Source organism: Nocardioides sp. YR527, from assembly GCF_900101045.1.
Classification (GTDB): Bacteria; Actinomycetota; Actinomycetes; order Propionibacteriales; family Nocardioidaceae; genus Nocardioides.
Genome location: NZ_FNFN01000003.1, coordinates 390276 through 504435 on the forward strand (window position 1 = coordinate 390276; position 114160 = coordinate 504435).

General features: G+C 69.6%; 106 protein-coding genes and 2 tRNA genes (2 of these 108 only partly in view). 64 read left to right on the plus strand and 44 right to left on the minus strand.

Going from position 1 to position 114160, the window contains the following annotated elements; all coding sequences use genetic code 11:
- On the minus strand, positions 1-301 hold the 5' portion of the coding sequence (locus BLT25_RS10445) for a winged helix-turn-helix transcriptional regulator (protein ID WP_091045270.1). It extends 170 nt beyond the left edge of the window; 301 of the gene's 471 nt are visible here — the first part of the coding sequence; it begins with the start codon at positions 299-301; the stop codon falls past the left edge of the window.
- A 97-nt stretch (positions 302-398) separates the two neighbouring features.
- On the opposite strand from BLT25_RS10445, the gene BLT25_RS10450 reads away from it, so the two are divergent.
- Complete coding sequence (locus tag BLT25_RS10450; RefSeq protein ID WP_091045273.1) at positions 399-863, plus strand: SRPBCC family protein; 465 nt, start codon at positions 399-401, stop codon at positions 861-863.
- A 6-nt stretch (positions 864-869) separates the two neighbouring features.
- Here the strand turns inward: BLT25_RS10450 and BLT25_RS10455 are convergent, their stop codons facing one another.
- Positions 870-1316, minus strand: coding sequence for a hypothetical protein (locus BLT25_RS10455; protein ID WP_091045275.1), 447 nt, complete (start codon positions 1314-1316; stop codon positions 870-872).
- Positions 1317-1455: 139 nt separating this feature from the next.
- Here BLT25_RS10455 and BLT25_RS10460 point away from each other — a divergent pair, with 139 nt between their 5' ends.
- The 8 genes from BLT25_RS10460 (at position 1456) to BLT25_RS10490 (ending at position 8842) form a co-directional block, all read left to right on the plus strand.
- Positions 1456-2655, plus strand: a complete 1200-nt coding sequence (locus tag BLT25_RS10460) for a sensor histidine kinase (protein ID WP_176883776.1) — start codon at positions 1456-1458, stop codon at positions 2653-2655.
- A complete protein-coding gene (locus tag BLT25_RS10465; protein WP_091045280.1) occupies positions 2652-3314 on the plus strand; it encodes a response regulator in 663 nt (220 codons plus the stop codon). The genes BLT25_RS10460 and BLT25_RS10465 overlap by 4 nt, the downstream gene beginning before the upstream one ends.
- Before the next feature lie 83 nt (positions 3315-3397).
- Entirely contained in the window at positions 3398-3982 is a 585-nt protein-coding gene (locus BLT25_RS29485; protein ID WP_143033708.1) for a hypothetical protein, read from the plus strand.
- Between the two features lie 335 nt (positions 3983-4317).
- Complete coding sequence (locus BLT25_RS10470) at positions 4318-4983, plus strand: hypothetical protein (protein WP_091045282.1); 666 nt, start codon at positions 4318-4320, stop codon at positions 4981-4983.
- A gap of 275 nt (positions 4984-5258) precedes the next feature.
- Positions 5259-6074, plus strand: coding sequence for an alpha/beta hydrolase (locus tag BLT25_RS10475; RefSeq protein ID WP_091045285.1), 816 nt, complete (start codon positions 5259-5261; stop codon positions 6072-6074).
- Positions 6071-6811 carry an ABC transporter ATP-binding protein gene (locus BLT25_RS10480; protein WP_091045288.1) on the plus strand — a complete coding sequence of 247 codons (741 nt, stop codon included), beginning with the start codon at positions 6071-6073 and terminating at the stop codon, positions 6809-6811. Before BLT25_RS10475 ends, BLT25_RS10480 begins: the two co-directional genes overlap by 4 nt.
- 25 nt (positions 6812-6836) lie before the next feature.
- A complete protein-coding gene (locus tag BLT25_RS10485; protein WP_091045291.1) occupies positions 6837-7655 on the plus strand; it encodes an ABC transporter permease in 819 nt (272 codons plus the stop codon).
- Positions 7656-7660: 5 nt separating this feature from the next.
- Positions 7661-8842, plus strand: a complete 1182-nt coding sequence (locus BLT25_RS10490; RefSeq protein WP_256328536.1) for a fatty acid desaturase family protein — start codon at positions 7661-7663, stop codon at positions 8840-8842.
- Here BLT25_RS10490 and BLT25_RS10495 read toward each other — a convergent pair.
- The 3 genes from BLT25_RS10495 to BLT25_RS10505 all read right to left on the minus strand — a co-directional run bounded on the left by BLT25_RS10495 (position 8730) and on the right by BLT25_RS10505 (position 10988).
- The gene (locus BLT25_RS10495; protein ID WP_091045292.1) at positions 8730-9287 is read right to left on the minus strand and encodes a hypothetical protein; all 558 of its coding nucleotides are present in this window, start codon (positions 9285-9287) and stop codon (positions 8730-8732) included. The genes BLT25_RS10490 and BLT25_RS10495 overlap by 113 nt on opposite strands.
- Positions 9288-9332: 45 nt before the next feature.
- The gene (locus BLT25_RS10500) at positions 9333-9743 is read right to left on the minus strand and encodes a hypothetical protein (RefSeq protein WP_091045295.1); all 411 of its coding nucleotides are present in this window, start codon (positions 9741-9743) and stop codon (positions 9333-9335) included.
- An 81-nt stretch (positions 9744-9824) separates the two neighbouring features.
- Positions 9825-10988, minus strand: a complete 1164-nt coding sequence (locus BLT25_RS10505) for a beta-1,3-glucanase family protein (protein WP_091045298.1) — start codon at positions 10986-10988, stop codon at positions 9825-9827.
- A 178-nt stretch (positions 10989-11166) separates the two neighbouring features.
- Between BLT25_RS10505 and BLT25_RS10510 the strand changes: the two genes are divergently transcribed.
- The 11 genes from BLT25_RS10510 to BLT25_RS10560 all read left to right on the plus strand — a co-directional run bounded on the left by BLT25_RS10510 (position 11167) and on the right by BLT25_RS10560 (position 21524).
- Positions 11167-11868, plus strand: coding sequence for an NAD-dependent deacylase (locus BLT25_RS10510; RefSeq protein ID WP_091045299.1), 702 nt, complete (start codon positions 11167-11169; stop codon positions 11866-11868).
- 30 nt (positions 11869-11898) lie between these two features.
- The gene (locus BLT25_RS10515; protein WP_143033709.1) at positions 11899-12615 is read left to right on the plus strand and encodes a hypothetical protein; all 717 of its coding nucleotides are present in this window, start codon (positions 11899-11901) and stop codon (positions 12613-12615) included.
- Between the two features lie 43 nt (positions 12616-12658).
- Entirely contained in the window at positions 12659-14107 is a 1449-nt protein-coding gene (locus BLT25_RS10520; protein WP_091045304.1) for an MDR family MFS transporter, read from the plus strand.
- A 60-nt stretch (positions 14108-14167) separates the two neighbouring features.
- Complete coding sequence (locus tag BLT25_RS10525) at positions 14168-15316, plus strand: acyl-CoA dehydrogenase family protein (protein ID WP_371113330.1); 1149 nt, start codon at positions 14168-14170, stop codon at positions 15314-15316.
- Between the two features lie 168 nt (positions 15317-15484).
- Complete coding sequence (locus BLT25_RS10530; RefSeq protein WP_256328537.1) at positions 15485-16666, plus strand: M24 family metallopeptidase; 1182 nt, start codon at positions 15485-15487, stop codon at positions 16664-16666.
- A 22-nt stretch (positions 16667-16688) separates the two neighbouring features.
- Positions 16689-17894 carry an aminotransferase-like domain-containing protein gene (locus BLT25_RS10535; protein ID WP_091045307.1) on the plus strand — a complete coding sequence of 402 codons (1206 nt, stop codon included), beginning with the start codon at positions 16689-16691 and terminating at the stop codon, positions 17892-17894.
- A complete protein-coding gene (locus tag BLT25_RS10540; RefSeq protein ID WP_091045309.1) occupies positions 17891-19054 on the plus strand; it encodes a M20 family metallopeptidase in 1164 nt (387 codons plus the stop codon). The genes BLT25_RS10535 and BLT25_RS10540 overlap by 4 nt, the downstream gene beginning before the upstream one ends.
- Complete coding sequence (locus tag BLT25_RS10545) at positions 19051-19578, plus strand: hypothetical protein (RefSeq protein ID WP_143033710.1); 528 nt, start codon at positions 19051-19053, stop codon at positions 19576-19578. Before BLT25_RS10540 ends, BLT25_RS10545 begins: the two co-directional genes overlap by 4 nt.
- Entirely contained in the window at positions 19578-20309 is a 732-nt protein-coding gene (locus BLT25_RS10550) for a VIT1/CCC1 transporter family protein (protein ID WP_091046241.1), read from the plus strand. The genes BLT25_RS10545 and BLT25_RS10550 overlap by 1 nt, the downstream gene beginning before the upstream one ends.
- 33 nt (positions 20310-20342) lie before the next feature.
- Entirely contained in the window at positions 20343-20903 is a 561-nt protein-coding gene (thpR, locus tag BLT25_RS10555; RefSeq protein WP_091045315.1) for an RNA 2',3'-cyclic phosphodiesterase, read from the plus strand.
- 84 nt (positions 20904-20987) lie between these two features.
- Positions 20988-21524: a DoxX family protein gene (locus BLT25_RS10560; RefSeq protein WP_091045317.1), complete on the plus strand. Its 537-nt coding sequence runs from the start codon at positions 20988-20990 to the stop codon at positions 21522-21524.
- 134 nt (positions 21525-21658) lie between these two features.
- Here the strand turns inward: BLT25_RS10560 and upp are convergent, their stop codons facing one another.
- A complete protein-coding gene (gene upp / locus BLT25_RS10565; protein WP_091045319.1) occupies positions 21659-22300 on the minus strand; it encodes a uracil phosphoribosyltransferase in 642 nt (213 codons plus the stop codon).
- An 81-nt stretch (positions 22301-22381) separates the two neighbouring features.
- Here upp and BLT25_RS10570 point away from each other — a divergent pair, with 81 nt between their 5' ends.
- From BLT25_RS10570 to BLT25_RS10580, 3 genes are all read left to right on the plus strand, one after another.
- Positions 22382-22894, plus strand: a complete 513-nt coding sequence (locus tag BLT25_RS10570; protein WP_091045321.1) for a tRNA adenosine deaminase-associated protein — start codon at positions 22382-22384, stop codon at positions 22892-22894.
- Between the two features lie 26 nt (positions 22895-22920).
- A complete protein-coding gene (locus BLT25_RS10575) occupies positions 22921-23388 on the plus strand; it encodes a nucleoside deaminase (RefSeq protein WP_091045323.1) in 468 nt (155 codons plus the stop codon).
- 10 nt (positions 23389-23398) lie between these two features.
- Positions 23399-23486: transfer RNA gene (locus tag BLT25_RS10580), tRNA-Ser, on the plus strand.
- 45 nt (positions 23487-23531) lie between these two features.
- Here the strand turns inward: BLT25_RS10580 and BLT25_RS10585 are convergent.
- The 4 genes from BLT25_RS10585 to BLT25_RS10600 form a co-directional block, all read right to left on the minus strand.
- The gene (locus BLT25_RS10585; RefSeq protein ID WP_091045326.1) at positions 23532-24389 is read right to left on the minus strand and encodes a fructosamine kinase family protein; all 858 of its coding nucleotides are present in this window, start codon (positions 24387-24389) and stop codon (positions 23532-23534) included.
- Entirely contained in the window at positions 24386-24847 is a 462-nt protein-coding gene (locus BLT25_RS10590; protein WP_091045329.1) for a low molecular weight protein-tyrosine-phosphatase, read from the minus strand. Before BLT25_RS10590 ends, BLT25_RS10585 begins: the two co-directional genes overlap by 4 nt.
- A 54-nt stretch (positions 24848-24901) precedes the next feature.
- The gene (locus BLT25_RS10595; protein WP_091045331.1) at positions 24902-25294 is read right to left on the minus strand and encodes a phage holin family protein; all 393 of its coding nucleotides are present in this window, start codon (positions 25292-25294) and stop codon (positions 24902-24904) included.
- Positions 25295-25370: 76 nt separating this feature from the next.
- Positions 25371-26042, minus strand: a complete 672-nt coding sequence (locus BLT25_RS10600) for a GntR family transcriptional regulator (RefSeq protein ID WP_091045333.1) — start codon at positions 26040-26042, stop codon at positions 25371-25373.
- 127 nt (positions 26043-26169) lie between these two features.
- Between BLT25_RS10600 and BLT25_RS10605 the strand changes: the two genes are divergently transcribed.
- A complete protein-coding gene (locus tag BLT25_RS10605; protein ID WP_091045335.1) occupies positions 26170-27060 on the plus strand; it encodes a dimethylarginine dimethylaminohydrolase family protein in 891 nt (296 codons plus the stop codon).
- 11 nt (positions 27061-27071) lie between these two features.
- Complete coding sequence (locus tag BLT25_RS10610; protein ID WP_091045338.1) at positions 27072-28151, plus strand: histidinol-phosphate transaminase; 1080 nt, start codon at positions 27072-27074, stop codon at positions 28149-28151.
- Positions 28152-28236: 85 nt separating this feature from the next.
- Here the strand turns inward: BLT25_RS10610 and BLT25_RS29840 are convergent, their stop codons facing one another.
- The gene (locus tag BLT25_RS29840; RefSeq protein WP_176883779.1) at positions 28237-28911 is read right to left on the minus strand and encodes a hypothetical protein; all 675 of its coding nucleotides are present in this window, start codon (positions 28909-28911) and stop codon (positions 28237-28239) included.
- Between the two features lie 475 nt (positions 28912-29386).
- Here BLT25_RS29840 and BLT25_RS10620 point away from each other — a divergent pair, with 475 nt between their 5' ends.
- The 7 genes from BLT25_RS10620 to BLT25_RS10650 all read left to right on the plus strand — a co-directional run bounded on the left by BLT25_RS10620 (position 29387) and on the right by BLT25_RS10650 (position 39180).
- The gene (locus BLT25_RS10620) at positions 29387-32716 is read left to right on the plus strand and encodes a transglutaminase family protein (protein WP_091045341.1); all 3330 of its coding nucleotides are present in this window, start codon (positions 29387-29389) and stop codon (positions 32714-32716) included.
- Positions 32713-35181: a circularly permuted type 2 ATP-grasp protein gene (locus BLT25_RS10625; RefSeq protein WP_091045344.1), complete on the plus strand. Its 2469-nt coding sequence runs from the start codon at positions 32713-32715 to the stop codon at positions 35179-35181. The genes BLT25_RS10620 and BLT25_RS10625 overlap by 4 nt, the downstream gene beginning before the upstream one ends.
- 171 nt (positions 35182-35352) lie before the next feature.
- Positions 35353-35784 (plus strand): hypothetical protein, encoded by a 432-nt coding sequence (locus BLT25_RS10630; RefSeq protein WP_143033711.1) that lies wholly within the window; start codon positions 35353-35355, stop codon positions 35782-35784.
- A complete protein-coding gene (locus BLT25_RS30590; RefSeq protein WP_091045348.1) occupies positions 35781-36680 on the plus strand; it encodes a transglutaminase family protein in 900 nt (299 codons plus the stop codon). Before BLT25_RS10630 ends, BLT25_RS30590 begins: the two co-directional genes overlap by 4 nt.
- Before the next feature lie 16 nt (positions 36681-36696).
- On the plus strand, positions 36697-37167 hold the full coding sequence (locus tag BLT25_RS10640; RefSeq protein ID WP_091045351.1) for a nuclear transport factor 2 family protein: 471 nt from the start codon (positions 36697-36699) through the stop codon (positions 37165-37167).
- A gap of 19 nt (positions 37168-37186) precedes the next feature.
- Positions 37187-38200 carry a zinc-binding metallopeptidase family protein gene (locus BLT25_RS10645; RefSeq protein ID WP_091045354.1) on the plus strand — a complete coding sequence of 338 codons (1014 nt, stop codon included), beginning with the start codon at positions 37187-37189 and terminating at the stop codon, positions 38198-38200.
- A 5-nt stretch (positions 38201-38205) separates the two neighbouring features.
- A complete protein-coding gene (locus BLT25_RS10650) occupies positions 38206-39180 on the plus strand; it encodes a glutathione S-transferase family protein (RefSeq protein ID WP_091045355.1) in 975 nt (324 codons plus the stop codon).
- Positions 39181-39205: 25 nt separating this feature from the next.
- On the opposite strand, the gene BLT25_RS10655 is transcribed toward BLT25_RS10650, so the two are convergent.
- Together BLT25_RS10655 and BLT25_RS10660 are read right to left on the minus strand one after the other, a co-directional pair.
- Complete coding sequence (locus BLT25_RS10655) at positions 39206-40255, minus strand: DUF2855 family protein (RefSeq protein ID WP_256328538.1); 1050 nt, start codon at positions 40253-40255, stop codon at positions 39206-39208.
- Positions 40256-40427: 172 nt separating this feature from the next.
- Entirely contained in the window at positions 40428-41030 is a 603-nt protein-coding gene (locus BLT25_RS10660; protein ID WP_091045360.1) for a hypothetical protein, read from the minus strand.
- Positions 41031-41202: 172 nt separating this feature from the next.
- Between BLT25_RS10660 and pdhA the strand changes: the two genes are divergently transcribed.
- The 4 genes from pdhA to BLT25_RS10680 all read left to right on the plus strand — a co-directional run bounded on the left by pdhA (position 41203) and on the right by BLT25_RS10680 (position 46408).
- Positions 41203-42339 carry a pyruvate dehydrogenase (acetyl-transferring) E1 component subunit alpha gene (gene pdhA / locus BLT25_RS10665; protein WP_091045363.1) on the plus strand — a complete coding sequence of 379 codons (1137 nt, stop codon included), beginning with the start codon at positions 41203-41205 and terminating at the stop codon, positions 42337-42339.
- Positions 42336-43313, plus strand: coding sequence for an alpha-ketoacid dehydrogenase subunit beta (locus BLT25_RS10670; protein ID WP_091045365.1), 978 nt, complete (start codon positions 42336-42338; stop codon positions 43311-43313). The genes pdhA and BLT25_RS10670 overlap by 4 nt, the downstream gene beginning before the upstream one ends.
- Positions 43307-44659: a dihydrolipoamide acetyltransferase family protein gene (locus BLT25_RS10675; protein ID WP_091045367.1), complete on the plus strand. Its 1353-nt coding sequence runs from the start codon at positions 43307-43309 to the stop codon at positions 44657-44659. Before BLT25_RS10670 ends, BLT25_RS10675 begins: the two co-directional genes overlap by 7 nt.
- 162 nt (positions 44660-44821) lie before the next feature.
- The gene (locus tag BLT25_RS10680; protein WP_091045369.1) at positions 44822-46408 is read left to right on the plus strand and encodes a calcium-binding protein; all 1587 of its coding nucleotides are present in this window, start codon (positions 44822-44824) and stop codon (positions 46406-46408) included.
- 79 nt (positions 46409-46487) lie between these two features.
- On the opposite strand, the gene BLT25_RS10685 is transcribed toward BLT25_RS10680, so the two are convergent.
- The 7 genes from BLT25_RS10685 to BLT25_RS10715 all read right to left on the minus strand — a co-directional run bounded on the left by BLT25_RS10685 (position 46488) and on the right by BLT25_RS10715 (position 55006).
- A complete protein-coding gene (locus BLT25_RS10685; RefSeq protein WP_091045371.1) occupies positions 46488-48068 on the minus strand; it encodes an ABC transporter permease in 1581 nt (526 codons plus the stop codon).
- Positions 48065-48967: an ABC transporter ATP-binding protein gene (locus BLT25_RS10690; RefSeq protein WP_091045373.1), complete on the minus strand. Its 903-nt coding sequence runs from the start codon at positions 48965-48967 to the stop codon at positions 48065-48067. Before BLT25_RS10690 ends, BLT25_RS10685 begins: the two co-directional genes overlap by 4 nt.
- A 45-nt stretch (positions 48968-49012) precedes the next feature.
- A complete protein-coding gene (locus BLT25_RS10695) occupies positions 49013-50665 on the minus strand; it encodes an ABC transporter permease (protein ID WP_091045374.1) in 1653 nt (550 codons plus the stop codon).
- The gene (locus BLT25_RS10700; protein WP_091045376.1) at positions 50665-51600 is read right to left on the minus strand and encodes an ABC transporter ATP-binding protein; all 936 of its coding nucleotides are present in this window, start codon (positions 51598-51600) and stop codon (positions 50665-50667) included. Before BLT25_RS10700 ends, BLT25_RS10695 begins: the two co-directional genes overlap by 1 nt.
- Positions 51601-51655: 55 nt before the next feature.
- A complete protein-coding gene (locus tag BLT25_RS10705) occupies positions 51656-52327 on the minus strand; it encodes a TetR/AcrR family transcriptional regulator (RefSeq protein ID WP_091045377.1) in 672 nt (223 codons plus the stop codon).
- Between the two features lie 47 nt (positions 52328-52374).
- The gene (locus BLT25_RS10710) at positions 52375-53277 is read right to left on the minus strand and encodes an exonuclease/endonuclease/phosphatase family protein (RefSeq protein ID WP_176883781.1); all 903 of its coding nucleotides are present in this window, start codon (positions 53275-53277) and stop codon (positions 52375-52377) included.
- A 163-nt stretch (positions 53278-53440) separates the two neighbouring features.
- Positions 53441-55006, minus strand: a complete 1566-nt coding sequence (locus BLT25_RS10715; protein WP_091045379.1) for a carboxyl transferase domain-containing protein — start codon at positions 55004-55006, stop codon at positions 53441-53443.
- 120 nt (positions 55007-55126) lie between these two features.
- On the opposite strand from BLT25_RS10715, the gene BLT25_RS10720 reads away from it, so the two are divergent.
- The 6 genes from BLT25_RS10720 (at position 55127) to nagB (ending at position 61466) form a co-directional block, all read left to right on the plus strand.
- Positions 55127-56254 (plus strand): LLM class flavin-dependent oxidoreductase, encoded by a 1128-nt coding sequence (locus BLT25_RS10720; protein ID WP_256328539.1) that lies wholly within the window; start codon positions 55127-55129, stop codon positions 56252-56254.
- A gap of 366 nt (positions 56255-56620) precedes the next feature.
- Entirely contained in the window at positions 56621-57076 is a 456-nt protein-coding gene (locus BLT25_RS10725) for an HNH endonuclease (RefSeq protein WP_256328540.1), read from the plus strand.
- A 107-nt stretch (positions 57077-57183) separates the two neighbouring features.
- On the plus strand, positions 57184-58302 hold the full coding sequence (locus tag BLT25_RS10730) for an ROK family transcriptional regulator (RefSeq protein ID WP_091045382.1): 1119 nt from the start codon (positions 57184-57186) through the stop codon (positions 58300-58302).
- Complete coding sequence (locus BLT25_RS10735) at positions 58302-59753, plus strand: glycoside hydrolase family 3 N-terminal domain-containing protein (protein WP_091045384.1); 1452 nt, start codon at positions 58302-58304, stop codon at positions 59751-59753. The genes BLT25_RS10730 and BLT25_RS10735 overlap by 1 nt, the downstream gene beginning before the upstream one ends.
- Positions 59750-60667, plus strand: a complete 918-nt coding sequence (locus BLT25_RS10740) for an ROK family protein (RefSeq protein ID WP_091046246.1) — start codon at positions 59750-59752, stop codon at positions 60665-60667. Before BLT25_RS10735 ends, BLT25_RS10740 begins: the two co-directional genes overlap by 4 nt.
- A gap of 1 nt (position 60668) precedes the next feature.
- The gene (gene nagB, locus BLT25_RS10745; protein WP_091045386.1) at positions 60669-61466 is read left to right on the plus strand and encodes a glucosamine-6-phosphate deaminase; all 798 of its coding nucleotides are present in this window, start codon (positions 60669-60671) and stop codon (positions 61464-61466) included.
- Here the strand turns inward: nagB and galT are convergent.
- The 4 genes from galT to BLT25_RS10765 all read right to left on the minus strand — a co-directional run bounded on the left by galT (position 61463) and on the right by BLT25_RS10765 (position 66380).
- The gene (gene galT, locus BLT25_RS10750) at positions 61463-62542 is read right to left on the minus strand and encodes a galactose-1-phosphate uridylyltransferase (RefSeq protein ID WP_091045388.1); all 1080 of its coding nucleotides are present in this window, start codon (positions 62540-62542) and stop codon (positions 61463-61465) included. The genes nagB and galT overlap by 4 nt on opposite strands.
- Positions 62543-62645: 103 nt before the next feature.
- Complete coding sequence (locus BLT25_RS10755) at positions 62646-64214, minus strand: serine/threonine-protein kinase (protein ID WP_091045389.1); 1569 nt, start codon at positions 64212-64214, stop codon at positions 62646-62648.
- Positions 64211-65560, minus strand: coding sequence for an FHA domain-containing protein (locus BLT25_RS10760; RefSeq protein WP_143033712.1), 1350 nt, complete (start codon positions 65558-65560; stop codon positions 64211-64213). The genes BLT25_RS10755 and BLT25_RS10760 overlap by 4 nt, the downstream gene beginning before the upstream one ends.
- Entirely contained in the window at positions 65553-66380 is an 828-nt protein-coding gene (locus BLT25_RS10765; RefSeq protein WP_091045392.1) for a PP2C family protein-serine/threonine phosphatase, read from the minus strand. Before BLT25_RS10765 ends, BLT25_RS10760 begins: the two co-directional genes overlap by 8 nt.
- Positions 66381-66700: 320 nt before the next feature.
- Between BLT25_RS10765 and BLT25_RS10770 the strand changes: the two genes are divergently transcribed.
- From BLT25_RS10770 to BLT25_RS10785, 4 genes are read left to right on the plus strand one after another with little or no spacing between them, the layout of a single operon-like run.
- A complete protein-coding gene (locus tag BLT25_RS10770; RefSeq protein WP_091045394.1) occupies positions 66701-72916 on the plus strand; it encodes an Ig-like domain-containing protein in 6216 nt (2071 codons plus the stop codon).
- Between the two features lie 10 nt (positions 72917-72926).
- The gene (locus BLT25_RS10775) at positions 72927-73895 is read left to right on the plus strand and encodes an AAA family ATPase (protein WP_091045395.1); all 969 of its coding nucleotides are present in this window, start codon (positions 72927-72929) and stop codon (positions 73893-73895) included.
- Position 73896: 1 nt separating this feature from the next.
- Entirely contained in the window at positions 73897-75162 is a 1266-nt protein-coding gene (locus tag BLT25_RS10780; protein ID WP_176883783.1) for a DUF58 domain-containing protein, read from the plus strand.
- Complete coding sequence (locus tag BLT25_RS10785) at positions 75162-77399, plus strand: transglutaminase TgpA family protein (RefSeq protein WP_143033713.1); 2238 nt, start codon at positions 75162-75164, stop codon at positions 77397-77399. Before BLT25_RS10780 ends, BLT25_RS10785 begins: the two co-directional genes overlap by 1 nt.
- A gap of 1 nt (position 77400) precedes the next feature.
- Here BLT25_RS10785 and BLT25_RS10790 read toward each other — a convergent pair whose 3' ends face one another.
- Positions 77401-77766, minus strand: coding sequence for a PPOX class F420-dependent oxidoreductase (locus tag BLT25_RS10790; protein WP_091045400.1), 366 nt, complete (start codon positions 77764-77766; stop codon positions 77401-77403).
- Between the two features lie 90 nt (positions 77767-77856).
- Between BLT25_RS10790 and BLT25_RS10795 the strand changes: the two genes are divergently transcribed.
- Positions 77857-78387, plus strand: coding sequence for a DinB family protein (locus tag BLT25_RS10795; protein WP_091045402.1), 531 nt, complete (start codon positions 77857-77859; stop codon positions 78385-78387).
- Between the two features lies 1 nt (position 78388).
- Positions 78389-78790: a VOC family protein gene (locus tag BLT25_RS10800; RefSeq protein WP_091045403.1), complete on the plus strand. Its 402-nt coding sequence runs from the start codon at positions 78389-78391 to the stop codon at positions 78788-78790.
- A 26-nt stretch (positions 78791-78816) separates the two neighbouring features.
- On the opposite strand, the gene BLT25_RS10805 is transcribed toward BLT25_RS10800, so the two are convergent.
- Positions 78817-79950, minus strand: coding sequence for a PucR family transcriptional regulator (locus BLT25_RS10805; RefSeq protein ID WP_256328541.1), 1134 nt, complete (start codon positions 79948-79950; stop codon positions 78817-78819).
- A gap of 119 nt (positions 79951-80069) precedes the next feature.
- On the opposite strand from BLT25_RS10805, the gene BLT25_RS10810 reads away from it, so the two are divergent.
- Both BLT25_RS10810 and BLT25_RS10815 read left to right on the plus strand, forming a co-directional pair.
- Positions 80070-81230, plus strand: a complete 1161-nt coding sequence (locus BLT25_RS10810; RefSeq protein ID WP_176883786.1) for a ferredoxin reductase — start codon at positions 80070-80072, stop codon at positions 81228-81230.
- Between the two features lie 32 nt (positions 81231-81262).
- Positions 81263-82513 (plus strand): fatty acid desaturase family protein, encoded by a 1251-nt coding sequence (locus tag BLT25_RS10815; RefSeq protein ID WP_091045406.1) that lies wholly within the window; start codon positions 81263-81265, stop codon positions 82511-82513.
- A 90-nt stretch (positions 82514-82603) separates the two neighbouring features.
- On the opposite strand, the gene BLT25_RS10820 is transcribed toward BLT25_RS10815, so the two are convergent.
- Entirely contained in the window at positions 82604-83503 is a 900-nt protein-coding gene (locus tag BLT25_RS10820; protein WP_091045408.1) for an SDR family oxidoreductase, read from the minus strand.
- 76 nt (positions 83504-83579) lie between these two features.
- Between BLT25_RS10820 and BLT25_RS10825 the strand changes: the two genes are divergently transcribed.
- Positions 83580-84143: a TetR/AcrR family transcriptional regulator gene (locus BLT25_RS10825; RefSeq protein WP_091045410.1), complete on the plus strand. Its 564-nt coding sequence runs from the start codon at positions 83580-83582 to the stop codon at positions 84141-84143.
- 94 nt (positions 84144-84237) lie between these two features.
- Complete coding sequence (locus BLT25_RS10830; protein ID WP_143033714.1) at positions 84238-84789, plus strand: RipA family octameric membrane protein; 552 nt, start codon at positions 84238-84240, stop codon at positions 84787-84789.
- Between the two features lie 53 nt (positions 84790-84842).
- Here BLT25_RS10830 and BLT25_RS10835 read toward each other — a convergent pair whose 3' ends face one another.
- Positions 84843-85556, minus strand: a complete 714-nt coding sequence (locus BLT25_RS10835) for a Type 1 glutamine amidotransferase-like domain-containing protein (protein ID WP_091045415.1) — start codon at positions 85554-85556, stop codon at positions 84843-84845.
- Between the two features lie 74 nt (positions 85557-85630).
- Positions 85631-88696 (minus strand): M4 family metallopeptidase, encoded by a 3066-nt coding sequence (locus BLT25_RS30595; RefSeq protein ID WP_091045417.1) that lies wholly within the window; start codon positions 88694-88696, stop codon positions 85631-85633.
- 200 nt (positions 88697-88896) lie between these two features.
- On the opposite strand from BLT25_RS30595, the gene BLT25_RS10845 reads away from it, so the two are divergent.
- Positions 88897-89160: a WhiB family transcriptional regulator gene (locus tag BLT25_RS10845; protein WP_305367620.1), complete on the plus strand. Its 264-nt coding sequence runs from the start codon at positions 88897-88899 to the stop codon at positions 89158-89160.
- Here the strand turns inward: BLT25_RS10845 and BLT25_RS10850 are convergent.
- Positions 89157-90038, minus strand: coding sequence for a sigma-70 family RNA polymerase sigma factor (locus BLT25_RS10850; protein ID WP_218131302.1), 882 nt, complete (start codon positions 90036-90038; stop codon positions 89157-89159). The genes BLT25_RS10845 and BLT25_RS10850 overlap by 4 nt on opposite strands.
- Before the next feature lie 136 nt (positions 90039-90174).
- Between BLT25_RS10850 and BLT25_RS10855 the strand changes: the two genes are divergently transcribed.
- Positions 90175-90639, plus strand: a complete 465-nt coding sequence (locus tag BLT25_RS10855; RefSeq protein ID WP_256328542.1) for a carboxymuconolactone decarboxylase family protein — start codon at positions 90175-90177, stop codon at positions 90637-90639.
- Positions 90640-90643: 4 nt separating this feature from the next.
- Here the strand turns inward: BLT25_RS10855 and pgm are convergent, their stop codons facing one another.
- Entirely contained in the window at positions 90644-92308 is a 1665-nt protein-coding gene (pgm, locus tag BLT25_RS10860; protein WP_091045425.1) for a phosphoglucomutase (alpha-D-glucose-1,6-bisphosphate-dependent), read from the minus strand.
- A gap of 38 nt (positions 92309-92346) precedes the next feature.
- Here pgm and BLT25_RS10865 point away from each other — a divergent pair, with 38 nt between their 5' ends.
- Complete coding sequence (locus BLT25_RS10865) at positions 92347-93138, plus strand: crotonase/enoyl-CoA hydratase family protein (RefSeq protein ID WP_091045429.1); 792 nt, start codon at positions 92347-92349, stop codon at positions 93136-93138.
- On the opposite strand, the gene BLT25_RS10870 is transcribed toward BLT25_RS10865, so the two are convergent.
- From BLT25_RS10870 to BLT25_RS10880, 3 genes are all read right to left on the minus strand, one after another.
- Positions 93120-93932 (minus strand): hypothetical protein, encoded by an 813-nt coding sequence (locus tag BLT25_RS10870; protein ID WP_091045432.1) that lies wholly within the window; start codon positions 93930-93932, stop codon positions 93120-93122. The genes BLT25_RS10865 and BLT25_RS10870 overlap by 19 nt on opposite strands.
- Before the next feature lie 70 nt (positions 93933-94002).
- Complete coding sequence (locus BLT25_RS10875; protein ID WP_091045434.1) at positions 94003-94944, minus strand: oxidoreductase; 942 nt, start codon at positions 94942-94944, stop codon at positions 94003-94005.
- Between the two features lie 75 nt (positions 94945-95019).
- Complete coding sequence (locus BLT25_RS10880; protein WP_091045437.1) at positions 95020-95628, minus strand: LysE/ArgO family amino acid transporter; 609 nt, start codon at positions 95626-95628, stop codon at positions 95020-95022.
- Positions 95629-95702: 74 nt separating this feature from the next.
- Between BLT25_RS10880 and BLT25_RS10885 the strand changes: the two genes are divergently transcribed.
- Entirely contained in the window at positions 95703-96605 is a 903-nt protein-coding gene (locus tag BLT25_RS10885; protein ID WP_091045438.1) for a LysR family transcriptional regulator ArgP, read from the plus strand.
- 5 nt (positions 96606-96610) lie between these two features.
- Here the strand turns inward: BLT25_RS10885 and BLT25_RS10890 are convergent, their stop codons facing one another.
- From BLT25_RS10890 to BLT25_RS10905, 4 genes are all read right to left on the minus strand, one after another.
- Positions 96611-96967, minus strand: coding sequence for a hypothetical protein (locus BLT25_RS10890; protein ID WP_091045441.1), 357 nt, complete (start codon positions 96965-96967; stop codon positions 96611-96613).
- A gap of 90 nt (positions 96968-97057) precedes the next feature.
- On the minus strand, positions 97058-98281 hold the full coding sequence (locus tag BLT25_RS10895; protein WP_256328543.1) for an MFS transporter: 1224 nt from the start codon (positions 98279-98281) through the stop codon (positions 97058-97060).
- 118 nt (positions 98282-98399) lie between these two features.
- Positions 98400-100253 carry an acyl-CoA dehydrogenase gene (locus tag BLT25_RS10900; protein WP_091045445.1) on the minus strand — a complete coding sequence of 618 codons (1854 nt, stop codon included), beginning with the start codon at positions 100251-100253 and terminating at the stop codon, positions 98400-98402.
- A 116-nt stretch (positions 100254-100369) separates the two neighbouring features.
- On the minus strand, positions 100370-101614 hold the full coding sequence (locus tag BLT25_RS10905) for an MFS transporter (protein ID WP_091045448.1): 1245 nt from the start codon (positions 101612-101614) through the stop codon (positions 100370-100372).
- A gap of 72 nt (positions 101615-101686) precedes the next feature.
- Between BLT25_RS10905 and BLT25_RS10910 the strand changes: the two genes are divergently transcribed.
- Positions 101687-102139, plus strand: a complete 453-nt coding sequence (locus BLT25_RS10910; protein ID WP_091045450.1) for a nuclear transport factor 2 family protein — start codon at positions 101687-101689, stop codon at positions 102137-102139.
- A gap of 68 nt (positions 102140-102207) precedes the next feature.
- Here BLT25_RS10910 and BLT25_RS10915 read toward each other — a convergent pair whose 3' ends face one another.
- The 5 genes from BLT25_RS10915 to BLT25_RS10935 form a co-directional block, all read right to left on the minus strand.
- A complete protein-coding gene (locus BLT25_RS10915; protein WP_091045453.1) occupies positions 102208-103119 on the minus strand; it encodes a calcium-binding protein in 912 nt (303 codons plus the stop codon).
- 163 nt (positions 103120-103282) lie between these two features.
- Complete coding sequence (locus tag BLT25_RS10920) at positions 103283-103915, minus strand: DUF2461 domain-containing protein (protein WP_091045454.1); 633 nt, start codon at positions 103913-103915, stop codon at positions 103283-103285.
- A gap of 47 nt (positions 103916-103962) precedes the next feature.
- Positions 103963-105339: a class-II fumarase/aspartase family protein gene (locus tag BLT25_RS10925; protein ID WP_091045457.1), complete on the minus strand. Its 1377-nt coding sequence runs from the start codon at positions 105337-105339 to the stop codon at positions 103963-103965.
- A gap of 158 nt (positions 105340-105497) precedes the next feature.
- Positions 105498-105573, minus strand: a tRNA-Gly gene (locus BLT25_RS10930).
- Between the two features lie 49 nt (positions 105574-105622).
- Complete coding sequence (locus BLT25_RS10935) at positions 105623-106414, minus strand: SGNH/GDSL hydrolase family protein (RefSeq protein WP_091045459.1); 792 nt, start codon at positions 106412-106414, stop codon at positions 105623-105625.
- A gap of 142 nt (positions 106415-106556) precedes the next feature.
- On the opposite strand from BLT25_RS10935, the gene dcd reads away from it, so the two are divergent.
- Entirely contained in the window at positions 106557-107132 is a 576-nt protein-coding gene (gene dcd / locus BLT25_RS10940; RefSeq protein WP_045547715.1) for a dCTP deaminase, read from the plus strand.
- A 9-nt stretch (positions 107133-107141) separates the two neighbouring features.
- Positions 107142-108107, plus strand: a complete 966-nt coding sequence (locus BLT25_RS10945; protein WP_091045462.1) for a serine/threonine-protein kinase — start codon at positions 107142-107144, stop codon at positions 108105-108107.
- Between the two features lie 5 nt (positions 108108-108112).
- Here BLT25_RS10945 and BLT25_RS10950 read toward each other — a convergent pair whose 3' ends face one another.
- Positions 108113-110059: a vWA domain-containing protein gene (locus tag BLT25_RS10950; protein ID WP_176883788.1), complete on the minus strand. Its 1947-nt coding sequence runs from the start codon at positions 110057-110059 to the stop codon at positions 108113-108115.
- Between the two features lie 79 nt (positions 110060-110138).
- On the opposite strand from BLT25_RS10950, the gene BLT25_RS10955 reads away from it, so the two are divergent.
- The 5 genes from BLT25_RS10955 to BLT25_RS10975 all read left to right on the plus strand — a co-directional run.
- Positions 110139-110642, plus strand: a complete 504-nt coding sequence (locus BLT25_RS10955; RefSeq protein WP_143033715.1) for a DNA-binding protein — start codon at positions 110139-110141, stop codon at positions 110640-110642.
- 35 nt (positions 110643-110677) lie between these two features.
- The gene (locus BLT25_RS10960; RefSeq protein WP_091045468.1) at positions 110678-111280 is read left to right on the plus strand and encodes a DNA-3-methyladenine glycosylase I; all 603 of its coding nucleotides are present in this window, start codon (positions 110678-110680) and stop codon (positions 111278-111280) included.
- Positions 111281-111394: 114 nt separating this feature from the next.
- Entirely contained in the window at positions 111395-112426 is a 1032-nt protein-coding gene (locus tag BLT25_RS10965; protein ID WP_091045470.1) for an iron-siderophore ABC transporter substrate-binding protein, read from the plus strand.
- Positions 112423-113454 (plus strand): FecCD family ABC transporter permease, encoded by a 1032-nt coding sequence (locus tag BLT25_RS10970; protein WP_256328544.1) that lies wholly within the window; start codon positions 112423-112425, stop codon positions 113452-113454. The genes BLT25_RS10965 and BLT25_RS10970 overlap by 4 nt, the downstream gene beginning before the upstream one ends.
- Positions 113451-114160 carry the 5' portion of a FecCD family ABC transporter permease gene (locus BLT25_RS10975; RefSeq protein ID WP_091045472.1) on the plus strand. The gene runs 319 nt beyond the window's last position, so 710 of the gene's 1029 nt are visible here — the first part of the coding sequence; the start codon lies at positions 113451-113453; the stop codon falls past the right edge of the window. Before BLT25_RS10970 ends, BLT25_RS10975 begins: the two co-directional genes overlap by 4 nt.

A 114160-nucleotide genomic window follows, 5' to 3' on the forward strand; every position in this document is an offset into this window, starting at 1 on the left:
GCGCGAACCACGTGTCGCCCCACTCGGTGAGCGCGATCAGTGCCGGCCGCAGCCCCTGGGCCATGGCGGTCGGCCTGTAGTCGCCGGCGTCGTCGCGTGTCATCAGGCCGGTCTCGACGAGCGTGGCCAGGCGCGTCTTCAGGATGTTCGTGGCTATGCCGAGGTTGTGCTGGAAGTCGCCGTAGCGCGTGACGCCGGCGAAGATCGCGTCCCGCAGGATCAGCAGGGTCCAGCGCTCTCCCACGATCTCCAGGGAGCGGGCTATGGAGCAGATCTGGCCGTCGTACGTCTTTCCGAGCACGAGGACGACTCTAGCAAATCACTTGCATGATGAAAGTGCGCGTGTCTACGGTGGTGCTTGCATGATGCAAGTCACATCCGATTCCAAGGGGACAGCCATGAGCGACCTGACCGCAACCTTCACCGTCGACGCCACTCCTCAGGAGGCGTTCGAGGCCATCAACGACGTACGTTCCTGGTGGGGGCACCACATCGCCGGACCCACCGACCAGGTCGGGGCCGAGTGGTTCTACCTGGTGCCGGACATCCACTACTCCAAGCAGCGCGTGGCGGAGCTGGTCCCGGGGGAGCGCGTGGTGTGGGAGTTCACCGATGGCTACCTCGACTTCATCGCGGACAAGAAGGAGTGGATCGGCACGACCGGACGGTTCGACATCGCCCGCGACGGCGGACAGACGCGGGTCACCTTCACCCACGAGGGCCTCGGGCGCGGCGACGAGTGCTTCGACGTCTGCTACGACGCCTGGACCCACTACATCACCGTCAGCCTGAAGGGCCGGATCGAGTCCGGTGAGGGCACGATCCGGACGCAGGACGAGGACAAGGCCGCCGTCGGCCGGTGACGACGCTCAGGCGAGGATGCCGCGGATCTCCTCGATCGTACGAACGAGGAGCGCACCGGTGTGCGGCTTCGCGACGCCCATCGTCGGCTCGGGCCAGAGGGTGAGAGGGATGCTGCGGCCGTCGGCCGAGGTGATCACAAACCCCTCGACGACGCGCGCGGTATTGATCCTGACCTCGGCCGCCGCGACGGTCGCGCCCTGTCCAGGAAGGGCGAGCAGTCGCGTCGGCTGCCCCGGGCCGCTCTTCCAGACCGAGACCTCGTCGGGGCTCACCACGAGGATCGTCGCCGCAAGCTTCCACATCCCCATCTGCGGTCGGGTGAAATAGGCCTGCGCCATCGTTCGGAACGCCGCGAGCGTCCTGCGCTGTCCGCGGACCGTGAGGGCGCCGTACGCGACGAGGCCGGCCAGACCGGCGAGCAGGACGATCACGATCAGGATGAGCAACAGCACGGCGGGTAGTCCACCACATCCGCCGGTGAGGAGTGGTCGATTTGGGCTCTCCGGAGGCCCTCGAGAGGGCCCAAAGTGACCACTCCTCGTGCGGTCGATGGGCCGCCGGTCGTGCTCTCGTGCCTGGTATTACTTGAACATGCTGAAGACCTGGCCCGGCCGCGGTCGTCTGGCGTTGTACGTCGCCGCGACCGTGCTCGGGATCGTGGAGGCCGCGGTCCTGACCACCGACCCCTACGAAGTCGCGGGCGGGGTCGCTCTGCTGATCGGGGTCACGCATGCCGCCTCGATCCCGTTGGCACTCCGGCGCCCGGTGGAGGCGGCCGGCCTCTCCCTGGTCGCGGTCACCGTGGCCGCTCTGGCGATCGCACGCCAGAGCCCGGAAGGCTGGCCGTGGATGGTGGCGCCGCCGACGCTGACCCAGCTGTTGGTGTTGCTGGTGCTGACCCTGGTCGCCGGGTGGCGGCTGGCCGCGATCACCCTGGGCATCCAGGTCGCCGCCGGAGTCGTGCTGGCCGTCGTCGGGCTGGCCTGGAACGACTTCGTCACCTCGATCGTCGAGGTGGCCAACTTCGCCTCGCTCGCGCTGCTGCTGGGTGCCCTCGCGACCGTCGCTCGACGGCTCTCCGAGTCGCGCAGCGCGTTGCGTGAGGAGCACGAGCGCCGCTCGGTCGTCGAGGAGAAGGCCCGTATCGCCCGAGAGTTGCACGACGTGATCGCCCACAACATGTCGCTGATCACCGTGCAGGCCAGGTCGGCGCCGCACCGGGTAGACGACGTCAGCCCGGCCGCGGAGGCGGAGTTCGCCGAGATCGCCGACCTGGCGGCCTCGGCGCTGCGGCAGATGCGCGGGGTGCTCGACGTGCTGCGTACCGAGGAGGGGCAGTCGGGCCGGGTCCCGGTGCCGGGCATCGACGGACTGGGTGAGCTCTTCGAGTCGGCCCGCGGGACCGGGCAACGGGTCGAGGTGCGCGGTGACCTTCCGGGGCTCACCGACGTCGCCCCGGAGGTCGGCACCGCGGCCTACCGGATCGTGCAGGAGGCGCTCAGCAACGCCCGCCGCCACGCTCCCAGCGAGGCGGTCGGCGTCGATCTGACGATGGGGGAGAAGGACCTCGAGATCCGAGTCGCCAACGCTCTCGATGGCGCCACCGCAGCGTCCGACAAAGAATCGGTCGGCGGGGGTCATGGGCTGATCGGGATGCGGGAGCGAGCCAACGCGGTCGGCGGGAGCGTCACCGCCGGTGCCCGTGACGGGAACGAGTTCGTCGTCGAAGCGGTGCTCCCGGCCCAAACCGCGGTGCGCGCCCCGGCCAAACGCGGTAGGAAGACCCCGTGACGGTGAAGATCGTGGTCGTCGACGACCAGGAGATGGTGCGCTCGGGGTTCGTGGCGCTGCTCAGCACCCAACCGGACCTCGAGGTGGTCGGCACCGCGGCCGACGGCGCCGAGGCGTTGCAGGTGGTGCGGCGTACGCATCCCGACGTGGTGCTGATGGACGTCCGGATGCCGGTGATGGATGGGATCGAAGCGCTCCGCCAGCTCTCCGAGAACCCGGCCACCGCGCAGACCAAGGTGGTCATGCTGACCACCTTCGACGCCGACGAGTACGTCCACGAGTCGCTGCGCCTCGGTGCCAGCGGCTTCCTGCTCAAGGACGCCTCGCCCGACGAGCTCGCCTCCGCGATCCGCGTCGTCCATGCCGGTGAGGCCCTGCTCTCGCCCTCGGTGACCCGGCAGGTGATCGCCCAGTTCGCCCGCGCCCCGCGACGCCGGAAGGCGGATCCGCGGCTCAAGCAGCTCACCGAGCGCGAGCGCGAGGTGCTCGAGAACATCGCCCGCGGCAGCTCCAACAGCGAGATCGCCGCCGAGCTCTTCCTGGCCGAGCAGACCGTGAAGACCCACGTCAGCCGCATCCTCGGCAAGCTCGGCCTGCGCGACCGCGCCCAGGCGGTGGTCTTCGCCTACGAGAGCGGCCTGGTCGCGCCGCACGTCTAGGGCCCGGATCGCGTATGCGCGTGCGCTTCCAAGCTGCCCCGTAGTGGCGCGGTGGCTGAGTGTGAAGAGAGATTGGAGTTGCCTTGCATCCAGACGTTGCGCTGGCCTCCGGTGAGGTTCCAGGTTTGGAAGGCTGGAATATTGGGAGTAGCGAAGTCGGGCGTTTAGCCAGCGACTCCGGACGGTTCTATATTAACGATGTTCTTGAGAAGTCCGATCCGGGCGAATATCGAAGCTTTGGGCTCGCTGCCGATGTCCAGTTAGACGTCCTTGTCGTCGAAGGACGCGATGAATTCGGCAACGGTGAGCAGTTCATAGGCCTTGGTGCAGTGGTAGGGGATTGGCGGCGTCCGGGAGAGTGGCGCCTGCTGGCTTCCCCCGTCCCACATCCGCGCGGAACCAATGACCTCATGATTCTTGGCCGGTCCGGAACCCTTGCCATCTTTCCTGACGAGAAGAAGGACTGGTTTAGCGATCTAGATACAGATCCTGATTATGTCTCTCACATCTGGAGCGTTCTTGGAGACAAGATGGCGAAAGTGGTTGACGGGGTTGCCTATATCTGGTCTGAGTCTGGTTCTTATCCATGCTGGGGAAAGTTCGCTCCGGTAGGAGACATGGTTGCCATATACGTCGACCTAGACATGTTCACGGACGATGAGGAATGAGGGATTGATGGATGTCTGGTCGTGCGTTCAACGTAACCTACGACGAGGATGACCTGGCACGGAGGATAAGTGAGGAGTTCCCGTGATCCTCACGTACATCTGCTATGTGCCTGGCTCAGTGACAACGTCAGACTTCATGCGCCTCATGGAATCGTGACCTTGGATTTCCTCCAAGCCGAATCAGGTCGAGCCTGTTTCGAGGGCGGCGTGCGGTTCCGTACACGAGCAAGGCTGTTGAGCAGTTGCTGGGTGATCATCGCCCGGGTTCAACGACTGTAGAGGGTGATGACGGGGAGCTAGTGCAGTTGACTGGCATCGCCGGATGGCCGGCACAAGTGATCATCCTGAAGACCGCCGGATGGCCCGATGAAAGCCTGATACGTACGGCGGGTGCGCTCCCTGGCTTCACGGCCGCGTTGGTCGGAGATGCGGACGATGTCTTCTGGCAGTCGGAACAGCAGGTGGGGACGTATGAGGTCTTTGGGCGTACATGGCGCCACTTGCCAACCGTCTATGACGAGGCCTTCGAGTGCGAGAACGTCGACACGTCCGGAAATGTGGGTCGGCGTACGCCTGCGCCTGGAATGTGGCTGTGGTCAGCTGCGACGATGTGGTTCGGTCCCGATGCCTACAGGATCGTGGACCGTGAGCCGCTATTGGCCCTGCCCGTTGGTTCCGCGCCCAAGCCTGACGGGGACCTGGTCCGGGTGGATCTGTTCCGCCTTAGCGACGACATCAACTCGATTCGTGAGGCCCAGCGAGAGTTTCGTACGTGGATGCGGTACGACGAGCTCGAGGCGAGAGGTGACGAGTTGGCGGCGTCGTTCAACGATCCGCAGATTGAGATCGAGCACGGTGATTTCCCGAACGGTGGCATCAGGAGGGTGATCCACTGGATTTCAAACGGGCTCCCTTCTGCCAAGTCAGTAGCCACCTCGAAGCGCGTTGTGGAATTCGGTCCCAACGGCACGCAGGTGCGGGACGAGACGATTGAGGTGTGACGATGTGACTGTGCGGCGCGGCGTGGAGCGATGGCGCAGGAGCAATGGATCGCATCAGTGATCTCAGGCCGAGCACCGAAGTAGGCCGCACGTCATTGCAATCGGTGAGTAGCCGAGGTGATTGCGGGCGCTTGGCATCAGGAAACCGCGTGGCGCAGCTACAGCGAGCGGGAGCGACTGCCATCCTCAGGGTCATCCCGCACTACCCCGGTAGGGGGTCGAATGGCTCCCGGGAGTGACGCGCGGCGGGAGACCTGATTCCTACCGTCACGGCCATGACAGTTGTGACGCCGCTCAGATACGGCCTCAACGAGGCCGACGGATCCATCGGACCCCGCCTGCTCGCCTGCGACCCGCCCGGAGGGGCACGGGTCGTGGAGGTCTTCGGGGATGCTGCGACCGCCGACCACATCGCGGTCATCGTGCCCGGAAACGGCCACCACCTCGGCAACTACTTCACCAGCACCGAGGCCCACAGTCCGCGCTCCCGTGGGCAGCTGCTGCTGCGTACGATGCAGGCGATCGCGCCCGAGAGCGGGTCGGCCGTCGTGGTCTGGCTGGGCTACCACTCGCCGCCGGAGTGGTACAACGCGATCACCAACAGCCCCGCCTACGCCGGTGCGCAGGACCTGGCGAACCTGACCCACTACCTGCCGCGTGCCGCGCACCTCACCCTGGTCGGTCACAGCTACGGCTCGACCGTCGCCGGCCTCGCCCTGGCCTCCGCCCGCGCGGAGGACTATGTGGCGCTGGGCAGCGCGGGGATGGGCGCGGTGCGGCGCTCCGAGCTGGGCACCGGCACCCGGCTCTGGGCCGCGTACGGCGAGACCGACCGGATCCGGCTGGTCCCGCGGGTGCGGGTCGGCCGCCTCGGTCTCGGGCGCGGGCCGCTCGAGCTCGGCGCCACCAGGTTCGGCACCGGCGACATCCCCGGCCACTGCGGCTACTACGCCGAGGGCAGCGAGTCGCTGCTCAACATCGCCCGGATCGCGCTGGGCCGCTACGACGAGGTGACCCCGGCCGGCGTCACCACCACCCCGCGCACACCCCGACCCGCACGATCCACCGCCGACATGGAGGCAGCAGCATGATCACCGACGAACCCGCCATCTGGACCCAGGGGCTCCGCAAGAGCTACCCCGGCCGGGGTGCCGCCCTGGACGGCATCGACCTCGCCGTCCCCGCCGGCACCGTCCACGGCCTGCTCGGCCCCAACGGCGCCGGCAAGACCACGACCGTACGCATCCTGGCCACCCTCGCGAGCTTCGACTCGGGCCAGGCCTGGGTCGCCGGCCGCAACGTCGCCCGCGACCGGGCGGGCGTGCGAGCGCGCATCGGCATCGCCGGCCAGTATGCGGCCGTCGACGGCGTCCTGAGTGGCCGTCAGAACCTGGAGATGTTCGCCCGCCTGTACCGGATGCGGGCCCGGGAGGCGCGAGCCCGAGCCGATGAGCTGCTCGAGCGCTTCGACCTCGTCGAGGCCGCAGGCCGCCCGGTGCGCGGCTACTCCGGTGGCATGCGCAGGCGGCTCGACCTGGCCGTCAGCCTCATCCGCAGTCCTCGGGTGCTCTTCCTCGACGAGCCCACCACCGGCCTCGACCCGCGCAGCCGGCTCGAGGTCTGGGACGCGGTCCGCGAGCTGGCCGACTCCGGCACGACCGTGCTGCTGACCACCCAGTACCTGGAGGAGGCCGACCGGTTGTGTTCACGCATCACGATGGTCGACCGCGGCCGGGTCGTCGCCGAGGGGACGCCCGCCGAGCTCAAGTCCAGCGTCGGCGGCCGCGACCTCGACGAGGCGTTCCTGCTGATCACCGAGGGGGCCTGAGATGACTGTGTCCATTGATGGGGGTATGACCGAGACCGTCCACGGATCACGCATCACGTGGGCGATGGTCGACACCTGGGTGGTGGCCAAGCGCCACCTCCTCCATCTCGTACACCGCCCCGATGAGCTCCTCGGCACCCTGATGATCCCGGTGATGGCGGTGGCCATGTTCGGCTTCGTCTTCGGCGAGGCCTTCGGGGTCGCGATGGACGTCCCGGGCGCGGAATACCGCGAGTTCCTGCTCCCCGGTCTCTTCGCGCTCACCATGGCCTTCGGGATCGGCAACACCACGATCTCGGTCGCCGAGGACGTACGCGGTGGGGTGCTGGACCGGATGCGATCCCTGCCGATGTCGCCGGTGGCGGTGCTGGCCGGGCGCGCCCTGGCCGACGTGATCCTGGCGGTGGTCGAGCTGTCGATCCTGCTGGCGCTCGGGACGCTGTTCGGCTGGCAGGCCCATCTCGGGCTCGGTGGGGTGATCGCCGCGCTCGGGCTCTTGGTCCTCCTCCGGATGGCCTTCTCCTGGGTCGGCATCCTGCTCGGCCTGCTGGTCAGCGGTCCCGAGGCGGCGATGAAGTACTTCGCGCTCGTCTTCCCGCTCGCCATGGTCGCCGACACGATCGTGCCGACCGACCTGATGCCCGGCTGGCTCGCGCTCCCCGCCGAGTGGAACCCCCTCTCCTCCACGGTCATCGCCACCCGCGAGCTCTTCGGCAACACGGCCGGCCCCGCCACGACCTGGGTGGGCGAGCACGCGCTGACCATGGCCGTCCTCTGGCCGGTCGCCATCATCGCGGTCTGCCTGCCGCTGGCCATGGCGCGGCTGCGCCGCCTGGGGCGGTGACCGCGATGACCATGCTCCCAAGCCAGGCGCACCGTCAGGTCAACGCCTACACCGAGCTGATGAGTCGCGTCCGGCAGGAGGGTCTCCTGGAGCGTAAGCCGAGGACGTACGCCCGGCGGGTTGCCCTCCTCGGCACCGGCTTCGCGCTCGCGCTGATCGCCCTGCTCGCCCTCGGGCAGACCTGGTGGCAGCTGCTGGTCGCGGCGGCCTTCGGGGTGCTGTTCACCCAGACGGCGTTCCTCTCCCACGACGGCGCCCACCGTCAGATCTTCGCCTCGGGTCCGAAGAACGAATGGGCCTCTCGCATCCTCGGCAACCTGGTCGTCGGGCTGAGCTACGGCTGGTGGATGCGCAAGCACACGCGCCACCACGCCAACCCGAACAAGGTCGACGCGGACGAGGACATCCGCCCCTCGGTCCTGCTGTTCACGCCCGAGGACGTCGAGCGACGCACCGGCCTCAAACGGTGGCTCACCGCCCGCCAGGGATGGCTGTTCTTCCCGCTGCTGACCCTCGAAGGCATCAACCTCCACGTGGGTGCCGTCCGCACCGTGATCGGCGACCGCGACCTCAAGCACCGGCGTACGGAGGCAGCGCTGCTGGCGCTGCGGCTGATCGGCTGGCCGGTGCTGGTCTGCTCGGTCCTGGGCCTCGGTCTCGGTGCGGCGTTCCTGGGTGTGCAGCTGGCCGTCTTCGGCGTCTACATGGGCGCCAGCTTCGCCCCCAACCACAAGGGCATGCCGCTGGTCCCGCGCGACACCAGGATCGACTTCCTCTCCCGCCAGGTCCTGACCTCCCGCAATATCCGCGGCGGGCGCTGGGTCGACTGGCTCATGGGTGGCCTCAACCTGCAGATCGAGCACCACCTCTTCCCGAGCATGCCGAGCGGCAGCCTTCGTCGCGCCCAGCCCCTGGTCCGCGCCTACTGCGCCGAGCAGGGCGTCCCCTACGCCGAGGCCGGCCTCCTGGAGTCGTACGTCATCGTCGTCCGTCACTCAACCGCGTGGGCCTCGGCGACCGCGATCCCTTCGCCTGCCCGTTCGTCGTGGCCAACAGGACAGGGTGACCACGGTCCTACGGGGCCGGCTCGGCGGAAACCGCTGCCCGGACCCGTCCGTGATCGGAGTAGTCCGCATCGACCTCCACGGTGCCGGCTCCACCGAGCTCCCTCTCCCACTTCCGGGTGAGGGACTCGGTCTCACCCTTCTCCCGGGCCCGCCGGTCGAAGGTGACCCGGGTGACGTACACGTCGTCGGACCAGACCAGGATCCCGTCGACCTCGGCCTCGAAGTGCTCGCCGTCGGGCAGGACGAGGTCGATCCGGTCGCTGTCGTAGTCGCGGATCCCGGGGAAGTCCTCGTTGTCCTCGGGCAGGCTCGAGAGCCGGACCGGCTCGCGCAGGTCGAGCTCGATGGTGTCGGGGTCGCGGGTGACCTGGGACCACACGACCAGCGTGGCGACGAACAGCACGGGCACCGCGAGCACGCCGACCCCGGACCAGGCCAGCGGCTTGGGGTTCTTCCCCGACAGCCGAACCACTCCGGCGGCCACCAGCAGGACCAGCGCGACCGTGACGAAGAACAGCAGGATCGCCCCGACGACGATGATCAGAACCGCCCCACCAGCACCCATGGGATCAGTATCCCGGCCGCGCGGCGCCCTGCACGGCCGAACGGGCTAGGAGACGGTGGCGACGACGCAGACGGCCAGGGTGGAGAAGTAGACGACCCCCGCGAACATCGCATGGAAGCTGACCCGGAGCGGCAGCCGGCCCTTGAACATCGAGCGGAGGGCGACCTTGTAGGCGTTGACCGTGGAGAGGTGGCTGCCGCCCATCCGCCGCGTACGCCACAGCAGCATGTTGTCGCCGAAGCCGTTGCCGATGGTGATGAGCAGAAGGGCGGCCCACGCCCAGAGGACCTGGTCGACCAGGACGTACGTCGTCCAGCACGCGAGCCCGAGGACGGAGAGGCCGACGTGGGTGAGGACCACCCGCGATCGGACGCGGCCATGCCGGAACCAGCCCGTCAGCAGCAGCACTCCGACGGCTGCCTGGACGAGCCACGCCACGAGGACGACGTACGACATGGTGCGACCGTACGGGCCCTCGTGGCGCGGTGGGCGAGCCGAGCCGGCGATCCCCGATAGAGGGGATCGCCGCCCGGACCCTCAGAACGGGGTCAGCGTCACCGCCATCTCGGAGGCGTTGTCCTCGACGTACGAGGCGAAGCCGCCGACGTCGTCGAAGGCGAACCCGTAGGCCCTCCCGTCGACCGTGTTGTCGTGCATCGCCTTGCAGTACGCATGGACCGGGTCGCCCTGGTAGAAGCCGGCGGGGTCGCCGGTGGGCTGGTTCGCGGAGGCGAGCAGCGTGGTCCGGTTGAAGCCCGCGCCGAGCACGGCGGCGACCGGGCCGGTGATCCCGTCGTTGGGTGCCGCCAGCGCGCCGTCGCAGAAGAGCACGTCCCGGGTCGAGGGCCGGCTGAACGCCTTGACCCCGCCGTCGAAGACGAACTGGTCGCCGCTCACCCGGCCGGTGAAGGTGGTGTTGTTCGCATTCACGACGAGCGCCTCGCCGGCGTACTTCGACCACACCTGATCGATGTAGGAGTCGAAGTAGGTCGAGGAGAACTTCCCGGCGTCCAGCCCGTGTCCCGGCGCGAGGATGCGACGGTCGTCGACGACGAGGGGGCCGAAGTCGGGCGAGGCCGAGACGGCGTCGAAGATCCTCGACCGGCCGCCCTCGACGAGGGTGCCGGTGGTCGGGGACTCCTCGCCGGTCAGCGCGATCGAGAGCGGGACGCTGAACATGTCGACCATGGTCGTGTTGCAGTAGATCCGGCCGCTCTTGTAGGTGAACTCGACGCAGTCGTGCAGCACGCCGTAGCTGGGGTCGGACTCGACCCACGCCGCCGGATAGGCGAGCGCGTTGCCCTCGTTGACCTTGAACTTCAGCTTGTCGCCGAGCGAGAAGTAGATCCGGCCCGACATGTCGGCGGGAATCTGGGAGAGCGTGTCGCCGCTGCCCGAGAACGGGATCGCGTAGTCGGCGTAGCCGTCGGCGCCGTTGTCGGCGAGCGAGACGGGCACGAGCGTGCCCTCGGGCGTGACCCGGGACTGCTCACCCGTGGCCAGGTTGGTGCCGACGATGTAGAAGTGGATGGAGGCGTTGTCGTACGCGCCGGTCCGGTTGACGAAGCGGAGCCGGATGGTGGCCTGGGCTCCGAGTCGTTGCGGGCGCATCGCTTGTGCGGCCTGCCAGTTGGTCCCGCCCAGGAGCGGCACGGCGAAGGCGGCAGAGGTGGCGGCGAGTACAGATCGTCTGGTCAGCATGGGACCTCCCGAGTGGGGAACTGTAGGAACCCGAATTACAGTAAGGGTCCTTTACAGTAAAAGTCCATACTTTCGCCGAGCGGCGTCGGGACGGCCTCGGTTCGGTCACGAACACCGATCGAGTGACCAAAAAGGCCGTCCGGGGGCAGCGGATGTTTCGTCAACCTCGCTAGCCTGAATGCTTGTGAAAGTTGTCGTGCTCACCGGAGCCGGGATCTCCGCCGAGAGCGGTCTCGCGACCTTCCGCGATGCTGATGGGCTCTGGCAGGGTCACCACGTCGACAACGTGGCGACACCCGAGGCGTTCCATCGTGATCCAGCGACGGTCCATCGGTTCTACGACGACCGCCGCCGTGAGCTGCGCGCGGTGGCGCCCAACGCGGCCCATCTCGCGCTGGCCAGACTCGAGCAGGTCCTCGGCGACGAGCTGCTGGTGGTCACCCAGAACGTGGATGACCTGCACGAACGCGCCGGCTCCCGCCGGGTGGTGCACATGCACGGCGAGCTGCTCTCCGCCCTCTGCGACTCCTGTCAGGGCCGGTTCGCCTGGGACGACGACCTCGGCGACGGCCCGGCCTGCCCGGGCTGCGGCAACGACACGCTGAGGCCCGACGTGGTGTGGTTCGGCGAGATGCCCTACGACCTCGACCTGATCGAGCGGGCACTCGTCCGGTCCGACCTCTTCGTCGCCATCGGCACCAGCGGCGCGGTCTACCCGGCCGCCGGTTTCGTACGCATGGCCACCCGTGCCGGGGCCAAGACGCTCGAGCTCAACCTGGACTCATCCGAGACCTCGCACCTCTTCGACGACGCCCGTCAGGGGCCGGCCGGCAAGCTGGTGCCGGAGTGGGTTGCCGACGTACAGGCTCTCTCGCGTTGACCCCTTCGTAATTTCTGTCACGATAGCCCCGTGTTTCGCCGAGCCGTGCCCCTGACTGTCCTCATCGTCGCGCTGACCAGCGCTCTCGCCGGCTGTGGTGACGAGGAGGGATCGCTGTCTCAGGCGCGCGAGTACGCGAAGGAGCCCGGCAACCAGATCGCCGAGGATGCCCGCGCCGCGATGCACGAGATCAAGACCGTGCACGTCGAGGGTGACGTGCTCGACTCGGAGAGCACCAAGATCACCGTCGACCTCGACGTCTCGGCCGACGACGCCTGTGTCGGCAAGGTCAGCATCGGCGACGGCCAGATCTCGCTGCGCTCCATCGACGGCTCGGCCTGGTACCAGGGCGACGAGGAGTTCTGGAAGTCGATCGCGCCGGCCAAGGGTGAGGGTCAGCGCATCGCCAAGCGGGTCGGTGAGAAGTGGGTGAAGCTCGAGGGCGAGCTGGCCAGCCTCCGCGCCTTCTGCAGCATCGACAGCCTCACCGCCCAGATGGTCCCGCCCGAGGCCGAGGCCCAGGCGATCGGTCCGGCGATGGCCGCCGACGGCCCCGCCGTCCGCCTCGACGTCACCAACGGCGAGACCGAGAGCCGGACGTACGTCCTGGCCTCGGAGCCCCACCGGATCGTGAAGTGGACCCAGGGCAGCTCCGGCGAGCTCACCTTCTCCGACTTCGACAAGGAGTTCCAGGTCGAGGAGCCCGCCGCCGGCGACGTCTTCGACCTCGCCGACCTGGAGGACTGAGCCTCTCGGAATGAATGGGCGGTCGTGAGGATTGCTAAGTAATGTGCCCACCTCGACGACCAGACCAACGCGCAGCTCGGTAGGACTTCGTAGCGAACGAGGGCCGATCCTGCTCGCGGTGATGGTCTCGCTCAGCCTGGTCGCGATCGACATGACGATCCTGGCGACGGCGGTGCCGAGCGTGGTCAAGGACCTCGGCGGGTTCGAGCAGTTCCCGTGGCTCTTCTCGATCTACGTGCTGGCCACCGCGGTGACCACGCCGCTCTACGCCAAGGTTGCCGACCGGCTCGGGCGCAAGCCGGTGATGATCGCGGGGATCGTCGCGTTCCTGATCGGGTCGCTGCTGTGTGGTCTGGCGTGGTCGCTGACCGCGCTGATCGTCTTCCGGGCGATCCAGGGGATCGGTGCCGGGGCGATCCAGCCGATGGCGATGACGATCGTCTCCGACATCTACACGCTGGAGGAGCGGGCGGTCGCGACCTCGTACGTCGCCTCGGTCTGGGCCACCGCTGCCATCGTCGGGCCGACGCTCGGCGGCCTCTTCGCCGACTACCTCGACTGGCGGCTGATCTTCCTGATCAACCTGCCGGTCGGGGCGGTCGCGCTGTGGCTGTTGCGGCACTTCCACGAGGAGCGGCGGGCGGCCGCCGACGATCGGGCCATCGACTGGGCCGGCGCGGGCTTGTTGACGGTCGGCGGGATCGCGCTGCTGCTCGGGCTGCTTGAGGGCGGGCACGCCTGGGCGTGGGCCTCCTGGCCGTCCTACCTGATCTTCGCGGTCGGCATCGCGGCCCTGGTGGCCTTCGGGTTCGTCGAGCGCCGCGCCGCCGACCCGGTGCTGCCGCCGTGGGTCCTCGGGCACCGCGTCCTCGCGCCGGCCAACGCTGCCAGCCTGATCGTCGGCGTGGTGATGCTCGGGCTCACGACGTACGTCCCGCTCTATGCCCAGAGCGTGCTCGGTCACTCGGCGCTGGTGGCCGGGTTCGCGCTCGCCGGGATGAGCATCGGCTGGCCGATCGCCGCCGCCACGGCCGGCCGGATCTACCTTTCTCGGGGGTTCCGGACCGCCGTCGGGCTCGGTTCGCTGCTGGTCATCGTCGGCGGGCTGGTGCTCATCACGGTCGGCGAGACCTCGTCGATCTGGCACCTGGCGGTCCCGTGCTTCGTGCTCGGCCTCGGGTTCGGCTGGTCGGTCAACCCGGGCATCGTCGCCGCCGGGTCGGCGGTCGACTGGGAGGTACGCGGGGTGGCGACCGGGTCCAACATGTTCGCCCGCTCGGTCGGCTCGGCGTTGGGCGTCGCGCTCTTCGGTGCGGTCGCGAACGGGCTGGTCAGGCGTGAGTACGCCGGGGGAGAGGTGCCGCCGCTCGAAGCCCTGCCGGCAGACGTCCTCGCGCCCGCGCTGCACGTCGTCTTCGTCGTCGGCCTGGTCGTCTCGCTTCCGCTGCTGCTGGTGGCCTGGCGTACCCCGGTCCGGATCCGGCAGGACTGAAGCAGATTGAATTCTGAGAGGGTTACCACCGAGTAACCACTGCGTCGTAGACTCCGAGGCATGCTGAAGCGCGACCACTATGAGGAAGACCACGAGGACTTCCGAGCCTCCGTCCAGCAGTGGCTGGAGCGTTCGGTCAAGCCCCACACCGACAAGCACATCGCCGACAAGGCGCTGCCCCGCGAGTTCTGGCTCGAAGCCGGTGAGAACGGCTTCCTCGGTCTCGCGATCCCGGAGGAGTACGGCGGCGCCGGCGCCGATGACTTCCGCTTCAATGCGGTCCTCGCCGAGGAGCTCGCCAAGATCGGCGCGGCCTACCCGACCTGCGTCGGCATCCACTCCGACATCACCGCCCCCTACCTGGTCCGCCTCGGCACCGAGGAGCAGAAGCAGCGCTGGCTCCCGGGCGTGGCCGCCGGTGAGATCCTGCTCGCGATCGGCATGACCGAGCCCTCTGGCGGCTCCGACCTCGCTGCGCTGAAGACCACCGCGGTCCGCGACGGCGACGAGTGGGTCATCAACGGCTCCAAGACCTTCATCACCAACGGCTACTCCTGCGACCTGGTCATCACCGCGGTCCGCACCGACCCGGAGAAGGGCGCCAAGGGCATCACCCTCTTCGCGATCGAGGCGACCAAGGAGGGCTTCTCGCGTGGCCGCAAGCTCGACAAGGTCGGCATGGAGGAGTCCGACACCGCCGAGCTCTTCTTCGAGAACGTACGCGTCACCGACGCCGAGATCATCGGCGAGCTCAACCGCGGCTTCATCCACATGATGGAGGAGCTCCCGCAGGAGCGCGTCTCGTGCGCCGTCGCCAACGTCGCGCAGGCCAAGCAGATCCTGCTCGAGACCGTGCAGTACGCCAAGGACCGCAAGGCCTTCGGCCAGTCGATCGGCGCCTTCCAGCACAACAAGTTCCTGCTCGCCGAGCTGGTCACCCAGATCGAGGTCGCCGAGGCGTACGTCGACAAGTGCGTCGCCGCGCACGCCCGCGGTGAGCTCACCCCGGTCGAGGCCTCCAAGGCCAAGTGGTGGTCCTCGCAGGCGCAGTCCGAGGTCCTCGACCACTGCGTCCAGATCCACGGCGGCTACGGCTTCATGAACGAGTACCGCGTCGCTCGCGCCTGGCGCGACGCCCGCGTCACCAAGATCTGGGCCGGCTCCAACGAGATCATGAAGGAGCTCATCGGCCGCGACCTCGGCTTCTGAGTCCTTCTTCGTACGTCGCTGACGGGCGTCCACCTCCGGGTGGGCGCCCGTCAGTGTATTTCGGGGTGTTTCGGCGATGGGACGACCTGTTGAAATCTCGCACTGTCTATTGTCAACAATCAGCGCACTCGGTCACGATGATCTGGTGGCGGGAACGGTGTCGGTGTGGTGAGCGTCTTCGGCCCCGAGGAGTTCGCGGAGCGGCTGGAGAAGGTGCAGCGGCGGATGGCGGAGCGGGGCTGGTCGGCGCTGGTGGTCGCGGACCCGTCCAACCTCTACTACCTGACCGGCTACAACGCCTGGTCGTTCTACGTACCGCAGTGTGCGGTGGTGCCGGCGCGTGGTGAGCCCCATCTGTTCCTTCGGGCGATGGACGCGCACGGGGCAGCACACACGGCGGTGCTGCCGGAGGAGCGGATCCACGCCTACCCGGAGGAGCTGGTCCACCGGCCCGAGGTGCACCCCTACGACCACATCGCCGCGCGTGCGCGGGAGCTAAATGTATTTGTCGACAATCCTGACGCCGTCGTCGCGATGGAGTTGGATGCTCACTATCTGCCGGTGCGCGGGTTCCTGGCGGTTCAGCGAGCCCTTCCGCACACGCGGATCGTCGACAGCGAGGAGCTGGTCAACTGGGTGCGTCTGGTGAAGTCGCGGGCCGAGCAGGACGAGCTGCGGGCCGCGGGCGAGGTCGCCCAGCGGGCGATGACCGCCGCCCTGGAGGGGGTTCGATCGGGTCGGCGCGAGTGTGACGTCGTGGCCGACATCCAGGCGGCGCAGACGGCCAGCGTCGGCGGGGTCGGCGGCGACTACCCGGCCCTGGTCCCGCTGCTGCCGACCGGCGTCAGCGCCGACACGCCCCACCTGACCTGGACCGACAGGGTGCTGCGACGCGGTGAGGCGACCACGGTGGAGCTCGCCGGCGTACGCAACCGCTACCACGCTCCGCTCGCCCGCACCGTCTGCCTCGGGCCGCCGTCGGCCAAGCTGCTCGACTGTGCCGCCGCGACCGCCGAGGGTATGGAGGCCGCCCTCGGCTCGATGAAGCCGGGGGCGGCCGGGGCCGACGTACATGCTGCCTTCACGCGCGTGATCGCCGCCCATGGACTCACCAAGGAGTCCCGGATCGGGTACTCGATCGGGGTCGGCTTCCCGCCCGACTGGGGCGAACGGACCGTCAGCCTCCGGGCCGGCGAGGAGACGGTTCTCGAGCCCGGGATGGCCTTCCACGTGATCCTCGGGATGTGGATGGACGGCTGGGCCTATGAGCTCTCCGAGTCGGTCCTGGTCACCGAGCACCTGCCCGAGCCGCTGACCTCGATGCCGCGTCAGCTGATCGTCAACGAGTAGTCCACCAAGGAGGAAGTGTCGAATGTCGACAATCCGCACGGAAGTCCAGCTGCCCCTGGCAGCGCGCAGCGCGCAGCTCGTGGGCTCGGTGATCGACTCCAGTACGTCGCTGCTGGCCCAGCAGACCCACGACATCGTCCGCCTCGCCATGGGCAGCCCGGCCCAGGACGCGATCCCGGCAGCCGCGCTGGCCGAGGTGCCGCTGGAGTCGCACGCCTTCGACTATGCCGCGACCGAGGGCGACCCGGCGCTCCGCGAGGCGCTGCTGGCCCAGCTGGCCGGCACCAGCGACGAGACCACGCCGGACCGGCTGACGATCACGTCGGGCGGGATGCAGGGCCTCGACCTCGTCCACAAGCTCTTCACCGACCCCGGCGACCTGGTCGTCGTCGAGGCGCCGACCTACACCAACGGCAGCGCGACCGCACTCTCCTACTCGGCCGAGCTCCTCGAGATCCCGGTCGACGAGGAGGGCCTCGACGTGGAGCGCCTGGAGGCAGAGGTACGCCGCACCGGCCGCCGACCGAAGTCGATCTACGCCATCCCGACCTTCCAGAACCCGTCGGGGGCGACCCTGTCGCTGGAGCGCCGGATCAGGCTCGTCAAGCTCGCTCACGAGTGGGGCTCGATCCTCATCGACGACGACCCCTACGGGCTGCTGCGGTTCGCCGGCGAACCGCTGCCGACGCTGCACGAACTGGCGGAGGGAGACCCGCTGGTCTACTCGGTGCGCACCTTCTCCAAGACCGTCGCCCCGGGGCTGCGGGTCGGCTGGGTCGACGCCGACCCGTCGCTGGGCCGGCTGCTGATCAACGCCAAGCAGGCGATGGACACCTGCACCAACCTGCCGGCGCAGCGCCAGCTCGCCGGGTTCCTCGACTCCGGCGGGTTCGACGCTCACGTGACCGATCAGCGGATTGTCTACAAGGAGCGGAAGGAGGCGATGCGCGCGGCGTTGACCGAGCACTTCGACGGTGAGGCGACCTGGACCGATCCGGACGGTGGCTTCTTCCTGTGGGTGACCTTCGGGTCGTCCGTCGACACCACGGCGCTGTTCGAGGTCGCGCTGGCCGAGGGCGTCGCGGTCATCCCGGGCAACGCGTTCTCGCCGGGCGGGCTCTTCCCGCACGCACTACGCCTCTGCTTCGCATCCACGCCACCGGGCCGGATCGCCGAGGGCATCGCCCGGCTCCGGCGCGCGGTCGACCGCCTCCAGGAGGAGCGTTGACGGCCGCGTCGGTCGATGCCGACGAGGTGGTCGCGCTCGCTCAGCGGCTGGTGCGCGCCCGCGGTCAGAACCCACCTGGGGAGGAGGCCGCGACGGTCGCGGTGCTCGCCGGGGAGTGTCGCCGGCGCGGGTTCGAGGTCACCCTCGACGAGGTCGCACCCGGCCGCTCGAACCTGATCGCGCGGGTCGGCGGTCCCGGGCCCGGGCTCCTGATCGTGAGCCACTCCGACGTGGTGCCGCCCGGCGACGGCTGGAGCAGCGACCCGTTCTCCGGTGACGTACGCGACGGGCGGCTGCACGGGCGAGGCAGCGCGGACACCAAGGGCGGCCTGGCGGCAGCGATCGTCGCATTGTCCACAGTCGACAACACCGCCGATCAGCCCCCGATCACCCTCGCCGTGCTCGTCGACGAGGAGGAGCTCGGCCTCGGTATCCGCCACTTCGTCCGCGGATTGTCGACAAATCATCACATCGCCTGCCTGGTCGTCGAGCCGACCAGCCTGCAGCCGGTGATCGCGGCCCGCGGTGACGCCTACCTGGAGATCACCCTCGCCGGCCTGGCCGCCCATTCCGGTAACCCGTCCGACGGCCGCAACGCGATCCACGGCATGGCCCACGTGGTGGCCGAGATCGAGCGCTGGCACGCCGAGCTGGCCGCGAGTCCGCACCCGCTGTGCGGCCCGGCGACCTGGAGCGTCGGCACGATCGAAGGCGGCCAGGCGGCCTCGACGGTCGCCGCACACTGCCGGATCACCGCGGACCGCCGCCTGCTCCCGGGCGAGTCCGCGAGCGACGTACGGAAGGAGGTCGAGAGCCGCCTGGCGGCCCTCGACCTCGCCACGCGCGGCCTCGCCGTCGACGTCCGGATGACCATGGCCATGCCCGGCTTCGAGACCCCGGTCGACGATCCGATCGTCGACAACATCGCCGCCGCGCTGGCGGCGGCCGGTGCACCCGCATCCGCCCCGACCGGCTGGACCGCCGCCTGCGACGGCGGCTTCGTCGCGAGCACGGGCATCCCGGTCGTCGTGCTCGGCCCCGGCTCCGTCGCCGAACAGGCACACCGCCCCGACGAGAGCGTCGAGATCGCGGATCTGGTGACCGCCGCCCGCGTCTATGCCGACCTCCTCGCTCGGCATGTGCGAGAGTTCCGCGCGTGACTCTCGGACGCAACGAACCCAGGACCGTGGACGTACTCAAGGTCATGACCCCCACCAACCACAGCACCGTCATCGGCACCGACAAGAGCAAGCGCACGATCCGCCCCGCGGCGTACCTGCTGCCCGTTCTGGCGCTGACGCTGGCACCGTCGTTGGCCGGATGTGGCTCCGAGGCGACCGATCCAGGCGCTAACGTGTCTAACGTGCCCACATCGTCTGACCCGACGCCCGCTGAGGACCCGAAGGTCGCAGCCGCGATCGCCGACCTGGCCAAGCGTCAAGGGGTGAAGAGCGAGGAGATCACCGTCGTCTCCAACGACGCGGTGACCTGGCGCGACGGCAGCCTCGGCTGCCCGGAGCCCGGGAAGATGTACACGATGGTCCTGACCGACGGCGTCCGTGTGGTGCTCGAGGCCGAAGGGAAGACGTACGAGTACCACGGCGGTAAGACCGGCCCGGTCCGCTTCTGCGAGAACCCGCAGGAGCCCCTCCCCGGCAAGGCGAGCAGTGACGCTCCCCAATGATGACGAACGGTGAGGGTGCCCACGCCGGCCACGGGGACGCCGAGGAGCGGGCCGAGGGCCTGAAGAACCGGCTCAACTGGCTGCGGGCGGGCGTACTCGGAGCCAACGACGGCATCGTCTCCACCGCCGGTGTCGTCATGGGCGTCGCCGGCGCGACCACCGATGACAGCACGATCCTCATCGCCGGCGTCGCCGCCCTGGTGGCGGGCGCGATCAGCATGGCGGCGGGGGAGTACGTCTCCGTCTCGACCCAGCGCGACACCGAGGAGTCGCTGATCGCCAAGGAGCGTCGCGAGCTGCGGGAGATGCCCGAGGAGGAGCTGCGCGAGCTGGAGGGGTTCCTGCGCGAGCGGGGACTGGAGCCCGAGACCGCTGCCGAGGTGGCCGAGCAGCTCACCGATCGTGATGCGCTGCGCGCCCACGCTGCCCTCGAGCTGGGCATCGACGTCGATGACCTCACCTCGCCCTGGTCCGCGGCCTGGGCATCGATGCTCTCGTTCACCCTTGGTGCGTTGCTGCCCCTGCTGTCGATCACGCTCATCCCGGACGGAGCCCGCATCTGGGCGACGATCCTCACCGTCACCGCCGCGCTCGCCGTCACCGGTTGGACCAGCGCGCGCCTCGGCTATGCACCGCCCGCCCGCGCGGCGCTGCGCAACGTCGTCGGCGGCCTGCTCGCGATGCTGGTGACCTATGTGGTGGGCAACCTGCTCGGCACACAACTCGGGTGAACCTGGCGCCGCAGCCGGGCACAATGGGCCTCGATGAATCGAATGTTCGTGGCGGTGGTCCCGCCGGAGTCGGTGATCGAAGATCTCGACGAGTTCATGTCCGTACGCCGCGATGCGGCCCCGTTCCGCTGGTCGACGCCCGACCAGCTCCATCTGACGCTCGCCTTCGCCGAGCACGTCCCCGACCGGTCCCTCGATGACGCGATCGAACGGCTGGAGACGGCCGCGGGGCGGCGTACGCCCTTCGACCTGACGGTCACCGGCGGCGGCGCCTTCCCCAACGTCGTCGAGGGCAAGGTCCTCTTCGCCGGGGTCGAGACCGATGCCGCCGAGGAGCTCGACCGGACCGCCGCCGGCGCCAAGAATGCCCTGGTCAAGGCTGGGGTCGAGGTCGACGGCGGGCGGTTCCGTCCCCACCTGACACTCGCCCGGACCGGTCAGCCGACCGAGCTCAGCAACTGGGTGCGGCTGCTCGATGCCTACCGTGGCCCGACCTGGACCGTCTCGTCCTTCGTGCTGGTCCACTCACGCCTCGGGGAGGGGCCGCGGAAGCGTCCGGCCTACGAGGTCGTAGCAGAGTTTCCCTTCGGTTAAAACGTTGCCCCGGGTGGTACCGGCCGCGCCCCGCGATCGCTACCGTGTGCGGCTTGTTCTGACCTGACCAGAGGAGAACCGGACATGAGTCGTCGAGTGGGGCGCAACGCCTACACCGGACTTTTCAACGACGTCGTGCTGCTTGCCGCCCGTGTGGTGGTCGGTGGGATCTTCGTCGCGCACGGCTGGCAGAAGTACGACCAGGGCTTCGCCGGCACCGAGCAGTTCCTGAGCGGCTTGGGCGTTCCGCAGCCCGCGATCGCCGCTCAGCTCGCGACCTACGTCGAACTGGTCGGCGGCGCCCTGCTCGCCGTCGGCCTGTTCGCGCCGGTTGCGGGCGTGCTGCTGGCCGGTCAGATGGCCGGAGCGATCTGGTACGCCCACCGCACCACCGAGGTCTTCGTCGACCAGGGCGGCTGGGAGCTCCCGGCAGCGCTCGGTCTCGCCGCCCTCGTGCTCGGTCTGGTCGCACCGGGCCGGATCACCCTCGACCAGCTCCTCACCTGGCCGTTCAAGGCCATCGCCGCCAAGCGCAGGGCGAAGAACGCCGAAGCTGCCGACGCCGAGCCTGCCGAGGCCGCTCCCGAGCTCGTCGAGGAGAAGGTCACCATCAAGGCCTGACCCCCGGGTCGGTCGAGCCGCCGGAGCCGCCAGGCGGAGGCGTGTCGATACCAACACGGTCCTATCGAGCGCCGACGGGACCGTGTTGGTCTCGGCCGCAGGCGGCCTCGCGGCTCGACCAGCGGCCGACCGGCTCAGCCCGCGACGCCGTAGAGCCGGTCGCCGGCGTCACCGAGGCCGGGGACGATGTAGCCCTTCTCGTTGAGCCTCTCGTCCATCGCCGCGGTGACGACCCGGACCGGGGCGTCGATGCCCTCGAGACCCTTCTCGAGGGCCGCGACGCCCTCCGGTGCGGCGAGGAGCACGACGGCGGTGATGTCGTCGGCGCCGCGCTTGACCAGGAAGTCGATCGCCGCGGCGAGGGTGCCACCGGTGGCGAGCATCGGGTCGACCACGTAGCACTGGCGGCCGGAGAGGTCGGCGGGCAGACGCTCGGCGTACGTCGTCGCCTCGAGGGTCTCCTCGTTGCGGACCATGCCGAGGAAGCCGACCTCCGCGGTCGGCAGGAGCCGGATCATCCCGTCGAGCATCCCGAGGCCGGCCCGGAGGATGGGGACGATCAGCGGCTGCGGGTCGGTGAGGCGTACGCCCTGGGTCGGAGCGACCGGGGTCACGATGTCGACCGGGGCGACCCGCACCCCGCGGGTCGCCTCGTAGGCGAGCAGCGTGACGAGCTCGTCGGCGAGACGACGGAAGGTCGACGAGTCGGTCTCTTTGTTGCGCAGGGTGGTGAGCTTGTGGGCGACGAGCGGGTGGTCCACAACGAGGGTCTCCATGGGCTGAACCCTACGATCGCTTCGTCCTAAGGTCATCAATTCCCCCTAGACCCGCGGCGGTTTCGGTGTCACTCTGGTCGTGTGTCTGATCAGCTGGAGCAGATCGAGGGTGTTGACTTCGCCGTCGCGATGTATCGCGAGGACGGCGCCTGGGTCGTGCGCGAACTCGCTCACGACCTCCTGACCGATGTCGAGACTCTGACGCACGCGCTCCACCGCTTCCCCGGTGACGGCGGCGCGATCGCGATGGCGGCGATCGACGAGGACTTCTTCGTGATCGTCCGGGTCCACGGGCAGGCGACCAAGGTGCTGCTCTCCGACGTGACCGCTGCCGACGAGTGGGAGCTGGCGGCGTCGGCTCTCGATGTGCTCGGGCTTCCGCTGCCGGAGGAGGTCGAGGACGAGGAGGAGCCGGATCCCGCCGGTGACCTCGGCATCCTCGCCGACTTCGGGATGAGCGCGGTCGAGATGGGCATGCTGCTCGACGACATGTTCGAGGACGACCTCTACCCCGACGAGACGCTCTCCGAGATCGCCCGGGCGATCGGCTGCGGCGAGGCCTTCGACGACGCCGTCGGCCTCATGCCGGCGTGACCCCAGCCGACCGCTGGGAGTCCCCGATGCGGGCCGCTCTCGATGAGGGTCGTGCTGCGCTGAGGACCGGTGACGTGCCGATCGGCGCGGTCGTCGTCGACCCGTCCGGCGTGGTGATCGGGAAGGGTCGCAACGTACGTGAGGCCGAGGCCGACCCCACCGGGCATGCCGAGGTCGTCGCGCTCCGTGAGGCGGCCAAGGCGCGTGGCGAGTGGCGCCTCGAGGGCTGCACGCTCGTGGTGACGCTGGAGCCGTGCACGATGTGCGCCGGTGCCGCGGTCCTGGCCAGGGTGGAGCGGATCGTCTTCGGTGCCTTCGACGACAAGGCCGGTGCGGTGGGGTCGCTGTGGGACGTCGTACGCGACCGCCGGCTCAACCACCGGCCCGAGGTCGTCGCCGGGCTGATGGCCGAGGAGCAGCGCGCGCTGCTGGAGGACTTCTTCGGAACCCAGCGAGGCGGCCCCGATTTCGGCGAAGACCACCCGAGGTTGTAACTTATTCGGCGGTGACGTGTCCGAGCGGCCGATGGTGCAACACTCGAAATGTTGTGTAGGGCGACCTACCGTGGGTTCAAATCCCACCGTCACCGCCACACAGCAAAACCCCTGGGCGACCAGGGGTTTTCTGCTTTTCGCGATCAGAGGTAGCGAGCGGCCACCGTGGCGGCGCGGGCGCCGTAGCTGCCGCCGAACATGGCCGCGTGCACGAGCAGCGGGAAGAGCTGGTGGAGGCCCTGACGGTCCTCCCAGCCCTCGGCGAGGGGAGTCGTGTCCTCGTAGGCGGACGTCATCCGCTCCAGGTGGGGCAGACCGAAGAGCGCGAGCATGGCGAGGTCGACCTCGCGGTGACCGGCGTACGTCGCCGGGTCGATGAGCCACGCGTCGCCGGTCCGGTCCCAGAGCACGTTGCCGTTCCAGAGGTCGCCGTGGAGCAGGGCCGGCGGCTCCTCCGGGATCAGCGAGGTCAGCCTCCCGACGACCTGCTCGACGCTCTCGGCGCCGGCGGCGTCGATGGCGCCGCGGTCACGGGCGGCCCTGAGATAGGGGAGCAGGCGGCGTACGGCATAGAACTCGGCCCAGGTGTCCGCGGGCTTGTTGGGCATCGGCAGCCGGCCGATGAACCCGTCCCTGTCGGCGCCGAAACCAGAGACCGGGGTGCTGTGGAGGCGCGCGAGCGCGCGGCCGAGCTCCTCGGCGGTCTCGGCGTTGGGGCGTCCGGGCTCGATCCAGCGCAGGACCAGGCAGTCGGGCTCGGCGGCGAGGACCTCGGGGACCTTCACCGCACCCGACTCCTCCAGCCGGCGCAGCCCGCGGGCCTCGGCGGCGACGAAGTCGTCACGCGGCGGGGAGAGGGCCTTCATCAGCACCAGCGAGCCGTCACTGAGCCGGATCTTGGTGGCTGTCGAGATGTCACCGCCCGCGACCGGAGATGTGCTCACCACCGCCGCCCCGAGCAGCTGCTCGGCGCGACGGGCGACCGCGGGCTGACGGGTCACGAACCGGGCCTCGCCGCGGCCACGGATGCCACGATCGCATCACTCGTACGCTCCACCATCGACAGCACCTCCCGGAATCCCTCGGCACCACCGTAATAGGGATCGGGTACGTCCCCGGGCCCTTCGGGATCGAAATCACGGAACATCCGCAGCCCGCTCTCCGGTGCCTGACCAGCCAGATCGGCCAGATTGTCGGCATCCATCGCGAGCACCAGGTCGTACGTCTCGGGGTCCCCGACCGGCCACTGCCGGGCCCGGTGGCGCTCGGGGTCGTAGCCCGCCTCGAGCAGCGTCGCGGCTGCCCTGCGGTCCATCTTCTCGCCCGTGTGCCAACCGCCTGTGCCGGCTGAGACGAGGTCGACGTCGTCGAGCCCGGAACCGTCGAGACGGTCCCGCAGGACCACCTCCGCCATCGGAGAACGGCAGATGTTGCCCAGGCAGACGACGGCGATCCTCATGGCCCGAGTTTTACATTTCGGCCAAGGACTCGTGGCGGATGTCGAAACTGGGCCTCACTCGTCGCTGTCCGGCCACACGCGGTCGAGGCCCCAGCCGACGATCGAGATGATGATGCCACCGAGGACCGCCGCCCAGAATCCGTCGACGTGGAAACCCACTCCGGTCGGGCCGAGGATCCACGCGGTCAGGCCGAGCATCGCCGCGTTGATCACCAGCAGGAGCAGGCCCAGGGTGAGCAGGATGAACGGGAACGCGAAGAACGTCACGACCGGCTTGACGAAGGACGACACGAGACCGAGCACGAGGGCGACGATCAGCAGCGGGAGCAGCTTCTGCTTGACCTCCTCCATGCCGCTGGTCGGGCCGTCGAAGTAGATCCCGCCGACGAGCCAGGTTGCCACGGCCAGAGCGACGGCGTTGGAGATGAGCCAGGTCACGATGCGCATGCTCGTGAGTGTGGCAGGCTCCGCGCGACGTACATAAGGGGCGCGCGCGAGGTGTGGCGACTGTGTTACCCCGGGGTCACCGCTCCAGGCGGAGCGCCTTGCAGATGGCGTGGGCGGCGTCGGCGAGGTGCTTCTGCAGGAACTGTTCGGCGTCGTGGATGCGGTCGGCGTCGAGGAGCCGGACCAGGGCGGCGTGGTCCTCGGCCTGGTCGTGGGCGTTGCGGCGGATGCGGTCGACCTGGGCGAGCGAGAGCTTGAGCTCGAGGACCAGATGCTCCTGCATCGCCACCAGCCGCGGTGATCCGGTGAGGGACACCAGCGAGAGATGGAAGGCGAGGTGGCGCTCGTTGAGCTCGCGGTAGGTCGCGCGCTCGGAGTGGACCGCCGAGATGTACGCATCGAGCGACTCGTGCACGGCCCGGCGGGCCTCGTCGGTGGCGTCACGCCAGTTGCGCACCCCGGCACCTTCGAGCACCCAGCGGGCGGCGCAGACGTCACGGACCGAGGCGGCCTCGGGGGTGGCGACGGCGACGCCCTTGTTGGGAGCGCGGGTGGCCAGGCCCTCGGCGACCAGGATGGTCAGCGCCTCGCGCACCGTGGAGCGGCCGACGCCGAGCGACTCGGCGAGACCGTGCTCGCGCAGCGGGGTGCCCGACTCGAGCTCACCCTCGAACACCGCCCGGCGGAGCTCGTCGGCGACACGGTCGACCGTCGATGCGGGTTCGTCCAGGGTGAGCGACTCGAACATGGGACCCATTGTCCTATCTGCGCGCTGTCTTCCGGTGCTGACCGTCCATGCCCTAACCTATCCTTACCCAATTGTCTGACAATCAGGCAATCGGACGATCCGACGATCTGACCCGAGAGGGGTATACGTGAGCACATCGCTGAGCTGGGGCCGTCACTACCTGATGACCGAGCCGACGCACTACCGCATCGACTACGCCATCAACCCGTTCATGGACACCGAGATCCAGCCGGATCCGGTCCGTGCTCGCACGCAGTGGGACACCCTGAAGGCGACCATCGAGGAGCTCGGTGGCCGCGTCGACGTCATCGCGCCGCGAGCGGACAGCCCCGACATGGTCTACGCGATGAACCTCGGGTTCGCGGCCACCCTCGCGGACGGCCGGAGCCACGTGCTCCTCTCCCACATGCGCTTCCCCGAGCGCCGCAACGAGACCGACTCCGCGGTCGAGTGGTTCGCCACGAACGGCTGGGGGACGGCGTACGTCGGCAAGGACGGGGTCGGACCGACCTTCGAGGCGGGTGACGTCTTCCCGTTCGCCGGTCACCTGATCGCCGGCACCGGGCCGCGCACCGACGAGATGGCGCTGAAGACCCTGGCGACCGAGATGGGTGTGCGCGTCCTGGGCGTGCGGACGACCCACTCGGGGATGTACCACCTCGACCTGGCCTTCTGCCCGCTCGACGAGCGCCGCGCGATCATCTGCCCGGACGCGCTCGCTCCCGAGTCGGCGCAGGCGCTCGTCGACCTGGTCCCCGAGCCGCTGTTCATCACCGAGGAGGAGGCGCTCAGCACCTTCGCCGCCAACTCGATCGTGATCGGCCGCACCATCGTGATGCCGTCCTGCCCGGACCGCATCCGGCCGATCCTCGAGGGCTGGGGCTTCACGATCCGGATCGTCGAGATGAGCGAGCTCCACCTCGGTGGAGGGTCGGTCCGCTGCGTCACCAACCCGCTCGACATCGTGGTCGGCCGCGACGTCCCCGTGGTTTACGGGGGCGAGGTCATCCCGACCTAGGATCTCACGATATGAGCACCCCACAGCCCCGTCCCAGTGTTGCCGCTATGCCTGCGTACGTCGCGGGCAAGCCGCCGGTCGAGCGGCCCGGCCTGGTGACCTACAAGCTCTCCTCGAACGAGAACCCGTTCGAGCCCCTCGGCGGCGTCCTCGAGGTCGCCGCCGAGGCGGCCGGCCGGGTCAACCGCTACCCGGACGCGGGCAGCACCGAGCTCTACGACGCGATCGCCAAGGCCTACGGCGTGCCCGCCGAGGAGCTCGCGCTGTCGACGGGGGCTGTGGCGCTCATCTTCCAGCTGGTCTCGGCCTACTGCGGTCCCGAGGACGAGGTCGTCTTCGCCTGGCGCAGCTTCGAGGCCTACCCGATCGCGGTGCTCGCGGCCGGCGCCACCGCGGTGAAGGTGCCGGTCATCGACGGCGGTCGGCACGACCTCGACGCGATGGCGGCGGCCATCACGGAGCGTACGAAGGTCGTCTTCGTCTGCACCCCCAACAACCCCACCGGCACCTCGGTCACCCAGACCGAGCTCGACGCCTTCCTCGGGAAGGTGCCCGAGCACGTGCTGGTCGTGGTCGACGAGGCCTACGCCGAGTTCGTCCGGATGGACGACGCCGTCGACGGCGTCGCCACCTACCGCGGCAGGTCGAACGTGGTCGTGCTGCGTACGTTCTCCAAGGCCTACGGGCTGGCCGGCTTCCGGGTCGGCTACGCCTTCGCCCCCGCGCCGATCGCTGCCATCCTGCGGGCGATGGCGCTGCCCTTCGGCGTCAACGTGGTCGCCCAGGCCGCCGGTGTCGCCTCGCTCGAGCGGCAGGCCGAGCTGTTGGCGCGCGTCGACGACGTGGTGACCGAGCGGGCCCGGGTGGTCGAGGGCGTACGCGCCGCCGGCTGGGACATCCCCGACGCCCAGGGCAACTTCGTCTGGTTGGCCTTCGAGTCGGCCGAGCGCTGCGCCGCGTTCGCCGCGGCCGCCGACGAGGTCGGCCTGATGGTCCGTCCCTACCCGCCCGAGGGCGTACGTGTCTCGATCGGCGAGGCCGAGGCCAACACGCGCCTCATCGAGCTCGCGGGTTCGTTCCCGAAGGGCTGATAGCCGGCATCGCTCGGCCAAATAGCAGAGGTCCAACAGCTTCGATGCTGCTGGACCTCTGCTCGTTGTGTGCGGGTGGATGCCTCTACGGCAGCGGGAGCTTCCCGAGGATCGAGCTGAGGAGGTCGGTCAGGATCGGGCCGACGACCGGGAGGCTGTTGACGATGCCCAGCAGGCTGTCGGTGACGCCGGGGAGCTCGGGCACGCCGGGCACGCCGGGGACGTCGGGGATCGGAACGTCCGGGATCGGAACGTCGGGAATCGGGACGTCCGGTACGGGAACGTCCGGCACGGGAACATCCGGGACCGGAACGTCTGCGGCAGGAACGTCCGCGGCGGGAACGTCCGGAGTCTCCGGGATCCCGGGACCGTCAGGGACGTCCGGAACGTCAGGGATCGGCGTGTCGGGAACGTCCGGTGTTTCGGGAACGTCAGGGGTCTCCGGGACGTCAGGTACGTCCGGAACGTCGGGAACGTCCGGGGTCTCCGGGGTGCCGGGTACGTCCGGGGTCTCCGGCACATCCGGGGTGCCGGGAACGTCCGGGGTCTCCGGCACATCCGGGGTGCCCGGGACGTCCGGGGTGTCGGGGACGTCCGGAGTGTCCGGAACGTCGGGAACGTCGGGGATCGGAGTGCCCGGGGTGCCGGGGACCGGAGGGTCAGGGATTGGTGGTGGAACAGGGCTGGCCATGACGGGTGCGGCGACCGTGGCCAGTGCGAGTCCAGCGACGACGGCGGCGATTCGAGTCCGAGAATTCACGAAATCTCCTTATGTTTGCTCTAAGGTCGTGCCGAATGAATCCTGAAGCGAATTGAAGCATCAAGTCAAGAACTTTCTTGAACTTATTGATTGCTATTCCTTCGGCCGAATCAGTGGCGTAGACTCATCTGATCGCAATTCACGAACAGTGAAGATTGAACTTCATCGCAAACGAGACCAAACGTGGTCTTGGCAGGTGAAGGGCCCCGGGTTCCGCGGTTTTCGTCGGAATAGGTCGTTGCGATATCGGTTCTCGACGCCGATAGTGGTGGCGCGTTTCTGCAATTACCCCGTGGGGTAATAGGGCCGGGATGAAACGCGTTTACCACTCCATGGAATTCGATCCCATGGGGTCCTCGTCGTGGTATGCCATGCCAATTCGATAGGTAGTGAAGCCGAAATCGGATCCGGGACGAGCGGCGCCGACCCGGCGGTTCGTTACCCCGGGGCAACCTGGATCGGTCAGGCTTGGCCCATGTCGATCAAGGTTGCGCTCGAACATCGGACCACCTACGAGTTCGCGCAGCCGGTAGGAGTCGGCCCACACGTCGTACGCCTGCGCCCGGCGCCACACACCCGGACCCCGATCGAGGCCTACTCGCTCTCGGTGACGCCGGCGGCGCACTTCATCAATTGGCAGCAGGACCCGTTCGGCAACTGGCTCGCGCGACTGGTCTTCCCGGAGAAGACCGACAAGCTCGAGGTCACCGTGGGGCTGGTCGCCGACATGGTGGTGATCAACCCGTTCGACTTCTTCGTGGAGGAGTACGCCGAGACCTTCCCCTTCGACTACGAGCCGCAGCTGAAGGCCGACCTGGCGCCGTACCTCCGCGACGTCGAGTCGGCGACGGCGGCCGACACCTGGCGGCAGCGGCTGCCGGCCCTGCCCGAGGACGGCCTCCGCACCGTCGACTTCCTGGCAAGTGTCAACCAGGCGGTCAACGCGGACGTCGCCTACTCGGTGCGGATGGAGCCGGGCGTACAGACTCCCGACGAGACCCTGCGCCTGGGCATCGGCTCGTGCCGCGACTCGGCGTGGCTGCTGGTTTCCGTGCTGCGTCAGTACGGCCTCGCGGCCCGGTTCGTCTCCGGCTATCTGGTGCAGCTGGCCGCCGACCAGGAGTCGCTCGACGGCCCCTCCGGCCCGACCGAGGACTTCACCGACCTGCACGCGTGGTGCGAGGTGTTCGTTCCCGGAGCCGGCTGGATCGGGCTCGACCCGACCTCGGCCCTGTTCGCGGGTGAGGGCCACATCCCGCTCTCGGCGACCCCGCACCCGTCCTCCGCGGCTCCGATCGAGGGCGCCACCGACCCGGTCGAGGTCACCTTCTCCTTCGCCAACGAGGTCACCCGGATCCACGAGGACCCTCGGGTGACGTTGCCCTACACCGGCCAGGAGTGGGCCCGGATCGACGCGCTGGGCGACGTCGTCGACCAGCGCCTCCAGGCGGCCGGCGTCGAGCTGACCGTGGGCGGCGAGCCGACGTTCGTGTCGTTGGACGACCAGACGAGTGCCCAGTGGAACACCGACGCCGACGGCCCGCACAAGCGAGAGCTGGCCGCTGATCTGGCCGAACGCCTGCGCAAGGTCTACGGCAAGGGTGGGATCGTCCACCGCGGCCAGGGCAAGTGGTACCCCGGCGAGCCGCTCCCGCGCTGGAACATCGACCTGCAGTGGCGTACGGACGGTGAGCCCCTCTGGAGCGACCCCACCCTCTTCGCCGACCCCTGGCCCCCCGCCGAGGCGTCACGTACGTCGGCCGAGACGTCACCCGCGTCGGCCGAGACGTCACCCGATGACAACTCGGCCGACCTAAGTGACGCTTCGGCCGACCGCGCTGACGCCTCGGCAGTTGGCTCTCGCATCGCCAGGATCCTCGGGCTCCCGGAGGAGCAGGTGTTCGCGGCGTACGAGGATCCGCTGGCGAAGATCGCCCAGGAGGTACGCCGACCGGCGGGGCCGAGGCCGGACGACGCCGCGAACCGCGGCGACCTGAACGTCACCGAGCTCGACAAGGAGGTCACCGAGCCGGTCGGCTGGGTGATCCCGATCAACACCAACGACGGGGAGTGGACGAGCCCGCATTGGCGGTTCCGGCGCGGACGGCTGGTGCTGGCCCCGGGTACGTCGGCGGTCGGGCTGCGGCTGCCACTCGACTCGATCTCCTGGCACGACCCGGAGTTCCAGGGCGAGCCGTCCTACCTGACCGCGGGGGAGCCGCTGGACTCCGCGGTCCCGCAGGTCACCGTCACCGACCCCGACGAGGCGCCGACCACCGCGCTCGCGATCGAGGAGCGTGACGGGCTGGTCCACGTGTTCCTGCCGCCGACCGACCGGCTGGACGACTACGCGGCCTTGCTCCGGGTGATCGAGCAGGCAGTGACCGAGGCCGGTACGCAGGTGGTGCTCGAGGGCTACGGCCCGCCGCCCGACTCCCGCCTGGCCCGGCTGACGGTCACCCCGGACCCCGGCGTGATCGAGGTCAACGTCCAGCCGACCGCGAGCTGGGCGGAGCAGCGTGAGCTGATCACGACGCTCTACGAGCAGGCCAGACAGGTCCGCCTGTCGACGGAGAAGTTCGACCTCGACGGCCTCCACACCGGCACCGGCGGCGGCAACCACCTCACCCTCGGCGGCCGGACCCCGGAGCGCAGCCCCCTGCTCCGCCGCCCCGACCTGCTGGCCAGCCTGATCCGCTACTGGCAGCGTCATCCCTCCCTCTCCTACCTCTTCTCCGGCCGCTTCATCGGCCCGACCAGCCAGGCGCCGAGGTTCGACGAGGGCCGCCCGGAGGCGGTCTACGAGATGGAGATCGCCCTCCAGGAGGTCGCCCGGATCACCCGTGAGGACCCCGAACCCCGTCCGTGGATGATCGACCGCGCGCTGCGCCACCTGCTCACCGACCTGACCGGCAACACCCACCGGGCCGAGTTCTGCATCGACAAGCTCTACTCTCCGGACTCCTCCCGAGGACGTCTCGGGCTCCTCGAGCTCCGCGGCTTCGAGATGCCGCCGCACCCGCAGATGGCCCTCCTCCAGTCGCTCCTGGTCCGGAGCCTGGTCGCCTGGTTCTGGGAGGAGCCGTACGAGGCGCCCCTGATCCGCCACGGAAGCGCCCTCCACGAGGACTTTCTGCTCCCGCAGGGGTGCCTGCGCGACATCGAGGAGGTCGTGGCCGACCTGCGCCGTCACGGAATCCCGTTCGAGTCGCAGTGGCTGGCGGCGTACGCCGAGTTCCGTTTTCCGCGGATCGGGTTCGCGCGCGTAGGAGACGTCGAGCTCGAGCTCCGGCAGGCGATCGAGCCGTGGAACGTGCTCGGTGAGGAGGCGACCGGCACCGGGACGGCTCGCTACGTCGACTCCTCGGTCGAGCGGGTCCAGATCTCGGCGACAGGGATCGACCTCGACCGGCAGCTGGTGACGTGTCAGGGTGTTCCGGTGCCGTTGACCCCGACCTCCGTCCCGGAGACGTTCTATGCCGGTGTCCGGTTCAAGGCATGGAGCCCGTGGTCGAGCCTCCATCCGAGCATCGACACCCAGGCGCCGCTGCACTTCGACGTCGTCGACATCGCCTCCGAGACCAGCCTCGGCGGCGCGACGTACCACGTCGTGCACCCGGGCGGCCGCAGCTACGACCACCCGCCGGTGAACGCCAACGAGGCCGAGGCGCGGCGGGCGAGCAGGTTCGAGGCGCGCGGCCACACCTCCGGACGGCTGGACGTCGCGGAGATGCGCGAGCGCGCGGCCCGCGCCACCACTCCTGACAACCCGCACACCCTGGACCTCCGACGGGTGGTGCGGTGACCGTCCTCCGCGAGTACGCCGACGCCCTCGGCCTCCTCGACGCGACCGACCAGCCCTACGACGAGGTCGTCGGGCCCGACGGCACCCTGCGCCCGGCCTGGAAGCCGATGGCCGAGACGGCCGTCTCGATCACGCCGGCCACGCTGAGCCGGATCGGCCACGACGTCGAGCGGTTCCTCGCCGACGACGGGGTCACCTATCTGCGCCCCGGCGCCAAGCCCGAGGCCTGGCGGCTCGACCCGGTGCCGCTCGTCATCGACCCCGCCCAGTGGCGCATCCTCGAGGTCGGCCTGGCCCAGCGTGCCGAGCTGCTCAACGCGATCCTCGTCGACCTCTACGGCCCGCAACGCCTCCTGGCCGACGGGGTCGTCCCGGCCGCGGTCGTCTTCGGCCACCACGGCTTCCACCGCGTCGCCGCCCGCGCCAGCAACCACGACCCGCGACCGCTCGTCCTGGCCGCCACCGACCTCGGCCGGACCCCCGACGGTGAGTGGCGGGTGCTCGCCGACCGCACCCAGGCGCCGAGCGGGATCGGCTACGCGATGGAGAACCGCCGCGTGATCAGCCGGGTGCTGCCCGAGCTCCACCGCGACGCCGGGCTGCACCGGATGGAGCCCTACTTCGCGGCTCTGCGGTCCGCCCTCCTCGAGTCCGCACCCGGCGACCAGGCCGACCCCAGGGTCGTCGTGCTGTCCCCGGGCACCCACTCCGAAACCGCCTACGACCAGGCATTTCTCGCCTCGACTCTGGGCTTCCCACTGGTCCAGGGAGCCGACCTGACCGTCCGCAACGGCGAGGTCCTGATGCGTGGCCACGGCGACCGGCTGGAGCGGGTCGACGTCATCCTGCGTCGCGTCGACGCGACCTGGTCCGACCCCCTCGAGCTCCGCGGCGACAGCCAGCTCGGCGTGGCCGGCCTGATCGAGGCCGTACGCCGCGGCAACGTGCGCGTGGTGAACGGGTTCGGGGCCGGCGTACTCGAGAACCCGGGGCTCGTCCCCTATCTCCCCGCTGCGTGCGAGGCCCTGCTCGGGGAGCCGTTGCGGCTGGCTTCGCTCAGCACGTGGTGGTGCGGCGACCCCGCCCAGCGCGAGGAGGTCGAGCGGCGCCTGGCCGCGGGCGACCTGGTGGTGCGGACGCTGGAAGGGACGATCGTCAACGGAACGCCCGAGGAGCTGGGCGCCAGGATCGCGGCCGATCCCTACCGCCACGTCGGGCAGGAGAGGATCACCCTCTCCCAGGCCCCGACCTGGGCCGAGGGACGCGGCGCGGTCGGCCGGCCGCTGACGCTGCGTACGTTCTCGCTCCGCTACGGCTCGGCCTACCGCCCGCTGGTCGGTGGCCTGGCCTCGATCCGGGCCGACGAGACCGGGCTGCCGCCGTGCAGCAAGGACGTCTGGGTGCTCAAGGAGTCGCCGCAGGACGCCGACCAGGGCCTGGCCGACGTGCTGCCGATGACCCACACGCGCTCGGTCACGGTGCTCGTCCCGCGAGCGCTCGAGGACATGTACTGGTCGGGTCGCTACGCGGAGCGCGCCGAGGACCTCATCCGGCTCATCCTGGCCACGCACGTGCTCGCCGAGGACTTCAGGACCAGACCGCGTACGTCCGGCGGCATCAGCCTCGAGGTGATGCTCAGCGCGCTCGACCGGCTGGGCGGGTACGGCCCGGCGGATGCCGATATCGACGCCGAGTTCCGGTCCCTGCTGCTGGACGCGGACAGGCCGGGGTCGGCGGCGCAGTCGCTGGCCGCGATGCGCCAGGCCTTCAGCGGCGTACGCGACCAGCTCAGCCCCGACATGTGGCGGATCTTCTCCTCGACCGACCGAGCCGCCGAGGAGCTCCGGGTCAACCCGCACTCCCACCAGATCGCCGAGGCGGGTGCCGAGATGCTGCACGGCATCCTGGCGATGCAGGGGATCGTGGCGAGCATGATCCGCGACGAGGGCTACCACTCGATCCGGCTTGGACGGTTCTTGGAGCGGTCGATGCAGGTCTGCCACCTGCTCCGCGCGACGACCACGGTGCGGCGGGGACTCGAGGTCGACCGGGCCGTGCTCAACGCGGTCCTCGCCTCCGCCGAGTCCGCGGTCACCCACCGCCGCCGCTACCGGGGCTACGTACGCACCGGGGGAGTCCTCGACCTGCTGATCATGGACCGCGACAACCCGCGCTCGCTCGCCTTCTGCCTGCACGAGCTGCGCCTCCACCTCACCAAGCTCCCCGGCTCGACGGGCTCGTCCCGCCCCGAGCGGCTCCTCGACGACATCACCGACATGCTCGACCGCACCGAGGTCGCCGGCCTCGTCGCCATCGGCGGTGTCGGCCGCCCCAACCTGGAGTCCTTCCTCGACCAGGTCCAGGCCCAGCTCGTCCGCCTCGCCGACGCAATCAGCGACGTCCACTTCGCCACCGGCCCCGCCCCCCAGCCCCTCAACGCCCTCCCGACGCAATCGCTCACTTGAACATAGGTTGGTGGCACGGGCAGTACGTCTGATCGCGAGCACGAGAAGGTTTCCCGCAATCGGCCGCGCGGTCGACGTGTTGTCTGGGCGGGGAGACGACCTCCCGTCGAAGGCGCTTCGCCAGCACGTCCGGGGGTCGTCGTAGACGACCTGCCCGACGGCTGGACGTTCGTGTCGTGGCTCGACAAGGACGGCTGGTACTGCCCTGATGCGGTCTATGAGGTGAAGAACCTACGAGTGGTCTCCGAGGCTGAGTTCGACGACGCGGTCCGTGCCGTCCGTAGCAGTCCAGACTGGCAAGGGATCGTCCATGATGTTGTGGACGGTCCGGAGCCGTCGCCGTACGTCGTCGGCGCCTCGGTCATGTGGATCGGGCCGGTTCTTGGGGACAACGGCTGGGACCTTTGTATCGACGCCTGGACCCTGGCGGTTTTCGGCAATGCGTCGGGGCCGCCGACTCATGGCCATCGGGGGCGAATCGTCGAGATCTCGCAGAGCGGGGCGCTTCGCGTGCGGTGGATCGACAGGGATGGCGAGTTCGAGGCACGAGACTTCATCGACCCCGGCGACGTGGCGGTGGTCGGGATAGCATCCGGCGGGTGAGATACCGGGTCAGCCACACGACGACGTACTCCTATGACGAGGATGTCACCAACTCGTTCGGCATCGCCCATGTCACCCCGAAGGAGCTGCCGCACCAGGCGGTGCGGCAGACAGGCGTACGCATCACGCCAACCCCTGCGGACCAGTCGAGCGACGTCGACTTCTACGGCAACACGGTGACGTACTTCCAGGTCCTAGAGCCGCACCAGCGGCTCGAGATCACGGCTACCTCCGAGGTCGACGTCAGCACCCCGGTCTATGACGAGACGAGCTTCGACCAGCCGTGGGAGCGGTCGCGGCCGCTGGTAGACCCGGGCCTTCCGGGCGCATGGCGGGCGGCCGACCTGGCGGTGGCCTCGCCGCTCGTGGAGCACACCCAGGAGGCGTACGACTTCGGTGCCGTCTCCTTGACCGAACAGCGACCGATCGTGGAGGCGGCGGAGGATCTGATGCACCGGATCCATGCCGGGTTCGACTATGACGACACCGCCACGACGGTCACCTCGACGATCCCGGAGATCTTCGAGGCCGAGGGTGGGGTCTGCCAGGATTTCGCCCATCTCATGTTGGCCTGTTTTCGAGCGCACGGGCTCGCGGCCCGCTATGTTTCCGGCTACCTCGCCACCACCCCTCCGCCGGGGAAGCCGCGGCTCGTCGGAGCCGATGCCTCCCACGCGTGGGTGGAGGTGTGGATCCCTTACCTGAGCGGCGCGGGGACGGGCCAGTGGCTCGCCCTCGATCCGACCAACGACACCAGGGCCGACGATCGCTACGTGAGCGTCGCCTGGGGACGTGACTATGCCGATGTGCCTCCTGTGAAGGGGGTCATCTACACCGAAGCGACCACCTCGACCTTGACCGTCTCTGTCGATGTGGCCCCCGACCAGCAGGAGTGAAGTTACGGTGTTGCTCGTGGGACAGCCTCCGCAGCGGGCGAGCATCGTCACCCGCGGCAGCCGCTGGCGTCGCGGAGCTCGCATCTCCGGAGTGCTGGTGGTCGCCGCGGCTCTCACCGCGCTCACGCTCTGGCTGCTGGCGCGCGGCTCGACCCCGGCCGAGGTCACCCGCGAGTTCATGGAGACCACCTCGGTCGCCACCCTCTACGAGCTGGCCTCCGAGGAGGGCGACGAGCTTCTCGACGGTGGTGGTGCCCGCGCGATGATCGACGCGGCCGAGGGGAAGCGGACCTACGCCGACCCCAATCCGCGCGCGGTGAACCGGGACCTGGCCATCGGCGAGCCCGAGATATATGGCGACACCGCTCGGGTCACCGTGAGGGTCTCGTACACCGCCGAGGAGGGCTCCGTGCCGGACGAGTCGGTGGTCGTGGTCCTCGTCCGCGAGGACGGCGAATGGCGCGTCGCGAGCTGGGGCACGGCCTGAGACGGCCGATGATGAGGACATGGAAGCGTTCAGCTGTCGGGAGTGCGGCAACCGCCTCTATTTCGAGAACTCGGCGTGTGTCTCGTGCGGCACCCGGCTCGCCTACTCCCGCGAGGAGCGCGCGATCGTCCCGGTCTCACCCGAGGGCAGGTACGTCGACAGCGACGGCTACCTCTGGTGGGTCTGCGCCAACACGCTCGAGACGGGATGCACCTGGCTGGCCCGCATCGAGGGCGGGATCTGCTTCGCCTGCGAGCTGACCCGGACCCGGCCCAACGACGCCGCGCCGGAGTTCGTCCAGCAGCAGTACTCCCTCGCCGAGCAGGCGAAACGTCACCTCGTGGTCGAGATCGACAACCTCGGTCTGGAGATCCGCACCAAGGCCGAGGACCCTGACGAGGGACTCACCTTCGACCTGCTGGCCAGCGACGGCGTCGCGTCCACCCCCGACGTGGTCATCGGTCACGACGGCGGCGTGATCACGATCGACCTGGCCGAGTCCGACGACGCCTACCGCGAGCACGTCCGGGCCACCCTCGACGAGCCCTACCGCACCCTGCTGGGCCACTTCCGGCACGAGGTCGGCCACTACTACGAGTGGCAGCTGGTCCGAGGGCCCGAGCTGATGGAGCGGTGCACCGAGGTCTTCGGCGACGAGTCGGTCTCCTATGAGGAGGCGCTGCAGCGCCACTACTCCGAGGGACCGCCCGCGGGCTGGACCGAGGACTACATCTCGACCTACGCCACCATGCACCCCTTCGAGGACTTCGCCGAGACCTGGGCCCACTACCTGCACATCCGCGACACGCTGGGGTCCGCGGCGGCGTACGGACTCGCCGGCCCGGTGCCCGCCGAGATGCCGTTCCGGCGGGTCGTCACCGACATCTGGGTGCCGCTCTCGGCGGCGCTCAACGTGATCAACAGGTCCATGGGCCACGACGACCTGTACCCCTTCGTCATCCCGCCGGCGGTCCTGGACAAGCTCGACTTCGTGGCCTCGTTGGTTCAAGATTCAACCCAACCCCTAGGGTGACTCCCATGGGGGAGAAGGCGACCTACATCCAGCCCGGCAATGAGTTCAACCGGGACATGAACTACATCCCGGACCGGATCACGCGAGACGCGCGGAGGCCTGAGTTCGGGCCGAGCGACGTGCCGTTGTGGCCGGTCGAGCCGGGCCGCTACCGGCTGGTCGCGGCCGCCGCCTGCCCGTGGGCCAACCGGGCGATCATCGTCCGCAACCTGCTCGGGCTCCAGGACGTCATCTCCCTCGGCCTCGCCGGCCCGACGCACGACGCCCGGTCATGGACCTTCGACCTCGACCCCGGCGGCGTCGACCCGGTGCTCGGCATCGAGCGACTGCAGCAGGCCTACTTCGAGCGCTACCCCGACTACCCGCGCGGCATCACGGTGCCGGCGATCGTCGAGGAGGCGTCCGGCAAGGTCGTCACCAACGACTTCCCGTGGATCACCCACGACTTCTTCCACGAGTGGACCGACTTCTTCGCCGACGACGCGCCCGACCTGTGGCCGCGCGCGCTGCGCGAGGAGATGGACGAGGTCGACAAGCGGGTCTTCACCGAGGTCAACAACGGGGTCTACCGGTGTGGCTTCGCCGGTTCCCAGGAGGCGTACGACGCGGCCTATGCCCGTCTCTTCGCCGCTCTGGACTGGCTCGAGGAGCGGCTCTCGAAGCAGCGATATCTGGTCGGTGACCAGCTCACCGAGTCCGACATCCGGCTGTTCACGACGCTGGCCCGCTTCGACGCCGTCTACCACGGCCACTTCAAGTGCAACCGGCAGAAGCTCGTCGAGTTCCCCGCCCTGTGGGCCTACGCGCGCGACCTCTACCAGCGGCCCGGGATCGGCGAGACGCTCGACTTCGACCAGATCAAGCAGCACTACTACGTCGTCCACACCGACCTGAACCCCACGCAGATCGTCCCCGCCGGGCCTGATCTCTCCGGCTGGGACGAGCCGCACGGGCGTGAGTCCCTCGGTTCAGACCACTAGTCGGTGCGTGGCCGCGTCGAGGTGATCAACCCGCGTTGGGAAGGAAGATGTGGCCGACGGCGGGGTCCGTCGAGCCGTCGTGGAAGCCGGCGATGACGGTCGGGGCGTCCTCGAGGCCGGTGTGCTCGAGCAGCTTGATCGATGGCTGCTCCGTACCTCCCACGCGCTCGAGGAAGTCACGCTCGTCGCGGCGATAGCGCTGCATGAACGCGCGCGACTGGCCTTCGGCCTTGTAGGCGTCGAGCTGGAGGGCTGCGAAGAAGAAGACCGGAGCCGGTCCCACTAGGCTCTTGTCCTCCTCGGGGAATCCGTCGGCTTGGGTCGACCCGATGAGGCAGTCGAAGGCGAGCCGGTCACCGAAGTGCTCGTGAACTCGGCGGCGCAGGTCACTGTCGCCCGAAAGGTCGACGTAGACGGTCCGTTTGGTCCTGTCGATCGCCGTCAGATCGGCGTACTCATGTGCTGTGGCGTAGTGGCCGAGGCCCTTCACGAAGTCGATGTTGCGGGCCGCGGTGAGCGCGATCTTCTCGGCCGGTGAGTCGGCGAGGCAGTAGGCGGTGCCGTACGCCGTCTTGCTCGAGGCGCTCGAGATCACGAACTGCTCGGCGTCGAAGAAGTCGCGGTCACGGAGGTAGTCGGCAGCGGTGTAGGAGGTGATGAACAGGGCACGGAAGATGGCGGTGAGGCTGTCCAGGCGTGGGTCGGAGTCCTGGGGTTCGAACTCGTAGAGGTTGTAGACCTGAGGCGTCCCGGTGCGGTGTTCGGCACCGTCGACGAAGCTGCGGGAGGTGACCGACGTCGGTCGCATCGTCAGCTGGGTCGCGATGGGGAAGTAGCCGAAGACTCGCGTTCCCACCGGGAGGTCGGACGCCCTCGACTCGACGATCTCGGCGTGCCCCCACGCCGGCATGCAGCCGTACCCAGGCTGCTCCGCCGGAAACAGATTCCAATAGCCCAGGGTGTCGCCGTAGACCGCGTAGGTCATGTTGTTCGTCGTGAGGGCGATGCGTTCGATCCGTGCCGACACCTCACCCTCGGCGAGCGGCGGTCTCGGGATGTCTATCAGGTCAGCCACGCCAAGATCGCTCTTGAGTGACTCCACTCGGGCAATTCGAGTCATCGGTTCCTCATCTCCTGGAGCTTGGCCCATCGCGTCCGACAGAACGTACTAAGCGCTTGCTTAGTTGTCTACCGACGAGTGAACCGTTGTGTCGCCCGGGAGGCGCTCGACTGACGAAGACCTTCCTTCAGCCGGCGTAGTAGCCGCTGCGCTCTCGCTGCCTCGCGGCGCCGACCGCGCTGAAGTACGCCGAGGACGGCCGCAGCCACAACAGGACCAGGATCGCGATCACCAGCAGCGGGTCGAGGACGGAGAGCACGACGTTGCCGGCCGACATCGGCATGGTCGCGCCCCCTAGAGCGGCGTTGCCGGCGATATTGCCCACGCTCGACAGGCTGCCTGCCAACGAGAGCGCGCCGAGGATGGTGGCGACGATGCGGGCCCAGTTGCGGCCCTTCCCGTTCATGACCGCCATCCAGATCCACAGCCCGAGGGCGACCAGCCCGAGGACGGCGCCGCCGATCTGAAGGATCGGGATGAAGATGTCCGCCATCTCCCGCGCGTCGAGGACCGACGGGTCGTACGTCGGCTGCTTCTCCATCTCCCTCACCATCAGCGTCTTCATCTCGGTGGTGTCCATGGTGAAGAGGAGGATCGTCGCGACGATGTTCAGCAGGCCGCCGATCCACATGCCGATGACGGCGTACGTCAGTGTCTTCGGTCGCTCGGTTGGAACCGTGGGCGTAGCGACGGCGGCGGGATAGGGCTGGTAGCCGTAGGGATCGGACATCTGTGCCTCCGTGGCCAAGTGTGGGGCCGTGACTCTAGCCACGAGCCGTCGTTCCGACCACCACAATTCCGCGCGGCCGAGTACCTTGGTGAGTGCCACGTGTCGCGGGTCACAAGTCCGTGCGCGGGCGTGTGCCAGCGGTGGCAACCCCACCCCGTGTGAAGGAAGTGTGATGACTGAGTTTCTGGATCCGAGTCCCAGCCACACCGACATGGTGCAGCTGCTGAACCCCGAGGGAGAACGGGTCTCGCACCCCGACTTCGAGTTCTCACCCGACCGACCTGAGGACGAGGCCGTACGCGGCTTCTACCGCGACATGGTGCTGACCCGTCGCCTCGACGTCGAGGCCACGGCGCTGCAGCGCCACGGCGAGCTGGGTCTGTGGGCCCAACTGCTGGGCCAGGAGGCGGCGCAGATCGGCGCGGCCCGCGCGCTCGCACCCCAGGACTTCGTCTTCCCGACCTACCGCGAGCACGGCGTGGCCTGGTGCCGCGACGTCGACCCGATGCAGCTGCTCGGACTCTTCCGGGGCACCGACCAGGGTGGCTGGGACCCCGCCGAGCACAACTTCGGTCTCTACACGATCGTCATCGGCGCCCAGACGCTGCACGCGACCGGCTACGCGATGGGCGTGCAGATGGACGGCCTCGTCGGCACCGGCGACCCGACCCGCGACACCGCCGTCGTGGCCCACTTCGGCGACGGTGCCTCCTCCCAGGGCGACGTCAATGAGGCGATGGTCTTCGCGGCCTCCTACAACGCCCCGGTCGTGTTCTTCTGCCAGAACAACCAGTGGGCCATCTCCGAGCCGGTCGAGCAGATGGTCAAGGTGCCGCTCTACAAACGCGCCCAGGGCTTCGGCTTCCCCGGGATCCGCGTGGACGGCAACGACGTGCTCGCGACGTACGAGGTGATGAAGTCGGCGCTCAAGCGGGCCCGTGAGGGTGGTGGGCCGACGATGATCGAGGCCTACACCTACCGGATGGGTGCCCACACGACCACCGACGACCCGACCCGCTACCGGGTCTCCGACGAGGTCGAGGCGTGGAAGCTCAAGGACCCGATCGCCCGGGTCGAGGCGTATCTGCGCCGCGGCGGCGGCGCCTCGACCTCCTTCTTCACCAAGGTGGAGGCGGAGGCGGAGGAGTTCGGCGAGCGCCTGCGCGCCGGGATCCACGCCCTGCCCGAGCCCGATCCCGTACGCCTCTTCGACAACGTCTACACCGAGCTGCCCGAGGAGCTGCGCGAGCAGCGTGACGGCTTCGCGGCGTACCTCTCCTCCTTCGAGCACGAGGGGGCCTCCCGATGACGAAGATGACGTTGGCGAAGGCGCTCAACGCGGGCCTTCGACGCGCGATGGAGGACGACGACAAGGTCGTCCTGATGGGTGAGGACATCGGCAGGCTCGGCGGTGTCTTCCGGATCACCGACGGGCTGCAGAAGGACTTCGGCGAGGCGCGGGTCATCGACACCCCGCTGGCCGAATCGGGGATCGTCGGCACGGCGGTCGGGCTCGCGCTGCGGGGCTACCGGCCGGTGGTGGAGATCCAGTTCGACGGGTTCGTCTATCCGGCCTACGACCAGATCGTCTCGCAGGTGGCGAAGTTCCACTATCGAAGTGGCGGACGGGTCGCGATGCCGATGGTCATCCGGATCCCGTTCGGCGGCGGCATCGGTGCGGTGGAGCATCATTCGGAGTCTCCCGAGGCGCAGTTCGCGCACACGCCCGGACTCAAGGTCGTGGCCTGCTCGGACCCGGTCGATGCCTACTGGATGATCCAGCAGGCGATCGCCCATCCGGACCCGGTCATCTTCCTGGAGCCGAAGCGGCTCTACCACTCGACCAAGGCCGAGATCGACGTCGACGGGTCTCCTGGTCCGCTGTTCGCCTCGCGGGTGACACGGCCCGGCACCGACCTGACCATGCTGGCCTACGGGCCGACCGTGAAGACCGCGCTGACGGCCGCCGAGGCAGCTGCGGGGGAGGGCAAGTCGGTCGAGGTGATCGACCTGCGGACCTTGTCGCCGCTGGACATGGGTCCGGTGTTCGAGTCGGTGCGGCGTACCGGCCGGGCCGTCGTCGTCCACGAGGCCCACGTCAACCTCGGCCTCGGCGCCGAGCTCGCCGCCCGGATCACCGAGACCTGCTTCCACTCGCTGGAGGCGCCGGTCCTGCGGGTCGGCGGGTTCGACACGCCCTACCCGCCGGCCCGGGCGGAGGAGTTCTTCCTCCCCGACCTGGACCGGGTCCTCGATGCCGTCGACAGGAGCCTGGCATGGTGAACGAGTTCAAGCTGCCGGATGTCGGCGAAGGCCTCACCGAGGCCGAGATCGTCGAGTGGCACGTCGCGGTCGGGGACGTCATCAAGGTCAACGACCCCATCTGCGACATCGAGACCGCCAAGTCCGTCGTCGAGCTCCCCTCGCCCTATGCGGGCGTAGTCCAGGAGCTCCTCGTCGAGGTCGGCACCGAGGTCCAGGTCGGCACCCCGATCATCCGCATCGGCGACCCCGCCGAGACGTCGCCCCCGTCGCCCGAGGCGTCAGCCCCGTCGGCCGAGACGTCGCCCCCGTCGGCCGAGGCGTCGCCCCCGTCGGTCGAGCCCGCGAGCGCAGCGAGCGGTGTCGAGACCAACACAGTCGCCGACGAGCATGAACAGCCGCTGACGCTGGTCGGCTACGGCTCCAAGGAGGACGCAGTCGTACGCCGCACCCGCACCGTCTCCGCACCGCCCGCCGCCGCGGGCACCGGTGTGCTGGCCAAGCCGACCGCCCGAAAGGCCGCCCGGGACCGCGGGATAGATCTATCCGGCGTTACGCCCGCTCGGGCAGACGGCGTGATCACGACCGAGGACCTGGACTCTGTTGGTTCCGACACGGGCTCCTTCGTACCTCAGGAGCCCGGCTCGACCAGCGTGGGCGGTGAGCGTCGCGAGCCGATCAAGGGCCTGCGCAAGCAGATGGGTCAGGCGATGGTCGACTCCGCGTTCACGCTGCCGCACGTGACCATCTGGACGAGCGTCGACGTGACCGCGACGACCGAGCTGGTCGCCCGCCTCAAGGCGCGGCGCGAGTTCGCCGACGTACGTGTGTCGCCGCTGCTCGTCGTCGCGAAGGCGTGTCTGCTGGCGATGCGGCGTACGCCGATCGTCAACTCCTGGTGGGACGATGCCGCCCAGGAGATCGTGTTCAAGGAGTACGTCAACCTCGGCATCGCCGCGGCCACCCCCAGGGGTCTCCAGGTGCCGAACGTGAAGGGCGCCGACCGGATGTCCCTGGTCGGGCTGGGCACCGCGATCAACGAGCTGACCGCGACCGCCCGCACCGGCAAGACCCCGCCGGCCGACCAGACCGGCGGCACGTTCACGATCACCAACATCGGTCCGTTCGGCATCGACGGCGGCGCCCCGATCATCAACCCGGGGGAGTCCGCGATCCTCTCGGTCGGCGCGATCAAGCGACAGCCCTGGGTCGTCGGCACCGGGGACGACGAGCGCATCGAGCCCCGCGACGTCTGCACCCTCGCGCTCAGCTTCGACCACCGCCACATCGACGGCGAGGCGGGCTCGACCTACCTGTCCGACGTCGCCGCAGTCCTGTCGGATCCCGCCACCGCCCTGATGTTCTGAACCCTGTCGACGTGGGAGTCCCGGAGTCACCCGGTGACATCGGGACTCCCACGTTCGACATTCGACCCACAGAACCGCTATTCGCTACCTGCCGGGGTATCGAATCTGGGAGGATCCTCCGGCCCGTGCTGACACGGGCCTGAAGATCTTCTGGAGGCAGGAATGGTGCTCCTGACGGGGCGCACGCTGCTTGCCGGGATCGTCGCGACGGCCGCCTCGGCGACCGTACTCGTGACGAGTCCCGCGAGCGCGGCGACAACATCGACCGGCGTACGTTGCACGATCGTCGGTACGTCGGGTGGTGACGTCCTACGGGGCACGTCCCGCCGTGACGTCATCTGCGGCCGCGGCGGCAGCGACATCATCTACGCCAAGGGCGGCGATGACCTGGTCGACGCCGGTTCGGGCGGTGACCACGTATACGCCAGCTACGGTGCCGACCGGGTGCTCGGCGGGAGTGGCGAGGACTGGATCCACGGTGGTGGCGGCAAGGACAGCCTCAACGGAGGCACCGGGCAGGACAACATCTGGGGCGAGGACGGCGGCGACGTCATCTCCGGTGGCGACCACTTCGACGTGATCTCCGGCGGTGCAGGTGCAGACCGCATCTATGGAGGCGCCGGCGGCGACAGCATCAACGGTGGGACGAGCGGGGACGCCATCTCCGGAGGCTCGGGAGCCGACTCGGTCAGCGGAGGCGATGGCAACGACTCGATCTCCGGCGGGGACGGCAACGACCGGCTGGCCGGCAACGCCGGCGATGACCAGATCCACGGCAACAACCATCTGGACACCGTCAGCGGTGGCTCCGGCCAGGACCGGCTCTGGGGCGACAGCGGTGCCGACACGCTCAACGGTGGCGACGGTAACGACAAGCTGTCCGGTGGCACCGGGTTGGACGACGTCCACGGCAACGCCGGCACCAACACCTGCTACTACGACATCTACGACTACCTCTACGGATGCTTCCGCGACGCTGCCGCGCCGGTGATCGTCGGGGCTTCGCTGTCCCCGACGGCGATCAACTCGGACTCCGGCGACACCAAGGTCCGAGTGCGGATTCACGTGAAGGACGACCTTCGCGTCGCCCAGGTCCAGGGATGGGTCTCGGGCCTCGCCGACAACAACCCGGCGCAGCTCTACACCAATTTCATGCCGATGGTCTCAGGCGGCGTACGCGACGGCTGGTGGCAGGGGTACGTCACCGTGCCCAGGTGGACGCCCGGGGGCAAGCTTTCGCTGGAGGCGATTGCGACGGACACCTCTGGGCGTACGACCGACAAGTTCGACGTGGCCTCGGTGCAGGTGACCAGCACCAACCCAGACACGGCGCCGCCGGTGGTGAAGCTCAAGAGCCTGAGCACGACGTCCGTCGACGTGCGTACCGGCGCGAAGACCCTCAAGGCGGTGCTGACCGTGACCGACCGGATCGGCGTGACCGAGATGAATGGGTTGGATTCCCTGAGTGTGTGCTTCGGCCGCACGATGGAGGACGACTTCATCTGCGGGCCCGACCCGGTGCGTACCGCCGGGACCATCTACTCCGGCGAGTGGACCGTGAATCTGACGGTCCCGAAGGGAACCCCGACCGGCGTGTACGACCTCGAGGTCTATGCGGCGGACCGCATCGGGGTCGTCGAGAACTATTACGGCCCGCATCTCTACCAGGAGTGGGTCGACACCTACCCGAGCTCGATGCAACCGGACCAGGAGCTGCCGAGTGCGACCTTCCATGTCACCGGTTCCTGACCCCGAGACGTCAGCTGCGTCGGCCGAGTGGGCGCCTCGATGCCCACTCGGCCGACGTATGTGACGCCTCGGCAGGGGGTCAGCCGATGTCGCGGGTGCGGAACCAGCCCCAGGCGCCCACGAGCACCGCGGCGGTGAGGGCGGTCAGGGTGAGCTCGGGGGCCCACGTGAACGACTCGGTGGGCATCTGCGGGATGTGCGAGTACGGCGAGATGCCGATGAACCAGCCGGGCGCCTCGAGGAGCTCGCCGACGAGGGTGATCACCAGGCACAGCGCGGGGAGCGCGTAGCCGAGGGCCGAGCGCCGCAGCGCCAGCAGTCCGGCAGCGAGAGCTGAGACCAGCCAGACCGCCGGTGCCCAGGCCAGGGCCGCGGGCAGGATCTGGTCGGGATGCGAGCCGTCGGCCGAGCCCGCCGCTCCGAAACCGATCCACATGAACAGCCCAGCCACGAACAGCAGCCACAGGGCGCCGGTGAAGGCCACGAGGACGGTCGACCAGTACCAGCGGGACCGAGAGGTCGCGGTGGCGAGCACCGTCTCGGCACGCCCGTCCGACTCGTCCGAGCCGGCGTGGGAGATGACCGAGATCGCGAAGAAGGTGATCACGATCGCCACGATCGAGAGGACGGCCGCGACCATGGTGTCGGCGAACGCTCCCTCGCCGCCGAGCCGCTGCAGCATCTCCTGGGCGCTCTCGCTGTCCAGCAGGTCACCGAAGCCTGGGACGATCGCGCCGAAGACCGCACCCATCGCCGCGATCGCGATCGACCACGTGATCAGTGCCGACGAGTTCAGACGTACGCAGAGGGCGAGTGCGTCCGCCAAGCGGGGCGATCCGACCGCAGGTCCCGGCCGTGCCGCGATCATCCCGGAGCCGAGGTCGCGGCGACCGTGCAGGACACGCGCGACCCCGACGAGCACGGCAGCCAGGCCGACATAGAGGAGCAGCATCCACCAGCGCGGCTCGGACCAGGCGCGGATCTTGGTGTTCCAGCCGAACGGCGTGAGCCAGGAGAGCCAGGACACCGAGGTGTCGCCGATGGCGCGAATGATGTACAGGACGCCGATCGCGCCAGCAGTGAGGGAGGCGCAGGTGCGTGCGCTCGCCGAGAGCTGGGAGGTCACCGCGGTGATCCCGGTCGCGACCAGGCCGATGCCCGTCCAGGTCGCGCCGAAGACGATGGATCCGGTCGCGGGCAGCCCGCCACCGATCGAGGCGAGTGCTGCGAGGACGCCGACCAGGAGCGATACCCCGGTGGCCTCGACCAGGGCGGCTGCGGTCGGCGCCTCGGCGCCCACTGCCGTGCCACCCACGAGCTCGAGCCGGCCGCTCTCCTCCTCGACGCGAGTGTGGCGGCGTACGAGGACGACGAGCAGGACGGCGACGAAGATCGAGTAGAGGACGGTCATCTTCGTCATCGCCAGCTCGCCGAGGCTGTGGACGTCGAGGATCGGGCCGTAGAGAGCGACGGTCGCGCCGCTGGCATTGAGCCCCTCGGCCGTGTGCACCCGCTCCGCCTCGGAGGTGTAGAGCGACTCGGTGCCGACCGCGGAGGCGTAGACCATCAGGGTCAGGACGGCCACCCACGCCGGGATGATGACCCGGTCACGGCGCAGGGCCGTGCGGGTCAGCAGTGCGGTGCCGGAGTACGTGCTCATCGCGCCCCCTCGGTCTGGTAAGCGTCGAGGAACAGCTCCTCGAGGCTCGGCGGTGCCGAGTTGAGGGACCGGGCGCCTGCCGCGCTCAGGACGGCGAGCAGGGTCGGAAGGCCCTCTGGGTCGACCGTGCACGTGATGCTCTCGCCGTCGATGATCACATCGTGGATGCCGGGCCCGGCCAGCTCCGGGACTGCCCCGCTGACCTGCGCTGTCACCTTCGAGCGCCGTAGGTGGCGCAGTGATTCCAGGGTGCCGGTCTCGACCGTCCGGCCATCCCGGATGATGGTGACCCGGTCGGCCAGTCGCTCCACCTCGGACAAGATGTGCGAGGAGAGGAGCACGGTCGCGCCGCGCCCCTTGTGCTCGGCCACGCACTCGTTGAAGACCTGCTCCATCAGAGGGTCCAGGCCCGAGGTCGGCTCGTCGAGGATGAGCAGCTCCGGGTCTGCGGCGAAGGCCGCGACCAGAGCCACCTTCTGCCGGTTGCCCTTGGAGTAGGCGCGGCCCTTCTTGGTCGGGTCGAGCTGGAAGCGCTCCAAGAGCTCGGCACGACGGGTGTCCTTCGGGTCCACATCGCGAAGCCGCAGCAGCAGATCGATGATCTCGCCACCGGAGAGGTTGGGCCACAGCGCGACATCGCCCGGGACGTACGCCAGGCGCTTGTGGATCGTGACGGCGTCACGCCAGGGGTCGAGCCCGAAGACACGGGTCTCGCCGCCGTCGACGCGCAGCAGGCCGAGCAGTGCTCGCAGCGTCGTCGACTTGCCGGCGCCGTTGGGGCCGAGGAATCCGTGCACCTCGCCGGGCTGGACCATCAGGTCCAGCCCGTCGAGCGCGAGAAACTTTCCGAAGTGCTTGGTCAGACCCGCGACCTCGATCGCAGGGATGTTGTCGGACATGGGAACTCACTTCAGCGCATGTGGGAGGGATGAGGTTGTGGAAGGTCAGCCTGCAACGACGTCTCGGCGGCGGAAGCCGACGAAGGCGGCCACCAGCAGCGCGAGCGCGACGGCGCTGAGGCCGATCATGTGCGAGGCCTCGATCGCCTCCTGCGGGTAGCGGCCGACCCACCAGAACGGGGAGATGCCGGCGACCGCGTCCGGGAGGTCGAAGAGCGGCCCGAACATCCCGGTGATGCAGGTGAACGCGAACAGCGCCCAGATGGCCGGGGTGATCTTGGGGAGCCAGGCGTAGAGCGCCGCGGTGAGGGTCAAGAACACTGCCACAGCCGGCAGGAACGCCGCGCCGCCCTTCAGGAACGTCCCCAGCTCGACCTCGCCGTTGACCAGGGCGCCCGCCCACAGCGCGAGGGCGCCCGAGACCATGGTCAGTACGAACGCGCCCACCGCCACGACCACGAGGTGGGAGGCGAACCAGCGACCGCGCGAGACCGGCTTGGCCAGCGCGATCTCCAGACGCCCTTCGGTCTCGTCCGCCTTGGCTCGGAGCGTGGTCGCGATCGCGTAGCCGGCGGCGGCCAGCGCGGCGTACAGGATCATGATCGCCAGGAACCCGGTGAGCGGGTCGTCGCCGAACATCTTGGCCGCCTCGGGGTTGGACGCGGCCATGTCGGCGACCATGTCCTCGACGCCTTCGCCGAGGTAGGTGCCGGTAGCCCCGAACATCACGAAGGTGCCGAGGAACCACCAGAACAGCGCCGTACGCTGCTGGCGCCAGGCCATGGCCACCGGGGACGAGAGCGTCCCGGTCGCCTCGGCCCGGCCGGAGCCGTCGGCGAGCAGTGCCCCGTCGAAGTCGCGCTTGGAAGCCAGGAAGGCACCGACGGCGAGCAGCACCAGGACCGCCACCACGCTCAGCGCGAGCGGCCACCAGCGCAGGTCGACGTACGCCCTCATCTGCTGGGTCCACGCGATCGGCGAGAGCCAGGAGAGCCAGGTGCCATGCTCGCCGGGACCGGCCTGCAGGTCGCCGATGCCGCGCACCAGCACCGAGACGCCCAGGACCGCGAGGGCGAGCCCGGTGGCGCCTCGACCGTGGGTGGTCAGCTGCGAGGTGACCAGGGCGACCGCGGCGAAGACCAGGCCGCTGACGGCGATCGCCGTCGACAGAGCGAAGGTGTCCTCGACCGGAAGGTCACCCGCGGAGATCAGCAGCGCGCTCCCGAGCACGGCGAAGACGACGTTGGCGATGACCACGGTCAGCAGCGACGCGGCGACGGCCGCGTGCCGTCCGACCGCGCGCGAGCGGACCAGCTCCGCCCGCCCGCTCTCCTCCTCCGCGCGGGTGTTGCGGACGACCTCGAACATGTTCATGACCCCGAGCAGCGCAATCATCCACAGCGTCATCTCGTTGGCGAACATCGCGCCGATCGTGTAGTCGTCGAGACCGTAGTTCGGCCCACCGAGGAACACCGAGGCCGGCTGCTGCATCAGGTCGGCGCGGCCTTGTCTGTCCTCGGCGGTGGGGTAGACCGTGCTCAGCGCGGTGACGAAGTAGGCGTACAGCGCGAGCAGCGACACCGTCCAGACGGTCAGCCGGACACGGTCGCGCCGGAGCATGAACCGGGTCAGGTGCCAGGTGCCGGCGAAGGACGTCAGCGGCGTACGCCGCGGGATGGCCGGAGCGAGGGCGCTCATCACGCCTCCTCCGTCTCGATGACGTCGCCGTAGTGGCGCATGAAGAGCTCCTCGAGCGAGGGCGGGGTGACCGTCAGGCCGTGCACGTCCAGGTCGGTCAGGGTCTTCATGACCTCGCCGACGGCGTGGTTGTCCACGTCGAACGCGACTCGGGTGCCGGCGCCGTTCTGGCTGGTCACGAGGTCGTTGACGGCCGGCAGGCTGCCCAGTGCGGACGGGTCGCCACCGAGGGTGGCGACGACGGAGGAGCGGGTCAGGTGGCGCAACTCGTCCAGGGTGCCGGACTCGACCGCGATCCCCGCGCGGATGATCGTGACGGTGTCGCAGACCTTCTCGACCTCGCTGAGGATGTGGCTGGAGAGCAGGACCGAGGAGCCCTCGGCCTTGGCCTCCCGGGCGTACTCCGTGAAGACGGCCTCCATCAGCGGGTCGAGGCCGGAGGTCGGCTCGTCGAAGATGTAGAGCTCGGACTCGTCGAGGAACGCCGCGACCAGGGCGACCTTCTGCCGGTTGCCCTTGGAGTAGGTGCGCGACTTCTTGGTGGGGTCGAGCTGGAACCGCTCCAGCAGCTCTGCCTTGCGTGCCTTCCGGCGCGCCTTGTCGCCGCTCGGCTTGAGCCGGGTCAGGTAGTCGATGCACTCGCCACCGGTGAGGTTGGGCCACAGTGACACGTCGCCGGGGACGTACGAGATCCGCTTGTGCAGCTCGACCGCGTCACGCCAGACGTCACCGCCGAAGAGGCGGGCGGTGCCGGCGTCGGAGCGCAGCAGGCCGAGCAGGACCTTGATGGTGGTGGACTTGCCGGCGCCGTTGGGGCCGAGGAAACCGGCCACCTGGCCGGGCTGGACGGTCAGGTCGAGGCCGTCGAGGGCCTTGAAGGAGCCGAAGGACTTGTGCAGACCCGCGATCTCGACCGCGGGGATGTTGTCGGACATGGGAACTCGCTTCCGCGTTGGGAGGGTAGGAGGACGTACGCCGACGGGCCTGGCGTCATTGAGACGGGGGCTCGGTCGCGGCGTCCTGTGGCGGGTCCGGGACGTAGAGCAGGTATTCGTCGAGCATCCGACGCGTGGTGAAGATGCCCTGGGTGTAGAGCTCGACCATCGGGAGGTAGCTCGTGGTCAGGAAGCCGCGCACGATGCCGCTGATGTCGCTGGGGTCCTCGGCCGGGTTGAGGGTGAGCTCGAGCATGAGCGAGCCGAGGGCGGAGAGGACCAGATAGCGGGCCCGGGCCGTCTCGTCGCGGCTGGGTTTGATCAGCCCGGCCTCGACGCCGTGCTTGGTGTAGCCGACCGCGTCCTCGATCATCTGCTCGATGAAGGTGCGGCCGACCGGGCCGCCGTCCTGCAGCGAGCGGAGGACGTAGCCGAGCATCGGCGCGTACTCGTCCGCGGCGGCGAACCTGTGCAGGATGCCCTGTCCGGAGGCCAGCTCGTCGATCGTGTCGTTCTTCGTCGAGCGGATCTCGGCGAGTATCTGCTCGTCGCACTCGGCGTGGAGCTCGTCCTTGGAGCCGAAGTGGTGGATCACCAGGGCCGGGCTGACCCCGGCGTCGGTGGCGATCGAACGGACCGAGGCACTGAAACCGTCGCGCGCGAACCGCAGCACGGCGGCGTCGCGGATCCGGTCACGGGTGGTCGGGTCGGGAGGGGCTGAACGCATGTTTAATGCTAAACACGTGTTCAGCCCCTGCGCAAGGGGTTAGTCGATCAGTTCCTGGTCCAGCTGAAGTCGACCGCGATCGGGAAGTGGTCGGAGAGCATCAGCCCGGAGCCGTCCTCACGGAAGTCGGCGTCCAGGTTGCGGTAGGAGGTCGCGCTCAGATCGACCCCGCCGCCGTCGCGGTAGAGCACCTTGTCGACGACCTCGCACTCCACGCCCGGGTCCACCTCCGGGCACCCCAGGGCCGGGCTGCCGTGGTCGGGCTCGTCACCGCTGCGTACGAGCTCCACCCAGGCGTCGGTCAGGCCGTTCGCGGCGGCGAAGTCGGAGATCCGGTCGCCCTCGCGGGTGTAGCGCGTGTTGGTGTCGCCCATGACGAGGACCGCGTTGCCGGCGGAGCGCTCGGAGATGTACGCCGTGAGCTGCTCGAGGTTGCCGCGGCGAGCGGCCTCGTCCAGGCTGTCGTCGCCGGCGTCGGCATGCAGGTTGTAGACGTCGATCCAGGTGTCCGGGGCGATCTGCGCGCGGTGGAAGGTGAACCCCTTCGGGGTCAGACAGTCGGCCTGGTTGATCCAGCAGTGGTCCCAGGTGACGCGGTCGAGCGCCTCGTACGGCTGGTGGTGCAGGCTGTTCAGCCCGCTCCCGAACGGCACTCCACCCGAGGTCGGGGTGCGGTGGTCGTGCACGTCGGTCGCGTAGAGGTAGGCGTGGTAGTTGAAGTCCTCCTGGACGTTCACGATGTCGAACCGGTCGATCCGGCGGCCGATCTCGTTGGTGGCGGACTTTCGGGGCGTGGGCGCGCTGGAGATGACTTCGGGCAGGCCGGCGATGTTGTACGTCAGCGCACTGAAGCTGCCCTCGTTCGCCTGCGCCGGGGCGCCGATGAGGGGAAGGGCCGCGGCGAGCGAGGTCGTGGCGGCGAGGGCGAGGAGACGCTTGATCTGAGGCACGAGAAACTCCGATCGAGTGTGGGGGTTGCTGCCGGACGGCAGCGCCGAGCCAACCCATCGTGGCGGAGTTCGCGAGGTGTAACACGCTGTTCGTAGGACTATCCGGTCGTTCTGAACGACCGGATAGTCGGTGTAACAGCGTGTTACACCATTCTCTGGCGCCTCAGCCCGCGTAGCGAGCGGCCCGCGCCGTCGGCTCGCCCGGCCCCGCGGCGAGCAGCGCGAGCAGCTCCTCCTCCAGGGCGTCTCCGACCCGGCGGCAGAACCCCACCGGCTCGTCGGCGGCGTCGGGGGACTCTGCGACGATCCGGTCGACCACACCGATCTGCTGGAGGTCGACGGCGAGGACCCGCTGCGCCTCGGCCATCTCGGCGGCGTGGTCGGAGTCGCCGTGCACGATCGCGCTGGCGCCCTCCGGCGGTAGCGGGGAGAGCCAGGCGTGCTGCGCGGCGACGACCCGGTCGGCGGGGAGGAACGCGAGCGCGCCGCCGCCGTTGCCCTCGCCCAGCATCAGGCTGAGCGTCGGGGTCTCGACGTTGACGAGCGTCCCCAACGTACGCGCGATCTCGCCGGCGATCCCGCCGTTCTCGGCCTCCGCCGACAACGCCGCGCCGGGGGTGTCGATGACGGTGACGACGGGGAGTCCGAGGCCGGTGGCGAGCTTCATCCCGCGCTGCGCCTCGCGCAGCCCTTCCGGTCCGAGCGGCTGGTGAGCCTGCTCGCGCCGGTCCTGGGCCAGCACCAGGCACGGCGCCGACCCGAACCGCGCCAGCGCGATGATCAGGCCAGGGTCCCGCTCGCCCTGCCCGGTGCCGTTCAACGGCACGACGTCCGAGGCCGCGATCCGAAGCAGCGCCCGCGCCCCCGGCCGGTCGGTACGCCGGGACCGCGTGATCGCGTCCCAGGTGTCGACCTGTCTGCTGGTCGAGCCGCCGGAGCCGCTAGGCGGAGGCGTGTCGAGACCAACCCGGTCCACGGACGCGCTCGAGACGACTGTGTTGGTCTCGACACGCTCGCTCTCCCTCAGGGTCTGAACGAAGTGGCCCCGACCAGCGGGGAGCCTGAGGTCGAGGATGGTGAGGACCCGGTCGACGAGCCCGGCGAGCTCGTCGGGAGGTACGACGCCGTCGACGAGGCCGTGGGCGAAGAGGTTCTCCGAGACCTGGACACCAGAGGGGAAGGGGCGGCCGTTGAGCACCTCGTAGACCTTCGGACCGAGGAATCCCAGGAGTGCCCCGGGCTCGGCGACGGTGACGTGTCCCAGGGAGCCCCACGAGGCCATCACGCCGCCGGTGGTGGGGTGGCGCAGGTAGACGAGGTAGGGGAGTCCGGCGGTCTTGTGACGGGTGACCGCCTCGGCGATCCGCACCATCTGCACGAACGCCGGCGTGCCCTCCTGCATCCGGGTCCCGCCCGAGGCAGGCCCCGCCAGCAGCGGCAGCCCCTCGCGGGTCGCCCGCTCCACGGCCGCGATCAACCGCTCGGCCGACGCGCGCCCGATCGACCCGGCCAGGAACCTGAACTCCGAGAGCACCACGGCCACCCGCCGCCCGGCGATCCGGGCCTCGCCGGTGACGACCGACTCATCGGTCCCCGCCCGCTCCCGGGCGCGCACCAGGTCGGCGGCGTACGCCTCGGGGAGCTCGCCGTGGACGGGTGGGGTGTCCCAGGACGTCCAGGTGCCGGCGTCGAGGACGAGGTCGATCAGCTCGGTGGAGGTGAGGCCCATGCCGGGACCATACCCCGGGTTGGCTCATTGGCTGAGCCTCTGTCCATCCATGGACACGGCGGGCAGATAGTCGATAAAGACAATTAACATTGTCTAGAAAACCTCATGAAGGAGTCCGGAATGAACGCCCCACACGCCCCCGAGTTCCTCTGGTACCTGCCCAACTTCGTCGAGACCGGCCACCGTGGTGACACCGCAGCGCCAGAGGACGGCTACGGCACCCTCGACTACCAGGTCCGCCTCGCCGAGGCGGTCGAAGACGCCGGCTGGTCCGGCGCCCTGCTCGGCACCAGCTGGGGCAGGCCCGACACCTTCACGGTCGCGACCGCCCTGGCGGCCCGCACGACCACCTTCGAGCCGCTCGTCGCGATCCGCCCGGGCTACTGGCGCCCGGCCAACTTCGCCACCTCCGCCGCCACTCTCGACCAGCTCAGCCGGGGCAGGGTGCGGGTCAACATCGTCTCCGGCCAGGACGACCTCGCCGCCTACGGCGACCGCGAGGACTCACGCACCGCCCGCTACGCGCGGACCAAGGAGTTCATGCGGCTGGTGCGGCGGCTCTGGACCGAGGAGGACGTCACCTTCGACGGTGACCACTTCCAGGTCGCCGGCTCCACCATCACCCCGCGGCCCTATGCCACCGACGACCGGCCGCATCCCCGGCTCTACTTCGGCGGCGCGTCGTCGGAGGCCGAGGCGGTGGCCGCGACCGAGGCCGACGTACAGCTCTTCTGGGGCGAGCCGCTGGACGGCATCGCCGAGCGGGTCGAGCGCCTGCGCGGGCTGGAGGAGTCGCTGGGCCGTGACCTGGAGCCGCTCGAGTTCGGGCTCAGGATCACCACACTGATCCGCGACACCCGCGAGGAGGCCTGGCGCGACGCGGAGGAGAAGGTCCGCCGGATGGCCGACAATGTCGGCGACCGCGAGTTCCGCCGCACCGGCCGGGCGGCCGTCGGGCAGAGCCGGCTCCTCGACCTCGCCGACCGCGGCGACGTGCTCGACGACTGCCTCTACACCGCCCCGGGACGCTATGGCGGTGGCGGCGCCGGAACCACCTGGCTGGTCGGCGACGCGGACGACGTCGCCGCCGCACTGGGCCGCTACCAGGAGCTCGGCGTGACCCACTTCGTCCTCTCGGACACGCCCTACCGGACCGAGGTCGCCCGGGTCGGCGAAGCGCTGATCCCGAGGCTCCGCGACGCGGGCCGGGTCGCGCTAACGGGACCAAACGGCGTACGTCGAGCGTAGTTAACCGGAAAGACACGGTCCTGACCTGCGAAAACCGTTGGTAGGTGGAGGGTGTTCGCTCTATTCTGGTAGCACCCGGTCTCACCACCGGGCCAAATCCACCTGACCTGTTGAAGGGCACACGCATGAGCACGCAGCACTCGACCACCGCCCCGGCGGCGTGGTCGCTGACCGCTGCGCACGAGCGCGACCCTCATGCCCGCGGGAGCCGACAGTGACCTGGGTGCATAGCTGCACCGGATCACTCCGGGCCGCTCCTGCGAGACATGTCTGTCTCGTCGGGGCGGCCCCTTTCTTATTTCAGTCCAGTGTTTCTGTCCGATCTGCACGCGATCTCTATCCGACTCTCCTGGGAGGTAACCGAAGATGACCACGACCGTGGGTGCCGTGACCCTGTACAACGCCTCCTTCGAGCCGCTCGGGAGGGTCTCGTTCAAGCATGCCGTGCGGATGCTGTTCCGCGAGGTGGCAGTGGTTCACGAGCAGCAGGGCGACAAGATGATCGGGCCACATCCATGGCCCAAGGCGGTGCGGCTGGTCCGCTACATCGCCATGCATTGGATGTATCGGCCGGCCGGCTACTCCCGCGAGGGAGTGCTCAGGCGCGACCAGCATCGTTGTGCCTACTGCGGCGGCCACGCCCGCACCATCGACCATCTGCTGCCACAGTCACGCGGCGGCAGATGGACCTGGCTGAATACCGTGGCGGCGTGCGGCAAGTGCAACGGGCGCAAGGGCAACCGCACGCCGGAGGAGGCTCACATGGCTCTCCGCATCGAGCCGTACGTCCCGACCCGGGCCCAGCTCGCCGCCATCCTCTGACCTCCCGCCGTCAGAAGTCGACGTTTCGGCGCCGGAAACCGACTTCTCGGCGGGATTTCAGGTTCTCGACTTGACGAGGCATTAATAAGTACGATGGACTTACAAACATGTCCAAGGCGAGGCGTCGTACGTTGCGGCCGATCGGTAAGTTGCTGCAGGAGGATGCGCGGCGGCATCACCGATCCCTGGTGCTCCAGCACCTCTTCGCGGTGGGTCCGGCGAGCCGCGCCGACCTGGCTCGGGCCTCCGGTCTGACCCGCGCGACGGTCTCCGATCTGGTGGGCAGCCTGCTCGAGGACGGGCTCGTCGAGGAGCTCGGAGCGCCGGTGGAGAGCCGGGTCGGGAAGCCGCCGATGCTGGTCGGGCTGGCCGCCGACGCCACGCACATCGTGACCATCGACGTCTCCGGTGACGACCAGGTCGCCGGAGCCGTGCTCAACCTGACCGGCGACGTCGTCCACCGCACCGCCAGGTGCCGGGAGGGCCGCACCGGGAGCGAGGCCGTACGTCTCGTGAAGGAGCTGGTCACCGAGCTGATCGCGAGCACCGACCGGCCGATCCTCGGCGTCGGGATCGGTAGTCCCGGTGTCGTCGCGGCCGACGGCACCGTGGTCGCCGCGCCCAACCTGGGCTGGACCGATGTCGCCCTGGCCGATCAGGTGCGCCGCGAGAGCGGCCGACCGACGTACGTCGCCAACGACGCCAACACCGCCGTGCTGGGGGAGTACACCTTCGGCCAGTCCGGCGACGGCGGCCTGATGCTGATCCGGGTCGGGACCGGTGTCGGTGCGGGTCTCGTGCTCGAGGGAGCGCTGCTCCACGGGTTCGTCGACGCGGCGGGTGAGGTCGGGCACGTGACCGTCGACCCCGAGGGGCCCCTGTGCGCGTGCGGGCGCAAGGGCTGCCTGGAGACCTTCCTCGCGGTGCCGCGCCTGCGGGAGCGCCTCGAGACAGCCCACGACGATGCGCTCGTGGAAGCCGGCGAACATCTTGGAAAGGCATTGGCCCCTGTGGTCGGAACCCTGAATCTTCACGAGCTGGTCCTCTCCGGGCCGGCCGACCTCCTGGACGGTCCGCTTCGCGAGACCGCCGACCGGATCATCCGCGAGCGGACGATGCCGGTCAGCGGCGAGCCGTTGGAGTTCCGTACCTCGACGCTCGGCGAGGACGTCGTCATCGTCGGCGCCGCGGTGCTCGTCCTCGCCGGTGAGCTGGGGGTGTCGTGATGCCGTCCCCGACCACCGTCGAGACCCTGGCGCTGCGCGTCCAGGTCTCCGCCTTCGCCGGCCCCACCCTGCCGCCCGGCTATGCCGAGCTGCTCCGCGAGGGCTTGGGCGGGATCTGCCTCTTCGGTCCCAACACCGAGGCCGGTGAGCATTCCGTACGCCGCCTGGCGGCCGAGATCCGGTCGGCATCCGCCGAGGGCGGCTGGGCTCCGGTGATCACCATCGACGAGGAGGGTGGGGACGTCACCCGGCTGGAGGCGCTCACCGGATCCTCGGTGCTCGGCGCCGCCGCCCTCGGCGCGGCCGACGACCTGGCGCTGACCGAGGAGACCGGCCGGGCGATCGGGCTGCGGCTGGCCGGAGCCGGCATCAACCTCAACCTGGCACCCGTCGCGGACGTCAACTCCAACCCCGACAACCCGGTGATCGCGACCCGGTCCTTCTCCCACGACGCCGGCGTGGCCGCCAAGCACGTGGCCGCGTGGGTGAAGGGCCTGGAGTCGACCGGGGTCGCCGCCTGCGTCAAGCACTTCCCCGGTCACGGCGACACCGGGCAGGACAGCCATGTCTCCCTGCCGGTCCTCGACGCATCCGTGGAGACGCTTCGCGACCGCGAGCTGGTTCCCTTCCTGGCGGCCGCCGAGGCCGGAGCCGCCTCGGTGATGACCTCCCACATCATGGTTCCGGCGCTGGATCCCGAGCTCCCCGGCACGCTCTCGGCGCCGGTGCTGGGGCTGCTGCGCGAGCTGGGCTACGAAGGGCCGATCGTCTCCGACGCCCTCGACATGGCGGGCGCCTCGGCGATCCGGGGGATCCCGGCCGCGGCGGTGCTCTCGCTCGCGGCCGGCGCGGACCTGTTGATCCTCGGACCCGACAAGCCGACCTCGCTGGTCCGGGACACGGCTGCCGCGATCGTGGCCGCGGTCGAGTCCGGTGAGCTGCCGCTCGAGCGGCTCCAGGACGCGGTCGCGCGCACCGACAAGCTGCTCGCCGACTTCGCCGGGGCGCAGCAGCGGCCGGAGGCCGCGCTCGACCCACGGTTCGAGGAGCGCTCCCTCGAGGGCGCTCGCCGGGCGCTCGCGACGGCCAGCGACGACCTCAGCGAGATCCCGCACCTCGCCGGAGCCCAGGTCGTGACCGTCGACACCGAGGCCAACATCGCCGTGGGCGACGTGCCCTGGGGGCTGCCACCGGACATCGTCGTCCGCCCCGGCGACCCGCTCCCGGATCTCCCCGACGCACCCCTCATCGTCCAGGTGCGTGACGCGCACCGCCGTCCCGAGGTGGGCCGGACGGTCGCCGAGCTCCCCGGCGCCGTGGTGCTGGTGGAGTGGGGGTGGCCCGGGGCGTACGACGGGCCGAGGCTGCCACGACTGTGCCCGCAGGGGTTCTCCCTGCCGGGCGTGGCCGCCGTCACCGAGGTGCTGAGACGATCGGGATGGGGCAGATGAGCGGCGCACGGGTAGGCCTCGACATCGGTGGCACCAAGATCCACGGCATCGCGATCGGGCCGGACGGGGCGGTGCTGGCCGAGGACCGTGCCGCCACCACCCCCGGCGGCGAGGGCGTCGTGAAGAGCGCGGCCGCGGTGGTCGCGAGCCTGCGGGAGGCGCTCGACGGCGGCGAGATCCGCTCGATCGGGGTCGGCATCCCCGGCATCGTCGACACCCGCGCAGGCACCGTGAAGCATGCGGTCAACCTGGGCCTGGACGGCGACGCCTTCCCGCTCGCGGAGCTGCTCGGCGCACGGACGGGGGCGGTCGTCACCCTCGAGAACGACACCAACGCGGCCACCCTGGGCGCGCATGCCGTCGAGGACGTCGACGACCTGGTCTACCTCTCGCTCGGCACCGGCCTGGCCGCCGGTCTCTACCTCAGCGGCGCGCTCCGCCGAGGCTTCCACGGCGCCGCCGGGGAGGTCGGGCACCTCCCGGTCGACCCGGAGGGTCCGGTGTGCGGCTGCGGACAGCGCGGCTGCCTCGAGCTCGTCGCCTCCGGTGCCGCACTCGCCGCCGCCTGGCCGACGGCGACCGGCCACCCGGCCGCGGCGCTCTTCGCCGCAGCCGCCTCGGGTGACCCGGCGGCCGTCATCGTGCGGGACCGCTTCGCCGACGGCGTCGCCGCGGCCGTACGCTCGCTCGCTCTCGCCGTCGACCCCGAACGCGTCGTCATCGGCGGGGGTGTCGCGGCGGTCGGGGAGCCCCTGCGGGAGGCGATCGCCCTCGCGCTGGTCAGGCAGACCGAGACCTCGCCGTTCCTCGCCTCTCTCGAGCTCGCCTCGCGTCTGCGGGTGGTCTCCGCCGCCCCGGTCGCCGCGATCGGCGCCGCCCTGATCACCCCAGTGAACGATCCGACGAAGGACTGACATGGAAGTAGTTGTCCTCGAGACCCCCGCCGAGGTGGCATCCCTCGCCGCGGACACGATCGAAGACGTCGTACGCCGCCGGGCGGCCGCCGGCACCCCCGCGGTGCTCGGCCTGGCCACCGGCTCGACGCCGCTGGCGACGTACGAGGAGCTCATCCGGCGCGCCCGGGACGATCGCGGGCCGTCCTACGAGGGTGTGGAGACGTTCAACCTGGACGAGTACGTCGGCCTCCCCGACGGGCACGAGCAGTCCTATCTGGCGACCATCCGCCGCGAGTTCACCGACGCGATCGGCCTCCCGCCCGAGCGGGTCCACGGACCTGACCCGACCGAGGAGACCCTGCCGAGCGCCGGCGAGCGCTACGAGGCGGCGATCGTTGCCGCGGGCGGGATCGAGGTGCAGATCCTCGGCATCGGCTCCGACGGACACCTGGCCTTCAACGAGCCCGGTTCTTCGCTGGCCTCGCTGACCCGGATCAAGACGCTCACGGCCAGGACCCGCACGGACAACGCCCGCTTCTTCGGCTCACCCGACGCGGTGCCGCACCACGTACTCACCCAGGGGCTCGGCACCATCACCCGAGCCGGCCACCTGCTTCTCCTCGCCACCGGGGAGGGCAAGGCCGAGGCCGTCGCCGCCGCGGTCGAGGGCCCGGTCTCGGCGACCTGCCCCGCCTCCGTCCTCCAGCTCCACGGCCACGTCTCTGTCCTCCTGGACGAGGCCGCGGCCTCCCGCCTCGTACGCCGCGACTACTACCGCGAGGTCTACGCCGGGAAGCCGGACTGGCAAGGGCTCTAGAGAGCGTCGCGGAGCCGCTCGGCGGCGGTCTCCGGCGGGATGTCGTTGACCCAGAGCGCGACGCCGGACTCGATGCCGGCCAGGTACTTCAGTCGTCCCGGCGCCCGCCGGATGGTGAAGATCTCGGCGGCCAGGTGCCAGGTGTCCTCGCGGCCGGTCGGGGCCTGCTGCCAGCCGGCGATGTAGGGCACCGGACCGGCGTCGTCGAGCCCGTCCATCCGGCGCAGGCACTCCTGGTAGAGCGCGGCGAGGTCGTCCATCTCCTCGGCGGTCAGCCCGGGCAGCGAGCCCACGTGGCGCCGCGGCACGACGCGGATCTCGTAGGGCCAGCGACCGGCGTAGGGCACGTACGCCACGAACGACCCGTTCTCGGCCACGATCCGCGACCCGTCGGCGATCTCGTCGGCGAGCACCGCGCACTGCAGGCACTCACCGGTCGCCTCCCGGTGGGCGTCCGCGGCGTTCACGAGCGACTCGATCCGCGGCGGCAGTACCGGCATGGCGTAGATCTGCCCATGGGGGTGCTGCAGCGTCACCCCGATCTCCTCGCCGCGGTTCTCGAAGCAGAAGACGTACGCCACCTCCGGCATCGCCGTCAGTTGCTCGGTGCGGTGCGCGAGCGCCGCGAGCACCGTCCGTACCCGCTCGGGCGGAAGGTCGACGAAGCTCTGCTCGTGGTCGCTGGTGAAGCAGACCACCTCGCACCGGCCCCGCCCCGGCTGGGAGACGAACGGCTCCCCGGTCGCCTCGCCGACCGCGACCGTCGACAGCGCCGGAAACCGGTTCTCGAAGGCCACCACGTCGTAGCTCTCGGCCGGGATCTCGGTCAGTCTCCCGTCGACCGACGGGCACAGCGGGCACTCGTCCGAGGGCGGCTTGAACGTACGCGTCTGCCGGTGCCCCGCCACCGCCGTCCAGGTCGCGGTCAGCCGGTCCCAGCGCAGCTGCGACCCGCCCGCCCGCGGCTCCAGCGGCCGCTCGTCGTGCACCGACCGCAGCGTGGGCTGCTCGTCGAAGAACCAGATCTCGCGTCCGTCCGCCAGCTTCGCTGACGTGGCCACAGGGGTGTTCGGCATGCGCCCAGTATCGCTGGGGTGGGGGTGTGGCCGGCAGTCAGGTTGGGTAGTCCGGGGAGATTCCGTCGGTGTACCGACGAGTAACGGACGGATTCTCCCCGGACTACTTGCTGACGCAGGCCTGGGCGGCGCCCTGGGAGACGTTGCCGTTCTCACCGAGGGAGCGGACCTGGATGCAGACCTTGGTGGCGCCCTCCAGGCGTACGACCGCCTTGGGCTGGCTCACGTTGCCGCTGGTGGAGTTGTCGCCGACCCACTTGTAGCCGGTCGCTCCGGGTACGCCGGACCAGGTGAAGACGGCGCGGTTGCCCTTGAGCGTGCCCTTGACCTTGCCCGGGGCGGCGGGGCCGGTGACACCGGGGAGGTCGGTCTCGACGGGCGGGGGCGGGACCTCGTCGGGCTTCTCGTCCTCGCCGCCGCGGGAGAGCACGATGCCGATGACGGCGGCGATGAGGAAGAGGACGACGACGCCGATGATCGCCGGGGTCTTGCTGCGACTCTCCGACGGGCGCGCGCCGGTGAGGACGGACGGGCCCTCCTCGGTCCGCGGGTAGCTGAACCGGGTGCGGTCGCCGGAGGGCGAGCCTGCGTCCGCCATCGGAGCCGAGGCCAGCGAGGCCGGGGGCTGGGTGATCGGCGCCTGCGCGATGACCTGGGACGGCGGCTTGAGCTCGGTCGCCTTCTCCATCTCCGGGTCGCTGGGCGGGGAGGGGAGTCTCGCGCGGCCCGATCCCGTCGTGGGTCCTTCGCCCCGCGCGGCCGGAATGTCGGGAACGACCGGGATCGACCCGCTGCCGCCGGCGTCGCGGTCGAGGACCTGCACCTCGGTGCGGCCCAGCCGCAGCTCCTGCTCGATCCGCTGGAAGTGGCGGGCCAGGTCGAGGGCCGTCCGCGGCCGGTAGGTCGGGTCCTTCGCCATCGCCTGCTGGAGCACGCGGTCCAGCGAGGGCGGCACGTCCGGGCGACCGGTCGCCGGCGGCGCCGTGTGCAGGATGCGGGAGAAGACGGCGCGGTCGGAGTTGTTGCCCCGCTCCGCGAACGGCGAGCGGCCGACGAGGAGGTGCCAGACGGTCGCGGCCAGGGAGTAGACGTCGGAGGCCACCGAGCCGTTGGACGCCGAGGTGAGGACCTCGGGCGGCGACCACGGCAGCGAGACGCCGATGTCGCCCTCGTCGTCACGCGGACGGCCGGCGATGCCGAAGTCGGCCAGGCCGGGCACGTCGTAGCGGGAGAGCAGGATGTTGGACGGCTTGATGTCGCGGTGGATGATCCCGGCGCGGTGCGCGGTCTCGACGGCCGAGGCCATCTGGATCCCGAAGCGCAGCGCGTCCTGCACCTTCATCGGGTTGTTGCGCACGCGGGCGCCGAGGTCGTTGTTGGGGTAGTAGCCCATCACCAGGTACGGCCGGCCGTCCGGCGTCTCACCAGCGCTGTGCACAGGGACGATGAACGGGTGCTCGGCCAGCTCAGCCATCACCGCCGCCTCGGCGGCGAACTGCGCCCGCTGCGCCTCGGCGAGGTCGGAGGAGCGCATCAGCTTCACCGCGACCCGGACCTTCGGGTGGTGGCGCTCGTAGAGATAGACGTCGGCGAACCCGCCGGAGCCGAGCCTGCTCAGGCAGGTCATCCCGGGCAGCTCGGGGCCGAGCTCCGGAGGTGGTGTCTGGTTCACCCGAGAACCTCGTAGGTCAGGTTGATGGAACCGGCGAGACTCACCACGGCGCCGGGCTCCAGTGCGTACTCCTCCATCGGCCGCATCTGCTGAGGCCGCCCGCCGGGCAGGGTCAGGTAGGACCCGTTGGCGGAGCCGAGGTCGCGTACGAGCACCTGCCACTCCTCCAGTCGGACCTCGGTGTGCAGCCGGCTGATGTCGGGCAGCATCACCTTCACCAGGTGCGGAGGTACGCCACCAGCCCCCGTGTTGCCGTTGGCATCAGCGCGCGGCGACCGCCCGAAGACGGCACCGCGGTCCAGGATGACGACCCGGCCGTCGCCCAGCTTGAGCTGGCCCAGCGCGGGGCGCGGGACCGAGACCGGCTGCTGGTGCGGCGGCAGAGCCATCCGGCAGATGCGGCAGGTCGGGGAGTAGGGCGGCGAGGCGTGGCCCTGCGGACAGTAGACCGCCCACACCGTCGGCCCACCCGCCGGTGGTACCGGGGTCGGGGTCGGGATGTCGCGGACCCGGGTCGACATGTCGTTGGGCGGAGTCGGTGGCGCCGGCGCGGGCATCGGCGGGGGAGGCGCGGTGGGCCGTGGAGCGGGCGGCGTCGCGGGCGGGGGTGAGGGCTGCCGGTCCGGCGGACCCCACGCGTTCGGGTCGGGCTTCTTGGCGCCCTTCTTGCGCCACGGAAGCCCGTCGATGATGCCCTTCTTGGCCTCGGGCGCGGGCTGGGAGGGTGCCACCGGTGGCGGCGGAACGGGCGAGGGCGGAGGGCTCTGGAAGGACGGGACGCCCGGCATCCCCGGAGGGGGCGCGGACGGTGGCATCGCGGGCGGCGGAGCGGCCGCCAGGTCCGAGCGCCGGATGGTGTGGTCCAACGGCATCATGGTCGACTCGACGTGCACCTGAGCCGAGAAGTCGGGGTCGAAGACGACGTCCAGCGAGCGCGCGTGGGCGGTGTCGACCAGCGGCTGGTCCTCCTCCATCCCGCCCCAGGCCCCGTTGGCCAGCTCGGCCCGCTCGGGGACGGCGGCGAAGTGACCGTCGGCCCATTTGCCGGAGACGTCGATGCCGTCGATGAAGACCGGCACCTCGTTGACGACGGCGGTCACCTTGGCAGGGGAGCGCACGGCGTACCGCACCCGTGGGCCCTCGCGTCCGATCAGTGCGAAGCCGGGGGCTCGCGGCCCGTCCGCGGAGAGCAGTCCGGCGATCGCGTCGACAGGGTGGGGGTCGGCCAGCGCGGCCTGGACACCACCGACCCGCGGGTCACCGGGCCCGAGCTGCACCAGCGCCCAGCACCGGTCGCCCTTCAACGCGAGCCAGTGCCCGGCACAGTAGGTAGCGGTATCACTCATGGGACGACGAGACGTCCCCTGCGGATCGTGCGGAGCCTGATGTCGAGACGTCAGTCTCCGCGGGCGCGGCGAAGAGCGAGGGAGGGGGTGTCACGAGTACCACAGTGACATTGTCGCGCCCGCCCGATGCAACCGCGGCGTCCACCAGCCTCTGGGCGAGGTTGTCGATGCTTCCGCCCACCCCGAGCGTCTTGGACGCGATCTCATGGATCTCGTGGTCCTCGAGCTCGCCGGTGAGACCGTCGGAGCAGAGCAGGAACAGGTCCTCGGGCGACACGGCCATCAGCCAGGTGTCCGCCTCGGGGGACGGGTAGGTGCCGAGCGACCGGGTGATGACGTTGCGCAGCGGGTGGACACGAGCCTCGGCGGCGGTGATCATCCCCGCCTCGACCATGACGGCGACCTCGGAGTGGTCGACGGTCACCTGCGTCACGCCGGCCGGGGAGAGCCGGTAGACACGCGAGTCGCCGACGTTGAACACCAGCCAGTGGGGAGCGCCCCCGGACTCGACCAGCGCCACGCCGGTCAGGGTCGTGCCCATGCCCTGCTTCTCGGAGTTGCGCGCCGCCTCCGAGGTGATCGCGGAGTTGGCGGCGTGGACGGCGTCCTGGATGTCCTCGGGAACCGGGCAGATGGTCGCGAAGCGGCTCTGGAAGGTCTCCACCGCGAGGGCGCTGGCGACATCGCCGCTGGCGTGACCGCCCATCCCGTCGGCGACGACGGCCACCGCGGGCAGCATGACGAACGAGTCCTCGTTCACTTCGCGGACCCGGCCGACATCAGTCGCCCCCGCGGCACGCAGGGCTGGGTAAGCGGTCATGCTGTTCCTTTGAGGTGCCAAGATCGGGACGTCCCGGTCAGGATGCGAGATAGTGGTGCTGGAAGCGGACACTTTAGAACATCACGTACGGTATCGGTGAGCGTGTTCACTGAGCCGTGTGCCACGTTTGGCTCATTAGTGTGGCTTCAACCCCTGGGCCCGCCTAGAGTAAGCCCGGCTTTTTGCGTCGGCTGGCCAATTTGGCATGGAAGGACTTGGGGAGAGTCTTGGTGGCACGTTTCGGGATGGCGCCCGGTTGGATGCGGCGTCATCGGACCTCCATCGCGTCCTGGGCCGCTCTTGCCGTGGTTGCGAGCGGTTTGACGATCTACGCGATCCAGTCGACGGGCTACCCAGTTCACAAGGCCGATCTCGATGACGGCGGCATCTGGGTGACCAACCAGTCCTGGGGCACCCTCGGTCGGCAGAACCGCCCCGTCGCCCAGCTCGACGGCGTCGTCTGGGCGGGCAACGAGGCCGGGTCCAGGTCCGAGCGCGCCGGCCTCGACGTGGTGCAGAACGGCATCGCGGTGGCCTCCATCGACCGCGACGCCCGCACGATCACGCCGGTCAACACCAAGCTCGCCGAGGGCATCGACGACGACGCGGTGACCGTGAAGGACAGCCGCGTGGTGATGGGTGGCAACACCATCGGCGTCGCCGAGCAGAAGACCGGCAAGGTCTGGCTCACCTCCGTCGACCCGACCACCGGGGTGGGTGACCTCTCCGACCTCTCCGGCTCGACGAAGCCCACCGAGACGGTCGGCGCCGACGCGGTGCTCGCCATCGGCGCCGACGGGACCGCGTACGCCGTCTCGGCTGCCAAGCGGACGCTGACCGCCTTCGCCCCGGATGGTGATCGGTTCGCCGATCCCGAGGAGACCAAGCTCCCGAAGGCTCCGGAGTACGCGGAGACCCCGACCTCGGCGACGGTCGTCGGCGGCGACGTCATCACCCTCGACCAGGCCGGCTGGCTGCTCGGTGCCTCCAAGGGCTCCGACGTCGCCGTGGACTTCGGCGACACCGCCGAGAGCGCGGTCCTCCAGCAGCCCTCCGTCAAGGCCAAGGAGGTGCTCGTCGGTGACGCGACGGGCCTCAAGGCCGTCTCCCTGAGCAACGGCGAGATCCGCCACGTCGCCGAGTCCGCCGGCGACCCGGCGGCTCCGGTGCGCCTCGGTGACTGCGTCTTCGGTGCCTGGGCCAACGGCTCGACCGGCTCGGTGGTGACCCAGTGCGGCGAGGGCGAGCCGATCCTGGGCGAGATCCCGACGCTCGGCCCGGCCGCCGAGCTGGAGTTCCGGGTCAACCGGGGCCAGCTGGTGCTCAACGACCTGCGCAACGGCGATGTCTGGGAGATCGACGGCGCCGACATCAAGAAGATCTCGAACTGGGAGGCCTTCCAGCCGCAGACCGAGAAGCAGAACCAGAAGAAGGACAAGCAGCAGCAGCAGACCAAGGCCGCCCAGGCGCCGAAGGCCAAGGACGACCAGCTCGGTGCCCGAGCCGGCCGCACCACGGTCCTGCACGTCCTCGACAACGACTCCTCGGCCAAGGACTCGATCCTCAGCGTGGTCTCGGTCGGCAAGGCCTCCGTCGACGGCGTCGAGGCCACCATCGCACCCGACCGGCAGTCGATCCTGGTCACCGCCCCCGAGTCGGCCGAGGGCAAGAAGACCAGCTTCAAGTACACCGTCGACGACGGGCTCAAGGGCAAGGCGGGCCAGGACGACGCCAGCGTGGAGCTCAAGATCGAGGGCTCGGGCGGCACCGGCAAGCCGACGCTGCGTGAGCACTTCACGCCGACCGACTACACCGTCGCCGCCGGCGGCACCGTGGAGATCCCGGTGGTCGGCGACTGGCGCGACGAGCGCTACGGCGACCCGGTCACCGCGCAGTCCCCGACCGCGTCCAAGGGCAAGGCGAGCGTGACCCCCGACGGCCTGGTCCGCTACACGGCGGCCCCGGACGCCACGGGGAACGAGAGCCTCGGCTACCAGGTCAGCACCGGCGGCAAGCCGTCCAAGGACAAGGTGCGGATCAACATCGTCGCCGGGGCCAACACCGCGTCCCCCGAGCCGAAGGACGACGTCGCCGAGGGCACCCAGGGCTCCTGGGTGACGATCCGTCCGCTCGACAACGACATCCCCGGCGCCGACCCGTCCAACCTCGACGCGAGCCTCACCCTCGCCGGTGACGTACCGCCCAAGGGCGGCCTCGAGGTCAGCACCGACCGGGAGACCGGCGTGGTGCGAGCCCGGGGAAGCTCGCCGGGCACCTACCAGCTCAGCTACAACGCGGGCTTCGGGGCCGCGAAGCCCGCCTCGGCGAAGATCCGGGTCGACGTCAAACCCGCCTCCCAGGCGGCGGACGAGCCGATCGCGACCCCGGACACGACCGCCGTCCTCGGCACCTCGACCCGCACCCTCGACGTCCTCGCCAACGACTACGACTCCCGGGGCCGGCTCCTCGCCGTGACCCATGCCGAGCCGGTCGGCGACAGCGACCTGACGGTCGCTGTGCTCGACGGGCGCTGGCTGCGGATCCAGGCGTCGAAACCCGACATGGACCCGGCCACCCAGGCGATCCGCTACACGATCAGCAACGGCGCGGCCGAGGCCGAAGGGTCGGTGACGGTGAGCCAGCGTCCGGCGCTGCGCGGCGCCGAGAACGCCCCGGAGGCGGTCGACGACGAGGCCACCGTGAGGGCAGCCGACTCCGTCTCGATCCCGGTCCTCGACAACGACTCGACCCCCTCGGGCGACCCGGTCGGCCTGGTCGTCGACCAGACCATCGAGACCAAGGGCCAGCTGCAGGTGCTGGGCCAGCCGACGGTCGGCGAGGCCTACATCGACGGCAACCGGGTCCGCTACGTCGCTCCCGACGACGTGAAGGGGCCGGTCGACGTCGACGTCCGCTACGTCGTGCAGAACACCGGTGACCCCTCCGCGGAGCACTCCTCGGGCAACATCCGTGTCCACATCAAGCCGCTGCCGAAGAAGAAGGCCGACAACTCCGCGCCTGCGCCGAAGGCGCTCGAGTCGCGGGTGGTCCAGGGTGACGAGGTCACCCTGCGGCTGCCGACGGTCGGCACCGATCCCGACGGCGACTCGGTCTCGGTGACCCGGATCAACAGCGCGCCCTCCTACGGCCGCGTCCTGGCCCACGGCGCCAACACGATCACCTACCAGGCCTTCCCGAACGCCGCCGGCACCGACGAGTTCACCTACGAGGTCAGCGACCCGTTCGGTGCCGTCGCGACCGGCACGGTGCGGATCGCCGTCGTCGCACCCGGCGCGCCCCAGCGTCCGGTCGCCGTCGACGACCTGGTCACGCTCGACCCCACCAAGAAGCTGACCTACGACGTGCTCGCCAACGACCTGCGTACGCCGGGCACCGAGCTGCACCTGGCTTCCACCGACAAGGTCGAGGGCTCCAACGTCACCCAGCGCTCGGACGGCATCGTCACGGTCGAGGGTGGCTCCGAGGAGCCGTTCCAGCACATCCCCTACCGCGCCACCACGGGTCTTCACGAAGACACCGGCGAGCTGGCGATCCGCTATCAGGAGGGCTACGACAACCCGCCGATGGCCGGGATCGTGGTCGCCCGCCCGGAGGGTGACTCCTCGACCACCACCGTCGACGTGATGACCAAGGTGACCGACATCGACGACGCGCTCGAGGACCTCACCGTCGATGCGGTCAAGGGTCCCTCGGTCGGCGAGGACGAGTCCAAGCCGAAGATCGACGACGGCAAGGTCACCCTGCCGGTCGGCGACACCACCCGGGTCTGGACCTACCGGGTCACCGACCCCGACGGGGCCCAGGCGGTCGGCTCGATCTACGTCCCCGCGCGCCCCAAGGACGCCCCCTACCTGAAGCCGGGCTCCGAGCTCCAGCTCAACCCGGGGGAGACGAAGAACGTCGACATCACCGACTACGTCGAGGACCCCGAGGGCGACCCGGTGGTGCTGACCACGACCGACAAGATCGTGGCCGCGCCCGAGGGCATGCTCAACACCGGGGACACCACCGCGACGACCGTGAAGGTCACCGCCGGTGAGACCAAGGGTCCCGCGACCCTGACCTTCGAGGTCGCCGACCGCGAGAAGATCACTTCCGCGGACGCCCACCTCTCGGTGATCTCCCTGCCGGTCCAGATCGGCAAGGAGGAGCCGGAGATCAACTGTCCGAGCACCCCGGTCGAGGTCCCGGAGAGCGGCAACGGCGCGCTGGTCGACATCGCCGCCATCTGCCACGTGTGGACCGCCGACCCGGGCGACGCCGACGACCTCGACTTCACCGCCGAGGTCGGCGACGGGCTCGACGGGGTCGAGGTCAAGCCCGAGGACGGCGGCCTGCGGCTCACCGCCGAGCGCGCCGACGCCGGCGCCCAGGGCGCGCTGGAGATCGGTGTCGAGGGCACCGACGCGACCGGCCAGCTCCTGGTCACCGTGATCGCGCTGCCGGCCCCGTCGCTCTCCCCGATCAAGCCGTTGCAGACCGAGGCCGGAAAGACCGTCGCCATCGACCTGGCCGACTACCTGCAGACACCGGTGCCGTCGGAGTCGCAGGAGATCGTGATCACCAAGCTCGACCCGGTCGACGGTGACTCGCCCGACATGGGCAAGGCCAGCGGCTCGAAGATCACCTTCAACACGCCCGAGGAGGGCCACGGCCACTACCGCTACGCGATCGAGGTCAGCGACTCCGGCAAGGACTCCAAGCGGGTCAAGGCGACCGGCGTCATCGAGGTGGACGTCATCGACGTCCCCGGCGCGCCGACGGGGCTGCGTACGACCTCCGACTTCCTCTCCAACGTGGTCGCGCTGTCGTGGAACGCGCCGAAGGACAACGGCGACGACCCGATCCAGCGCTACGAGGTGGAGGCCAACGGCGACCACGTCCAGGACTGCCCCACGACCTCGTGCCGGATCACCGGGCTGAAGAACGGCGTCGTCTACGACTTCCGCGTGCGCGCGGTGAACTCCGTGGGCCCGAGCCGCGAGTGGAGCAACTCGGCCGAGGGCGAGCCCGACGCCTACACCGGTCCGGTGCAGAACCTCCGCGTGACCCGCCAGCGCGACCACAAGGTCGAGCTGAGCTGGAGCAAGCCGGCCGCGTGCGACTGCTCGGACGTGCAGAAGTACCGGATCAGCTGGCCGGGCGGCGGCATCAAGGACATCTCCGCAGGTCAGACGACCTATCCGGCGGCGGTCAGCTCCAACGGCGACCCGGTGCAGTTCACCGTCGTGCCGCTCAACGACAAGGGCGTCAAGACCAACAAGGGCCCGACGGCGACGGTCGAGGGGATGGGCGCCGGCAAGCCGGACACCCCGGCGGCCCCGACCTTCCAGTGGTCCGAGACCGCGGGCAACACGGGCAAGACGGTCACCGCTTCGTGGAGCCCGGTCGGCGCCAACGGACCCGCGCCGGTCACCTACGAGGTACGCCGCACCGGCGGCACCGGCGAGAAGATCGTCTGCTCCTGGGTGACCGAGACCAGCTGTCGCGACGACGTCACCAACGACGGCACGATCTACACGTACTCCGTCAGGGCCCGCAACGCGGAGGCGACCTCGCCCCGCGAGACCGGTGCCGGTGGTTCGCCGGAGACGCACATCTCCAGCTACTCCGCGGGCGGCAAGGTCGAGGCGGCGGCGACGCCCGAGGCGGTCTCCTTCGCCAGCGCGACCCCGACCGGGGCCAACGGCACGGCTGAGATCGTCTTCACGCCGCAGGCCTCGCACGGCAAGACCAACCGGGTCGAGTGCCAGCGCGCCGGCTCCTCCTGCGGGAGCTGGACCTACTCGCCCGACGGCGCCGGTCAGCAGACCAAGACGATCACCGGTTTCACCAACGGCACCTCGACGACCGTGCAGCTGCGCGCCTGCAACGACTCCGCCGGCGGCACCGGAGCCGGAGCCTCCTGCGGTGCCTGGTCCTCGAAGAACGTGACCACCTACGGTCCGCTGGGCACGCCGTCGATCTCGGCGAGCGTGGACGGCAACAAGGTCAACTGGAACGTCAGCTACAACCCCAACGGCAAGGCAGCGACCGTCACCGTCAAGCGCGGTGGCACCGAGGTCGCCCAGTTCACCACCGGCACCGGCTCGGGCAGCCGATCGGGCACGGACACGGCACCGGAGTGGAACACCTCCTACACCTATACGGTGACGATCAGCGACTCGGGCAGGTCCAGCAAGTCCGACTCGGTGACGGTCCGGACCGACCCGCCGCCGGACCCGATCCTCGAGGTGAACAAGGCGGGCGAGTGCACGGGCGCATCCTGCCCCGAGCCGGACGTGGCCTGCGGCGGCACGTGCTGGTACGTCGGCTCCACCATCACCGACCTCGCCTTCCCGGGCAAGACCTGGGAGTGCAGCACGAACTCCACCACCTCGCGGTGGAATGTGAACATCGGGAGCAACGGAAAGGGCACGGGCAGCGGCCGCGGCTGGGTCGGCGCCAACACCCCGTTCCGAGTGACCTGTACGACCTCCGGGCGACCCAACCTTTCGAAGAACGTTACGTGGTAGGAGAGAAGATATGACCGTCACGCAGGAGCAAGCGCGCTGGTTCCACGAGACCTTCGAGAAGCTCGCCGACAACGTCGAGAAGGCGGTGCTGGGCAAGCGCAACGTGATCCGCCTGGTGCTCACCGCGCTGCTCTCCGAGGGCCACCTGCTCCTCGAGGACTACCCGGGAACGGGCAAGACCCAGCTCGCCCGCGCGCTGGCCAACACGGTCCAGGGGTCGCACGCCCGCATCCAGTTCACGCCCGACCTCCTCCCGAGCGACGTGACGGGTGTGACCGTCTACGACCAGGGCAAGGGCGCCTTCGAGTTCCACCCGGGCCCGATCTTCCACTCGATCGTGCTCGCCGACGAGATCAACCGTGCGTCCCCGAAGACGCAGTCTGCGCTGCTGGAGGTCATGGAGGAGGGCCGGGTCACCGTCGACGGCGCCACCCGCGAGGTCGGCCGGCCGTTCATGGTGATCGCGACCCAGAACCCGATCGAGCAGGCCGGGACGTACCGGCTGCCCGAGGCGCAGCTGGACCGCTTCCTGATGAAGACGTCGGTCGGCTATCCCGACCAGAACGCCACCGTCGAGCTGCTGATGAACTCCTCGGTCCGTGACCGGGCCACGCTGGTCACCCCGATCATCACCGCCCCGACGGTCACCCAGATGGCCGAGATGGCCGACCAGGTCTACATCGATCCCGCGATCGTCGCGTACGTCTCCGCGCTGATCGACGAGTCGCGTCGCCACAAGCACATCCGCCTCGGGGCCTCCATGCGTGGCTGCCTCGCCCTGGTGCGCACCGCCAAGGTCTGGGCGCTCGCCGAGGGCCGCTCCCAGGTGCTGCCCGACGACGTCAAGTCGCTCGCCGAGCCGGTGCTCTGCCACCGCCTGATCCTCGACCCGGAGGCGATGTTCAACGGCGTCACCGTCGAGGATGTCATCGGCGACCTGCTCACCTCGGTCCCGGCTCCCACCGAGCGTGTCGCCTGAGATGAGCAAGGCCCGCAACCTCGTTGCTGACCTGCGGAAACGGCTCGCCCCGGTAGCGTCCGGGGCGGGTTCGGTCTACTCGTTCGTCGCCGACCGGGTCCGTCCGTGGTTCGGCACGGTGACCTCGATCGGCTGGGGCGTGCTGCTCCTCGGCGCGCTCGCCTGGGTCGCCGCGACCGCGCTCGGCTGGATCGAGGCGGCCGTGGTGGCGATGGCGGCGCTGTTCCTGGTGATCGGCGCGGCCTTCTTCATGATCGGGCGCACCCGGCTCGCGGTGGCGACCGTGGTCGAGCCGCCGCGGGTCGCGGTCGGCCAGGCGCTGACCGGCGAGCTGCGGGCCCGCAACGAGGCGCGCGGACCGCTCGTCTCGACGAGCCTGGAGTTCCCCATCGGAGCGGGTGGGGTGACGTACGACCTGCCGATGCTGCTGCCCGGTGCCGAGCACACCGAGCTCTTCGTGGTGCCCACCCAGCGCCGCGGCGTGATCGACGTCGGGCCCGTCCGGACCGTGCGCGGCGACCCGCTCGGCCTCTTCCGGCGGGTGCAGGAGTGGACCGACCGCACCGAGGTGTTCGTCCACCCCCGCACCACCCACCTCGAGCCCTTCGGGGTCGGTCTGGTCCGTGACCTCGAGGGGACCACGGCGCAGAACACCTCGATGAGCGACCTCGCCTTCCACGCCCTGCGCGAGTACGTCCCCGGCGACGACCTGCGTCACATCCACTGGCGCTCCTCGGCGCGCCACGGCCAGCTGCTGGTGCGCCAGTTCCTCGACACCCGTCGCTCCCACATCGTCGTCATCGTCGACTCCTCGCCGATGTCCTACGACTCCGAGGACGAGTACGAGACCGCGATGTCGATCGCGGGCTCGCTGCTGCGTCGCGGGATCCTGGACGAGTTCGACGTCTCGTTCGCGACCGGCGACGTGCTGATGGTGCGGGCCACCGCGGCGAACGGGGGAGGGCGCTCGGCCCTGGACGCCTGCTCCCGGGCGACCCCGCAGCCGTCCAACCTGATCGAGATCACCGCCGAGGCCGCCCGGCAGGCGCCGGACGCGTCGCTGGTGATGCTGGTGACCGGCCGCTACCCCGAGTTCGTCGCGCTGCAGCGCGCGGCCGGGCAGTTCTCGGTCGATGCCACCACCGTCGCCGTACGGGTCGACTCCTCGCAGCGCGCCGGCTTCAAGGCCGTCGCCGACCTGCCGATGATCACCCTGACCGACCTGGACCAGCTGCCGATCGTGCTGTCGAAGGGGTTGTCCGGATGATGAGTCGACACCACGCCGTCGACGGGCTCCTGCTGTTCCTCCTCGGCACCATCGCCTTCCTCGGCTTCGACGACACCTACGCCGGCTGGACCTACCTGGTCGCCGGCGTCGCCGGGCTGCTGCTCGGGATTCTCATCGCCTTCGTCGGCCGCGGACAGCCGGTGGTCGTGCTGGCCGTCGCGATGCTGGCCGCCTTCTTCGTGCTCGGTGGCGCGGTAGCGCTGCACGGGCTCGGCAACCTCTCCTTCCTCCCGGTCCCCGACACGCTCGGCACGCTCGCCGACAACTCCGTGCACGGCTGGAAGCGGCTGCTGACCACGCTCCCGCCGGTCGACGGCGGGGCGCTGCTGACGATCCCCTACATCCTCGGCCTCGTCGCCGGCTGTGTCGGCTTCGCCCTGGCGCTGCGCGTGAAGGCGGCTCTGCCGCCGGTGCTGGTCGCGTTCGCGCTGCTGGCCGGCGTGATCCTGCTCGGCGTGACGGACCCGTCCAAGACCGCCTTGCTCGGCGCGCTCTTCGGGGCGCTCGCGATCACCTGGCTCTGCATCCGTGGGATGCGGGCGCGCGCCCTCGCGGCCGGTGGCCGCCGGCTCTCGCGGACCGCCATCGGTGCCTTCCTGTGCCTGGGTGCGGCCGGGCTGGCGTTCCTCGCCGGCCCGCTGCTCCCGGGTCTCGCGCCCGAGCGCACCGTGCTGCGCGGAGAGATCGAGCCGCCCTTCAACGTCGGCCAGTACCCATCGCCCCTGGCGGGCTTCCGGGTCTACACCAAGGGCTACCAGACGCCGGAGGACGACCGCCGGCTCTACGAGAAGGACCTGTTCACCGTCTCGGGCCTGCCCGAGGGCACCCGGGTCCGGGTCGCGGCGATGGACTCCTACGACGGCACCGTCTGGCGCGCGGCCAACGACTCCGGCGAGACCGAGGGTCCCGAGGACACCTTCCAGAAGATCAGCTCGACGCTGCGCAACCCGCTCGCCGACGGCAAGCAGGTGCGCGGGACGATCACGATCGGGGAGGACTTCGGCGGCGTCTGGGTGCCGCTGCCGACCGCGCTCACGCACATCTCGTTCGACGGCCCCGACTCCGACTCGTTCCGCTACAACCTGGCGACCTCCACCGGAGTCCTTCCGTCGGCGCTGAAGCCCGGAGACTCCTACTCCTTCACCGCCTCGGTCGCCGACGAGAAGGTCGGGAAGAAGAGCGAGACCTGGTCGGGTGGGTCGCCGATCGGCGACGAGGCTGCCCAGTTCCAGGCGCTCGCCGCCGAGTACGCCGGTGGTGGTGACTCACCGATCACCAACGCGCTGGCGGTGGCCTCGAAGCTGAAGGAGGAGGGCACCTACACCGACGGGGAGCCGCCGAATCAGCAGTACCCGGCCGGTCACACGCTGCGTCGCCTCGCCGACTTCACCGCCAAGGGCGGCCAGCTCGCCGGCAACGACGAGCAGTACGCCGCGCTGATGGCGATCCTGGCCAACCAGGTCGGCGTGCCGGCCCGCGTCGTCCTGGGTGCGGTCGTCGGCTCCGACGGTGTCGTCCAGGGCAAGGACATGCACGCCTGGGTCGAGCTGAGGATGTCGGACGGGTCCTGGGCCACCCTGGACTGGTCCGAGTTCATGAACACCGAGAAGCCGCCCGAGCAGAACGCTCCCCAGCCCGAGGAGCTCGTCACCGGCAAGGTCGTCCCGCCGCCGGCGCCCGTACGCCCGCCCGCGACCTCCGGCGACCCGCTGGACGAGTCGGTCAACCAGAAGGCCAACTCACGGCCCGACGGGTTCACGCTGCCCGGCTGGCTGGTCGCCGTCTTCACGTACGTCGGCATCCCGCTGCTGCTCATCGCCGCCGTGTGCGGGGCGATCATCGGCGCCAAGATCTGGCGGCGACATCGCCGGCGGACCCGAGGGACCCCAGTCGCCCGGCTCTCCGGCGGCTGGCGCGAGACGCTCGACCACGCCCGCGACTTCGGGGTCGGGGTGCCCGCCGGGGCCACCCGCCGCGAGCAGGCATCCACGCTGTCCGCGTCTCCGGGCATGGACGGTGCGCCGGGGCTGGCGCTGCTCACCGACACCACCATGTTCGGCGAGTCCGGGCCGCAGGACGACGAGGTCGAGGCGTTCTGGGAGCAGGTCGGGACGCTTCGCTCGTCGATCTCCGACTCACGCACCAGGTGGCAGCGGATCCGGGCAGCGATCAACCCGCTCTCGCTGGTGCCGGCTCGGCTGTTCCGGAAGCCCTGAGTCAGTCTCCGAGGCCGTAGTCCCTGATCGACTCCGCGGTGATGCGAAGGATCTCGCGTGACATCCCCCGCATCGGCGGGTCCACGTCCGTGAGCGCCTCGGCCGTGCCGCGGATCTCGACCATCCGCGGCTTCCACGGGTTGGTGGAGGCGAGATCGTCGACCACGAAGGCCACCTGAGGGTGCTTCTGGGCGTTCCGGAACTTCCGGGACCTACCCATCTGGTGGCCGCCGATCAGGATCCGGTGCTCCTCGTCGATCTTGAACCCGACGGGGTTGTTCTGCAGGCCGCCGTCGGGGGCCAGGGTCGCGAGCCTGCCGAGGAGTTGGCTGCGGAGGTAGCGGAGCTGGGTGTCGGTGAACCTCATGTCCCCAGCATCGGTGCTCAAGTCGAGTTGAGGTCAAGGGTCGGAGATAGCGGAAGGCGTACGTCCGGAACCCGGCCTAGCGTGAGCGGCATGACGATCGAGATGACTCCGGTCATGGACGAGACCGGCACGATGCTCAGCACCCTCGACCGCATCCGGCGTACGTTCGCCTGGAAGTGCGGCGGCCTCACCGACGAGCAGCTGCGCCAGCGCCTGGAGCCCTCCAGGATCACGCTCGGCTGGCTCCTCAAGCACCTCGCGTTCTGCGAGGACCACTACTTCACCGCGGTCCTCGCAGACGACGGCTACCCGGATGTCTGGGCGGCCTACGGACCGGACGAGGAGGGCTGGGACTGGAAGACCGAGAACGAGGACACCGTCGATGGGCTGATGGAGCTGTGGGAGGGTGCGGTCGCCAGGTCCCGCCGGTCGATCACCGAGGCCCTCGGCAGGAACGGGATGGACACGCTGGCGACCAACCCCGAGTGGCAGCTCGAGGCCAACGCCCGCCGCTACATCGCCGACATGATCGAGGAGTACGCCCGCCACACCGGCCACGCCGACCTGATCCGCGAGTCCATCGACGGCCTCGTCGGCGAGGACCCGCGGGACGCTGCCTGAGATGGCCGGGATCAGCGGCGCCACCGGATGGATCGGCATCAACCTGGCCTGTACCGACCCACCCGCACTCGCCACCTTCTACTCGGACCTGTTCGGCTGGGAGGTCACCAGCTCCGAACCGACGTACGCCACTGTCCTCATCCGTGATCCGTCGGGCAACGGGACGCACAGCAACCTCGCCTTCGAGCTCGACCGCCACTACCGGCCGCCGGTCTGGCCGAGCGAGCCCGACGCCCAGCAGCAGATGGTCCACCTGGACATCGGAGTCACCGACCTGGCCGCGGCGGTCGACGACGCCGCCGACCTGGGTGCGCAGCTCGCAGGCTTTCAGCCCCAGGACGACGTACGCGTCATGCTCGACCCCGAGGGTCACCCCTTCTGTCTCTACCTGGATCTCGACTAGTCCCCGAGGCCCATGAGCACAGGGGTCTAGCCCAGGGCGACCGTGAGGGCGAGGAGCATCGCGGGGTCGTCCAACCGGTCCCCGTACACATCGCGCAGCTGACCCATCCGGTAGCGGACGGTCTGGGGGTGGATGAAGAGGTCGGCGGCGACCTCGTCGCGCCGGCCCTGGTGGAGGAGCCAGGAGCGGAGGGTCTCGGTGAGCTTCTCGGCGGTGGCGGGGCGCAGGTCGGCCAACGGGGCGAGGACCTGGGCGCGCAGGTCCTCGCGGGCGTCGGTGTCGGCGGAGAGGACCAGCTCGACGAGGTGCTGCTCGGTGTCGGAGCCGAGGCCCGCGCTCTGGGCGCGGCGGGCGCGCTCGTAGGAGACCCGGGCCTCACGCCAGGGCTTGGCCGGCCCGGCGACCGATCGGCGACCCTCCAGCGCCTTCATCAGGGCTCGGCGCCGGCGACCGTGTGCGTCCGGGACGAGCAGCAGGGTGTGGTCGTCGAGGTCGCGCAGGTCGTCGTGCTCGAGGGTGCCCTGGTTGACCTTGGCGAGGATGGTGCCGACCTGGGAGTTGGGGACGAGCACGGCGGTCAGCGTGCTGGGCGGGGTCCACTCGGCCCGTACGGCCGCGTCGTCGAGCTCCTCCGGGGTCGTCTCGGCCAGCAGCTTGCGGGCGAGCCGCTCGCGCAGCTGCCGGCGTACGCGGCCGGTCGTGGCACGCTCGTCGGCGTGCCCGGCCGCCGAGGCCTCCGAGATCTCGTCGATCCAGGCGAAGACCAGCGCGGAGAACTCCACCAGCATCGCCGGCGCCATGCCGCCCTCGACGGCCTTGCCCGCGAGCTCTCGCCAGGCCACGCGGGCGCCGATGCGGTAGGCGGCCAGCAGGGCCTCCATGGTGCGCCCGCTCCTGGCTTCGCCGCGACCCAGGTCGTAGGCGCCCTGGAGGGCCGGCGGGGTCGCGGCCGAGACGTCGGCAGGAAGGCTCGCGCCCGACGCGAGCGAGAGGAAGCCACCCAGCGCCACCCCCACCGCGGTGCGGATGGTCTCGCCCATGTGTCCCGAGAGCGCGTCTTGGTAGGGAGGCACCTCGGCGATGATCGCGGCGACCACGTCCTCGCCGACCTGGGGGAGCACGGCGCGGATCGAGGCGACGACCTCAGGCGTCAGATGCACGTCATAGGACGAAAGAGCGGCCACATCTCGGGAACTTTTGTTCGTCACGTATAAATCCGCCTATCAGATTCACGTCGCTAACACAGGAGTTTACCTCGATTAAGTAGCACCATGGATACATGGCTGAGATCTCTACATCCCCCGCCCTGTTCGCCCCGGGCGAGGTCAGGCGACCCGCGCTGCGGGAGAGGCTCTCCCGCAAGGTCTGGGGAGTCGCCGAGAAGATCGCCACGCCTCTGGCCCCGGCCGACTACCTGGACATGTTCAACCCGCTCCGACCCGGCGCTGACCTGCGAGGACGCGTCGTCAAGGTCACTCCGGAGACCGCCGACGCGGCCACCATCGAGATCAAGCCGGGCGCCGACTGGAACGGCCACACCCCCGGTCAGTACGTCCGCGTGGGCGTCGACGTCAACGGCGTACGCCACTGGCGGGCCTACTCCCTGACCCACGGCCCCCGCAAGGACGGCCTCATCTCGATCACCGTCAAGGCCGTGCCCGACGGCAAGGTCTCCAGCCACCTGGTGCGCCGCCTGCGCCCCGGCAAGATCGTCCACCTCGAACAGGCCGCCGGCGACTTCGTCCTGCCCAGCGACCTGCGCGGCCACAAGTTCCTGATGGTCACCGCCGGCTCCGGCGTGACCCCGGTCATCGGGATGCTGCGCAACCTCTTCCCGGTCACCGACGAGGGCGTCGTCGAGCACCAGCGGCTCGACGTCACGGTCGTGCACGTCGCCCCCAGCCGCCCCGACTCGATCTTCATCCGCAACCTCGAGTCCCTCGCCGAGGCCGGCGCGATCCGCCTCGTCACCCGCTACACCGGCACCGAGGGCCGCATCGACATCGACACCCTCACCGAGCTCGTCCCCGACCTGAGGGAGCGCAAGGCGTACGCCTGTGGTCCCGCCGGTCTCCTCGACAACCTCCAGGCCTGGTACGACGAGGCGGGCCTGCCGCTCCAGACCGAGCAGTTCCGACTGGCCACCGTGGTGACCAGCGAGGGCGGCACCGTCGCCTTCACCGGCAAGACCGTCGACGCACCTGGTGACAAGCCGATCCTCGACGCCGCCGAAGAGGCCGGCGTCCTCATGCCGAGCGGCTGCCGTATGGGCATCTGCTTCGGCTGTGTGCTCCCGATGAAGGAGGGCGCCGTCCGCGACCTCCGCAACGGCGAGCTCACCGTCGCCCGCCCGGGTGAGACCGGCCCCGACGGGGTACCCATCCAGACCTGCATCTCTGCCGCCGCCGGCGAGTGCGTCATCGACCACCCTGCCTCTTGAGGCATCCCCCACAAGACGAGAGCGAGACCGCCATGACCATCGCACCTGATGCCCCGGCCTACACCGGCCCGATCGCCCACCTGACCCGCGACGACATCGAGCAGCTCGGTCGCGAGCTCGACGCCATCCGCCAAGAGGTCATCGACACCCGCGGTGAGCGGGACGCGGCCTACATCCACAAGGTCATCAAGGTCCAGCGCTCGCTGGAGCTCGGCTCCCGTGCCGTCCTGCTCGCGAGCATCTTCCCGCCGGCGTTCGTCGTCGGCACCGTCGGTCTCTCGATCGCCAAGATCCTGGACAACATGGAGATCGGCCACAACATCATGCACGGCCAGTGGGACTGGATGCGTGACCCGAAGATCCACTCCACCGTGTGGGAGTGGGACAACGCCTCGACGAGCGAGGGGTGGAAGCACTCCCACAACGAGCTGCACCACACCTACACGAACATCGTCGGCAAGGACAACGACCTCGGCTGGGGCATCATGCGCGTCGACGAGGAGCAGCGCTGGACCCCGTCGAGCCTGTTCCAGCCCGCGATGAACTTCATCAACATGTGCATCTTCGAGTACGGGATCGCGGCCTACGATCTCGAGCTCGGCCGGGTGATCCGGCAGAAGAAGAAGGGCCGACGGCCGACGGCCGAGTGGCAGATGGCGGCTAAGCGTACGGTCGCCAAGATCCGCCGCCAGGCGTTCAAGGACTACGTCGCCCACCCGCTCGTCTCGATGGTCACCCTGTCGGGCCCGACGACGCTGCTGGCCAACGTGATCGCCAACTTCACCCGCAACGTCTGGACCCACTCGGTGATCATGTGCGGTCACTTCCCCGAGGGCGTCGAGACCTTCGAGCTCAAGGACATCCCGGAGAACGAGACCCGCGGTGAGTGGTACGTCCGGCAGATGCTCGGCTCGGCCAACATCTCCGGCTCGAAGTTCCTGCACGTCATGTCCGGCAACCTGTCCCACCAGATCGAGCACCACATCTTCCCGGACCTGCCCTCGAACCGCTACGCCGAGATCGCCCCGAAGGTCCGCGCGCTCTTCGACAAGTACGACCTCAACTATCACACCGCGCCGATGCCGCAGCAGGTCGCTTCCGCGTGGCACAAGGTCGTGCGTCTCTCGCTGCCCAACGGCTTCCTCGAGTCCACCAACGTGCGCAACGCCCCCAAGCAGGTCGTCAAGCTGGTCAAGGCGGTCCGCGGCGACACCCGCACCCGTCGCCGCCTGCTGAAGGAGTTCGAGGCGGCCGGCGCCGCCTCTGTCGGCAAGGCCATCTGAGCCGATACGACGCGATGTCCTGAGCTTGTCGAAGGGGGACGTTCTGGTCGGTTGCCTGCGGGTACCGACCAGAACGTCCCGTCGTTTTCGTCAGGCGTCGTAGGCGCCTGAGGCGATATCGTCCATCAGGGTCGGGCCCGTCGGGGTCCAGTCGAGGGTCTCGCGGGTCTTCGCGGAGCTCGCCCAGGCGTCGAGCCCGAAGAAGGTGCTGAGCCAGCCGAAGTGGGCCTCCGCCTCTGCTGGGTCGATCGAGGCGGTCGGGAGTCCGAGGCGTCGGCCGATCGCCTCGGCGATGTCCCGGGTGGGGATGCCCTCCTCGGCCGCGGCGTGCGCGCGGAAGCCTGCCGGGGCCTTCTCCAGCGCGAGCCGGACCATCCGGGCGGCGTCGGCGCGGTGCACCGCGGGCCACCGGTTCAGACCCTCGCCGATGTAGCCCGAGACGCCGTGCTGCCGGGCGATCGAGGACAGCACCGCGACGAAGCCGTGGTCGCCGCCCTCGCCGTGGACCGAGGCCGCGAAGCGCAGTGCCACGGGGCGTACGCCTTTCTCGGCGTAGCCGAGCGCGAGGTTCTCGCTGCCGCCTCGCATCGAGTCGGGGCCGTGGTTGGGGTTGGCGTCGTCCTCGGTGAAGGCCCGCCCGGTGACGTCTCCAACCAGGCCGGAGGCGAGCAGGAAGGGCTTCTGGGTGCCCTCGATCGCGTCGAGCATCGCCTCGACCGTCGCGCGCTCGGTGTGGCCGGCGCCGGCGTAGTCGGTGAAGTCGTGCTTGAAGGCCAGGTGGATCACGCCGTCGGCGGCCTTGGCCGCGGCGGCCAGGGTCTCGGGGTCGTCGAGCGAGCCGCGGTGGACCTCGGCGCCTTTCGCCTCGAGGGCGGCGGCGCTGGCGTCGGAGCGGGCCAGGCCGGTGACGGCGTATCCGTTCGCGAGCAGCTCGTCGGTGACCGCCGAGCCGATCCAGCCCGAGGCGCCGGTGATGAAGATGCTGGTCATGCTTCCTCCTATGTCAGTTACTGACATCAACCGTAGCATGTGATGTCATGAACTGACATCACGCTAGGATGAGCCCATGGCGAGATGGGAACCGGACGCACGTGGTCGGATGCTGGCCGCTGCCCTCGACCTGTTCGCCGAGAAGGGCTACGACAAGACCACCGCAGGCGACATCGCCGCCCGCGCAGGCGTCACCGAGCGCACCTTCTTCCGCCACTTCGCCGACAAGCGTGAGGTGCTCTTCGCCAACCCGAACCCGCTCGACGAGGCGGTGGTCAAGGCGATCGCCGCCGCCGACGAGCAGGAGGGCCCGTTCCAGATGGTCCTCGACGGCGTACGTGACGCGGCGGTCGGGCTCGCCGAGGCACGCAGCCGCGAGCAGGCGGCCCAGCGCGCCCGGATCGTCGAGGCGACTCCTGCGCTCCAGGAGCGTGAGCTGCTCAAGATGGCCGCGATGACGACCGCCGCGCAGGTCGCGCTCGCCGAGCGGGGCGTCGGCGAGCCGACTGCGGCGCTGGCCGCCCACACTGCCGTTGCGGTCTTCCAGGCAGCCTTCTCCCGGTGGGTGTCCGGTGCCACCGACCTCGGTCTCCCCGAGTGCGTCGACGAGGCGGCCGCCGCGCTGCGCGACCTCCGCTAGTTCACACCTCGGTCACACCTGGACCACGGTGACGGATGTCGTATGGACATCACCCGCCGGGACCGGTAGACAACTAGGCACTATGGAGAACGAGTTGATTCCCGGAGCTGCGTCGCCGACCGCGGTGCGCAGCTATGTGACCGCCAACAAGCCGAACCCGTCGGCGCTCGCCGAGGGTCTGTGGGTGCTGCCGCCCGACGTGCTCTCCAGTGGTGACCGCGCGGTCCTCTTCGACCAGTACAAGCTCTACGTCGCCGAGGCCGAGCGGCTCAGCGTGCGGCGTACGCTCACCAGCGCGTTCCTGCTGGTCCTCAACGTCGGGCTCCTGGTCGCGGGCACGGCGCTCGTGGCCAGCGCGCCCGAACGGCCCTGGATCTTCACGGTCGCCCTGATCGCCGCCCTCGGCTCGTGCCTCGGCTGGTTCTGGATCATCCGCTCCTACCGGCAGATGGCGAGTGGGAAGTACTCCGTCATCTCCCACCTCGAGAAGCAGCTCCCCGCGGCCCCCGGTGTCGCGGAGTGGTCGGCCGTCGGCCTCGGTCGCGACAGCTCGCGCTACCTGCCGATGAGCAACGTCGAGGTCTGGGCGCCCGCGCTCTTCGGGTTCTGCCACCTCGCGACGTACGCCCTGCTCTACCTGCCATAAACGCTGGTTGAGCCGCCGGAGCCGCTAGGCGGAGGCGTGTCGAAACCAACACCTCACGCGAGCGTACGAACCTTCAGCGCCGTCTCCCCGTCCGGCCCGACGGCGTAGGCGACTCCGTCGGGCCGCTCGCTGATCGCCTCGACCAGCTCGCCGTCGCGCCACAGCAAGGCGACGCCGTCATCGGCCGCGTAGCCGGCCGGCAGCGCCCCGGAGCCGACGAACCGGACGTACGTCTCGCGCCGGTCCTCCTCGCCGAGGTAGTGCGGGCAGAACGAGCCGGGGAGGAAGCCCAGTCCGTCGGGGAGCGGCGCGGTGGGGCCGAAGGAGTCGGTCGAGGACGCCCCGTACCAGCAGTTGGCCCCGGCCGAGATGCCCGCCAGGATCGTCCCGCCGGCGGCGGCCTTCTCCAGCAGAGCGGGCAGGCCGTGCAGGCGCCACACCGCGAGCAGGTTGGCGGTGGAGCCGCCGCCGACGTAGACGATGTCCTGGTCGAGCAGCTGCTCGAGGTCGTCGATCGGGAGGGCGTGGCCCTCGGGTGCCTTGTTGAAGAGTGACAGCACCTTCGCCTCGGAGCGGTCGGCGTACGCGGCGAGGAACTTGTCGTGATAGGTGTCCGCGTCCCCGCTCGCGGTGCCGATGAAGCAGACCTTGGGCCGCTCCTTGCCGGTCAGCCGGTCGAGCTCGGCATCGATGGGCGAGACGTCCCGCCCGTGCACCTCCGGCATCGAGAAGCCGCCACCGCCCATGGTCAGGATCGTTCCGCGCATGGCGTGAGTGTAGGGACAAGGAAGGCCCCGCCGGAAAGTAGTTTCCGGCGGGGCCCTCGAGTGGTGCTGGGTGCTTACCTGACCTTGACGGTCACCGTCTCGGTGATCGCCTCGTTGTTCCGGTCACCCGAGTAGACCACCTTGTAGGTGTGGGTGCCTCGCCAGGCGCGGAAGGTCGCCTCTTCGTGCTTGAGACGGAACCGGCCGATCCGGTGACCCTTCTCGTAGACGACGACCTCGCCCGAGGCGCGCTCGCCGTCGACGGTGATCTCGACCTTGCCGTGCTTGGGTGAGGTGGCGGAGATCTCCGGGACCGCCTTCTCGGTGCAGTAGCTCACCGAGACGTTGTCGACGGCCCAGCCCTCGACGCCGTTGCAGCCGTCGCGAGCCATGTCGAAGCGGAACTTCACCTTGTCCCCGGCGTCGGCGACCGCATCGAGATCGATGATCGTCGTGCCCCACTGGCCGGTGAACTTGCCGCCGTCGGTGCCCGTCCAGGCAGCCTCGCCCTGGAGGTAGCCGCTTCCGTCGGCCATCGTGGCGCCCGGTGCGTTGAAGAGGTACGCAGCCTGGTCGACGAGCGCGAAGTCGCCGCCGTTGACCGACACCTTGACGTTGCCGCCGTCCCACGTCGACTCGGTGCGTACCGAGTGGTCGAACGTGAAGCGAGGAGTCAGACCCTTGGGCACGGTGATCTCCGGCGAGATCAGGCCGTTGCGGCTGGTGATGTCACCGGCCGGGTCACCGCACTGGCCCTCGACGGGGTCGGGGCCCCATGCCGCCTTCGTCTCGTTGCCCTCGACGTCGCTCAAGGTCTCCCAGGGGTAGTCGTTGCCGGCGACCAGCGCCTCGGCGTCCTGGGTCCAACCGGTCAGGCCGTCCTCGAAGTCCTCCGTGTAGGTGGTGACCTCGTTGGTGCCCTCGCCACACAGCGCGGGGGTGTTCGGGTCGAGCATCGGACCGAAGTTGCACTGGACCGGCTCGGTGGTGAGCTCGGTGGCAGTGTTGGCCGCCACGACCGACAAGCAGTCCGTGGCAGTGATCGGCTCCAGCGCCGGAGCCTCGGCCTCGCCGCCCGGGGTCTCGCCGCCGCCGGTCTGCGGGGTCGAGGTGCCCAGGGTGAGCTTCTTGAGCGTGGTCACTCCGGTCAGGTCGGCGCACGAGGAGACCATCGCCTGGGCGTACTCGGGGAAGCCCGAGGTCGGCGTCAGGTAGTTGGTCTGGGCGTGCCAGATCAGGTTGGCAGCCTTGTCCAGACCGATGCCTGCCACGGTGGCGCCGTTGGAGGAGCCGCCGTCGACGAGCAGGGCGTAGTGGTGGTTGATGACACCGGAGTTGGTGTGTACGCCGCCGGAGTCGGTGGCGCCGTCGCAGTGGTACTCCTCGTCGGAGACCTTGGCCGGGTCGCCGTAGCAGTTCGGGTTCCACATGTCGCGGATCGCGCCGCCGAAGGCGGTCGAGTCCTCACCCATCAGCCAGCGTACGGACTCGTCCTTGGACTCGGTCGAGGCGTCCTTGATGGTGATGTTGACCGGGGCGGTGGCGTTCTTGATCTTCTGGCCGGTGGCGTAGTCGGTCGTCGCGCCGTAGATGTCGGCGTTGCCGGCGATCGAACCGATCGGCTGGCCCTCCAGGAAGCCGATCACGATGCCCTCTGCGCCGGCGGCGGACGCGTTGGCGACCTTCTGGGTGAAGGCGCAGACGCCGCGGTCGACGAAGACGAACTTGCCGGCGATGTCGGCGGCGTTGGTGAAGGCGCCACAGCCGTTGGTCGGGCTGCCGTCCGCGGGGTCGTCCTGGCCCACGACGATGTCGGAGGTCACGCCCGCGGTCGGGAAGACCGGGCCGAAGCTGGCCGCGGCGGCCGGGCAGGCGCCCGCGACGTCTGCGGGGGAGTTGATCGTCAGCTCGATCGCGCCACGCGTCGACGAGGAGCAGTGGCCGTCCGTACGGGCCACGTCGTCGGTGGTGTTCTCACGCGCGTTGATGAAGTCGACCGTGTTGCCCCACATGTCGGAGTACGCCTCGTTGAGCGCGCCCGGCTGCCACTGGTAGATCAGGCCGGAGGTGTACTCGGTGTAGGCGTGGCCCCACTCGTGCGCCACCACGTCGTCCGAGGTGACCCCGGAGCAGTAGTTGGTGGTCGCGCCGTTCCAGTTCGCGTTCGGGCACGAGATCGCCGGGTCGTTGTTGACCGTGACCATCTTCGCGCCGTTGCCGTCGTAGGAGTCGCGGCCGAAGGTGTTCTTGTAGAGCCAGTAGGACTCGCCGGTGGTGGCGACCTCGTTGGCCTGGTCCTGGTCGAGCGTGCCCGGGAAGGCGTCGTTCTCGTTCCAGACGGTCGCGTCGTCGCCGGTGTCGGGGGTGTTGTGCTTCTCGACCAGTTCGCGGTCGGTGGCCGAGTGGAGCATCGAGTAGCGGTTGACCGGCTTGCCGCTGGCGGCGTCGAGCACGATGGTCTCGCGCACGGTGGACTGGTTGGACACCTCGATCACCCAGGCGAGCAGGCTCTTGCCGCTCACGCCCTGGGCCGCGCCCATGCGGTAGATGTTGAGGTCGGCCTTGACGACCTCGACGCCGGTGGTGTCGACGGTGCTGTCGGTGTGGGCATCGGCCGGCTTCGACTTCACCAGCTCGAGCGCCTTGGCGGAGGCCTTCTCCTTCGACCACTTCGGCGTCGTGCTGAGGTCGAGGTTCGGGGCGGCGAAGCCGTTGACCGAGGTCAGGTCGCCGGACTTGTCGACGTGGGCCTTCAGGACGCCACCGAAGACCGGCACGTCGTTGTAGGCCTGCTCGAACTCGACCGTCCACCCGGCCGGGGTGGTGCTGACCTTCGACTGGTCGAGCTGGCCGGCCTCGGCACCGAAGACCGGGGCGTACTTGTCGAGATACTCGCGCGCCTTCTCGGCCGCCTCCGACTTGCTGTCGGCGGCGACGCCGGGCAGCAGGTCGCCCTTGGTGGACGCGTAGCCGATCAGGCCGGTGGCGCCCTCCTTCTTGAGCGTCACGGTCTGATCGGCATCTGCCTTGAGCTGGTCGATGCCGCTGGGATCCGGTTTCGCGGCGACCGCGGCGACCGGTGTGATCACCAGGCCGGCCGCGACGAGCGCAAGGCTGATTCCTTGCTTTCCGAGCTTCACGGGTTGCTCCTCTCGGGGTTCCGCCGCGTCGAGTCGCGGCGATTTCGCATCGTAGAGAGATTTGCGATGAAGAGGGGTGCAAACACGAATCCCGAGTCCGAAACGATTCCCCTTCGGGAGAATCTCAGGGGAGCTCCTCAGGGGAGATCTAAGGTAGTTTCCCGATGTGCGGGCCTACCTCAGGCGCAGATTCTCGAGTGGTGCCCTTGGAGATCATCCCGCCTTTGTACGCCGCCGGCCTTCCGTGCCACGGAGACGACTCTGCGTTGTGGTTCTCAGAGTCCCCCGCCGCCCTCGAGGTGGCCAAAGACCGCTGCCTCGACTGCCCGGTGATGCGTGAGTGTCTCTCCGGTGCTCTGGCCCGCTCCGAGCCGTGGGGCGTCTGGGGCGGCGAGATCGTCGAGCGCGGCCAGGTGGTCTCCCACAAGCGCGGCCGTGGCCGACCCCGCCGCCAGGCCGCCTAGGCGTGCGCTGACTCCATCCCCAGGCTCTCGGCGAGCTTCGCGACCTGGTCTGGTGCTGCGTACGCCTCGATCTCGGTGATCTTGCCGTCGACGACCGTAAAGGCCATGACGCTGTAGAGCTTCCCGTGGAAGGTGATCGCGACGCCGGCGGAGCCGTTGACCAGGGCGGCGTGGGTGACACGGTCGGCGTGCGCGTACATGACGGCGTTGCCCGCCACCTTCGCGGCGCCGCGGTAGGTGGTGATCCCGGAGCCGATGTCGGCGTGCAGGACGACGTCGGGGTGGAGGGCGCCGATCAGCCGGTCCAGGTCGCCGTCCTGGGCGGCGGCGAAGAACGCGTCGACGACCTCGCGCTGCGCGGTGACCGCCCGTTCTGGCGTACGTCCTCGGACCCTGCGCCGCGCGCGGCTCGCGAGCTGACGCGTCGAGTCCGAGGACCGGTCGAGCATCGTCGCGATCTCGTCGAAGGGCACGGCGAAGAGATCGTGGAGCACGAAGGCCAGCCGCTCGTCCGGGGAGAGCTGGTCGAGAACGACGAGGAGGGCGATGCTGACCGAGTCGGCGAGCATCGCGCGCTCGGCCGGGTCCTGGGTGGTGCCGTCGTCGAGCACGATCGTGGGTTCGGGCAGTCGATCTTCGAGCGGCTGTTCGCCGCGGGTCTTGCGCGAGCGGAGCATGTTGAGCGAGACGCGGGCCACCACCGTGGTCAGCCAGGCGCCGATGTTGTCGATCTCGTCGGCCTCGCTCCGGCTCAGCCGGAGCCAGGCGTCCTGCACGGCGTCCTCGGCCTCGGAGGTCGATCCGAGCATCCGGTACGCCACCCCGAACAGGTGCCGCCGCTCCTCCTCGAAACGCTCGGCCAGCCACTCCTGCTGCATCATCGGTCCTCTCGATCGGGGCAATCTTCCTTCACGGACCCGACCCGCGAAGCAGACCAGATGTGACAGGTTCACGGAAAGAATTCTTCTTTCCCGGATCTGTCACACCTTTCCGCCCAGCCGGGTCGGGGATGACATGAGCAACCGAATGAAGAACCCCGCCACCGTCATCCCGCAGGCCTACAAGGGCATCGGCAACCTCCTGGCCGCAGTGGCCGACGGGGGCCTTCCCGAGACCACCACCGAGCTGATCGCGATGCGCGTCAGCTCCCTCAACGGCTGCGCGGCCTGTCTCCAGGGTCACGCTGTCCGCGTCGAGGAGGTCGGCCTCCCGATCGAGAAGATCGTCGGCCTCGCCGCGTTCCGCGAGTCGCCGTTCTTCAGCGAGGCCGAGAAGGCGGCCCTCGCCCTCGCCGACGCCGTCACCCGTCTCGCCGACTCCGAGGAGGCAGTCTCCGACGAGCTCTGGCGCGAGGTCACCAAGCACTACGACGAGAAGCAGACCGCCGCCCTGATCCTCTGCATCGCCACCCACAACCTGTTCAACCGGGTCAACGTGACGGTGCGTGAGGACGCTGAGCACCCGTTCTGGACCAACTAGGAGGTCAGGCCAGGGCGGCCGAGACGACCGCCTTGGCCTCCTCCTGCACCTCGGCCAGGTGGTCCGGCCCGCGGAACGACTCGGCGTAGATCTTGTAGACGTCCTCGGTCCCCGACGGTCGGGCCGCGAACCAGGCGGACTCGGTGGTCACCTTCAGCCCGCCGATGGCCGCGCCGTTGCCGGGCGCCTCGGTGAGCTTGGCGGTGATCTCCTCGCCGGCCAGGCTCGTCGCGGTCACGGCTTCGGGGGAGAGGCCGGCGAGCTTCGCCTTCTCCTCGCGTGAGGCGGGGGCGTCGATCCGGGCGTACGCCGGCTCGCCGTCGCCCCCAGGATTCAGCTCGGCGACCAGCTCGGCATAGCGCTGCGACGGCGACTTCCCGGTGCGCGCCAGGATCTCGGAGGCGAGCAGGGCGAGGATGATGCCGTCCTTGTCGGTGGTCCACACGGTGCCGTCGAAGCGCAGGAACGAGGCGCCGGCCGACTCCTCGCCGCCGAAGCCGAACGAGCCGTCGATCAGCCCCGGCACGAACCACTTGAACCCGACCGGGACCTCGACCAGCGGCTTGTCCAGCGAGGTTGCGACCCGGTCGATCATCGAGGACGAGACCAGGGTCTTGCCGATCCGCGCGGTCGCCGGCCAGCCCGGGCGCGCGCCGCCGAAGAGGTGGTCGATCGCGACCGCGAGGAAGTGGTTGGGGTTCATCAGCCCGGCATCGCGGGTGACGATCCCGTGCCGGTCGGAGTCGGCGTCGTTGCCGGTGGCGATGTCGAACTCCGGGGTGCTCTCCAGGAAACGCACCAGCTCGGCCATCGCGCTGGGGGAGGAGCAGTCCATCCGGATCTTGCCGTCCCAGTCCAACGGCATGAACCGCCAGGTCGGGTCGATCAGCTCGTTGACCACGTTGAGGTCGATCTTGTGCCGCTCGGCGATCTCGCCCCAGTAGGCGACCGAGGCGCCGCCCAGCGGATCGGCGGCGATCCGCACCCCGGCATCGCGGATGGCGGCCAGGTCGACCACGTGGGGCAGGTCGTCGACGTAGGTGCCCAGGAAGTCGTACGCCTCGGCCTTCCGCCGCGCGGCGGCGAACGGCACCCGCTTGACGCCGGTGAGCCCGGCCCGGATCAGCTCGTTGGCGCGGGCGGCGATCACCTTGGTGGCGTCGGAGTCCGCGGGGCCGCCGTGGGGCGGGTTGTACTTGAAGCCGCCGTCGGAGGGCGGGTTGTGCGACGGGGTGACGACGATCCCGTCGGCCAGACCGGAGCCCGACAGCCGGCCCGCGTTGGCGCGAAGGATCGCGTGCGAGACCGCCGGCGTCGGCGTGTAGCCGTCGCGGTCGTCCACCAGGACGCGTACGTCATTGGCGACCAGCACCTCCAGCGCGCTCGCCCACGCGGGCTCGGAGAGGCCGTGGGTGTCGCGCCCGATGAACAGTGGCCCATCGATGCCCTGCGAGGTCCGGTAGTCGACGATCGCCTGGGTCGTGGCCAGGATGTGCGTCTCGTTGAAGGCCGACCTGAGCGAGGACCCACGATGCCCCGAGGTGCCGAAGACGACCTGCTGGGCTGGATCCTCCGGGTCCGGCTGCAGGTTGTAGTAGGAGGCGACCAGGTGAGGTACGTCGACCAGGTCGGCGGGCGTAGCGAGCGTTCCAGCGCGTGGGTCAGCCATGTGCCCCATCATGCCTACTCCCCCGTAATGTTCTCCCCATGCCCCTCGTCACCACCGAAATCAACGACGGCATCGCCCAGGTGCGTCTCAACCGCCCGGACAAGCTCAACGCGCTGACCCTCGAGCTGCTCCAGGAGCTGGTCGACACCGCCAAGGTGCTCGGCAAGAACCACGACCTGCGCGCCGTGGTCATCGCCGGTGAGGGGGACGCGTTCACCGCCGGTCTCGACTTCGCCTCGGTCCTGCGTGACCCGAAGAAGATCGTCGGCGCGTTCGTGCCGGTGCCCTTCCGCGGCACCAACCTCTTCCAGGAGTCGGTGTGGGCCTGGCGCCGGCTGCCGGTCCCGGTGATCGCGGCCGTCCACGGTCACTGCCTCGGCGGTGGCGTACAGATCGCGCTCGGCGCCGACTTCCGCATCGCCGAGCCCGACTCGCAGTGGTCGGTCCTCGAGGGCAAGTGGGGCATCATCCCCGACATGACCGGCATCCGGTCCCTCTCCGAGGTTGTCGGCATCGACACCGCCAAGAAGCTCACGATGACCGCCGAGCAGTTCTCCGGCGAGCGCGCCTACGAGCTCGGCCTGGTCACCGAGCTCTCCGCCGACCCGGTGGCGACCGCGACCGCCTTCGCCCGCAAGCTCTCCGAGCGTTCCCCCGACCAGCTCGCCGCCGCCAAGCGTCTCTTCAACGACACCTGGTACGCCCCCATCAAGCGCACCTTCTCCCGCGAGCGCATCGAGCAGCTCCGCCTCCTCTTCGGCGAGAACACCAAGATCGCCCGCGAGGCCGCCTTCAAGCGCGAGAAGCCGACCTACAAGCCCCGCCGCTGACCCTCCTCCGCCGAGGCGTCACCCGCGTCGGCCGAAGCGTCACCCCGGTCGGCCGAAGCGTCACTCGCGTCGACCGAGGCGTCATCCGATGCCTTCTCGGCCGACGTACGTGACGCCTCGACCGACGTACCTGACGTCTCGGCGTGCTTGCGGCGACGCTTGATCTCGCCCTGGGCCAGGACGAAGGCGAGGATGATGGGCCAGACGTACTTCAGGTGGTTGGCGACCCACTTCACCCATTCGGGAACCTGTACGTTCGGCAGGTCCGGCCACGGGATCGACGGCCACGGGATGCTGGGGAGGTCGGGGAGCGGCAGGTCGGGGAGGTCCGGAAGGTTCGGGAGCGGGAGGTCGATGTCCGGGAGCGAGATCCGGGCGACGATCCACGCGACGACCATCGCCGCGACGATGCCGCCGACCACGCCCGCGGCTCCGCCGAGGGTCTCGATGAGCGCATAGCGCTTGGGATGGTCGATCACCCGGCGTTCGTACGCAGCGGCCCGTGACCCCGGCTCGGGTGTGAGGTCGACGCCGCCGATGCCGGCCAGCCCGGCCAGATCCTCGCCGGGCGCGAAGTAGGTCGCCCGCCGCGGGGTGCCGAGGCCGGAGTGGATCACGAGCAGGGCGCCCTGCTCCTTGCTCTCCAGCCGGGCCCGGTCGTCGGAGGTCTTCTTGGTGAGGACCTCCTCGCCGTCGACGGTCCACACGAACGTACGGATGATCTCGCCGGTCACCTCGAGATGATGGGTGATGCCGGAGATCGTCCGCGACCAGATCTGGACCTTCTTGCTCACCCTGAAGAATCTATGAGAGGTGAGACCGGGGCGGCATCGGTCGCAGGTAGCGACCGGAGTCCGACTTTGGTCAGGGGTAGGCGATACCCGTGGTCTGCTCGGAGAGCTCCCACAGCGCCCGGGCCGCCTCCGGGTCGTGCGCCAGCCGGGTCGCTGCGACCGGCTTCGGCGCGCCGCGAGCCTCGAAGGCGTCCCCGGGCCCGACGTACGTCCCGGGCTCCAGTCCCGGGTAGGTCGCCGCCATCAGCGCAGGCCAGGCACCCGCTTCGGGAGTCTGGGCCATGGCATGGACGGCGGCCTCGCTGATGCTCGCGATCGGCGCGATCAGCCTCCTGGACGTGCCGTTCGCCATGAGACGGGTCGAGGCGAGCCCCGGGTGGGCGGCGTAGGCGGCGATGGGAAGCCCCGCCTTCTCCAGGCGCCGCTGGAGCTCGAAGGTGAAGAGCAGGTTGGCGAGCTTGGACTGCGAGTAGACGTTCCAGGGCGAATACCGCCCGACCTGCACTGTCGGGAAGCCGAGCGGCGCCTTGCGGGCCAGCTTGTGCATCATGCTCGACACAGTCACGATCCGTCCCTCGCCGCTCTCGGACAGCGGCTCGAGCAGCAGCCCGGTCAGCAGGAACGGCCCGAAGTGGTTGGTCGCCATCTGCAGGTCGAGGTCGTCCACGGTCCGCGACTGCGGCGTCGCCATCACGCCCGCGTTGTTGACCAGCAGGTGCAGCGGGCCGCCGCCGTCGAAGGTCGCCGCCGCGATCGCCTCGGCGCCGGCCCGCACCGCCTGGAGCGAGGAGAGATCGAGCGCGACCCGGTCCAGCCTGGCGCCCGGCACCTCCTCGGCCAACGCGGCGGCGGCCGCGTCGAGCTTCTCCCAGGACCGCCCCGCGAGGACCACGCGCGCCCCCGCGGCAGCGAGGCCGCGCGCGGTGAAGTAGCCGATCCCGCCCAGCGTCGGTCCGGTCACCACGGCGTTCTTGCCGGTCAGGTCAGGAATGTCGGAGGTCGTCCACGGCATGCGGCCACACTAGGCGGCCCGTCAACACATTGACTGGATTTGACTATGGCCAGATTTGAAGGGCGGCCCGCCCGATCAGCCCAGCCCACCCACTGCGAGCCCGCCGGCGATCGCGAGCATCGTGCACCCGATGAGACTGTCGAGAACCTGCCACGCACGCCGGCTGGCGAGCAGCGGCCCGAGGAGCCGGGCACCGTAGCCGAGACCGGCGAACCAGATGATGCTGGCCAGGCAGCCGCCGACGGCGAACCCCCATCGCGCCGAGCCGTAGGTCGCCGCGATCGACCCGTGGAGCACAAGTGTGTCGATGTAAACATGCGGGTTGAGCCAGGTGAAGGCGGCGGCCTTGGCGAGCACCCGGGGGAGTGCCTCGCGGGGAGCATCGGCGGCATCCATCCCCGAGGGCCGCAGCGCCCGCCGGAACGACCCGATGCCGTACCAGCCGAGGAACGCCACCCCGAGCCAGCGCAGCACCTCCACCACCCACCCGGCACTCTCGACGACCGCCCCCATGCCGGCGACCCCGGCGCAGATGAGAAGGAGGTCGGAGACCGCACACACGGCCACCACGGCGAGCACGTGCGAGCGGAGGACGCCTTGCCGCAGGACGTACGCGTTCTGGGACCCGATGGCGATGATGAGGCTGAGCCCGGTGAGGAGCCCGGCGAGGCTTGCGTTGATCACGACGACGACGCTAAGCCGTGGCACCTCTTCAGACCAGCGAAAGAATCTAACCGAAGATAAGCCATACTTAACCGATGCCCGCCCTCGACCCGACCCAGCTCGAGACCCTCGTCGTGATCGCCGAGGAAGGCACCTTCGACGCCGCGGCGAGACGACTCCACATCACTCCGAGCGCCGTCAGCCAGCGGATCCGGGCGCTCGAGCGCGCGGCCGGGCAGGTGCTGGTGCGGCGTACGACTCCCTGCACCCCCACCGAGGCCGGCGAGCCTCTGATCAGGCATGGCCGGCAGCTCCGCCTGCTGCTCACCGAAGCCGCCGCGACCCTCAGCACGGACGAGACCAGCGACAACACCGTCGTAGACCTCTCGATCGTGGTCAACGCGGACACCCTCGCGACCTGGTTCCGCCCGGTCCTCGACGAGGTGGCGACCTGGGATCGGACGGCGCTGCGGATCACCGTTGAGGATCAGGGCTACTCGGCCGACGCGCTACGCCGCGGCGAGGTCCTCGCCGCGGTCACCAGCGAGCCGCGACCGGTCCAGGGTTGCACCGCCGAGCCCCTGGGAAGGCTCCGCTACACCCCCGGCGCGACCCCGGCGCTCGTCGAGCGCTACCGCAAGGGCAGAGGCATCGACTGGAGCGCGATCCCGATGATCGTCTACAACGAGAAGGATCACCTCCAGGACGAGGTGCTGGCGGCGCACGGCGCGACCCGGCCGCCGGTGATCCACCGCGTCCCGAGCAGCCATGACTTCCACGAGGCCATCAGGCGCGGCCTCGGCTGGGGCATGCTCCTCGACGCCCAGGCCGAGGCCGACCTCGCAACCAGGACGACGATCCCGCTCCCGGGCGCGAAGCCGATCGACGTCCAGCTCTTCTGGCAGCGCTGGCGCCTCGACTCTGTCGCTCTCGATGACCTGAGCGAAGCCGTACGCCGAGCCGCCCGCGACCAGCTACGCTCGACGCGTCGTCGCTGATCGGGTCAGGCCCGGCCGCCGGGGTGGCCGGATCCGAACTGCTGGCCGTGAGGCGCGCCCTGGATGGGCTGGCCGGCCGGCGGGTAGTGCCCCTGTGACGGAGGGCCCGGAGGGTAGGCCCCCTGAGGACCGCCGCCGTAGGGACCGGCGTCGTACTGGCGGTGCTCGACGGCGGTGGTGTGCTGGGACCGGCTCACCGACAGCAGCACGCCGATCACGATCGCGAGGCCGCCGGCGATCACGAAGATCCAGCCCAGCGGCTCGCTCGCGATCGCGTTGGCGAGCTCGTCGGGCAGATCCACGGCGCTGGTGAGCAGGATGAGTCCGAGGACCAGCAGGATGATCCCTAGGCCGATGGTCATGACAGAACTCCAGAGGTTGGGGGTGGCGCGCCACGCTACCCAGCCGGTTCAGGCCCCCATACCGTCCCCCGCATCACGACCCGCCGCAGGTCAGCCCGTACCCCGCGCCCCGGCCACCCCGCGCGCCGCGACCCCGAGCAGCACCAGCAGGAGCGCGCCGAAGGCGAGCATCGCCGGCTCGGTCGCGACGTACTGCACCAGGATCCCCAGCAGCACCACCGGCACCGTGATCCCGAGATAGGCCATCAGGAAGAGCCCGGCCAGCGCCTCGCCACGGCTGTTCGCCGGTGCCACCGAGATCACGGTGGCGACCGCCGCCTTGAAGGACATCCCCGATCCGGCCCCGGTGACGACGGCCCCGACGACCAGGATCCAGAACGTGCCGGACAGCAGCGCGCCGACCACGAGAAGCAGTCCGGCGGTCAGCGCGACCAGCCCGACGACGTACAGCCGACGGCGCGGCCAGCCTCCGGCGAGCACCTGGAAGAGCGCCGCGGCCCCGAAGATGGAGAACCCGACCACGCCCGCGACGGCGTGCGAGTGGAGACCGAGGTCGTTGGCCAGGAACGACGGCACCAGCGAGGTGAAGAAGCCGAACATCGCGAACGCCACGAAGCTCGCCATCCCCGCGGCGAAGTACGCGCCGCGCGCGTCGGCCGGCACCCGCACCCGCTGCGGCCGGTAGGTCCACCCCGGCTGGTCGGTGTCGACCGTCTCCGGCGCCGCCACCACCGCGAGCAGACCGAGCACCATCAGGAACGCGAAGACCGCGTACGGCGTGTAGAGCGGTCGCGGCGCCCACTCGGCCAGGGCGCCGGCGATCAGCGGCCCCAGCCCCAGGCCGCCGATGTTTGCCGCGGTCGCGACCACCTCGGCCCGGGTCGCCGGCGCCTCCGGGCGGGCGGACCGGTGCAGCTCGGCGAGATGTGCCGTCGCGGTCGCGGTCAGCATCCCGACGCCGAGCCCGGACAGCAGTCGCGCCAGCAGCAGCCAGCCCAGCTCATGGGTCGAGAGGAAGATCAGCGCGGAGAGCACGTTGAGCAGCACCGCCGGCGCCACCACCCGCCGTCGCCCGAACCGGTCCGAGAGGTGGCCGGCGAGGAAGAGCGAGATCGCCACCCCGGCGCCGTACGTCGCGAACACCAGGGTGATCACGAACGAGCTCCACCCCTGCTCGTCGACGTAGAAGACGTAGAGCGGCGCGGGCGCGGCCGCGAAGCCCATCGTCACCGCGAACAGGAACGCCACCGACCAGAACCCGCGCGAGTGATGAACGGAGCTCGTACGAATCCGGGACTCGGTCACAGAGGTCACGTGACTCATCAACCACTCCCGGTGCCCAACTCATTCCGGGCGACGAAATGCACCGCGGCCCGCCCGGAGAACCGGGCGGGCCGCAGCGTACGAGCGGATCAGAACCTGTGGATCAACCTCAGAAGGCCGACTCGGGCAGATCCATGATCGAGTTGTCGATCGCCTCGGCGATCGCCCGCTCAGCGGTCAGCTTGGGCAGGTTGTAGGAGGCGAAGAACTTCGCGGCGGCGACCTTGCCGGTGTAGAAGTCCTTGTCCTTGCCCGGGTCACCCGCGAGGGCGGCGAGGGCGATCTCGGCCTGGCGCAGCAGCAGCCACGCGACCACGACGTCGCCGACGGCGAGCAGCAGGCGCGAGGTGTTCTGGGCGACCTTGTAGATGTTGCTGATCTCCTCCTGGGAGGCCATCAGGTCGTTGAACATGTGGCCGACGATCGCGTTGACGTCCTCGAGCGCGGTCGCGAGCAGGGCACGCGACTCCTTGAGCTCGGCGGAGCCCTCGTTGTCGAGGAAGGCCTGGATCTCGCCGGCGATCTGGCCGAGCGCGGCGCCCTGGTTCTTCACGATTTTGCGGAAGAAGAAGTCCTGGCCCTGGATCGCGGTGGTGCCCTCGTAGATCGAGTCGATCTTGGCGTCGCGGACGTACTGCTCGATCGGGTACTCCTGCAGGAAGCCCGACCCACCGAAGGTCTGCAGCGACTCGGTGCCGAGAAGCACCCAGGCGCGCTCGGAGCCGTAGCCCTTGACGATCGGCAGCAGCAGGTCGTTGACCGCGGCGGCCAGCTTGTGCTCGTCGGAGCCGTCCTCGGTGAGGACGACCTTCTCCTGCCACGAGGTCGTGTAGTAGACCAGCGCGCGCATGCCCTCGGCGAACGACTTCTGCACCAGCAGCGAGCGGCGTACGTCGGGGTGGTGGGTGATCGTGACGCGCGGGTCCGTCTTCGCGGCGGCGACGAGGTCGGCGCCCTGGACGCGGGTCTTGGCGTACTCGAGCGCGTTCAGGTAGCCGGTCGAGAGGGTCGCGATGGCCTTGGTGCCGACCATCATCCGAGCGTTCTCGATGACGTCGAACATCTGACGGATGCCGTCGTGCACCTCGCCGAGCAGCCAGCCCTGAGCGGCCTCGCCGCCGCCGACCTGCGGATCGCCGAAGGTGAGCTCGCAGGTGTTGGACACCTTGATGCCCATCTTGTGCTCGACGTTGGTGACGTACGCACCGTTGCGCTCGCCGGTGAGCTCACCGGTCTCGTGGTCGAAGTGGTACTTCGGCACGAGGAAGAGGGAGAGGCCCTTGGTGCCCGGGCCGCCGACGCCCTCGACGCCCTTCGGGCGGGCGAGGACGAGGTGCATGATGTTCTCCTGCAGATCCGACTCGGCGCTGGTGATGAAGCGCTTGACGCCGGTGATGTTCCAGGAGCCGTCCTCGTTGGGCGTGGCGAAGGTCTTGCCGGCGCCGACGTCGGAGCCCGCGTCGGGCTCGGTCAGCACCATGGTGGAGCCCCAGAGGCGCTCGACCATGATCTTGGCGATCTGCTTGTCGCGGTCGTTGCCGTTCTCGAAGACGACCTTCGAGAAGAACGGGCCGGCGGCGTACATCCAGATCGCCGGGTTGGCGCCGAGCAGCATCTCGGCGGTCGCCCAGACCAGCGAGTTCGGGGCCACCTGGCCACCGATCTCCTCGGGAGTGTGCAGGCTCCAGAAGCCCGAGTCCATCCACGCGTCGTAGGACTTCTTGAACGCGGCCGGGACCGGCGCGGTGTTGGTCTTGGGGTCGAAGACCGGCGGGTTGCGGTCGGCTTCGACGAACGACTCGGCGAGGTCCTCACGCGAAAGGCGCTCGACCTCGGCGAGGATCTCCTTCGCGGTGTCGACGTCCAGGTCCGCGAAGGGACCGGTGCCGAGGACCTTGTCCGTGCCGAAGACCTCGAACAGGTTGAACTCGATGTCGCGGAGATTGCTCTTGTAGTGGCTCACTGATCCACCTTCATAACCTTTGTCGGATGTACCAGTTGCGGGAGCGCCGGTCGGCACGCACTACTGGCGGGTAACATTAAGAATAGGCTCGCCCTCAAGGGGTGGCAAGCCCGGGGCTACTCGCAGGTAGGGGTCTTCGTCACAGTGCGGCGCCACGGGAGCAGGGCGGAGGAAAGCAGAAGTACGCCTCCGGCCACCGCGATCGCGGTCCGCGGGCTCGTCGCAGCGGCCAGTGCCCCGGCCGCCAGGACGCCGACGGGCTGGGCAACCTTCATCGTGATCGACCACGCCGCCTGGACCCGGGACATGTGGTCGTCCGCGGTCTCGCGCATCCGATAGGCGGCGAAGGTCGGGTTGAAGACACCGGCGCAGAGGATCAGCCCGAAGTTGGCGGCGGTGAACCAGGCGAACCCGACCGGGCCGGTCGGGGTGAAGGCGATCGGGATCGTCCACAGGGTCCGGGCGACCCCGGACCCGAGCAGCACCGCCCGCTCGCCGAGCCGGTTCGTGAGCCGGGGTGCGCACATGGCGCCGAGGATGCCGCCGAGGCAGGGCACGCCCATGGCGACGCCGTACATCCATGGCTCCATGCCGAGCACCCGCAGGGTCAGCACCAGCTGCAGCGGGCTGGTCGCGATCACGCCCGAGCCGAAGAGGGCCGCGTTGAGGAAGAGCGAGCGCAGGTCGCGCCGGGCGAGGATGTAGCGCCAGCCGGCGGTCACCTCGGCCAGCCAGTGCTGCGGCTTCCTCGTCGGGGGCTGAGGTTCCGGCGTACGGATCGAGCGGATGCCGAGGGCCGAGAGCAGGTAGGTCAGTGCATCCACCAGCACGGTCAGGGTCGGCCCTGCTACGGAGACCAGGGCGCCGCCGATCGGCGGGCCCGCGGTGAAGGTGGTCCAGAACGTCGTCTCCAGCCGGCTGGTCGCGGTCAGCCTGGCCTCCGGGGCGACCAGTGCCTTCAGGTGGGCGCCGGAGGCCGCGGTGAAGGCGAGCTCGCAGGTCGCGGCGAGGACGCCGACGACGCACAGGTGGGGATAGGTGAGCCGGTCGGCCAGTCCCGCCGCGGGGATGCTGAGCATCGCCGTGAACCGGATCAGGTCGGCGCCGATCATCGTCGGCCGCTTGTGGCGGTACTCGATCCATGGGCCGAGCCGGATCCCCGCCGCCGCGGCCGCGAACCCGGACAGGGCTGCCAGCAGCGACACCTGGAAGGTCGACGAATCGAGCACGAGCACCGCGACGAGTGGCAGTGCGCCGTACGCGATCGTCGACCCGGCCTGGCTCGTCGCCGTGGCCAGCCAGAGCCGGTTGAAGTCCCGCCCTGGTGCCGCGCTCCTGCGCGCGGTCTCCGAGACGGTCACCCGGCGACCCTATCCGGGCGGGAGTAGGCGATCAGGTAGAACACGTTCCAGTTTCGGCGTACGATCGCGGTCATGATCTCCTCCGACGCCATCACCTGGAACGCCCCCGACGACGAACACCCCGCACGTACGGCAGGGCAGCGCTCCTATGCCGCCGTCGCCAAGGGCGACCTCGACGAGTGGCTCACGGTCTACGCCGAGGACTGTGTGCTCGAGGACCCGGTCGGGCCGTCGATGTTCGACCCCGAGGGCAAGGGCCACCACGGCCACGAGGGGCTCAAGGCGTTCTGGGAGAAGGCGATCGCCTCGGTCCACACCTTCGAGTTCGAGATCAACGACTCCTTCGCCAACCCCGAGGGCAACACCTGCGCCAACATCGGCAAGATCAAGACGAGCTTCCCCGACGGCAGCTACACCACCACCGACCTGATCATGGTCTACACCGTCAACGACGAGGGCCGCATCAAGTCGATGAAGGCCTTCTGGGAGCCCGACCGCACGATGGCGAGCTTCACCTCCGCCTGATGCCGGGTAGTCCGAGACGTTCGGGCCCATCTACCGGCGGGTAGCGGGCGGAAACGTCTCGGACTATCTCAGGGAGTCCAGTAGGTGCCCCCGGTCGGCGGCCTGGAGGTCGTCATACCCACCTCCGTGCACGAGTACGTGGAGCCCGCCCCGGGCTCGGGGGCGCAGTCGTCTCGCCCCGCTTGACCCTTCACGATGTCGGCGCCCCGGCCTCCGAGCAGACGGTCGTTCTCGTTTCCGCCGAGAAGGCGATCGCGGTCGTCGCCACCCACGAGGCTGTCCGCACCCGTGCCGCCCTCGAGGTGGTCGGCGCCGTCGGCGCCAGTGATCCAGTCTCGGCCGGGGCCGCCGTAGAGGCTGTCGTTTCCGGCGGACCCGTGGATGCTGTCGGGGCCGCTGCCGCCGTAGATCCTCTCGGAGCCGCTGCCACCGCTCATGCCATCGGCTCCGTCGCCGCCGTAGAGCAGGTCGTTGCCCGCTTCGCCTCGGACGTAGTCGTCACCGCTGCCGCCTGACACGGTGTCGTTTCCGGACGACCCGTAGAGGTTGTCCCGCCCGCCTTCGCCGTAGACACGGTCGTTGCCCCCTTGGCCGACAACGAGGTCCTGGCCCTCGCCGCCGTAGAGCGTGTCGCCGCTATCGGTTCCGCTGCTCTCGATGCGGTCGCCGGGGTTGTAGTGACCATGGATGGCGTCGTTGCCGCCCATGCCCCAGATGACGTCGGAGCCGGTGCCGCCGCGCAGCTGGTCGCCGCCGGAGGTTCCGTGGATCCGGTCGTTGCCGGACCCGCCGAAGGCGTACGTCGACCAGATCTCGTCGTTTCCGCCCTGCCCGAAGACGATGTCTGTGGCGTGGATCTTGTCATCGCCGTCGCCGCCGCACACGACGTCATTCGCGTCGGCGTAGATGATGTCGGCGCCGGGCGTGCCGAGGATGAAGTCCTGGTCGGAGGACGTCGTCGGCGTCTGTCCCCGATTCATGTCGACAGTGACCGTTACTCCTCCGCAGGTAGCGGCCGCGTTCGCGGTGCTGGCGGTCAGCGTGATTCCGGGGATGACCAGAAGCGACGCCGCTCCTGAGATGAGGGCTGAGGTACGCACAGCGGCAGACCCTAATGGGTATCGCGCCGCCGTGAAGCAGCAATCACGCCACCGCGTGCTCGGCGATCCACTCGACCAGAGGACGTACGGCTCGCCAGTCCTTCTTCACCTCGCCGACGAGGTCGGGGGTGTGGATGATCGGCTCGAAGCCGATGGTGCGGCCGAGGTGGATCGACTTGTGGCGGAGCAGCTCGATCTTGGGGTGGTCCTTGTCGAAGCCGCGCGGGGCGGTCTTGAGCCGGTCGCCGGTGACCTCGTAGCCCTTCTTCTCCGCGACCGCGAGTCGTTTCTCCAGGTCGGCGCCGTAGTGGTCGTGGACGATGGCGTCACGGAAGGCCGCCAGGCGGGGCGGCTCGAACCAGTAGCAGCCGCCACCGGTGCGGATGCCGCGGGGCGAGACCTCGACGTAGTAGCCGGTCTGCGGCGCCACGGCCACGAAGGCTCCCTGGTGGGTCTTGTAGGGGAGCTTGTCCTTCGAGAAACGTACGTCGCGGTAGGGCCGGAAGATCTTGGCGCTGCCGAACTCCTCGGCGAGCTCGTCGGTGAGCGCCTTCATCGGCGCGTGGACAGACTCCTTGTAGATGTGCTTGTGGGCTTCCCAGAACGACTTGGTGTTGTCGACCTCGAGATCGTCGTAGAAGTCGAGCGCTGCCACGGGAAAACCTTCGAAAGCCACGCTGCCGATCCTACGAGGCGCGTTTGCTCACGCCGAGTCGGCTGTCGCTAAACGCTCGGGATCTGGATGCCGTCGGCCACCCGGCGGGCATGCTCGGCCATGGCGCGGGCGATGTTGGCGGACTCGCCGAGGTGGCGGCACGGGTCGAGCAGGTCGGTGATCTCGGCGCGGGTGAAGTGCTCGGAGACCTCGGGCGACTCCGCGAGGAGCGAGGCGAAGTCGATGTCGTCGACGGCCGAACGCTGAGCCAGCTCGAAGACGACGTCGTGGGCGACCTGGCGGCCGATCCGCTCGCCGAGCTCGAGCATCAGCGACTCGGAGCCGATCAGCCCGCCGGACAGGGCCAGGTTGGCGCGCATCCGGTCCTCGTCGAAGGTCAGCCCGGTGAAGATGACGACCAGCCGAGCCAGTACGTCCCCGGCCAGGCGAGAGGCCTGCGCGACCGCATCCTCGAGGATGCCGGTCATGGCGCCGTTGGCCTCGTGGTCGTGGAGCATCGACTCCATCGCCGGGGCGACGAGCCCGCGCAGCTGGGTGGCGGAGGTGATCACGTCGAGCGTCAGCTGCGGGTTGCGCTTGTGGGGCATCGTCGAGGAGCCGATGGTGCCCTCGGGGATCGGCTCGAAGGCCTCCCCGAACTCGGGCTGCATCATCGAGTAGACGTCCTTGCCGATCTTGCCGGCGGTGCCACCGAGCATCCCCAGGATCGAGACCCACTCGACCATGCCGTCGTTGATCGCGCGCGAGGGGACCGGCATCGAGCCCATGTCGAGCCGGGAAGCCGTCTCGGTCTCGATGGCGCGAGCGTGGGAGCCGAAGGAGGCCATCGTCCCCGCGGCACCACCCATCAGGAGACGGAAGACGCGGTCCTCGACCGAACGGAGCCGGTCGACGTGGGCGGCGATCTCGTCGATCCAGATGGCGACCTTGAAGCCGAAGGTGATCGGGACCGCGTGCTGGGAGTGGGTGCGCCCCGGCATCGGCACCTCGGCGCCGGCCTCGGCGACCTTCGACAGCGAGCGGAGCAGGTCGCCGAGCAGGTCGAGGATCTTGTCGTGCGCCTGGCGCATCAGGATCAGGTCGGCGGTCTGGGTGATGTTCTGTGTGGTGGCGCCCCAGTGGACCCAGCCGCCGTGCTTCGCGCCGACGACCCGGCAGAGCTCCTCGACCAGCGGGGTCAGCGGGTGGCTGTGCTCGGCGGTGGCCTTCTCGATGCGGTCGAGGTCGAGCTTGTCCAGATCGGCGGCCTCCGCGATCGCCTCGCCGGCCTCCGCGGGGATCACCTTCACTGCCGCTTCGGCCTCGGCCAGGGCCGCCTCGACGTCGAGTCGCGCCTGGAGACGCGCCTCGTAGGTGAACAGATCTCCGATGCCGTGATCGGGGACTCGTCCGTCGGTGAATCGGCTGCTCGAGCCCGCGGGCATGGCGCGTGATCCTTTACGTGTCGTTCACACAATGATTGGAAAACAGAAACCCAATCTTAATGGACGCAAGCCGCAAACACCCGTGATCGTGTGCTGCGTCACTTGGATCGTGCAAGTGAACCGAAACAGGCCGTGCCATAAGGCACGGCCCGAATCAATGGAGCGGACGACGAGATTCGAACTCGCGACATCAACCTTGGGAAGGTTGCGCTCTACCAACTGAGCTACGTCCGCAGGTGCGACCAGGATGTTACCCCACACACCGGGCCAGGTGTGAACCGGTTCAGGAAAGTCGCGTCATCCGTGGATAGCGGGCCGACAGCCCCTCGCCCGCCGGGCCACGGAGCATGCGGCGTACGGCCCAGGGGAGCGCGCGGGCGGCCAGCCGCCGGACCTCGCGGATGGGGCCGGCCAGGCCGTTCGGGCCCGGTTCCTCGACGACGGCCAGTGGCTTCGGGGTGGGCAGGTGATGGCGTACGCCGAGGGTGTCGAGGACCTTGATCGCCATCAGCTGGTGGCCGGGGGCGCCCAGGAAGCCGTGGCCGTCCCAGTAGCCGGCGTCGTCGTACTCGGTCATCCGCCAGAAGTCGACCAGCGTGGCCCCGCGCCGCTGCGCGATCTCGCGCACCGCTTCGTTGTAGACCGCGAAGCGTCCGCGGAGCAGCCGCCCGACGGTGGTCGACCGAGCGCCGTAGGCGGTGAAGACCAGCACCTTCGCGCCGGTCTCGGTCAGGTCGCCGATCGCGGACTCGTAGGTGGCGAGCAGGTCATCGATGTTCACATGTGGCCACATCAGATCGACCGATCCGCCGTAGATCGTCACCACGTCCGGCTCGAGCGTGATCGCCCGCCCGACCTGCTCCTTGACGATCCTGTCGATCCCGCGGCCGCGGACGGCGAGGTTGGCGTAGGTGAACTCGGGGGTCCGCTCGGCCATCACCTCGGCGACCCGATCGGCCCAGCCGCGCACGCCGTTCGGGCGACGGACGTCGGTGTCGCCGACGCCCTCGGTGAAGGAGTCGCCCAGCGCGACGTACCGGCGGTAGCCGCCGGGGATCAGCGCATCCAGTGCCATGGCTCCGATTCAATCGGGTTTACCCCGGGACGTACGACTCTGGCGCGGAATCTGTGACGCATGGGGTAGGGGTGATTCCAGAGACGCCGCCAGGGGCAACGCAGGAGCAGTACACAGCGCCCGGCTGCGTTAGGTTTGCCTCGTGCTGCTGAGCGACAAGGACATCCTGACCGAGATCAACGACGGGCGGATCGTCATCGACCCCTGGGACGAGTCGATGCTGCAGCCGTCGTCCGTCGACGTACGTCTGGATCGGTTCTTCCGGGTCTTCGACAACCACAAGTACGCCACGATCGACCCGGCCGTGGACCAGTCCGAGCTCACCCGGCAGATCGAGACCGAGGGGGACGAGCCGTTCATCCTGCACCCGGGCGAGTTCGTGCTCGGGTCGACGTACGAGACCGTCAGCCTGCCCGACGACATCGCCGCGCGGGTCGAGGGGAAGTCGTCGCTGGGGCGCCTCGGGCTGCTCACCCACGCCACCGCCGGCTTCGTCGACCCGGGCTTCTCCGGCCATGTCACGCTCGAGCTGGCCAATGTCGCGACGCTTCCGATCAAGCTCTACCCGGGGATGAAGATCGGTCAGTACTGCTTCTTCAGGCTCACCTCGCCCGCGCAGAACCCCTACGGCAGCGAGAAGTACGGGAGCCGCTACCAGGGCCAGCGCGGCCCGACCGCCTCGCGCAGCTTCCAGAGCTTCCACCGCACCAAGATCTGAGAGCGTCCGGTGGGCGAGGTCTTCGCGGGGCGCTACGAGCTGTTGGAGCCGATCGCGGAGGGAGGCATGGGCGCGGTCTGGCAGGTCCACGACCGCCGAGACGGCACCGTCAAAGCTGCCAAGCTGCTGCGTCAGCGGGACGCCTCCTCCCTGCTCCGGTTCATCCGGGAGCAGGCCACCCGGATCCATCATCCGCATGTCGTGACTCCCCTCGGCTGGGCCGGCGAGGACGACAGTGTGCTGTTCACGATGCCGCTGCTGCGCGGCGGGTCGGTCGCCATGCTGCTGGGCGACTTCGGTGCTCTCCCCGAGCAGTGGGTCGTCGCGATCCTCGATCAGACCCTGTCGGCTCTCGAGGCCGTGCACGCCGCCGGCGTGGTGCACCGCGACGTGAAGCCGGGCAACCTGCTGCTGGAGGTGACCGGCGCGGGCGTTCCTCACGTGCGGCTCTCCGACTTCGGCGTGGCCGTCCCCGCCGACCAGCCGCGGCTCACCGAGGCCAACGTGATGATCGGTACGCCTGGCTACATGGCGCCCGACCAGGGCTTCGATCCCGATCCCCGCGACGACCTCTACGCCGCCGCGGTCACGGGTCTGCACCTCCTGACCGGTGCGCGGCCACCGCACGATCCTTCGTACGTCCCGGCGACGCCGCTGGGCCGGCTGCTGCTCCGGGCGATCGGCTCGGACCGTTCCGCCCGGCCGCAGTCCGCCGGAGAGTTCCGCCAGCTGCTCGCCCAGGCCGTGCCTGCGCGGCCCTGGGAGCCGGGCGAGGCCGAGGTCCTGGACCAGTACGCCTCGGGGCGCATGTCGCCGCCACCTCCACCACCGCCTCCGCCGACGCCGCGGGTCGCCGAGGACAAGACTGCGGTGCGGCGTACGAAACAGCACGACGACCGGCCCGTGTGGCCGATCGTCGCGCTGGTGCTCGCCGGGGTCCTGCTGCTGGCGGGCAGTGCCTTCCTGCTGAGCTGATCCGGCTAGGCGTGCCGCCTCCGGATCAGCAGGACAGCGGCCGCCGCGAGCGCGGCGATCCCGAGGCCGGCTCCGCCGACGCCGGCGACCAGCTTGATGGTGTCACCGGACCCTTCGTCCTTGCCGGAACCCGAGCCCGATCCGGAGCCGCTCCCGGTGGACTCGTCCGTACCGTCCTCCTCGGAACCCTCCGACCCGGCGGCCGCAGCGTTCAGGTTGAGGTCGGCGGTCGGCGCGGAGAGCCCCGAGACCTTCTCGTAGTCGGGCTCGCCCTCGCCGGCTGTCCCGACGGTCTTGACCGTCAGGGTGTAGGGCACGTTGATGTTCTCGTCCAGGCCGTACTGGACCCGGACGTAGTGAACGCCCGGGAGCCCGGTCGAGGCGGTCGCGTCGGACGTGTCGAACCGGTTCCGGTAGGCGACGGTGTTGGACAGGGTGCCGGTGCGCCAGGCGTCCGGGCAGTTCTGCAGCAGCCCGGTGTCGCACCAGCTCTCCGGCGCTTCGCGGACGTCGACCGTCGCGTCACCGCCGAGCGGCCCGATGACGTCGAGCTCGACCCCGGCGCCGACCGCCCATTCCTTGCGGATCGCATCGGTCATCCGAGCGTCGAACTGGGCCTCCAGGTGCTGGCCCCAGCCGACCGGGACGCCGATCACCTGGTTCTCGCCCGGGTTGATGTCGAAGGAGTACGTCCCGTCCTCGACGATCGGCGCGTTCGCGATCGTGCTGCCGGGCACCATGCCGTCGGTCGGGTCACCCGGGGTCAGCTCGGTCCAGGTGGGCGCCTCAGGCTGGGGAGGCAGGCCGTCGAGCGTGGCCGCGCTGACCGGCGGCTCCTCGTAGACCATCAACTGGACCGGCTTCCCGGCGATCGCGCCGGCGTCGCCGGTGCCGGACGAGGTCGACAGGACCAGCTCCTCGGCCGTGTTGCAGGGGTCTTCCGGGTCGGTGTCCCCGCTGTGGGTGGTGCCGAAGATGAGCCGGTTGCCGTCGCCGTACGTCGTCGACTGGACCACCGTCCACCGGCACCCCCGCAGCTCGCCGGACTCGTCCCGGACGCTGATCCTGGGGCTCAGGTTGCTGACCAGGTCTTCCGACTCGCCCTCGAAGATCAGGCCGAAGTGCACGGTGGTGCCCGGCGCGGTGCGCTCGAAGCGGTAGTAGCGCTCGCCGCGGGTCTGGACGGTGTCCAGGTATTGCCCGGCCTTGACGAGCGGGGCGTCGGCGGAGTCAGGGGTGCCCTTCACCGGCGTACCGGTGAACTCGAAGGGCCGCAGCGCCCGCTCGGAGGCGCCCGAGATCGACTCACCGATGCCCTCGGCGTCGTCGGCGTCGTAGTAGGTGCCGTTGCCCTTCTCGGCGATGCACTCCAGCTGCTTGCGCGCCTTGCCCGAGACGGAGAGGCCGACGACATCGATCTGCAGGTCGATGCCCTGATCGGCGATCGCCTGCGCTGCCGGACAGGGGTCGCCGCAGGTCGACTCGCCGTCGGAGACGAGGACGATCGAGCGCTTGCCCTCGGACCCGATGTCCTCGGCGGCGCGCTTCAGGGCGACCGGGATCGGTGTCTCGCCGTAGGGCTTGTAGCCGCTCACCGCCGCCTTCAGGTCGTCGCGGTTGCCCGTCCCGGGCTTCACGACCAGCTGGGTGTCCTCGCACGCGGCCTTCTGCTTGCGCCCGAACACCATCGCGCCGAAGACCCGCATGCCTACGTCGGCACTCTCCGGCAGGTCGTCGATCACGGTGTCGAGCGCCTGCTTGGCGGCTTGGATCTTGGTGGTGCCCCCACTGGCCGGCTCCTTCATGGAGCCGGACGAGTCGAGCACGAGGATCATCCGGCCGTACGTCCCCTGGTTCTGCTCATCGGCAGCAGCGGGGGCGGCACCGGTGCCGGCCGCGGCCACGGTGAGGACCCCGGCAAGGCCGGTGGCGATCACGAGTCTTTTCCGCATGCCCGGCACCATACGTTCACTAACGTATACGCGGCAAGTACATTTGCAAACTTCTTGTCTACGTGTGTAGATTGCGCGTATGGGCGTCGAGGAGAACATCCAGCAGCAGCGCGAGCTGTACGGTGAGCCGCTCGGCGACCTGGTCCGCCGTGCGACCGCTCCGCTGGGTCTCACCCAGGCGACGACCGCCAAGGTGCTCGGGCTGAGCCCGGCGATGCTGTCGCACCTGATGACCGGGCAGCGGGTCAAGATCGCCAACCCGATCGCGCTCGGGCGCCTGCACGCCCTGATCGACCTCGGGGCCGGCGCCGGCGACCTCACCACCTCCCAGATCAACGAGCGCCTCGACGAGATCCGCGAGCTCTCTTCCGAGCTGACCACCGGCGCCCGCGTCGTCGCGGTCGAGGGCGGCGCGGCTGTGCGGGGTGTCCTTCGTGCCGTCGCCTCCGGCCGCGAGCTCCAGCAGGCCGCCGACGCCCTCCGCGACGTCGCCCCCGGTCTGGCAGAGGTGCTCCGGATCTACGGTTCCGGGACCGACGACGAGATCCGCGCGCACTTCGCCTCGATCCGCGATCTCCTCTGAAGGGGCTGTCGGTGGTCGCGGCTAGGGTCGGGTGGATGAGTGAAGCACCATTCCTGGCCCCTGACGGCCAGACGCGTTGCGCATGGGCCGGCGGGGCGCCGGAGTTCTTGGGCTACCACGACACCGAGTGGGGATTCCCGGGCGGAGGAGACGTACGGCTCTTCGAGAAGATCTGCTTGGAGGGGTTCCAGAGCGGGCTGTCCTGGCGCACGATCCTCAACAAGCGGCCCGCGTTCCGCGAGGTCTTCGCCGACTTCGACTTCCACAAGATGGCCGAGTTCGACGAGGGCGACGTCGAGCGTCTCCTGCAGGACGCCAGGATCATCCGCCACCGCGGCAAGATCGAGGCGGCGATCAACAACGCCCGCCGCGCGGTCGAGCTCGTCGAGGAGCAGGGGTCGCTGGCTGCGTACGTCTGGGGGTTCGAGCCCGAGCCGTTGACGATTCCCGAGGTGGTGGCCACCTCGCCTGCCTCGGTCAGCCTCTCCAAGGACCTCAAGAAGCGGGGCTGGAAGTTCGTCGGGCCGACGACGATGTACGCGTTCATGCAGTCGATGGGGGTCGTCAACGACCACTCGCTGGACTGCGTGATCCGGGATCGGGTCGAGGCCGAGCGGGCGGCGTTCGTCAGGCCCTGACCGGCCCTGACCCGGCTGCGGGACCTGCCCAAAACCCGGGGGCCGATACCTCGTTGAAAGGGTAATGTGTTTAGGCTGTCCTAACTAAGCATTGCCTAACCCGAGGTGGTCCACGTGATCCGTCGTCCCGTACTCATCGCAGTGAGCACCGCGCTCGCTGTCTCCGGCCTGGCTGCCTGCAGCACGGGCTCTACCGACTCCGCCGACTCCGGCCAGGAGTCCACCTCGAAGGCCGACTCGGGCGCCTTCCCGGTGACCATCGAGCACGCCTTCGGCGAGACCAAGATCGAGGAGGAGCCGAAGCGCATCTCCGTCGTCGGTGTCAACGACGCCGACATGCTCCTCTCCCTGGGCGTCGTGCCGGTCAGCATCCCCAAGGTGACCTGGGGCGGTGACGAGGACGGCACCACGCCTTGGTTCGACGAGAAGCTCGAGGAGCTCGACGCAGACATGCCGGCGATCCTCGACCAGACCGACGCCATCCCGGTCGACGAGGTCGCCAAGCAGACCCCCGACCTGATCCTGGCGACCTACTCGGGCATCACCGAGGAGGAGTACAAGAAGCTCTCCGAGATCGCGCCGGTCGTGGCCTACCCGGACCAGCCGTGGGCGACCGCGTGGGAGGACTCCCTCGACATGGTTGGCAAGGCCACCGGCCGCAACGAGCTGGCCGACGAGGTCGAGGCCGACACCCAGAAGCTCTACGAGGACGTCAAGAAGGACACCCCGGAGATCCAGGGCAAGACCTTCATCTGGGCCGCGCTCGCCACCGCCGACCTCTCCCAGATTCCCTTCTACACGACCGAGGACGCTCGCCCGGACTTCCTGTCCGACCTGGGTATGGAGAACGCGCCGGTCGTCGTGGAGAACACCAAGAAGGGTGAGTTCTACGCGCAGGTCTCCGCGGAGAAGGCCAGCGAGCTCGACTCCGACTTCCTGTTCACCTACGCGGTGGAGGACACGGACGCCGAGACGTACGCCAACGACAAGCTGGTCGGCCAGGTCCCCGCGATCAAGGCCGGTCACATGTGGGCCTCGACCGACAACGTCGCCTCGCTCGCCGCGGGCACCCCGACGCCGCTGTCGGTGCCCTACGCCATCGATGAGTTCGTCCCGGGCATCGTCAAGGCTCTCGAGGGTCAGTGACCCTCACGACGACGCTCGACCGAGCCCCGGCCGCGGATCCCCGCGGCCGGGGTCGGTCGTCGATGCTGCGGGTGGTGATCCTGCTCGCCGGTGTTCTCCTGGTCGCCGTGGTCGCCTCGATGCTGATCGGCGCGAAGCTCGTCTCCCCGCTCGATCTGTGGCGTGATGGCAGCGTCGGCCAGGGCATCTTGGAGACCCGGATGCCGCGCACCGTCCTCGGGCTGATGGCCGGCGCCGCGCTGGCGCTCTCGGGCGCCTGTCTGCAGGGCCTCACCCGCAACCCGCTGGCCGACCCGGGACTCCTCGGGCTCAACTCCGGTGCCACGTTCGCGATGGTGCTGGCGGTCTCGGTCTTCGGCATCGGGTCGCTCAACGCGTACCTCTGGTTCGGCTTCGCCGGCGCCGCGATCGCCGCGATTCTCGTGCACACGGTCGCCTCCTTCGGCTCCGGCGGCGCGACCCCGGCCAAGCTCGTCCTCGCTGGTGCAGCGCTCGCAGCCGGCGTCACCTCGTGGACCACCGCCGTCCTGCTCACCGACAAGGCCACCTTCGACGTGATCCGGCTCTGGCAGGTCGGCACCATCGGTGGCCGCGGCTGGGACATGGTCCTGACGGGCCTGCCGTTCCTGGCCGTCGGCGCGCTGCTGACCCTGGCGGGCGCCCGCACCCTCGACACGCTTGCTCTCGGCGACGACCTCGCGCGCGGGCTCGGACGGCGCACCGGCATCGACCGCGCCGTCATCGGCCTCGGTGTCGTGCTCCTCACCGGCACCGCCACCGCGCTGTGCGGGCCGATCGGCTTCATCGGCCTGATCGTCCCCCACATGGTCCGGGTCATGGTCGGCTCGGCCTACACCCGCGTGCTCCCTCTCTCGGCGGGCTTCGGCGCCGCCCTCACCCTCTTGGCGGACGTGGTCGGCCGGGTCATCTGGCCGCCCTCGGAGATCCAGGTCGGCGTGATGGCGGCCGTCGTCGGCGTACCCGTCTTCGTCTTCTTCCTGCGCCGCGGACGGATGGCCGGACTATGACCGTGCAGTCGATCAACCCCACCGCCGTCGTACGCAACGCCCGGCGCATCCCGCAGCGGCGGCTCGCCCTGGTGACCGGTGGCCTGAGCGCCGCCCTGTTCGGGCTGTTCACGCTCCGTGTGCTCGGCGGCGACTACATCATCACGCTGCCGGACTTCTTCCGGATCCTCGGCGGGGAGGAGATCCCCGGCGCGACCTTCATCCTGATGGAGTCGAAGCTGCCGCGGGCGGTCCTGGGCGTGATGGCCGGAATCGCCTTCGGCACCGCCGGCGCGATCTTCCAGTCGACCCTGCGCAATCCGCTCGCCAGCCCCGACATGCTCGGCATCTCGATCGGGGCGAGCGCGTCGGCGGTCTTCGCGATCGTGGTCCTCTCGCTGAACGGCTCGGCGCTCTCGCTCGCCGGGATCATCGGTGCGGTGCTCACCGCCGTCGCGATCCGGCTGGTGGCCGGCAGCGACGGTGGATACCGGCTGGTGCTCGTCGGGGTCACCGCTGCCGCCGGTCTGGTCGCCGTGATCCAGTACCTCTTCACCCGCGCCAACGAGTACGACGCCCAGCTCGCGCTGCGCTGGATGACCGGCAGCCTCAACTCGGCCTCCTGGCCGACGATCAGGATCCTGCTCGTCGCCCTGGTGATCCTGCTCCCGCTGGTCGCTTGGACGGTGAAGTCGCAGCGGGTGCTCGAGCTCGGTCCCGACGTCGC

Coding starts and splice junctions, on each gene's coding strand:
- nagB (WP_091045386.1), top strand. CDS start 60,669: ATGGAAGTAGTTGTCCTCGAGACCCCCGCCGAGGTGGCATCCCTCGCC.
- BLT25_RS10695 (WP_091045374.1), bottom strand. CDS start 50,665: ATGAGCGCCCTCGCTCCGGCCATCCCGCGGCGTACGCCGCTGACGTCC.
- BLT25_RS10795 (WP_091045402.1), top strand. CDS start 77,857: ATGACGATCGAGATGACTCCGGTCATGGACGAGACCGGCACGATGCTC.
- BLT25_RS10595 (WP_091045331.1), bottom strand. CDS start 25,294: ATGCGCATCGTGACCTGGCTCATCTCCAACGCCGTCGCTCTGGCCGTG.
- BLT25_RS10685 (WP_091045371.1), bottom strand. CDS start 48,068: ATGAGCACGTACTCCGGCACCGCACTGCTGACCCGCACGGCCCTGCGC.
- BLT25_RS10960 (WP_091045468.1), top strand. CDS start 110,678: ATGAGTGAAGCACCATTCCTGGCCCCTGACGGCCAGACGCGTTGCGCA.
- BLT25_RS10935 (WP_091045459.1), bottom strand. CDS start 106,414: ATGGCACTGGATGCGCTGATCCCCGGCGGCTACCGCCGGTACGTCGCG.
- BLT25_RS10780 (WP_176883783.1), top strand. CDS start 73,897: ATGAGCAAGGCCCGCAACCTCGTTGCTGACCTGCGGAAACGGCTCGCC.
- BLT25_RS10560 (WP_091045317.1), top strand. CDS start 20,988: ATGAGTCGTCGAGTGGGGCGCAACGCCTACACCGGACTTTTCAACGAC.
- BLT25_RS10480 (WP_091045288.1), top strand. CDS start 6,071: ATGATCACCGACGAACCCGCCATCTGGACCCAGGGGCTCCGCAAGAGC.
- BLT25_RS10715 (WP_091045379.1), bottom strand. CDS start 55,006: ATGGGCCTCACCTCCACCGAGCTGATCGACCTCGTCCTCGACGCCGGC.
- BLT25_RS10760 (WP_143033712.1), bottom strand. CDS start 65,560: ATGAGTGATACCGCTACCTACTGTGCCGGGCACTGGCTCGCGTTGAAG.
- BLT25_RS10590 (WP_091045329.1), bottom strand. CDS start 24,847: ATGAGGATCGCCGTCGTCTGCCTGGGCAACATCTGCCGTTCTCCGATG.
- BLT25_RS10850 (WP_218131302.1), bottom strand. CDS start 90,038: ATGCAGCAGGAGTGGCTGGCCGAGCGTTTCGAGGAGGAGCGGCGGCAC.
- BLT25_RS10535 (WP_091045307.1), top strand. CDS start 16,689: ATGTCGACAATCCGCACGGAAGTCCAGCTGCCCCTGGCAGCGCGCAGC.
- BLT25_RS10810 (WP_176883786.1), top strand. CDS start 80,070: ATGGCTGAGATCTCTACATCCCCCGCCCTGTTCGCCCCGGGCGAGGTC.
- BLT25_RS10645 (WP_091045354.1), top strand. CDS start 37,187: ATGGAAGCGTTCAGCTGTCGGGAGTGCGGCAACCGCCTCTATTTCGAG.
- BLT25_RS10765 (WP_091045392.1), bottom strand. CDS start 66,380: ATGACCGCTTACCCAGCCCTGCGTGCCGCGGGGGCGACTGATGTCGGC.
- BLT25_RS10735 (WP_091045384.1), top strand. CDS start 58,302: ATGCCGTCCCCGACCACCGTCGAGACCCTGGCGCTGCGCGTCCAGGTC.
- BLT25_RS10725 (WP_256328540.1), top strand. CDS start 56,621: ATGACCACGACCGTGGGTGCCGTGACCCTGTACAACGCCTCCTTCGAG.
- BLT25_RS10785 (WP_143033713.1), top strand. CDS start 75,162: ATGAGTCGACACCACGCCGTCGACGGGCTCCTGCTGTTCCTCCTCGGC.
- BLT25_RS10790 (WP_091045400.1), bottom strand. CDS start 77,766: ATGAGGTTCACCGACACCCAGCTCCGCTACCTCCGCAGCCAACTCCTC.
- BLT25_RS10575 (WP_091045323.1), top strand. CDS start 22,921: ATGCGGGCCGCTCTCGATGAGGGTCGTGCTGCGCTGAGGACCGGTGAC.
- BLT25_RS10835 (WP_091045415.1), bottom strand. CDS start 85,556: ATGCGCGGAACGATCCTGACCATGGGCGGTGGCGGCTTCTCGATGCCG.
- BLT25_RS10825 (WP_091045410.1), top strand. CDS start 83,580: ATGGCGAGATGGGAACCGGACGCACGTGGTCGGATGCTGGCCGCTGCC.
- thpR (WP_091045315.1), top strand. CDS start 20,343: ATGAATCGAATGTTCGTGGCGGTGGTCCCGCCGGAGTCGGTGATCGAA.
- BLT25_RS10875 (WP_091045434.1), bottom strand. CDS start 94,944: ATGCCGTGGACGACCTCCGACATTCCTGACCTGACCGGCAAGAACGCC.
- BLT25_RS10885 (WP_091045438.1), top strand. CDS start 95,703: ATGCCCGCCCTCGACCCGACCCAGCTCGAGACCCTCGTCGTGATCGCC.
- BLT25_RS10955 (WP_143033715.1), top strand. CDS start 110,139: ATGGGCGTCGAGGAGAACATCCAGCAGCAGCGCGAGCTGTACGGTGAG.
- BLT25_RS10910 (WP_091045450.1), top strand. CDS start 101,687: ATGATCTCCTCCGACGCCATCACCTGGAACGCCCCCGACGACGAACAC.
- BLT25_RS10815 (WP_091045406.1), top strand. CDS start 81,263: ATGACCATCGCACCTGATGCCCCGGCCTACACCGGCCCGATCGCCCAC.
- BLT25_RS10915 (WP_091045453.1), bottom strand. CDS start 103,119: ATGAATCGGGGACAGACGCCGACGACGTCCTCCGACCAGGACTTCATC.
- BLT25_RS10855 (WP_256328542.1), top strand. CDS start 90,175: ATGAGCAACCGAATGAAGAACCCCGCCACCGTCATCCCGCAGGCCTAC.
- BLT25_RS10800 (WP_091045403.1), top strand. CDS start 78,389: ATGGCCGGGATCAGCGGCGCCACCGGATGGATCGGCATCAACCTGGCC.
- BLT25_RS10705 (WP_091045377.1), bottom strand. CDS start 52,327: ATGCGTTCAGCCCCTCCCGACCCGACCACCCGTGACCGGATCCGCGAC.
- BLT25_RS10720 (WP_256328539.1), top strand. CDS start 55,127: ATGAACGCCCCACACGCCCCCGAGTTCCTCTGGTACCTGCCCAACTTC.
- BLT25_RS10460 (WP_176883776.1), top strand. CDS start 1,456: ATGCTGAAGACCTGGCCCGGCCGCGGTCGTCTGGCGTTGTACGTCGCC.
- BLT25_RS10610 (WP_091045338.1), top strand. CDS start 27,072: ATGAGCACCCCACAGCCCCGTCCCAGTGTTGCCGCTATGCCTGCGTAC.
- pdhA (WP_091045363.1), top strand. CDS start 41,203: ATGACTGAGTTTCTGGATCCGAGTCCCAGCCACACCGACATGGTGCAG.
- BLT25_RS10495 (WP_091045292.1), bottom strand. CDS start 9,287: ATGGGTGCTGGTGGGGCGGTTCTGATCATCGTCGTCGGGGCGATCCTG.
- BLT25_RS10475 (WP_091045285.1), top strand. CDS start 5,259: ATGACAGTTGTGACGCCGCTCAGATACGGCCTCAACGAGGCCGACGGA.
- pgm (WP_091045425.1), bottom strand. CDS start 92,308: ATGGCTGACCCACGCGCTGGAACGCTCGCTACGCCCGCCGACCTGGTC.
- BLT25_RS10890 (WP_091045441.1), bottom strand. CDS start 96,967: ATGACCATCGGCCTAGGGATCATCCTGCTGGTCCTCGGACTCATCCTG.
- BLT25_RS10670 (WP_091045365.1), top strand. CDS start 42,336: ATGACGAAGATGACGTTGGCGAAGGCGCTCAACGCGGGCCTTCGACGC.
- BLT25_RS10925 (WP_091045457.1), bottom strand. CDS start 105,339: ATGCCCGCGGGCTCGAGCAGCCGATTCACCGACGGACGAGTCCCCGAT.
- BLT25_RS10505 (WP_091045298.1), bottom strand. CDS start 10,988: ATGCTGACCAGACGATCTGTACTCGCCGCCACCTCTGCCGCCTTCGCC.
- BLT25_RS10740 (WP_091046246.1), top strand. CDS start 59,750: ATGAGCGGCGCACGGGTAGGCCTCGACATCGGTGGCACCAAGATCCAC.
- BLT25_RS10525 (WP_371113330.1), top strand. CDS start 14,168: ATGCTGAAGCGCGACCACTATGAGGAAGACCACGAGGACTTCCGAGCC.
- BLT25_RS10620 (WP_091045341.1), top strand. CDS start 29,387: ATGTCGATCAAGGTTGCGCTCGAACATCGGACCACCTACGAGTTCGCG.
- BLT25_RS10550 (WP_091046241.1), top strand. CDS start 19,578: ATGACGAACGGTGAGGGTGCCCACGCCGGCCACGGGGACGCCGAGGAG.
- upp (WP_091045319.1), bottom strand. CDS start 22,300: ATGGAGACCCTCGTTGTGGACCACCCGCTCGTCGCCCACAAGCTCACC.
- BLT25_RS10600 (WP_091045333.1), bottom strand. CDS start 26,042: ATGTTCGAGTCGCTCACCCTGGACGAACCCGCATCGACGGTCGACCGT.
- BLT25_RS10660 (WP_091045360.1), bottom strand. CDS start 41,030: ATGTCCGATCCCTACGGCTACCAGCCCTATCCCGCCGCCGTCGCTACG.
- BLT25_RS10650 (WP_091045355.1), top strand. CDS start 38,206: ATGGGGGAGAAGGCGACCTACATCCAGCCCGGCAATGAGTTCAACCGG.
- BLT25_RS10690 (WP_091045373.1), bottom strand. CDS start 48,967: ATGTCCGACAACATCCCTGCGATCGAGGTCGCGGGTCTGACCAAGCAC.
- BLT25_RS10500 (WP_091045295.1), bottom strand. CDS start 9,743: ATGTCGTACGTCGTCCTCGTGGCGTGGCTCGTCCAGGCAGCCGTCGGA.
- galT (WP_091045388.1), bottom strand. CDS start 62,542: ATGCCGAACACCCCTGTGGCCACGTCAGCGAAGCTGGCGGACGGACGC.
- BLT25_RS10730 (WP_091045382.1), top strand. CDS start 57,184: ATGTCCAAGGCGAGGCGTCGTACGTTGCGGCCGATCGGTAAGTTGCTG.
- BLT25_RS10865 (WP_091045429.1), top strand. CDS start 92,347: ATGCCCCTCGTCACCACCGAAATCAACGACGGCATCGCCCAGGTGCGT.
- BLT25_RS10680 (WP_091045369.1), top strand. CDS start 44,822: ATGGTGCTCCTGACGGGGCGCACGCTGCTTGCCGGGATCGTCGCGACG.
- BLT25_RS10950 (WP_176883788.1), bottom strand. CDS start 110,059: ATGCGGAAAAGACTCGTGATCGCCACCGGCCTTGCCGGGGTCCTCACC.
- BLT25_RS10820 (WP_091045408.1), bottom strand. CDS start 83,503: ATGACCAGCATCTTCATCACCGGCGCCTCGGGCTGGATCGGCTCGGCG.
- BLT25_RS10700 (WP_091045376.1), bottom strand. CDS start 51,600: ATGTCCGACAACATCCCCGCGGTCGAGATCGCGGGTCTGCACAAGTCC.
- BLT25_RS10490 (WP_256328536.1), top strand. CDS start 7,661: ATGACCATGCTCCCAAGCCAGGCGCACCGTCAGGTCAACGCCTACACC.
- BLT25_RS10450 (WP_091045273.1), top strand. CDS start 399: ATGAGCGACCTGACCGCAACCTTCACCGTCGACGCCACTCCTCAGGAG.
- BLT25_RS10510 (WP_091045299.1), top strand. CDS start 11,167: ATGCTTGTGAAAGTTGTCGTGCTCACCGGAGCCGGGATCTCCGCCGAG.
- BLT25_RS10485 (WP_091045291.1), top strand. CDS start 6,837: ATGACCGAGACCGTCCACGGATCACGCATCACGTGGGCGATGGTCGAC.
- BLT25_RS10775 (WP_091045395.1), top strand. CDS start 72,927: ATGACCGTCACGCAGGAGCAAGCGCGCTGGTTCCACGAGACCTTCGAG.
- BLT25_RS10675 (WP_091045367.1), top strand. CDS start 43,307: ATGGTGAACGAGTTCAAGCTGCCGGATGTCGGCGAAGGCCTCACCGAG.